This is a genomic window from Ruegeria sp. H4, from assembly GCF_056533065.1.
On the sequence record NZ_JBQFOC010000004.1, the window covers coordinates 1 to 112,818 of the forward strand.

The following is a 112,818-nucleotide window of genomic DNA, read 5'->3' on the forward strand; positions in this document are numbered from 1 at the left end:
CTCCGCCATCTCTAGCATCCCAGCAACAACCTCAGCGCCGCCGGTGAAGGGGGTTCTAAGGTCTAGCGATCAGGGCCGCAAGCAGAAAATTCAGAAATCCATTAAAAAACTGAAGCGCCAAGTTTTATTAAATTAATACAATTACTTAATGAAATTCAAACGTAAGATAAAAGCACAATACTCTGTGCCTTCTAACCGGGATCAACACCAAACACGCGTTATGCACGAGGTTACCCACAGACTCAGGTTAAACTCAGGCGGAATCGGCTTGCCTTGTACGAGACAGCAGCCCTGACATTGGCAATCGCAAAACCAAAAGGCCGACAATCACCAGAAGGTACAGCAGCGGTTCGAGCTGAAAGCCCTTTGCAATCATGATATAATGCACCCCACCCAACAGGACTGCCGGATAGACCAGCTTGTGCAACTTACGCCAGCGCGAACCCAAACGGCGCACCGACCAGCTGTTTGACGTCATGGCCAAAGGCAGCAACAGAAGAAACCCGGCCATGCCGACCGTAATATAGGGGCGCTTGATGATGTCGGCCCATATCTGGCTGGGCAGTTGAACGTCCAACACCAGCCAGACCAGCAAATGGAGCGTGACATAAGCAAAGGCTAAAACCCCAATCGCCCGGCGGAACTTGATCAAGTTCAGACCAAAGTGTTGACGCAAAGGCGTAACGGCCAGACCAAGGATCAGAAGCTGAAGGGCGAGTTCGCCCAACTCATGTTCCAGCGCCTTGATCGGCTCAACCCCCAATCCGCCAGTCAGGGCCAGATACAGAAACCAGGGGGCAGGAAGCGCCCCAAGCGCATAAATCGTCCAGATGGGGATCTTGCGTAGTATCTGATTTATTGCCTGCATCTGATCAGTAGAATTCTTTCAGGTCCATACCTTCATACAGACCAGCCACCTCATCCTCATATCCGTTGAACATGAGCGTCGGGATACGTTTGGAAAATAGCCCGCCGCCAATCTGACGTTCCGAACCCTGCGACCAGCGCGGGTGATCCACATTCGGATTCACGTTACTGTAAAACCCATATTCACGTGGCGCGGACATGTTCCAACTGGTGGGCGGCTCATCTTCGGTGAGGGTGATTTTCACAATCGACTTGATGGATTTGAACCCGTATTTCCACGGCACAACCAGTCGCAAAGGCGCGCCGTTCTGGTTTGGAATCGGCCGGTCATAAATGCCAGTCGCCATGATCGTCAGCGGATGCATCGCCTCGTCCAGACGCAAACCTTCTCTGTAGGGCCAGTCCAGGATCGGGAATTGAGTACCGGGCATTTCATCGGGGCGATAGGCGGTTTCGAACGCCACGTATTTTGCGCCCTCCTGCACACCTGCCATGTTCAAAAGGTCCGCCAATTCGAAACCATTCCAGGGGATAACCATTGACCAAGCCTCGACACAGCGGAATCGATAGATGCGTTCTTCGATCGTCATCTCGGACAGAATGTCCTGAAACCCGTATTCGCCAGGACGGTCGACCAGACCGTCAATCTGAATGCTCCAGGGTTCGGTCACCAGCATATGCGCGTATTTGGCCGGGTCGTCCTTGCGGGTCCCGAATTCGTAGAAATTATTGTAGCTGGTGATCTCTTCCCAAGTATTGGGCTCAAGGGCTTCTTGCGCCGCTGCGGGCCGCGCCATTGAAGCCAGCCCGACACCTGCCAACCCGGCCATCAGTTGCCGCCGGTTCAGAAATGCCGCCCGAGGGGTGACATCGGCATGTGTCAAAGTGTTGGTCCAGCGATGCGCCATTTGGGTCTCCGTCCTGTATCAGCGTCATGTGTGACGTAGTGCCCTGATAGCACAGCGCCAAGGAAACAAGCGTCACGATTGAGCGAAGTCGCTGTAACTTTCGCCCCTGCCCGACACTCCATCGCATAAGATTGAGGTTAGTTGGTCACATTTGAGTATAGTAAGCGAGTCGCAGTCCGATCTGCGATGAATGACTGAGAATGCTGACTGGGAGACTTCATATGTGTGACATCTGCGTAATGAATGCCGTCAAAGACAAAATGCTGTCGCGACGAAACTTCTTCAAAGCCGCGGCAGCCACAGGCGTGGCCGCAGCTGCAACCGGACTAAGCGCGCCGGCAGCTTTGGCTGCAGGTCATGGCGGGGTTGAGGATATGACCCATACGCTCAGCCCCGATTTCCCAACTTGGGGCGGGGAGCCCGGCATCTCGGCTGAGCAGGCGTTTAACTTCGCCGACCATGGGTTTAACCTATTCAACCTGTCGATCAACGAGCACACCGGGACACATATAGATGCGCCGCTGCATTTCTCGGCGGATGGCACATCGGTCGACGAAATCCCTGTTAGTGATCTGGTTGCGCCTTTGTGCGTGGTGGATATCGCCGCACGCGCTGCCGAGGATGCCGACACCCGCGTCACTCCGGATGACCTAAAAGCCTGGATCGCCGCGAACGGAGACATTCCGGATGGTGCCTGCGTCGCCATGCATTCTGGCTGGGCCAGCAAAACCGCAACGGATGAGTTCCGTAACTTCGATGGCGAGGCGCAGCACTATCCCGGTTTCCATGTCGAGGCTGCGCAGATGCTGATGGAAGACACGGGCGCGCGGTCAATTGCGGTGGATACACTGTCGCTGGACCATGGCATGTCCGCCGATTTCGCCACTCACTACGCCTGGCTGCCTTCGGGCCGGTTCGGGATCGAATGCTTGGCCAACCTTGACCGCGTCCCCGCTGCAGGGGCCACGCTTGTTATCGGCGCGCCGAAACACAAAGGCGGCACAGGAGGGCCCGCGCGGATATTTGCGTTGGTTTGAGGACGACAATTAAAATACCATATCAGAGGCTCGCCTTGTCGGAGAGCCTTTGTTGCGATGATCCGCTCAGCTGCCAGTTTTGTGCTTGACCTAAAGGTACCTTGAGCAATCACAGTGCCTTTGGAAGACCAATTTCAACAGAAAGTCCCGTTCATGCACGTGCTGACCGTCGTCGATCATCCAGATCCCAACTCATTTACCGCCGCCGCAGCACAGATGTTCATGGATGGGGCCAATGCAGCTGGTCACACAACTGAATTTGCCGACCTGCATGCCGAGGGCTTCGATCCGCGTTGGTCCATGGCGGACATCGCGGGGGACAAAGCATCCGCGCCACTCGCAGATATTAGATCCGAGCAAGCGCGGATCTCGCGCGCGGATGCCATCTGCCTCGCGTTTCCACTTTTTTGGTGGGGGATGCCGTCGATGATGAAGGGTTGGGTTGATCGCGTCTGGTCTTGGGGTTGGGCCTATGATCAACTGGATGAACGCGAAACGTCGTTACAACGGCCCAGATCAGGGGTCTTGCTGATACCTGCTGGGGCAAGGTCCGACGAAATGGAAGACGCCGGATATCTGAACGCGATAGAGACACTCTGGACACAAGGCACCTTTGGGTATTTCGGGTTTTCGCCCCGTAAGCTGGAAATGCTCTATGGATCAACAGGATCGAAAGAGCGTCGCGAAGCACTTTTGGAACAAAGCTACCGCGCTGGACAGACATTGCCGGCACCTCGGCAGACCATGTCTTGATGGGTTCACAACGATACCTCAAACTCCAGTCGGGCGCTAAAGGTCAGGCATTCAACAGCGTTAGGTGCAAAAAAAGACCCGCTCACGCAGCGGGTCTTTCTGTTGATTTAGGTTTGATCAATGCACCACGGCATCATCCGGTCTGGGCCGTTCAGATGTGCCCAGCCGATCACCGATGATCAAACCATCGGCTCCGGCTGAGACCGGGACGGTTTCGCCATCCTTGATTTCACCGGCCAGCAGCGCCTCGGCCAGAGGGTTCTGCAGGGCACGTTGAATCACACGCTTCAAGGGACGCGCGCCAAAGACTGGGTCATAGCCTTCGTCGGCCAGCCATTCTTTTGCGCCATCATCCAATGCCAGTTCGATCTTGCGGGCGGTCAGACGTTTCTGCAGACGCGCCATCTGGATATCGACGATACCATCCATGTCGGCCCGCTTGAGCCGGTCAAAGATGATCGTCTCGTCCAGACGGTTCAGGAACTCGGGCCGGAAATGCGCCCGGACCGCATCCATTACATCCCGCCGCGCCTGCGCGCTGTCGGCCCCTTCGGGCAGTTGGCTCAGCGCCTGAGAGCCAAGGTTCGACGTAAGGATGATCAGCGTCTGCTTGAAGTCCACGGTACGGCCCTGACCATCGGTCAGCACACCATCGTCCAGAACCTGCAACAGCACGTTGAACACATCCGGGTGCGCCTTTTCGACCTCATCGAACAGCACGACCTGATAGGGCCTGCGCCGCACGGCTTCGGTCAGCACACCGCCTTCGTCATAACCGACATAGCCCGGAGGGGCACCGATCAGACGGGCAACCGCGTGTTTCTCCATGAACTCGGACATGTCGATGCGGACCATCGCATTGTCGTCGTCAAAGAGGAAGTTGGCCACGGCCTTGGTCAGTTCGGTTTTACCCACGCCGGTCGGGCCGAGGAACAGGAACGAGCCCAACGGGCGGTTCTCGTCATTCAGACCCGCACGCGCGCGGCGCACGGCGTTGGCGACGGCGGTTACGGCGGCATCCTGACCAATCACGCGGGAATGCAGATCGTCTTCCATCCGCAGCAGTTTCTCGCGCTCGCCTTCCAGCATTTTCGAGGTCGGGATACCCGTCCAGCGTTCGACAACGCTGGCGATCTGTTCCGGACGCACCGTTTCCTCGGCCATCATGGCGTTGCTTTCGGCGTTTTCGGCCTCGGTCAGCTTTTTCTCAAGCTCGGGGATGACGCCATAGGACAGCTCACCGGCTTTCGCCAGATTGCCTTCACGCTTGGCAATCTCGAGATCGGCCCGCGCCTTGTCGAGCTGTTCTTTCAGATCACGAGCACCCGCCAGCTTATCCCGTTCGGCCTGCCACTGGGCGGTCATCTCGGCGGATTGCTCCTGTAGGTCGGCCAGATCCTTTTGCAAGGTTTCCAGACGGTCTTTTGATGCCGCGTCGTCTTCCAGCTTCAGCGCCTCTTCCTCGATCTGCATTTGCAGGATCTGACGATCCAGCTGATCGAGTTCCTCGGGCTTGGAATCCACCTCCATCCGCAGACGCGACGCCGCCTCATCGACCAGGTCAATGGCTTTGTCGGGCAGGAAGCGGTCCGTGATATAGCGATGCGACAGTGTCGCCGCCGAGACCAGCGCCGAGTCCGAGATACGCACACCGTGGTGCAACTCATACTTTTCCTTGATGCCACGCAGGATGCTGATCGTGTCCTCGACGGTCGGTTCGGCCACAACAACGGGCTGGAACCGGCGCGCAAGGGCCGCGTCTTTTTCAACGTATTTGCGGTACTCATCCAGCGTGGTCGCGCCAATACAGTGCAACTCACCCCGAGCCAAAGCAGGCTTGATCAGGTTGGCGGCATCCATAGCACCATCTGATTTACCAGCCCCGACCAGCGTGTGCATCTCGTCGATGAACAGGATGATCTCACCGGCGGCTTCGGTAACTTCGGTCAGAACGGCCTTGAGACGTTCTTCGAACTCACCGCGGTACTTCGCGCCGGCTATCAGCGCGCCCATATCGAGCGCCAGCAGCTTTTTGTCCTTGAGTGATTCCGGCACGTCACCGTTGATGATGCGCAGGGCCATGCCCTCGGCAATCGCGGTTTTACCGACGCCGGGTTCCCCGATCAGAACCGGGTTATTCTTGGTGCGGCGAGAAAGAACCTGCATTGATCGGCGGATTTCTTCATCCCGCCCAATAATAGGGTCGATCTTGCCTTCAGCCGCTGCCTCGGTCAGGTCGCGCGCATATTTCTTGAGCGCGTCATAACCCTCTTCCGCCGACGCGGTGTCAGCGGTGCGACCCTTGCGGATATCATTGATCGCCTCGTTCAGTTTCTGCGCCGATACGGCACCGGCCTCCAAAGCATCCTTGGCTTTGGATTTCACCATGCACAGCGCCATCAGCACCCGTTCGACCGGCACAAAACTGTCACCAGCCTTGGTGGCGATCTTGGTGGCCTCGTCCAGAACCTTGGCGGTCTGGCCGTCCATGTAGATCTGGCTGGCATCACCGCTGACCTTGGGGATTTTCCCCATCGCGGCATCCAGCGCCTCGACCACACGGTTCGGTGCGCCGCCCGCGCGTGTGATCAGGTTGCTGGCCAACCCCTGATCGTCATCCATCAATGCTTTGAGTACATGTGTGGGCTCCAACCGCTGGTGCCCTTCGCGCAGCGCAATGGTTTGCGCCGCTTGCACGAATCCACGTGCCCGCTCGGTGAACTTGTTCAAGTCCATAGCATTCTCCTTCTAAAAGCGCCCCGGTATGATGCGCCCGCTTGGCGGCACGCGTCGATCTGGGCCTCACATTCAATCTGGGAGATATCTTTGCAGGTTCAAGAGGCTGAACCGCAGAAATCGCTACTCTCGCTGGATTGTATAAACAGTATACCCGCCGGTTTCTGCCACCTGAACAGCCCCGGTTTCATCCACCAACGATTGCGCCGCTGCGCTGCCCGTTGGGCAGGACACAAGATCCGCCGTGTGATCAAGAAAATCGATGGTAAACGCGGTCTCGCCGGTCAACTGGCACCAGTCATCTTCTGACCGATATCCACCCGCCAGGCGCAGGTCGTCATTTGTGGGTGCAGGGGCCGCCCCGACCTCTGGCGCATCGGGCGGGGTTTCATCACATGCCGCCAGCGCAACAAGCACGCTCAGCAAAACCAGTTTCTTCATATTCTGTCCCTTACGTTGAATTCGCGTGTTCTATGCCGGACAGGTTAGCACAGAATGAAACCCGGCGCGCCCGGCATCGCAGATGGACAGCCGCGTCCGAAACCGTTAGGACGCAGACGTTTGCCAAAAAGGAGCGCCCCACCATGTCCGATGACCGCCTGATCGTAGCCCTTGATGTTCCGAACGCCCTGCAAGGGCTGGCCATGGCCGAACGGCTGGGCGACAGCGTGTCTTTTTACAAGATCGGATTGGGTATGCTGACCGGTGGCGGGCTGGCTTTGGCCAATGAGCTGAAACAGGACCACGGCAAGCGCATCTTTCTGGACATGAAGCTGTTCGACATCGGCAACACCGTCGAAAACGCAGTGCGAGGGTTGGCGCAGTTTGATCTGGATTTCTTGACTGTTCACGGCGACCCGCATGTGGTGCGCGCAGCAAAGGAAGGGGCCTCGGGCAAGGACATGAAGATTTTGGCGGTAACCATCCTAACCTCGCTGAACCGCGCTGATCTGGATGCTAGCCTGCTGAAAGCGGGCGACGTGCAGGACCTGGTCGTCGAACGTGCGGTCAGGGCATTGGAGGCCGGGGCGGATGGTGTTATCGCCAGCCCGCAAGAGGCCGCCCTGATCCGCGCTTTGCCGCAGGCCGAAGGCCGCCTGATCGTCACTCCCGGCGTGCGACCTGCCGGGGCTGCCTTGGGGGATCAGAAGCGGGTTGCCACACCCGCCAGTGCAATTGGGGATGGGGCCGATCATATCGTTGTCGGGCGCCCGATCTACCAAGCGGACGACCCAAAAGCTGCCGCCCAGTCTGTGCTTAACGAATTAAATTCTTTGACACGCCACTAGGCGCCCCTGGGAATCGAATCCAGTTTGGATCCACAATTCCGTTCATTAACTTGACCTTACGTCAATTTTTGGGCGCTTCGGTCGAACTCACGCTGTTGTCCAAAATACACACAGCCCACCGCAAGTTTTGGGCCTGACGGTTAGAAACTATCTAAATATTGCGATTTCGGTGAGTCTTGGGGGTGTAATACTCCCCAACGAACCGTTTCTTCCTGAGGTTCGTTACCTCCCCCCGCTTACGCGCGGGGGGTCTTCTTTTCAAAATCAACAAGCCCTTTGATCGCCCTCAATCGGTGATATAAGGAATGCCTGATCCATTCGCGGAGCACCCGAGGACGCGTATGCCCGGTCTTTGCCGAGATTGCCTGACCACAGTTAACAATGAAACGCGTTGCCCCTCTTGCGGCAGCCCGCGTCTCACGTCGCATCCGGAGCTGTTTGACCTGTCCATTGCGCATATGGACTGCGATGCTTTCTATGCCTCGGTCGAAAAGCGCGACAATCCGGAACTTGCGGATAAACCCGTCATCATCGGTGGCGGAAAGCGAGGCGTGGTGTCGACCGCATGTTACGTGGCGCGTATCCGGGGCGTGCGCTCGGCAATGCCGATGTTCAAAGCCCTGCAACTGTGCCCCGACGCGGAGATAATCCGGCCGCGTATGTCGGTTTATGTCGAAGTATCGCGCGAAATTCGCAAGATGATGGACGAATTGACGCCAGTTGTGGAACCTTTGTCTTTGGACGAGGCATTCATGGACCTGTCCGGCACCGAACGCCTGCATGGCGCGCCACCTGCAGTCATGCTGGCTCGACTTGTCAAACGCATGAAGGATGAGCTGGGCCTGACAGGTTCAATCGGATTGAGCCATAACAAATTTCTGGCCAAGGTCGCCTCGGACCTCGATAAGCCGCGCGGGTTTTCGGTGATCGGAAAAGCCGAGACAGCCGAGTTTCTGCATGACAAACCTGTGCGTCTGATCTGGGGCATCGGGCCAGCGGCGCAGGAATCGCTGGAACGCGCCGGAATTCGCAGCTTCTCCGATCTGCTGCGCTGGGATCAGGAGGCGTTGACGGCCCGGTTTGGTTCGATGGGGTATCGCCTGTGGCATCTGGCACGAGGTCGGGACAAGCGGCGCGTGTCGGCGCATGAACCGATGAAATCAATAAGCAACGAGACTACGTTTTTTGAAGATACAGCCAGCATCGATATTCTGGACGGACATATCTGGCGCATGGCGTTGAAAGTGTCCGACCGGGCCAAAGCAAAGGATTTGGCCGGGCGGGTCGTGACACTGAAACTCAAGAAAGCCAACCACAAGATCATAACCCGTCGGGTCTCGCTGCGCGATCCAACCCAGATCGCGGACCGGATTTACCGCACCGCGCGCGGTCTGTTTGATCAGGTCGGGGATGAGGGTCCTTATCGGCTGTTGGGTTGTGGGCTTTCAGATCTGTGCCCAGCAGATCAGGCTGACATTTCAGGCGATTTGCTGGACCCCGATGCCACACGCCGGTCGCAGGCCGAGCGCGCAACGGACAAAATTCGTGAACGCTTTGGCACCGACGCCATCGTCAAGGGCCGCGCCCTGCGCTGAGGTCTATTCGGCCGCCAGCCGCTGAGGCCGTGCGCCGACACTGGTAATCTCGGCAATGACCTGACGCAGTAATTTGCTGAAAGCCATAAAGTTTGCGTTGGGGGCGATCTTATCCTCGTCCATATAAAGAGCGCGATCAATCTCGATCTGGATGGCATGCTGCTGGCGACCAGGACGACCATAAGTCTGAGTAACATAAGCACCAGCAAAGGGCGCGTTACGCGCTACGTTCAGACCCGCTGCGGCAAAGGCGGCTTCAATCTGATCGACGATCTGGCCGGAAGCAGACGCGCCAAATCGATCGCCCAGAACAATCTCGGGGCGGTTCTCATGCGCTGCCCCGGCGATGGCCTCATGCGGCATCGAATGGCAATCGATCAGGATGGCCTGCCCGAACATTTCATGCGACTCGGCCAGAAGTGATTTCAGCCGCGCGTGATAAGGCCGCCAATAGGTATCGATCCGCAATCGCGCCTCATCCATGGTCAGCTTGCCCCGATAAATGGCCCGACCATTGGCCACGACGCGGGGAATCACCCCCAGTCCGGACGCGACGCGCGGATTGTGCCCCTGGCGGCGCGCGCCGCTGATCAATGCGGGATCAAGTTCCTCTGCGCTGCGATTCAAATCCAGATAGGCGCGAGGCATAGCGGCACGGATCAATGGCGCTCCAAATTCGGAGGCCGGCGTAAACAGTTGATCTACAAAGGCATCCTCAGAAGATCGAATCGCCTTTGGGCTTAGAACCGAACGGTCCAGCAGCGCCTGCGGATAGTCCCGCCCGCTATGAGGCGACGAAAACACCACACTCGAACTGCGGTTCACGGGAATGTCCAGTATAAAGGCTGCGTTCGCCATAGCCCCTCCATTGCTGTTGCCCAACATAGACCGGAAATTTGTTCTACCAAACCCCTTGAACCCCTGAACGACTCCTTTTATAGACCCCGCTACCGGCGCGGTGATCCGCGCCCCATTTCGTTATGGGGTAGGCATCGTGACGGGAACGTGGGCGGTTAGCTCAGCGGTAGAGCACTTCGTTGACATCGAAGGGGTCACAAGTTCGATCCTTGTACCGCCCACCATCGTTTCACTGTTCCGGTTTCCGGGACCCCGACTAACCCAGGCGCTGGCCACGTCTTTGATGAAGGCGCCGCAGATTGGAGACAGACCATGAAGGTCAAGAACTCGCTCCGCTCGCTCAAGAATCGGCACCGCGATTGCCGGATTGTGCGTCGCAAAGGCCGCGTCTACGTGATCAACAAGACGCAGCGCAAGTTCAAAGCTCGCCAGGGCTGAGAACCGCGCTTATAGATTTCGAAGAAACCGCGCCGTTGAGCGCGGTTTTTTTGTTTTGAAACGCCACTTGCTGCCTGAACTATTCATCCAATCCGGCCGTCATCTGTTTCTCAAAACGCCACACTTCCATTGGGAACGCGCCTTCCGAGGTGTCGAGATTCACAACCCGCTGCCCAGCTTTGACCCAACCTGTCTTCTCATAGAACCGGCTTGCGCGTTCGTTGCCCATTGCGCAGGCCAGCCAAGCCATTTTGTGACCGGCAGCCTTGATCCGGCTTTCGGCGTCTTTAATAAGCGCTTGAGCGACACCTGAACCCCGCGCCTGTTGCGACACATACATCTGATATAGCTCGTCCTCTTTTATCATGCAGATCCCAAGCAGTTTGGAACCGTTGACAGCAATCCGGGTATCCAGAAGGTTCTCCATCGTGCGCTCCAAAAAACTATCTTTAGTACGCAGTGCACGAAGGCGGGAAGGCACGATATCAGCATGCGCGTCATGCCAGCCGGTTTCCCAGATCCTTGCGATCTGCCCAACCCATTCTTTGGTGGCGTTCTCCAGACGGTAGGTCATTTCTGAAATCTACACCCGCGGCACTGCATCAGCAAACAGCGCACTGAGGTCTGTGCCCATCTCCTGAGAATCCCCGACAGGTAAACCAATGATCTGATGGGTCGAACCCGCGACCATGTGACCAACTATTTTAGTCGGATTTTCTTGCATCTTACCCAGAATCGTTTAATTGACAATTTCAGTCGGATTATGAACCGCCAAGAATTTCAATGTTGGGAGACACTATGCTGAAATCCTCGACCTGTATCGCCGCAGCCATGACAGCGCTGATTGCCACCTCCGCCGCTGCAGACGGTGAACTGAACCTCTATTCGTCGCGCCACTACGATACCGATGAACGCCTCTATTCCGACTTCGAAGAAGCGACCGGCATCAAGATCAACCGCATCGAAGGCAAGGCCGACGAACTGATCGCGCGTATGGAAGCCGAAGGTGCAAACTCGCCAGCAGACATCCTGCTGACCGTTGACACTTCGCGCCTGGAACGCGCCAAGAATGCAGGTGTTCTGCAATCGATTGACAGCGCAGTTCTGGAAGAGCGTATCCCGTCGAACCTGCAAGACAGCGACAACCAGTGGTTTGGCTTCTCACAGCGTGCACGCATCCTGTTCTATGACAAGAACGACGTCAGCGAACCGCCGCAAACCTACGCCGATCTGGCCGACCCGAAATACAAGGGTCAGGTCTGCATCCGTTCCGGCACCAACGTGTACAGCCAAACCATTCTGGCCGCGATCATCGAGCATGCTAGTGCAGATGCCGCGAAAGACTGGGCCGAAGGCGTTGTTGCGAACTTCGCACGCGATCCCCAAGGCGGGGACACCGACCAGCTGCGCGGGATCGTTTCAGGTGAGTGTGACATCGCGATGTCCAACACCTACTACTTCGCCCGTGCCATTCGCAAAGACGTGGATGGTGTATCCGCCGAGCGTGACATGATCGGCTGGGTCTTCCCGGATCAGGACGGCAATGGCGCGCATATGAACCTCTCCGGTGGTGGCGTTGCGGCAAACGCTCCGAACAAGGAAAACGCCATCATGTTCCTTGAGTATCTGGCAAGCGATCAGGCGCAGCAGTACTTCTCTGCCGGTAACGACGAATATCCGGCGGTTGAAGGCGTTGCCATTTCGGCTTCGGTTTCAGAACTGGGTGACTTCAAGGGCGACGACGTTGACCTGTCTGCCGTTGCGAAAAACGTACCAGAAGCACAAAAGATCTTTAACGAAGCTGGTTGGAAGTAAACCAACTGATCTCTGGTAGATTGCAAAGGGCGCAGATTTTCTGCGCCCTTTTTCGTTGCTATATCTATATATTTCTGCAACTCTTCTCATTATCGAGAATATTTCTACTATATGGACAATGCTGGATTCCCTCTCAACCCGCCTAGCAACCCGACTAAGTGAGCTACGCCAAGGCCGTGGCTGGTCATTGGATCAACTGGCCGGACACAGCGGCATCAGCCGGGCAACCCTGTCGCGCATGGAAAAGGGTGACGTCAGCCCAACGGCTGAAAACCTAGGTCGTTTATGCAACGCCTACGGCCTGCCCATGTCGCGCTTGCTGATGATGGTCGAAGACAGTTTCGACCCCAAGGTTCCACTTGAAAGGCAAACAGAGTGGAGCGATCCGGAAACCGGCTATACGCGCCGATCCGTCTCACCCCCGTCCACCGGGCTGAGTGGCGAAGTGCTGGAGTGCCACCTGCCACGCGACACCGTGATCCGCTATGAAGCCCCGCTAAAACCAGGTCAGGAACATCATCTGATTGTACTGGACGGAGTGATGACACTCACGGTGGATAGCACCACGCACGAGCTGAGCGGCGGGGATTGCCTGCGCTATCACCTGTCTGGCCCGACGCGATTTGAAACCACGGCAGCGCGCGGCGCGCGCTATATTCTGGTACTGATATGATCACACGACTCTCGGACGATTATTTCGATGACGCAGTCGATGACCTTTCCGATATTCTGCACGCGTGTGTCCATACCGGAGCGAGCATCGGATTCGTTCTACCCTTCTCGATGGAAGACGCGCGCAGCTATTGGCACAATCGAGTGCGGCCGGACCTACACGCGCTGGACCTGTTTGTAGCTTACGATGCTGGCCGCATTTTGGGTACGGTCCAACTGATCCCCGCCAACATGCCAAATCAGCCGCATCGTGCCGATGTTGCCAAGCTTCTGGTTCACCCGAACGCAAGGCGGCGCGGTTTGGCGCGGGCGCTCATGGGCGCGCTTATGGACCGATCGCGCGAACTTGGCCGTACCCTCTTGGTTCTGGACACGCGCAGCACTGACCCATCGAAACTGCTCTACCAGAGCATAGGTTTTCAGATCGCCGGAGAAATCCCAAACTATTGCCGCAACCCGTTTGAACCCACGCTGGAGCCTACCACCTATATGTACAAAGACCTGAGGCAGCGCGCCGCGTCAGATTCAATCAACACAGGCCAAGGGGCAGAAACCGATCCTGCCCACACGACGCTGTAGGCGTGCGCATAACGCTGCGTTCCAGTCATTGATTTCATTCATGAAATTCAAGTGTGCTCGCCCATAACTTTGCGCGACATTTGCGCATAATTTTGCACGATTTGCCCATAACTTTGCGCTTTTCAAGAAACCTACTCGAGTTATGGTTTATGCCGTGCGATTTGGTCAACTTTGAAGCGCTGTTGCTCAATCAAAAGTGCATTCTGGCTGGCAAAGTTCAACCTTTATCCGAAGATAGGATACTCATTCGCGCGTTACGGAAAGTCGCAGAGTTGGAACCCGGCGGCAGTAAAAATACTCGGTGGAAGGCCTTGCGATGTAATATGCTTTCTCATTCTATCAACGAATGCCTGATCTTAACCAGAGGACGAGACTTGAAAGCGGTTGTGGTCAGCATTGGATGAATCCAATCTCGCTAATGGACTTACAGTTTCTGGAGTGACTCGATGGACATAGTCCGACTGACCGAACGCTTTATGGGCATGAAAGACGAAGTTTGGTTGCGACATACAAACCCTTGGTCTGTCTGGACTCGCGTACTTACGCCGCTGCCCCTGTTGGCGTTGGCGATCTGGAGTCGCGCGTGGATTAGCGGCTGGGCATGGGTTGCTGTTGGTCTGGGTCTGGATCAATCCGCGTACGTTTTCACAACCCAAGACTTTTGACAGTTGGTCAGCGCGAGGTGTATTGGGGGAGCGTGTCTGGCTGCGGCACCAAGACAAGATTTCGGCGCATCATGTCCGTTGTCAGATAATCTGGGCCAGTCGACGGTCATGGCTAGTGGAAAGTTCCGACCATCTTGTTTCTGACTATGCTGCCTGTGCTTGATTCTGCAAACGGCAATGGTTGTCGTCACCAAAATGAACCAGCGTGGCTGCGTTCAGGACTCCCTGTCCGTTGTCAGAGTTCCGGCAGTTGCGCGATCAGAATAGTGCTTGCAACGGGTCCGATCCCACGGACGGAACGCAAGATACCAGCGGTTTATGTCAGGCGTTGATCGGTAGCAAACGCCCACGCAATCTGATCCTTCAGTTAGCCTACTCTAATGGGTTGAGATTACCGCCGCTCCGGTGGTCACCAAGGCGTGCATCCGCAACTTTGTTAGCAAACAAACGTCCAAGCAACCCCGCCGCCAAAACCCCAACTGATCCACCAAAGCCTGGCAACAGACTTGCTCCGACAGTTGCAACGCCCTGCATAGCCGTTTGCAAAACAGTATCGTTGGCGAAAAATTGTGGCAGTAAATCGAATACAGTTCGCATCTGTGGTTGTGTGACATTTGATGAGTTGATTAGAGACTCGATTAAAGCTGCTAACCCTGGATACTGTGTCGCAAAATCAGCAGGCAAGCTGTCCAGAACCGGAGAAGAAGTACTTGCAGTTTCCGGCGCCGAGTTAACAATAGTGCTGTTTCCAACGCCGAGCACACCGAATGCGCCTAAGACCCAACTTAGGAATCTACCGCGTCGCGCATTTACCATTGTCCGCGAACCGGCGAGTGCTAGCTCTTTTTCCGTCATAGCTTCGCGCTCTTTGCCAAAGCGGCGCGGTTGTGCCGAATTTAGTGCGGATTGCGTGACGTCATCGACAACACCGGTTGTCGGGATACCGTTTTCATTCTGAAATGCCAGTAAAGCTTCGGTCGTAAGTGGCCCAAAAAGCCCATCTATTTTGCCAAGTTTGTAGCCGAGGGACGTTAGTTTCCTCTGCAATCCCTCCACGGCCATTTTATCCTGATGTCCCTCAAATAAATAATTAGACATAACTTTCTCCACACTAGCATTGGCATTAATGGAGCTCGCTTCGCGCTCGACATTGAATGCATATAAATTGTTGGATTTCATAATAGATTTCAGCTTTGTTCCGTATTGAGGATCTGTCGCATAAACTCCTGTGAGAGCGTCCGCGAATTTATCCGGGTCATCAAGGAATTTGCGAGCATCGGCGTAGGGGCTGCCTTTTCCCAATAACCTTGCATGTCGACTAAATGCGGCCTCAAGGCTCGGAAAAGACCGGAACTCTGCCAAGACCTTCCTCAATCGACCGCCAACAAACTCAGTAGTCCAAACCTGGACAGATGCTTCTCCGGCTCTAGCCTTAATGCCAAATGGATTATTTGAACCAGGCGGCATGCGCGTTCCGTATGCGCTTTCTATTGCCCATTGAGCCAATGTAACCGAAGTGGGAATACCCCATTCCCTTTGGCTTTCCTGTGCCGCAAGGATGACTTCATCGTTGAAACGCGCTGGGACATCAACCAGTGTACTAGCCGGCCTGCCAAGAATTACATCTGCGTTTTCCGGAAGGTCCTCTACTTCATCGTCTTCCAGATCGTAAACCCAGCCTGGTGGGCTATACCAACCACTATTGGCTGCCTCACGAAGCCATTCAGGTGCGTTTTTTGCCCGTCCGTTCGCGCCCCAGACGATTTTTCGCCTATCGCTTTCATCTATGCCGAAGCCAACGTGCAATGTGTTTGGGCCCATGTAGCCAACACCTGCGCCGATACCGTTTGCACCATAAGCGGCACATGCTGTAATAAATTTTTGGATGACTTCCGGGGCCTTCTTATCAGAGAACGCCTGCTTTTTGTCGCCAACAACGACGTAGAGATCTGCGGCTTGACCATTGTTATGCCTAGTTGAACCTGTCGTGCGGCCGGTGCTTCCAGGCTGACCGCCGGACACCACAAATATGGTATCTATCCCCGATACCGAACCTGCCTTCGAGAGAAGAGATCGAAGCGTCTCGTCAATCGGTTGATCTCTAATTTTTCCTTTAAGCTCTGATTGATCGATTATTGTCATGGTACATACTCACTTCATTTCAATAAAATCTAGGAAAGGTGGACTCAGAAAATGACATAGTTAAAGACTCTGGATACCAGGCATTACTCTGAAGCATTCGAGTTAGGTTGATCCATCACCTTAATATGATGGAGCGTTGAAGTGGGTCATCGGGGAACACACGTCCAACATCGATGCATTGAAAAATATGATCGAACACTAGTCCTGACTCGCCAGTAGTATCGCTGTAGCGAAAGTAGTTGTGACCTTTTGGAAAGTCGTATTCCGTGTTGATATCATCGCAATCAACTTTAAAAACATTACGCGGTGTGCGAACCATATTCTCCGGACCCGTGTGGCCAAGACGGCGAGATGCAACCTTGTTCTTTAAATTGGCAGCCTTGCTTGCGCGAAGTGCTAAATCGTCCGAAGCATAGTAAACGATAACGTTTCGTGAGGCGTGTGAAATGAGCTCTCCTACTTGACCTTCTTGAAGAGTTTCATTTACTACATCGGCCGCCACCAAAAATGTATTGCGAAAAATCAGAGGCACTCCGGCGGCCAAGTCATACCTATTCCAACTTGCAAGTGTCTGCCGAAGCACACGGTTTCCCATTGAGTGGGCGAGAAGATTGATGCGCTTCAAACAGGGAGCAACTTCCGGGTTATTCTCTTTTGAATTACGCCATGCCATGAATTTCTCTAGAACTCGAGCAAATGAATAGCCACTTTGATCAGCAGACTTTTGATCATCCCAGTAGTCTTCTACAATACCTAGATCGTTATCACACGGCCAAATAAGTGGCACGATTAATACTTCTTTTTTTCTTTTATCATCGCATAGCTTCTGCAATTCTGCGGCCATACGAAATACATCTTTTGGTAGGTTACTAAAGCCGTGAACGAATAAAAGAATTTGCCTGTACTTACTGTCTTTAATTCTTCTCAGAAACTCCTGACTCCCAATTTCCTTGTGAGTCTTGCCATTTCCCTTTTCACAAAAGAATACCGAGTTGCTTGGAGCGTTGTTTTTCAAATCAAAATTGAATTTACGCCCAATCTTTGATTTAATACTTTGTTTTGGAAAACGATTCGTAACAAAAAGCATGAGAGCACTCCATATCTTCTAAAGCCAAAACTAAAACCACCTACTTCATCAAGTTAATGGGCATACTTCTAACTCCCTAATTCTAGCGATCAGACAATAAGTCTCAAAAAGAGGAGACCATCAATAAGTTCCACTCCTAAGCTCAAATAAGAAAAAATATTACAACGAATTTAAGCCATTGAATGTATTTAGCGGCTCTCTCAACTAGTTAGAGAAAGCGATTTGATATTCAACGCGCGGGTACAATCAAACTTGTAAACGCGGACGTTAAACTGCTTGATGGGCGCGAACCTTCGAAATAAATCCAGAAAAGATGAAAAGGCAACGTGCTTCCACTGTCTTCGAAGGGTTCTGAAAAGACCCTTAATAGTGCGTTCTGTATCTTAATATATTGCTCACGCGAAACCCGCTCTGACAGTCCGAGCGCATACGGCTCAACTGAAAGAAAATTGTTTGATGCAACTACATTCGGACAGTCGCCATAGAGCCTAAGATAGGTTAGTAGAATGTCTCGGTCGCCAAAATAGTAGCTTAGCGGATAGCCTTCTGTTTCTGCACCCTTGCAAAGTTCTTCAATTCCTATCTTATGGGTGTCGAATGATTTGTAGCAAACCGTTTCCCACGGCGAGGGTTTTATTAGCTCAGGATCTTTGGCACGCAGAGCATTCGAGATGATTTCCGGTGCCGTACTGTCTTTAATGACACCCACACGAATTGATCCGATCTGCCCTGGACGCAACTTGTCGCAACTAGATACTGATTGCTGCTTCTTAACTGGTTCGGGTTTGGGGGAAAACTCTATTTTTGTCGCCCCGTCGTGAGCCAACGCATATCCGGCGTCTTTCCAAGCTTTTCGGCCTTTCAGGTACGCTATCTGAGCTGGTGTACCTTCCTCGAATACAACCTCGAGGTACGATCCACCGGATACAAACAATATAGGCGAAAAAAGGATCGTTTTGGACCTTTCTAAAGTGACAGTTAGAGGATCGCATAGGAGGTCAACCTTGTCTTCACCCGGTCCAGGCGAAAGAGAACTAATGCGGTCACCCGCCTCGACCTTTGACCACTCAAAATCCAACCCAGATTGTACTAAGACTTCTTGGCAGAGGTCATGTAAAAACCCGGTGCGTTCACCATTTTCAAGATAGACAAATGGAGCCGCATCGGCGCGGAATCCAACCTTGAGCCGGGTGTCAGCCAGCACAACCCCGACCATCAAGTAGGGGATTATGATTATAAGTGCCAGTAGCCACATTCGTCCCAGAAACGCCCACTGCATATTGTGTCAGTTCTCCCTTCTATGGGATTTGCGCCACTTTTGAATTGAAGCAACAACAAGAAAAAATACTACGAAGCCCGTTCCAATAGTCATCAACCATCGGGCAATGCGCTCATCCATAACAACGGGCCGTGCCAACGGTATACGCATATCTTTGTAGAGGGGATCGATTAACAAAGCTGCACCCAAACAAACAATTAGCAAGCTCCCTAGGAAAATCATTGAAAGAACGAAACTACGGTCGCTTTCACGTTCTTCCTGATCATAGGTAAGGCTCAGCACGACTGCCAGAACTGTACCGGCCAAAGCCGCTCGAGCCGCATAAAAAACGTTCTGCTTAGAAAAAAAGCTCGATAGCCCTGAATTTTGGTTAAAAGTACCACCTACAAACGGATCGACAAAGATATAAAGCAAGTACGCCAGAAAGCCCGAGAAATATGCAAGCGTTGCGACACCAAGATATTGAAGTGTGCGTGGCGTTAGAAGTTCGGTCCAATGATGCCACTTAGCTTCACTGTCGAGAGTGCTGCGCACCATGTAGACGGCAAGAATAGATGGCAATAGCATCACACTTAAGCGCAGCACCATACTCGAAATAATCTGTGCTGTGGTACTTTCTGCTGGCATGACAAGTTTTAGTGCAGAATTCTCGTCCGCAGCAGACAGCAGATACATAACCACGCTGGCCATCGTGATCGCAATTAGCGATGCAAACAGATAGAGATTGACCGAACTCGCAGTGCCTTTTTTTTCTTCTCGCGCCAGGCGAATCCAATCTAATGCTAATTGTGGGGTACTATTTCTATTCAGCGTAGGCGAGCGTTCCGCATACAGCGCCATCATTAGGCAACAAATATCCACTTGCCCAGGCGTATTTATGTCGGCACCGCGGATCTGTTTAGCTATTTCTTTCCACCGTTCACCGACGATGCTTCGAGCTTTCGCAATTTCAGTTTCCGTCGCTCGCCCAGAGTCGACATTCGTTTCTGGCATAGAGGCTTGAACGTGCTCGCTTTTGGTTTCGGAAGCAGTGAGCTTAGATACCGCCAAAGATTTAACAGATTCAGGAACCGCGACAAGCGCTGGCGCTGCTGCCCCCTCGCCGCGGGCCGCGCGTGCTACACGCGCTGCACCGGCGGGCGTATCACCGGGTACGGCAGCGTCGACAGCTAGACTCAGACTAAGCAGATGATCTACTTCAGTCAGAATACGGTCGATATCATCGTTGAGCCTCGAAGGTGCCTTGTCCGCAAAAAGGGTCTTGATTTTCGGCTCTGGCCATTCGCTCCGAATTTCTCCAAAAGCCACTACCTTCGCCATATTCTCTTGAAAAGCAACAACGTCAGCCTCTTCTTCTTGCGCAAAATTTCCATAAATTTCAGCAATTTCCGCTACATTAGTGTTGCCGACCTCGCTTTCATCTAAGATGGGCTTTACCTGCACTAATTTTAGGCTGCTCGACAGCTCTATTACAGAGCCTGGGATACCCACAACCCATAGCGACCAGCGTCGGATCCAGTTTTCGAAGCGGGCCACATAAGGTAAGCTAGGTAGTAGGCCGATCATTCCGAGAGCCATCACTATTGGGTTCCACGGGTGGTCAGAAATAGACGACTGGCGGGATGTCAAACTAATTAGAGCGTCTAAGAGGCCATCATCGACACGTGGCGGCTCTGCTGTGACGCGCCCCAACCCACCAACCGCATTCGCCTGCGAAAACCCAGCCTCCGTTGGCGTCAACCCTTTGGCTCCCAATGCAAATAACATACAGATAAATGTGAAGAACACTGCCAGACCAACAAAATAAACTAGGCACGCAAAGAAAAAATAGCGTCTGACGCGCACAGAAGAAGGAGGTAGTTGATGTAAGACGTGCGACACCGCACCTTCAACTGATGCGCTAGCCAAATTGTTCGGCACGTCAAGACGTTCTCGGACGAAGAATAAGAGAATTGCCAACCCCAAAACATAGGATAGCACGAAAGGATCAATCTCGAGGATTGCTGAAGTCAATTGACCAAACATTATTTTGTTTCCTGAACCTCAGTCGCGGCAAAGTCGCAAGAGGCAAACGAACCTGTAAGTCAGCAGCGCTCGGTTGCGGGATCACAATAACTCACTGGCTGATTGGTCCATGTAAATCCGTAGTCGGTATCTGGATTGACTGCCGCCACGGCAGACCCCGACACAACAATCGCTATAACAAGTATGGTTGATTTAGACATTGTACTCATCCGAGAATGCAAATTAATGTGCAGTCAATACTACCATAGAATGCGAAATTTTCCAAAAACTCAATCACCAACCGATCCCGGATCAACCCAGGACAAAGTTGCTAAACCAAAAATCAAAAAGGTTCGATGGACTTTGTCGCACAAATGCGACAAAGGATTCATTGCATGAAACCAGCGTGATAGCTGGCGGAAATGAGCAGTTGGTCACTTACGAAGAACAAGACCAGCAACTGGCCTTCGTAGAACACGGCGTTGAAAGAGCGCGATTCGCTATCGATCTGGTTTGATCCTGAAATGACCTGGAACTCACCCGAGACTGGTATGCGCGGCAGTCATTTTGAGTTCAGCGACGCGGCGATCCAGATTTGCCTCACAAGGTGGGTGCTTTTCAGCATACCCCTGGTCGGACAATCGGGTGCGCCGAAAGGCTGTTGCGTCTAGCAGGACTAGACGGGAAAACACGCACGAGGATTGATCAGGCATTGAGCGTCGTTGCCAGTGGTACGATGCCTGATCCATCCCCCGAACGAGCGCGCCTTAAATCCTACGGTGAATGGCTTGAGATTCGCGAAAAGCTCGACCCTCCAATCGTGCAAGACAGCATCCACCGCCTTCCGTTCATGAACGCGAAAAAAGCCTCGGAACTCATCGCAAACGGGATCACCAAGATTGACGAGATCACTGATCCATCTGTTCTGGGCAAGTCGACGCAACGCTAGGAGACTAGGCGATTTGCCAGAGTTACGGCGCCCCCAACACTTAATCTTGCCAATCCAACCGATACAAGACGTGGTGACCGCGTAGACCTTTCAGGAGTCTCGGTTCTATGTCAGAAAATGCGAAATCGGTTCGTCCTCCGACCATGGAGCGAGTCGCATCTGAAACGAGTATCTCGCCTGCCGCACCAACCGTGGTTATGCGTGACGCTTTGTTGACCACAGTACCGAAAAAATCTCCACGAGTTTGCACAACATCACCGGTGTGAATCCCAATCCGAACACCGAAAGATGGCTCCCCGGTTGCCGATGCAATGGCCTTCTGAATCTTGATAGCGGCCGTTAGTGCTTCTTTCGCAGACGAAAAGACGGACAACGTTCCATCTCCAAGGGATTTAACGAACTGGCCATGATGCTTTTCAATGATCGCCGATAAGACTTGGAAGTGGTTTTCGATCAGCACCGACCAACGCTGATCACCCAACGCTTCCGCTAAAGTTGTACTGCCCTCCACATCAGTGAAAAGTACCGAAGCTAAACCTTCGGTTTGGATCAGCTCGGGTCCCTCTTCACGCGCAGCATCGACCAGTTTTTGGATGGCCGGCTGTTCTTTACCCACGAGCTCAATATTTGGCGTTGGCACTGAAGCGTGGCGATTAATGATCTTCCAAGCCGCTCCCTCCAAGACAAAAATTAGGACAGTGCGATAAAAGACGGCTTCATCAAAGCCGACAAACTGAATCTTATGGACGAAGGATGACCATCCCGTTTCTCCGTTTTCAAAGGCTTCCGCCTCAACTTCTTCGAAAACGACCGGTGCCGGAATCTCCGCGAAAAAGCTGCTAACCCCACCGCGAACTGCTCGCCCGCTCCAAAACTCACCTTCGCCAGTTCCAACGAACCTTAGTTCATCTGCTTTCGACAGAAAATTCTGCAACTCATCAGTATTCTTCTTGGTTCTGAGTATTTCATACCAACGCCTCGAAACCGCCAGTAATTCAGGTGAGGAACGTATCATCACAAATGACTCGAGACGCTAAATGGAATGAGGCTTACAAGGTCTTGCAACCGGGATCTCCATTTTTCGAAAGATACAGGTCAATGCTGCCGCTGAGGTTTGGTCAGATCAAGACTTTTGTATTTTTCCAGAACAGAGCGCATCAGACGCAGATCAAAAGACGCGCGTCGGTTCAGAGCGAACTATCGACGGAGTTTCTGAGTTCGCGTCCGGATCATAGGGGATCGAATCGTTTCGCTGTCTGAGAGCTACTCGACGCTGTACTGACCCGTAAAATAGGATGCTTCATTCTTTTTGGCACACGCTAAGCTAGAAGGTTCCCAGAACTACGCGGTGAATTTCGAAGTGCAGTACGCGCCGTCTTGACATGGTTATTCGAACTGGTTCAGCTTGCGGTCATGACGTTCACACGCATCCACTGCCATCGAATATCGGCCTGAGGTCGATAACCCACGCGAGATCCGTGGGAGGCAGCATTGGTATGCGGGCGAGGCTTATATCCTTGTAATTGCTCCAGATTAGAGTGCACGAGTCGGTTCGATTCCGACGCCTCCTACCATCCTCAGGAGGTGTCCGACATGGCGGATGAAGTTACGAACGCAATTGATTTCAACGATATCAAGCAATCGGTCGAGAGGAGCCTCGGCCACACACCCAAAGGCTGGTCTGGCTTGGTGACGACGCTCTTCACAGAGGTCAAAGAATACTGCGATCTAAAGGATGCCACCTGCCCTTTCATCCTCCAGATCAAAGAGGAACTCGGCGAGCTCCGCATCTATCACCGGTGTGATGATCGACAAATTCAGTCGATGATCACCGCCACAATTGCACGAGCAAATCGTACCTGTGAACGATGCTCAAACGCTGCCGAGACCCAGATTTTGGATGGGTGGTACACGACCCTGTGCTGTTGATGCGCGCATGATGTCGCGAGCAAGCGCCACCCTGAAAGGAAGAGGCTTTTTGGTGTTCGAAAAAAGCCTGCTCGGAATCGAATGACCTGCTCAGTTTGTGGCTATTTCGGTCAGATCGACCGAACGGATGAGCGCGGACGTTGTCCTGCTTGCGTGGGAAAGGGGTGGTGATGACGGTAGAACAACAAGTGATCTTCAATAAGATTATGGAAGACTACGATGATGAGGACTACGCCCGAAAGCTCATGAATACGGGCTCGCTGGCCACCGGTCATGTCACGCCGATTGCGCTTTGCCAGATCCCGGGAGGTGTATTCCACCTCAACAGGGCCAAGTTCTGGAGAGTGTAACTGATGGATGATGTCGAAAAGAGCTGGAAGGAATTCCGGGAAAAGGTTCGAGGTGTGATCGAGGATCATGGACCTCCAGATGATCTCCGCTCATTTGACGCCTGGTACGCCGAAGAGATGCGTATGGTGATGGCGCACAACTACCCAGCTCCGCACGTCTCTGACGTCACATGGTCGACCGAGGGTCTGCATGTCGAGTGTGATGACCACGAAGTGGTCGACCGTGTGATGACTGCTATGGCGGAGGTTTCACACGATCTCAAAGAGGCGCGGGCCCGGAAGTCAGTGATGAGCAGTGTTGTCGACTGGAATGATATTCATGGAAGCGTCTTCAAGCAGCTTGGTGAGTATCGTACCGGGTGGGCGGAGCAGCTTACGCTTGCCCTTGAGAAAGTGAAGAGGTTGATCGACGAGCAGCCCGACCTGTTTGGTGATGAACGCCCGTCCATCGTTCAGATCAAACAGAAATGGGGAGGCTTGCGCGTCTATGAGGGCCCGGGCTGCAACCAGGCTACGAGTGAAGAGATCCAGTGGCGTGTCGATCAGATTGAGCATACCTGTGAAGGTTGTTCTAATTCTGCCCAACGCCAGAGCATCCTTGGGTTTGTGACGACGCTTTGTAGCTGGTGCTACAACGCCTTAGAAATCCAGGTTTTCCACACTCAAAGCGTTCTGTTGGATGAACTCGCGGCGGGGCTCGACCACGTCGCCCATCAGCTTAGTAAACAGATCATCCGCTTCGACCATGTCATCCACGCGCACCTGCAACAGCGTCCGGGCGTCCGGGTCCAGCGTGGTTTCCCACAGCTGATCCGGGTTCATCTCTCCCAGACCCTTATAGCGTTGCAGCGATAGACCCTTTTCGCCCTCTTCCAGAATGGCCCGCAAGAGGTCCAGCGGGCCATGGATGTCCTGACTGCGATCACGGCGGACCAACGTGGCAGGGGTGTTATAAATCTCCTGCAGACTTTGCGTGAAGCTGCCGGTTTTACGCGCCTCACCCGAGCGCAGCATCGGGCCGTCTAGTGTGCGCACCTCTTCGACACCACGCAAGATACGGGCCAGGCGGATGCCGTGATCCTGCGTGATCCGGCCCTGCCAGCCACGTTCATATTCCAGCGCGATCAGGTCAAGGCGGGCGGCAACCTTGTCGGCCACGCCTTGCAAGTCGGCATCGACAGCACCGGGCACAAAGGCACCGGCCACGGCGGCCTGTTCCAGAATGTGGCGCGGGTAGTGGGTTGGGAAGGCGTCCAGCACGCGTTTCAACTGGCGCGCTTCGTCGACGACGCGGGTCAGGTCCTGAGCGACGATTTCCTCGCCCGAGCCCAGCTTCAGAACAGCACCCTCGACCCCCTGATTTATCAGATAGTCATCCAGCGCTGCCTGGTCCTTCAGGTAAACCTCTGATTTACCACGTGAAACCTTATAGAGCGGAGGCTGTGCGATGTAGAGGTATCCACCTTCAATCAATTCCGGCATCTGACGGTAGAAGAAGGTCAGCAACAGTGTCCGGATATGCGCGCCATCGACATCCGCATCAGTCATGATGACGATCTTGTGGTAGCGCAGCTTTTCGATGTTGAACTCATCGCGTCCGATGCCGGTGCCCAGCGCCATGACGAGGTTCCCGATCTCCTGAGAAGAAAGCATCCGGTCAAACCGCGCGCGTTCGACGTTCAGGATTTTCCCGCGCAGGGGCAGAACGGCCTGAGTCAGACGATCGCGACCGGTCTGGGCCGAGCCACCCGCCGAGTCACCCTCGACGAGGAAGACTTCGGTTTTGGACGGGTCTTTCTCGGAACAGTCTTTCAACTTCCCGGCCAGATAGTTCACATCCATCGCCGTCTTGCGTCGGGTCAGTTCACGCGCCTTTCGGGCCGCTTCACGGGCCAATGCGGCCTCGATGATCTTACCGACGATCCCTTTGGCCTCGTTCGGGTTTTCCTCGAACCACTCGGCCAGCTTTTCGTTCATCAAGCCCTCAACCGCAGGTCGTACTTCGGACGAAACCAGCTTGTCTTTGGTCTGGGACGAGAATTTCGGGTCAGGCACTTTGACCGACAACACACAGGTCAGACCTTCGCGCGCATCGTCGCCGGTGAAGCTAACCTTTTCCTTCTTCGCGATCCCGCTTGACTGGGCATAGTTGTTGATCGTCCGGGTCAGAGCGCCCCGGAAACCCGCCACATGGGTCCCGCCATCCCGCTGCGGGATATTGTTGGTAAAGGGCAGAACCGTCTCGTGGTAGCTGTCATTCCACCACATCGCGATTTCGACGCCAATATCGTCCCGCTCGCCCTTGATATAGATCGGTTCGGGCATTGCCGGGGTCTTGGACCGGTCGAGGTATTTGACGAATTCCTTGACGCCACCCTCATAGAACAGTTCGGTCTCCAGCCGTTCGGCAGGGCGTTCGTCGATCAGGATGATGCGCACGCCCGAGTTCAGGAAGGCCAGCTCACGCAGGCGCTTCTCCAGCGTCTCAAACGAGTATTCGAGGTTCGAGAACGTATCGGTCGAGGCCAGAAAGCGCACCTCGGTCCCGGTGCGGTCGCCGCATTCACCGACGACTTTCAGGTGCTCAGCGGTCTCGCCACGCTCAAAACGCGCTACGTGCTCTTTGCCCGCGCGCCAGATGCGCAGCTCCAGCCATTCGGAAAGAGCATTTACAACCGAAACGCCCACGCCGTGCAGGCCGCCCGACACCTTGTACGAGTTGCTGTCGAACTTACCGCCCGCGTGCAGCTGGGTCATGATGACCTCGGCCGCCGAGACGCCCTCTTCGGGGTGAATATCCACCGGGATGCCACGGCCGTTGTCACTGACCGAGACGCTGGAATCGGCGTGAATTTTCACGGTCACATGGTCGGCATGACCGGCCAGAGCCTCGTCAATTCCGTTATCAACGACCTCGTACACCATATGGTGCAGGCCCGATCCATCATCCGTGTCCCCGATATACATACCGGGACGCTTGCGAACTGCCTCTAAGCCTTTGAGAACTTTGATGGAATCTGCGCCGTATTCTTGGGGTGCCTGTGCGTCTTCGGACATGCCGTTAGTACCTATATTATTTTGGTAACTTATACGTTTTCTGGTGGGGAATGTCACGCGCTCCCCCAAGATTTTGTGGTTGAGATCCGATTTATCTGCGGATCAAAGCCGATCGAGGTCTGCCGCGATATCAGCTGCAATTTCGGCGGCGTTGACGTCGTCCCGTTCGGCCGTCAATCGCAGGCCCAGAAGGTCCGACTGATAGCGCGCAGCAAGGCGTTCTGGATCGTGATCAGGGCTGATCTCTCCGGCCTTTTGGGCGCGGCGAAACAGGTCTGCGAAACAGGATTTCATTGCGATCATATGCGCGCCCGCCTGACCGGCCAAATCGTGATCCTTTGCCTGCAACTCGGCGTAGGTCTTGGCCAGCATACAAGCTTTGGTCGGCAGGTCAGAGGCAGCAATCACGCGATAGGGCTGCGCCTTGAGCGTCCCGAGCGGCCCCAGCTCCTCAGCCAAGGCAAGCATACTGGCAACCCCGTCTTGCGCGTAGCGCTCTAGCGCCAGCGCATATAGGGCATCTTTCGAGCCAAACGCCGCATAGAAACTGCCCGGCTTCAGCTTCAACTCGCGCTCAAGGTCCTTCAGCGACGTCCCCGCCCAGCCGTGACGCCAGAAGATATCACGCGCCTGCGCGATCAGCGCGTCTCGGTCATATGCGGGTTTGCGGGGCATTGGATCACCAATTCTTGAGTGCTTGCTCAAATATATACTTGAGTGATCGCTCAAGAAACCCTAAATACGACTCATCGCGCCAGAAATCAGGAGTTTTGACATGGCCAACTTCCCGTCTCACGACCTCGAATCCGCCCCAGAGGGATCCAAACCGCTGTTGAAGAAATCGCAAGCCGCCTTTGGCCGGCTGCCCGGTCTGCACAAGGTGATGGCAGAAAGCCCGCAGCATCTGGAAGGCTATCAGGTTCTGCACGGCCTCTTCCTGCAAACCGATTTCGACAATGATGAGAAAACCGTGGTTTGGCAGACCATCAACGTTGAAAACGAATGCCACTACTGTGTCCCCGCCCACACCGGCATCGCCAAAATGATGAAGGTTTCGGACGAAATCACCGAGGCCCTGCGCAACGAAACCCCGCTACCGACAGCCAAGCTAGAAGCGCTGCGCACCTTCACTCTGCAAGTGATGGAAACCCGAGGCAACCCGACCGAAGAACAGCTGCAGGCGTTCTTTGACGCTGGTTATTCGCACCGCGCCGTTCTGGATGTTGTTCTGGGTCTGGCGCAGAAAACCATGTCGAACTACGTCAACCACATGGCCAAAACTCCGGTCGATCAGGTCATGCGTGGCTTCTTGTGGGAACGCAAAGTCAGCGAACCGGCCTAAGCCGACACGACCGAGCCCTCATCGCCTTCGGTAACAACCAGCGTTTGGGCCCGGTCGCCCAATTCCGCAAACAGCTCAGGCCCGGTGCCCGTCATCCAGGCCTGAGCGCCCAGCGCACAGATCTCATCATAGAGCGCCGCGCGTCGTCCGGCATCCAAATGTGCAGCCACCTCATCCAGCAACACAATCGGCGGCGCGCCAACCATTCCCGCCAGCGCCCGTGCGTTTGACAGGATCAGGGACACCAGCAACGCCTTCTGCTCACCCGTGGAACAATCCTTGGCCGGAACCCCTTTGGCAGCGAACACCCCATACAGGTCCGAGCGATGCGGCCCGACCAGAGTTCGCCCTGCTGCAAGATCGCGGAAACGGCTTTCGCTCAGCGCCTCGCGCAGATCATCCGCAGTCTCGGGCATCGCACCTTCCGTTTGAATCAACTCCAAGTCGGCTGAAGGAAACGCCGTCTCGGACTGTTCCTGTGCGGCACGCAAATGATCCAATGCTGCAAGACGCGCCGAATGGATCCGATACCCTGTCTCGGCCAACTGACCTTCCAAGGCCGTGTACCAATGGGCATCCCGAACCTGGTCTTTCAGCAGCCGGTTCCGCTCACGCATGGCTTTCTCATAGGTTAACGACGCTTCGGCATGCGCGGGATCAAAGCTTAGCGCGATGCGGTCCAGAAACCGCCGCCGCCCCTCAGCCCCTTCGATCCACAGCCGATCCATCGACGGAATCAACCAAACCATGCGCGCGAGTTTGCCAAGATCAATCTGACTTGCGGCCTTACCGTCAATCCGCACCTGCCGCGCCGCGCCACCTTCAGACCAGGTCTCGATCTCGTATCGCTGCCCCTGCGCCTGCAACACTCCGGACAGCTTCCAGCCCAGCGCCTCAGGCCGCCGTGTCATCTCGGCCGCACTGGCCCGCCGCATCCCGCGGCCGGGCGAAAACAGCGACACCGCTTCAAGGATATTGGTCTTACCGGCCCCGTTCGGCCCATGGATCGCAACCGGGCGCCCATCCAAAGACAAACGCGCCAATTTATGAGACCGAAAATGCGAGACCGTTAGCTCGGTCAGGGCCAATCCCATGACCCCTCCCTTCTTCTGTTCAAAAATACCTCCGCCGGAGGCATCGCGCGCCAGCGCGATCAGACGCGCATCGGCATGACAACATAAACCGCGCTCTGGTCATTGCCTTCGCGCATCAGGGTCGGGTCGCCCGCCGAATTGAACATGAACACCGCGTTTTCGCGATCGACCTGAGACGCGATCTCTAGCAGATACTTCGCATTGAACCCGATCTCTAGCCGTTCATCGCCATAAGCCACGGCCAGTTCTTCCTCAGCTGCACCACTATCGGGCGCATTGACCGACAGTATCAGCTTGTCCCCGTCCAGCTGCAGCTTCACCGCGCGTGACCGCTCGGACGAGACTGTCGCCACACGATCTACGGCCTGCGCAAATTCGGCAGCGTCCACCTCAAGCTTGCGGGTGTTTCCTTGCGGAATAACACGCGTGTAGTCGGGGAAAGTGCCATCAATCACTTTTGAGGTCAGAGTGATATCGGGTGTTGCAAAACGGACTTTGGTTTCGCTGACTGAAACGGCGATATCCATCTCGTCATCTTCCAGCAGCTTGCGCAGCTCGCCCACTGTTTTGCGGGGCACAATCACGCCCGGCAAATCCGCTGCGCCATCGGGCAGATCCGCATCAATACGCGCCAGACGGTGGCCATCGGTGGCCACACAGCGCAGGACTTTGCCACCCTCAGCCCCATCCGCCACATGCATATAAACACCGTTCAGGTAATACCGGGTTTCTTCTGTCGAAATGGCAAACTTCGATTTATCAAACAGCCGGCGCAGTAGAGCCGCCGACGCGGTAAAGTTTGACGCGTATTCCGACGAGGCCATCACCGGAAAATCCTCTTTCGGTAAGGTCGCCAGCGAGAAATTCGACCGCCCAGCCTCAACCGTCAAACGACCTGCGGCACTGTCGGCTATCAAAGTAACCAACGCACCATCAGGCAGTTTGCGTACAATTTCATGCAGCGTTGTCGCAGCCACCGTCGTCGCGCCGGCCTTCTCGACCTGTGCGGGGGCTTTGTCGACAACCTCGATATCCAGATCGGTGGCGCGGAACTGAACCTGATCCCCTTCGGCCTCGATCAGCACATTGGCCAGTATCGGGATCGTATTCCGGCGTTCGACAACAGATTGGGCCTGGGAAACGGCCTTGAGAAGGGTGCCGCGTTCGATGCTGATCTTCATACCCTTAATTCCTCTGACTTGCGTGCCGAAATGGGCGGGACTGGCACGTTAGCGGTTCCACCCTGAGGCACAAGGATTTTTTACGGATTTCTGGGTCGGAAAACCCATTCGGTCAAGGGACGCGTGCGCCGCCGGGTACAGTTCACGCGCGACCGTGGGCAATACCGCACAAGAAAACGCCCCGGACATCACATCCGGGGCATCGTTGACAGGTTATACCTTAGACCTCAGGCTTCCAGCGCGCGACGCAGCATTTCAACGTCTTCCGCGATCTGGCCATCGGTGACTTTCAATTCTTCGATCCGCTTCACACCATGCATGACCGTGGTGTGGTCGCGTCCTCCAAACCGGCGCCCTATTTCAGGCAAAGACCGACTGGTCAATTGCTTGCACAGATACATCGCCACCTGACGTGGGCGCGCGTAAGAGCGCAGACGTTTGGGGCCAATGATGTCCGACAAACGGATGTTATAGTAGTCGGACACCTTCCGTTGAATCTCTTCGACCGTGATTTTGCGTTCCGAGGCGCGCAGCACGTCAGCCAGACAATCCTGCGTCAGTTCCATGTCGATCTCACGCCCGACCAGCGAGGCGAAAGCGAACAGACGGGTCAGAGCGCCTTCTAGCACGCGCACATTGGTCGAAATGCGATGCGCCAGAAACTCCAGCACCCCATCCGCAATCACCAGATCAGGATAAGTGCTGATATGCTGTTGAACCTTGTTCTGAAGGATGCCCAGACGCAGCTCGTAATCGGTCGGGTGCAGATCGACAACCAAGCCACATTGCAGGCGCGATTTTACCCGGTCTTCCAGATCCTTGATCTCACCCGGTGCGCGGTCAGCCGAGATGATGATCTGCTTGTTCTGATCCACCAGCGCATTGAAGGTATGAAAGAACTCTTCCTGAGTGGAATCCTTGCCCGCGATGAACTGCACGTCATCAACCATCAGCACGTCAACCGAGCGGAACAGATGTTTGAAGTCCATCATCCGGCGTTCGCGCAGGGCCTGCACAAAACGGTACATGAACTGTTCCGCCGACAGGTACAGAACATTCAATTCAGGATGTTTGGTTTTCAGCTCCCATGCGATGGCATGCATCAGGTGTGTCTTACCCAGACCAACGCCCCCATACAGAACCAGCGGATTGAATGTGACGGGACCGCCTTCTGACACGCGGCGAGCAGCGGCATGAGCCAGCTCGTTGGGCTTGCCCACCACGAAGCTGTCAAAGGTGAAACGCGGATCAAGAGGCGCGGCTTGCATCGAATCCAACGCCTCTTGCGCGGCGTCTGAGCGCGGCGCTGCAGGGGCGGCGGCAGTCTCAGGCGCTGCCTCTTCGACCACTGATTTCGCGACCGGATTCGGGCGCGCGGGGGTATTTGCAGCAACGCGGAAATCCAAACGCTGAACTAACTCTCCCGAGGTGTTCAGTTCGTACAATATCAGGTCGGCAAAATTCTGACTGACATAGTTGCCCATGAAATTGGTCGGTGCAGAAAACACCGCGACACCATCTTGCAACTCTTCAAATGTCAGAGGTTCGATCCAGGTCGTATAGTTGTTCCGGCCAATTACCTTAATCAACTTGTTACGCAGTAGTCCCCATTTCTCTTGTGTCATTCAGCGCCTCACGCATCCCATTCTTTATTGGCCTGTCGGCCTTATTCATACTGAACCGGTTTCCCGGCTTAGGGATTCACCAAGCAAAAGGGTCAGGTGCGTCAAACCGTATGGTTCGACGAGGTCGTCACCGGAGTGCAACGACGCTCTGGTTCAGTCGGCTGGCAATAATTAACCGTCCGGTGAACCGGGTCGCAGGTAGCACACACATTTTCTAGACAGAGCCAGAACCATTGGTTAGCCCAAGGTCCGTGGCAAATCGGCAGCCCGGACAAAGCCGGTCATCGACGCCAACCCCGCAATCGTCCTGATGCCCGTCAGTATGATCGCGGAAACAGCCTGTCCCCCCAAGCGAGTGAATCGCTGAATCAGTGGTAGCAAGACGGCATAGGGCACGGCAACGAAACTCTGATATTGACTCGGCTCTTTCAGCGAAAGAATCTCTCGGTTTCGTGAGGGCGCGGCATTCCGGCAACAGGAAAAAAGGCGCCGCACTTAGCGACGCCTTTGAATTTGGTTCAGCCTTTCTGACATGACCTAAGGTCATGCAGCAGGTTTAACCCAGTGCTTTGACGCGCGCTGACAGGCGCGACATTTTACGGGATGCAGTATTCTTGTGGAAGACACCCTTGGTGACGCCGCGCATCAGCTCGGGCTGCGCCGCGCGCAGGGCTGCGGTGGCTGCGTCCTTGTCACCGGATTCGATTGCTTCTTCGACTTTGCGCAGATAGGTGCGGATGCGCGAACGACGCGCTTTGTTTACAGCGAAACGCTTTTCGTTCTGACGCGCGCGCTTCTTTGCCTGGGGCGAGTTAGCCATGTGTTTCTTGACCTTTGTTCGGTACGGTTATCTTGGGTTGCGCGCCACGGATATATCCGCACCGGATCAGAAATCACGAGTGTGAATCGGGCCAGGCGGGCCGCACGCGCATGTATGACGGCGGTCTCTACCCAAGTTTTACAGGTTTGCCAAGCCGATTCTTACCCTGCGCGCCCAACAAACAAGCAGGCCGAAGCCTGCCTTTCGCGGGGTCTTTGTTGCGACCTTACTTATCGCGGAATTGCGCAGCACGTTTTTCCAGAAACGCCGCCATGCCTTCTTTCTGATCTTCGGTGGCGAACATCGAATGGAACACGCGACGCTCGAACAACAGACCTTCGCTCAGCGGCAGCTCGTAGCTGCGGTTCACCGCTTCCTTGGCCGCGGCGGCCGTCAGCAGCGATTTCTCAGCGATCTTCTGCGCTGCACCCATGGCTTCTTCCATCAGCTTTTTTGCTGGGACAACTCGGCTTACAAGACCCGAGCGTTCGGCTTCTTCCGCGTCCATGAAACGACCTGTCAGGTTCATGTCCATGGCCTTGGATTTGCCGACAAACCGCGTCAGGCGCTGTGTGCCACCAATGCCAGCAATCACACCCAGATTGATCTCGGGCTGGCCGAATTTGGCTGTATCGGCTGCGATGATGAAATCGCACATCATGGCCAGTTCACATCCACCGCCCAGCGCATAACCTGCCACGGCCGCGATGATTGGCTTGCGAATGGCCGAAACGCGTTCGTTGACCGAAGCAAAAAGATCCGTGCTAAGCACATCAACAAAGCTCATCTCGGACATCTCCTTGATGTCCGCACCTGCAGCAAATGCTTTGTCCGAGCCGGTGATCACAATGCAGCGCACCTTGTCGTTCTGGTCCGCCTCTTCCAATGCGTCGCAGAGTTCGCTCACCAATTGGGTGTTCAGCGCATTCATCGCGTCTGGTCTATCCAGCTTGATCAGCCCGACGTGGTCTTCGATTTCGACGATGATCGTCTCAAAAGCCATAAGGTTTAGCTTCCGGTTGTTCCGTTCAAGTACGATTCCTTATCACGCGAAAAACTTGGATCAAGTTATCTTTGGCATTGCGCACAATAGAAGGATGAGCGACCGGACTGGGTGATTCTCTTGATCAATGCGCCGCACCCTTCCGTGCGGCAGGGTTCATCTTCACGCCCGTAAACATCAAAGCTATGCTGAAAATATCCAAGCTCTCCATCAGCTTGGCGGAAATCCCGCAGTGATGAGCCGCCAGCATCAATTGCATCCTGAAGCACCTGCCGGATGATCGGCACCAAGGCCGCAACACGCGGCTTAGAAATCTGCCCAGCTTTGCGACGCGGCGACACACGGCCCCGATAAAGCGCCTCGCAGACATAAATATTGCCAAGCCCGGCAACGATTCCCTGATCCAGTAGCGCCGATTTCACTGGAGTATTCTTCCCCTTGAACGCGTCGATCAGCTGCTGTTCATCGAAATCATTGCCCAAGGGTTCCGGCCCCAGAACCGACAAAAGCTTGTGTTCTTCGGCGGTCGCCGTCTGCAACAAATCCATCGCCCCGAACCGGCGCGGATCATTGAACGTGATGCGCGCACCATTGGCCATATGGAACACGACATGATCGTGTTTCTGCGCCCTAGGGTGCTTATGCACGAACTGGCCCAACGGATCACCGGACACCGTCATTCGACCCGACATGCCCAAATGCACCAGTAGGGTCTCTCCGCTGCTGAGATCGGCTAGTATATACTTTGACCGCCGCCGCAACCGCTCAATCCGTTGCCCGGTCAGACGCTCCGCCATGCGGTCCGGAAAAGGCCAGCGCAGGTCGGGGCGGTTTACATCCGCCTGCGCGATCACCACTCCTTCCATCGCCGGAGCAAGGCCGCGCCTTACAGTCTCGACCTCGGGCAACTCGGGCATTACATGGCTCCTATACCAAAGGGCCGCATTGTGCCCGCTTCTCATGGCCCTATAACAGAAGCCAAAATCGACAAACGGCAAGGCAAATGTCTGACATCAACGACAACACCACTCATTTCGGGTTCGAAACCGTGCGCGAGGCGGATAAGGCAGAGCGCGTGCAAGGCGTATTCAGTTCCGTCGCCTCGAAATACGATGTGATGAATGATGTCATGTCGATGGGCATTCACCGGATCTGGAAAGATGCGATGATGGATTGGCTCGCGCCCCGTCCCGGTCAACACCTGCTGGATGTGGCGGGCGGCACCGGAGATATTTCCTTCCGCTTCCTCAAGCGCGCCGGTCATGGCCACGCCACCGTGCTGGATCTGACTGAATCGATGTTGATCGAAGGCCGTCAACGGGCCGAGGCGGATCAGATGTCTGAAAGTCTGGACTGGGTGGTGGGCGATGCAATGTCGCTGCCGTTCGAAGACAACACCTTCGACGTCTACACGATCTCCTTCGGCATCCGGAACGTCACCCGCCCACAAGAGGCGCTGAACGAGGCGTTCCGCGTCCTGAAACCCGGCGGCCGCCTGATGGTGCTGGAGTTTAGTCAATTGCCCAATGACGGGCTGCAGAAGCTTTATGACCTCTACAGCTTCAACGTCATCCCCCGCATGGGCAAGTTGATCGCCAATGACTACGACAGCTATCAGTACCTCGTGGAATCGATCCGCAACTTCCCCGATCAGGAGACATTCCTGGGCATGGTCCGCAGTGCTGGGTTCGAAAACGCCAAATATCGTAACCTGAGCATGGGGATCGCCGCCTTGCATTCCGGCTGGAAAATCTAAATGCGCGGCCCGCACAACATCATTCGCCTGATCCGAACAGGTGCCACACTGGAACGCACCGGCGCCATGAACGTGGTGCTGGATGCGTTTGAAGCCCCCAGATCGTTGCGCTTCGTGGCCCACGCTCTTGGCAAGCCCTTTCAATGGCTTGGCTACAAGGGCGATCCGGATATGCCCCCTGCGACGCGCGCCCTGACCGCACTTGGCCCGGCCTATATCAAGTTCGGGCAGGTGCTCTCGACCCGCCCCGACGTGGTCGGCGATGAACTGGCCGAGCAATTGCGCGTCTTGCAGGACAAGCTCCCCCCCTTCTCCAAATCTGAGGCCATAGCTGAGGTGGAAAAGGAACTCGGGCAACCCGTCAGTGACATCTTCAGCGAATTCAGCGACCCCATTGCCGCTGCATCCATTGCGCAGGTTCACAAGGCCAAGCTGGTCACCTCAGGTGAAGATGTGGCGGTCAAAGTCCTGCGCCCCGGCATCGAACGCGCCTTCCGCAAGGATGTGGATGCGTTCTATTTCGCTGCCCGTATCGTTCAACTCTTTGCCCCGGGCGCACGTCGTCTGCGCCCGATGGAGGTGATCGAACATTTCGACGGCGTCGTGCGCGGTGAGCTAGACCTGCGCCTCGAAAGCGCCGCCGCTTCAGAATACGCCGCCAACACAAAAGATGATGCCGGGTTCTGGCTACCGCCGGTGGTGTGGTCCCTATCCGCCCGCCGTGTGATGACGCTCAGCTGGGCGGATGGCATACCACTTGGCGACAATAACGCGCTGGACGCCGCAGGCCACAACCGCCGTGATCTGGCGGAACGGGTGCTGCGACTGTTCTTGTTGCACGCGCTGCGCGACGGCTACTTCCACGCCGATATGCATCAAGGCAACCTGAAGGTCGCTGCCAACAGCGATATCATCGCCTATGACTACGGTATCATGGGCCATATCGACGAATACACCCGCCGGGTTTATGCCGAGATCCTGTTTGGCTTCATCCGCCGCGATTACAAGCGGGTCGCCGAGGTTCATTTTGAAGCCGGATATGTCCCCGCCGACCGGGATGTCGACGAATTCGCCCGCGCCTTGCGCGCAGTCGGCGAACCAATTTTCGGCATGGACGCTACGCATATTTCGATGGGTCGGCTGCTAAGCTACTTATTTGAAGTCACCGAACGCTTCGGCATGGAAACCCGGACCGAGCTGATCCTGCTGCAGCGCACTATGGTTGTCGTCGAAGGCGTCGCCCGTTCACTCGATCCACATATGAATATCTGGGAAGTCGCCCGCCCCGTGGTCGAGGACTATATCAAACGCTCAATCGGCCCACGCGCCGCGCTGCGGGATTTTGGGAAAACCGCTCTGGTTCTGGCCAGATTCGGCCCACGCCTGCCTGCACTGGTGGAAAACGCGCTCATCGCACAAACCCAAAAAGAAGAGCCCAAAGATTCAGGCCTTCTGCGCGGCATCCTCACTACCCTGTTCGGCGCCGTCCTCGGGTCCGTCAGTGTTCTTCTGATCATGGCGCTTGGCTAGGTTCAGCCCACTTGCTTCATCTGGCCAAAAATATCCTCGGGGGGGAATCGCGCCATGGCGCGATGGGGGGGCAGACAGCCCCCCAACCCGATCTCAGATCAAAGCCGCTCAATGGCAAGGGCGATGCCCTGGCCGCCCCCGATGCACATGGTAATCAATCCTTTCGACCCCCCCGTGCGCTCCAGCTCGTACAGCGTCTTCAAAGTGATAATTGCACCCGTCGCACCTACCGGATGCCCCAGCGCGATCGCGCCACCGTTTGGGTTCACCTTCGCAGCGTCGAGCCCAAGTTCCTGATTGACCGCCAAAGCCTGCGAAGCGAAGGCCTCGTTGCTTTCGATCACATCAAAGTCTTCCGCTGACAATCCGGTCTTCTTCAACAGGTTCTGAACCGCTGGAACCGGGCCAATCCCCATGACCTCGGGCCGGACGCCCGCATGAGCATATCCCAACACCCGAGCCTTGGGCTTCAACCCGGCCTTCTCCGCCGCATCTGCCGTGGCCAGAACCATCGCCGCCGCGCCGTCATTGATGCCCGAGGCATTGCCTGCCGTCACGCGCCCCTCTTTCTTGAATACCGGGCGCAGACCAGCCAGCGCTTCGGCGGTGGTAGCTTTGGGGTGTTCGTCCACCACAAAGTCAACCATGTCCCGCTTAACCTTGACCTGAACCGGCGCGATCTGGCTTTCGAAATATCCCGCCTCAATCGCAGCCGCCGCTCGGGTCTGGCTGCTCAGGGCGAACGCATCCATCTGTTCACGGCTGATCTGATGCTCATCCGCAACGTTTTCAGCGGTAACTCCCATATGGCCGGTTCCGAATGGGCAGTTCAGCGCGCCCAGCATCATGTCCAGCGAAGAAACGTCACCCATCTTCGCGCCCCACCGCGCTTGAGGCACGATATAGGGGCTACGCGACATGCTTTCGGCACCGCCTGCTACCGCAAAATCCGCATCGCCCAGCATCAGCGCCTGCACCGCTGACACAATGGCCTGCGCACCAGAACCACACAGACGGTTCACATTCATTGCAGGTGTCCCGTTCGGGATCCCGGCCTGCATTGCCGCAACCCGCGACAGGTACATATCGCGCGGCTCGGTATTGATTACATGACCAAAGACAACTGTCCCGATCTGGGCACCTTCAACACCCGAACGCTCAAGCGCTGCTTCGGTCGCCACCGTGGCCAGATCAATCGGCGCGGTCGAGGCCAATGCACCACCAAAGGTGCCAATTGCGGTGCGCGCACCGTCGAGAATTACGATATCGGTCATGGGACAATCCTCCTTAATTTGCACTTACTATGCACCCGCTGAATGACCCTGTCGCGCAAGACGTCCCGTCACGGTCAGAATTGACATCCGCTCGCACAACACGCATGGATTCCGTCATGACGGAAAACACTGACGATATCCTGACCCGCCTGCCCGCCCGCCTGAAAGAGGCGCGCCGCGCCAAAGGTCTGTCGCTTGAGGCCGTGGCCAATCTCAGCGGTGTCTCGCGGTCCATGGTCAGCCAGATCGAACGCGGCGAAAGCAGCCCCACCATCTCGACTCTGTGGAACCTGACCCGCGCCTTGCAGGTCGATTTCGCGGGCCTTCTGGACGATGCCAACAACACCGACCAGATCGAAGTTTTGCGTCAGGCCGAAGTGCCCAGCATCGACAATATGGGTGAGAAATGCCGGATTCAAATCCTCTCTCCCCCGGAGGAAGCCGGAGGGCATGAGGTCTATGACATCCAGTTCGAAGCCGGTGGGGCGCTGAACAGCCAGCCACATGCGCGGGGGGCACGGGAACAGCTGACCGTGCTTGAAGGTGCTGTCCGTATCACCTCTGGCGCCGCGGTTTCCGAACTGCGCCAAGGCGATACCGCGCGGTATGCCGCCGATATTGCGCATTGCATCTCTGCGATTGATGCAGCGCGCGTCTTCCTGATCGTCAAGAACGCCTAACCTGCAAAATCCGTCTTCACGGATATTTTTCCCGAATATTGTATTTCCCCTATTTGGGAAACGTATCCGTTATGCTAGATATGCGACTCAGTTGATCGGAGGTCGCCATGGCAGATGCATTCTTGTCTCACATCACGGACACACTCGCGCAGATCGAATCCGAGGGCTTGTATAAAAGTGAACGCATGATCACCTCGCCTCAGGGCGGTGAGATCACGGTGGGCGACCGTCAAGTCATCAACCTGTGCGCCAATAACTACCTTGGTCTGGCCGATCATCCCGCATTGATCAAAGCAGCAACCAATGCGATGGAGCCCAAAGGCTTTGGCATGGCCTCCGTTCGGTTCATCTGCGGCACCCAGGACATTCATCGGGAGTTGGAACAGAAGCTGGCCGAGTTCCTGAACAAGGACGACGCGATCCTGTTCGCTGCCTGTTTTGACGCAAACGGAGGGCTGTTCGAACCACTGCTGGGCCCCGAGGATGCTATCATCTCCGACAGTCTTAACCACGCCTCGATCATCGACGGGGTGCGGTTGTGCAAGGCCAAGCGCTATCGCTACATAAACAATGACATGAACGATCTGGAGGCCTGGTTGAAACAGGCCCGTGACGACGGCGCGCGGCATATCATGATCGCCACCGATGGCGTTTTCTCGATGGATGGCTATCTGGCCAACCTGCCGAAAATCCGCGAGCTGGCCGACAAATACGATGCGATTGTCATGGTCGATGACTGCCACGCCACCGGTTTCATGGGGCCGAACGGCGCCGGTACGCCGGATCATTTCGGCGTCGATGTGGATATTCTGACGGGAACCTTGGGTAAGGCACTTGGGGGGGCAATCGGCGGCTACATCGCCGGGCCGCAGCCAGTGATCGACCTGCTGCGGCAGCGGGCGCGGCCCTATCTGTTCTCAAACTCGCTGCCGCCGTCCATCGTCGCTGCCGGTCTGGAAGCAATCCGTCTGGTTGAAGAGGGCGACATGCTGCGCGCGCAGCTGTTCGGCAACGCCAAATACTGGCGCGCCGGTTTGGAGAATCTGGGCTTTGATCTGTTGCCCGGTGAGCACCCAATCATCCCGGTGATGCTGGGGGACGCAACGCTTGCGCAAGACATGGCGTCGCGGTTGTTTGATGAAGGCGTCTATGTTTCGGGTTTCTTCTTCCCGGTCGTCCCGCGTGGTCAAGCGCGGATCAGAACGCAGATGAATGCGGCTCTAACAAAGGATGAATTGGATCGCGCGCTCGCGGCCTTTGGCAAGGTCGGCAAGGAATCGGGGGTGATCTGATGCGACCCAACACGATGAAAGCACTGGAAAAATCCAAACCCGAGGAAGGTCTTTGGATGGTTCAGGCCCCAGTGCCCGAGATTGGACCGGACGAGGTACTGATCCGCATCAACAAAACCGGCATCTGCGGCACAGATATTCACATCTGGAATTGGGACGACTGGGCCGCCGAGACCGTACCGGTCCCCATGATCACTGGCCACGAATTCGCCGGTGAGATCGTCGAGATCGGGCGCAACGTAACCGGACTTGAGATCGGCCAACGTTGCTCGGGTGAGGGTCATCTGATCGGAACTGACAGTCGCCAGAGTCGCGCGGGCAAGTTTCACCTAGACCCTGGAACGCGCGGGATTGGCGTAAACGAACAGGGTGCCTTTGCGCAGTATCTGAAATTGCCCGCCTTCAACGTTGTACCCTTGCCAGAGGACGTACCGGACGAAATCGGCGCGATCCTCGATCCGCTGGGCAACGCCGTTCACACCGCACTTAGCTTCGATCTGCTGGGTGAAGATGTCCTTATCACCGGCGCAGGTCCAATCGGTATCATGGCCGCCGCCGTCGCCCGCCACGCCGGTGCCCGGCATGTGGTGATCACTGATATCAACCCCGACCGCCTGACCCTGGCCCAACACGTGGTGCCGACCCTGCGTACTGTCGATGTCACCAAAGAAGACCTGCAGGATGTCATCACCGAACTGGGCATGCAGCAGGGCTTTGACGTCGGGCTTGAGATGTCGGGCTCGCAAATTGCACTGGACCAGATGGTCGAGGCCTTAGTGATGGGCGGAAAGATTGCTCTGCTGGGTATCCCCCCTGGCAAATCCCCGGTCGATTGGTCCCGCATCGTATTCAAGGCAATCACCATCAAGGGTGTCTATGGCCGCGAGATGTTTGAGACCTGGTACAAGATGATCGCCATGTTGCAGAACGGTTTGGATGTCAGTCGTGTGATCACCCATCGCTATGGCGTGGACGACTTTGACAAAGGCTTTGCCGCCATGAAGTCTGGCCAATCCGGCAAGGTTGTTCTGGACTGGACTTGAACCACTGGAAAGTTGCAAACGCAGCCTCTACACACGTAGCAAACAGCGCGCGTGGGGAGGCAGCATGAGCGATAAAGCCAATGAAGACCGGTACCTTGAACGCGGGATTGAGGACTCACTGGTCACCAATTTCGCCGAAACCCACCGCAAAAGCTATGGCGACTTTCTGCAACTCAAGACCCTGCTGAACCTGCAACGTACGTTTCAGGACCCGGCCCAGCCCGATGAAATGCTGTTCATCATCATCCATCAGGTCAGCGAGTTGTGGCTGAAGCTGATGCATCACCAACTGGTCGAAGTACGACGCTTCTTGCAGCAGGATGAGTTCGGCCCGGCGATGAAGAACATCGACCGGATCAAAGCCATTCAACGGCAGTTGATCACAGCATGGGAAACCCTGCTGACCATGACACCTGCCGATTACATGACATTCCGTCAGGCCCTTGGCAGTTCGTCCGGCTTTCAAAGCTACGGGTATCGCCAGATCGAATTCATTCTGGGTAACAAGGATGCTTCGACCCTGAAGGTTCATGAACATGATCCCGAGGTCATGAAACAGTTGAACGCGGCGCTAACAAAACCGTCGCTGTATGATGAGGTGTTGCATATGCTTGCGCGCCAGGGCTTCGACGTTCCGCAAGACCTGTTGGACCGCGATTATGCTCAGCCCTATTCGGGGGACCCTCGCATCGTGAAAATCTGGGCGCAGGTGTACAGCGATACCGACCGGTATTGGCAGCTGTATGCGCTGGCAGAAAAGCTGATGGATGTGGAATCGCTGTTCCAGCGCTGGCGCTTCGATCATGTCACAGCGGTTGAACGGGTGATCGGCAACCAACCCGGCACCGGAGGGTCCAGCGGCGTTTCTTTCTTGCGCAAGGCCTTGGATTTGCGGTTCTTCCATGATCTCTACGATGTACGTACCGAGTTGATGTACACAGATCAGGAGTAGGTGATGCTGTATCGCGGGTTTTCCAAGTCCGAGCTGGAGAAGGAATATTCCCCCAGTTCTATGGTTGGCGGCGACCTCACACCCTATCTGAACAGCTATGCCGCCCTGAGTGCACAACACCGCGCGCAAATGACCGTGCAAGAAAACCTTGCATATGGCGAAAGCCAAACTCAGGTTCTGGATTTCTTCCCGGCCAAAGGCGCAGGCGCGCCGCTCCATGTGTTCATTCATGGCGGATACTGGCAGGCGCTCAGCCAGCGCGAGTCGGCAATGATGGCCCCGGCCTTGATCGAAGCCGAACAGTCTTTTGCAACGCTGAACTACACGCTCGCCCCCGGCGCCCGCATCGGAGATATGGTCGAAGAATGCAGCAACGCGTTGTTGTGGCTGGCCTCGCAGGCCGAAACGCTTGGATTTGATCCCTCGCGGATCACCTTATCAGGGCACAGCGCAGGCGCGCACCTGGCCAGTATGGTCATGGCACGTTCAGCCAACGATCTGGCCCGCGCCGGGTTACGGGTGCGTGATGTGATCCTGATAAGCGGGGTTTATGATCTGGAACCGATCAGCCTGACCCCGGTGAACGACCCGCTGCAACTAACCCCGGTCGAGGTGAACGACCTGTCGCCCATCCGCCACCTCCCCCGCCCCGGCCCGCGCTACCACGTGACCGTGGCCGAAAGGGACACGCCCGAGTTCATCCGCCAAAGCCGGGAATACGCGGAACTGCTACGCAAAGCCGGGCATGCCGTCAGTTTCGACCTGAAAAAGGGGATGCAGCATTTCGACATCATCATGCATTCGGGGACGTTTTTGGCAGTGTCACGGTAGGCAGAGTATTGGACTTCGGTCAGATTTTTCTCCGCATCTTAGACCGATACAACCGTCACCAACCATACTTTTTGGGCAGAGCTTCGAATGTCTGCTTGGAGCCCAAATCAACCAATACTGCGTCTCACATTAGTATCCGCGTAGCGCAGGAAGCCGACCTTGGCCAAGGCAAGTACGTCTAACTCCATTCTAAGGAGTCGCCAGTCGCGGAACAGTGCATTTTGCGAATGACGTTAATCAGCTTACACTGTACTTTGGGCATTTTACGCAAAGCTCTCTTTTTTAAATTGGTCATTTGATTATGGAAAATCTCGATGAAAGCTGATCGCGCTATAAGAATCTTGAGCCTACTTGGCGGTCTCACTCCCCTCATTTTGGGCGTTGCATTGGGAGTGGGTTCGACACTGCTCATTATTAACTACTCAGAGCTGGTGCTTGACCGCAGCATAGTAGTGGCTTTTGGAATTTGTATAGCGGGTCTCTTAATTTTTTTGTTGGCGAGGGTTTGGTGGATTGCTCGGCAACGCAACCAAACTGACAATTCGGCCCCAGCGACGCCAATTTTGATCCAATCTGCAATAGATAGGTTCGTCCCCAGTGATCAAAGAATCGCTGCGCAAAGGCAGGTTGCCGAACAATTAGCTAAGGTAGTCCGCGCCGCTATTCTTTTGTGGAGCGGAACGGTGGCTCTTGGCATCGGGATCGCGGCTTTGGCCGCTGCGCTTACATTAGTTCAGGCACTGGCAGCAATCCGACAGGTCGACCGAATTGAAATCCAAAACCGGCTTATTCAAAGTCAGAATCAACTTGCTGATAGACAAATGCTTGAAGCTCGCATCGCGCGTATATCATCCATCTATTCAGCTCAGCTTCCGATTCTTTTCTCTGAGATAGAAAGTGAAAGAGACGCTGACGGGCGATGGAAACCTTCACAAAGCTTGATCGCTCAGATTCAGAATGTTGTCAATTCTGCGGAACCATACAAAAATCCCGATGACTACGCAGCGTACTTAGTAACGGAGACGCCGTGGGATTCCAGTGGTCGATACTGGGAGTTCCCTATTGAACCGCTTGAAGAGCCGGACCCATATAGCCCACAGAGAGGCCAACTATTGCTTCTTCTTCTTGCGCAAGGGATGGACTTCGCTCAAGTTTCCCCACCTCTGGATTTTGCGAGAAGTGATCTGACAGGCACCCCAACTTCATTTTTCGATCAGGGTGACTTGGTTGAGTTAGAGTGGTTGCGGGGCGCAAATCTTGGAACAATTGACCTGAGCCGTTCAAACCTGTTCAAGATTTCAGTTGATCAATTGACTTTCTCTGAGTCACTTTCTGGGGCGAACTTGAGAGGCTCTGTTTTTACTAAGGCAAACTTCAGCCATGCTGACTTGTCCGAAGCCATATTCGCCGATGCAAATTTAACTGGGAGCATATTCTCCGGTTCAAATTTGCGCGAAGTCGAGATTGGAGGTGCTCAAGTGTCCTCCGCAGTTTTCACTGGCGCGCTAAACACTGACGAAATCGAGGCTTGGGGTGTGTGGGCGTGGGAGGACATGCCGCCGATTGACTTTCCAGAAAATGTTGCGCTTTCGCTGTGCAAATTTGATGAAGCTAAACACAACCGCTCAGTCAAACAATACGAAAACTGCTCTTAGCTTGCCTAGAGAAGTAATGTACGAATGGGAAGACTAGTGGCGAGCAGATGTGAAAGTTCGAAGGCAGCCCAAACTAGCCGCTTATCGGTATGAGTGACCGCAGCGCAGACATCTTCAATTGCCGTTTTTTGCCGCTGCGGCAAAGCGCACAGTGCGACCGTAAAATTCGTATTTGCAGACGGCGGCTTTGTCCGCATACTGTGAGTTCGACCAATCACGGATTTTGGCAGCGTAGCGAATGGCGGCCATGTAGTCTGCAGTTGCAGCATCTTAACAACATGCCGAAGGTCAGCTGTGGGCCGTTGGCTCCTATTTTATGGTGCGGTGATGGGCGGTGGCTTTCTTCGCTTTCCTGACATCGCATTGCCCGCAATCGCCGCGAGCAGAACTGCGCCGCCAATCAGGGTATTTTCGGTCGCGGTTTCCCCCAGAAAAAGCCAGACCCAGAGTGGACCGAGCAGGACTTCGGCTAAAGACAGCAGGGCGAGTTCTGCGGCGGGTAGGCTGCGCGATCCCAATGTGTAGAGGATGAGACCTGCCCCGACCTGGAACACGCCCATGCCCATCGCAATTCCGCCATCACGAGGACTTAGCACGAAGGAGAGACCGAGGGCCAAGCATATGGCTGAAGTGATGAAGATCGCGAAAAGGCCTGAAAGGAAGACCGCCGGCAGCATCTCCCCTGTGCGCCCCCATCGCAGCGCCACGGTGAAGACAGCAAAACCGAATGCCGACCCAAGCGCGGCGAGGCTGCCTTTCAAAGCGACGCTTCCGGACTTGTCGGCGACCATGATCCCGATCCCGCCGATTGCGACGGCGATCGCGATCCAGGTCGCGGTGCGGACGGGTTCTCGCAACACGATCCATCCGAGCACCGCAGCCATAAACGGTGCGGTTGCAAACAGAAGCATTGCATTTGCAACCGACGTGTTCTGGATCGCGTAGATACCGCCAGAATAGGCCGCGACCAATGATAGCCCCGCAATGATGGCAGGGGCGCCGGTGCGGCGGATCTGAACAAATGGGCTTTCTCCAGACCGCACGCGGATAAGCACGCAGAGAAACAGCGACAGGCTGATCGACCTGTAGAGCAGTATTTGCCACACGACCGCGTCATCGATCAGGCGAATACCAAGACCGACCGTCGACCACAGCAGACCGGCCGCAAATACGAAGAGCACACCGTACTTGTGGGCATCCGCATTGGAAGAGGCTGGCGCATTGGATGTCATGTTGGGCTCATCATGGAAGTTACTTCGCCAAGGTTAGTGTCTTGGCCAGAGCTTTGATCACTCATTAGCGACATTGGCGCAGGTTGCTGCACACGACCATGCCAAACCAAGATCGCTACCAAGATCGCTGCGTGGTTTACGAATGGCCGCTATGGTGACGCTGCACTGCAGAGCTTTATGTGCGGAGAAAAGTCCGGAATGGGCCGACCTTTTTGAAGCCCAGAATGAATCCCACCTCCATGTTGCGTGGGAACATAAAGTCAAAGGGATCAATCTCTGGAGTTCCATAAGCTATTGCCCCGGTCTCCACTTGAGCCGATGCTAGTGCTCAAATGGAGACCCATTGCCGTTGATTTCGCCGGATCGCATATTGAGTTTCTGGGCCGACGCCGGTCCTGGTAAGTGGTGGACCAAGGATCATGCTTTCGACACCCTAGTACGCGACCAGTTCGGTGATTTGCATCGCATAATTGCGAAGGGAGAAAACGACTCTTGGGAGAACGTTAGTCCCGATGCAGCACTTTCCCTTGTCATCGTACTTGATCAGTTTTCGCGCCACATTCACCGAGGCAGGCCGCGGGCATATGCTTGCGACGACAAGGCGGTCAATATCGTACACCGTGTCATTGCAAACGGCGATGACAGACGCATGCGAGCTGATATTGGTGAGTTCATCTACATGCCGCTCATGCACTCGGAAAACTTGGCAGACCAGAACCTTTCCGTTGCAGAGACGGCCCGTTGGCTCAGCGCTGAAGATCTGGTGTCTGCAAAAGGCCATCGGGACATCATTGCCCGTTTTGGCCGATTTCCGCATCGCAACGGAATCCTCGGTCGGACGAGCACACCGGAGGAGGTCGCATTTCTAAAGAATGGGGGATTTTCTGGCTAAGTGCTTGGCACAACTTTGGCCGACCTACGCCTCTGTTTTTTGGCAACCTCGATTAAGGCTCTCAGCTTCGGCATGACCTGATGGCGGTGCGGGTAATAAAGGAAAAAGCCCTCTGAGGTTTGGGTGTAGGACGTCAGAACGGGCACCAAGTGGCCTGCGCGCACATCTTCTGCAAAGGTTGCTTCCAGATCGTAAGCCAACCCCAATCCTTGTCGTGCAGCGACTGGCTTGCTGGCATAGTCGTTCACGATTGCGCGGCCCTGCACGCTGAAAGGGGTCAGGCGACCATTTTTGAACAGCTCCCACTGATAGAGCTGGGGTGAGGATGTGTAGCGGTAGCCAATACATGAATGATTCACCAGGTCTTCGGGCGTTTCGGGTGTGCCGTGCGTCGCGAGGTAGTCTGGAGACCCGACGATTTGCCAAGGCAACGGGCCGGTAAGGTTCAACCCAACCAAATCAGCATCTACCTGATCTCCCAAACGAATGCCGGCATCGAAGCCGTCGCGGGCAAGATCAACGAGGCCGTCATCTGCTACAATTTCCAAAGTGACACGCGGCGCGGCCTTAGCGAATTCGGCGAGGATGGGTTCAATCACGAGTGGGACCGCGATGCGGGGCACGGTCAGCCTTAGCGTGCCTGACGGGCCTGCGCCAAGGTCAGCAGCTTCTGAAAGCCCCTCGTCAAGATCAGCGAGAAGTGGGCTGGCTAGATTGAAGAGCCGCTGACCCGCTTCTGTCAAACCCACGCTTCGGGTGGTGCGGGTGAAGAGCGTGACGCCGAGACGGTCCTCCATACGGCGAACCGCCAGGCTTACTGCAGATCGAGAGAGACCAAGCTGCAAGCCAGCAGCAGCAAAATTCCCGCATTCTGCCACGGCAAGGAATACTGTCAAACCTTCGAGACGATTCAGTTCCATATCTCAATTGTAGAGCTTGGCTCGACAGTATGTCGAGCATGTTGCGTCTACTGATCCTATCAGCCTGCGTCCATTTTCGGGTCATGACTGACCGACATCTTCAATCTGGCACAAGGAATGACCTGCTGCGCATGGGTGGGGCGACGATCCTTTATCTGGTTCCCTATGCCATGCTCACACCGCAGGTCGTTGTGCGACTTGGGGAGGCGGGTGCCTCGGCAACGGCTGTTTCCATCTACGGCTTGACGCCTTTTGTGCTGATCCTGGCGATGTCTGTGATCACCCCGAAAATTCTGCGGTGCATAGGAATGAAGTCAGCGCATCTGGTCGGGCTGGTCGTCGCGGCTCTTGCGCTGGTTTCCACGCTTCTCCTTTTGTTGGCGGGGTCCATTGCGTTACCGGCCTATGTCGCACTGGCGGCCCTGCTGGGTATCGCGTCTGCGCTGACATGGACGGCGACGGAGGCGATGATCGCCGCCCACGCGCCTGACGATCGGATCGGGTCCTTTACGGCGATCTATCAGTCAGGGCTTGGCGTCTCACTTGCGCTCGGCCCGTTTCTTCCAGCGCTGTTTTTTTCCTCTGATGTGAGTCTCGTAATTGCGACCACTATCTTGATGCTGCTCGCGATCATTGTTGCAGGAGGAGCGAAGCCGCGAAGATTGCCGTCAATCGAGAGATCACGAGATGATACAGCAGGTCGCGTTGTCTGGCACGGGGTTATGATGATCCTCGCGGTCGCTCTGGTTGGCGGATGGTTTGAAGTCGGCCTGAATGCCATCCTTCCCTACATCGCACTGGAGACTGGTCTGTCATCTAAAAGTGCCGCCATGCAGGTGGGTGTTCTGGCAACTGGCGCCCTACTGAGCCAGCTTCCCATCTTCTTTCTTGCGGACAGATTTAGATCCACAACACAGTATCGAGTCTGTGCTCTAACTCTCGTTTTCGGCGCAATACTGCTTGGTGGGGCGAACTCGTTCCCCAATCTGCTCTGGCCTTCTGCTTTTGCCTTCGGAGCAGGCGGCGGTGCGCTTTACACACTTGCGATGATTGAAGTCGCCCGGTCCCGAAGCGGCCAGCCCGTCGCTGCGCTGACCACGCTGGCTGTGTCCGCCTACACGCTCGGTGCAGTGATTGGCCCGTTTTCCGCAGGCGTCATGCTCGATCTAACGGGAGATTGGCAGCTCTGGATCGTCCTTGGGGCCATCCCAGTGACCATCCTTCTCATGACGTTCACTCAACTTTCAAACCAAAGAAAGGAAACCTGACCATGCCAACTTATCTGATCATCGGAGCAAGTCGCGGAATCGGCGGCGCAACCGCTCAATACCTCGCGGATCAAGGCGCAGAAATATTTGGAGTATCGCGCAACCCGGCCAGTATCGGGCATTGGATCGAGGCAGATGTCGGAACTGTCGAAGGTATCTCGAAAGTCCTGGAAGCTATTGGCGACCGCCCCCTCGACGGTCTGCTGTTTCTTGGCGGTGTGTGGGAAAAAGGCGCTTTTACCGAAGAATACAATTTCCTCAGAAGCCCGGTCGAAGAGACCGTTCAAATGATCGCTGTCAATCTAACTGCGCCGATCCTATTGGCGCAAGGCGTGGCGAAGAACCTTGTGAAAGCGGAGAACGGCAAGATCATCCTGATGGGGTCTATGTCAGGGGTACAGAACACGGGATCACGTGAGGTCGCAAACACGGCAGCGAAGTTTGGTCTGCAAGGGGTAGGAGAGGCCTTGAATCTGTCTCTCAGAACACATGGCATCGCAGCGACGGTAATCAACCCGGACAATGTGACCACACCCGAAGTCATGGAAGATATCGCGACAGGCGCATTCGGAGATCAAGTGCCGATTCCGATCGAAGATATGACCGCCACGATCGACTATGCGCTTAGGCTCAGCGTTCATGCTGTCCCGTCCGTGATAAACTTGCGCCAAACGAGGCCTGAAGAATGACCATATCAGCGGCCGTTCGAAACATGCGTTCGGACGGCCGATCTATTGCCGTATAGATGTTTGGCGAATTCATGATTTTGCTTCTGCGGCGAATGTCTGGTCTGACGGATTGCGGTGCGGCAAAGACCTGACCGCATGAACGGCAGGAATGGGCCGTCCTTGACAGCCCCTCCCATGGGGTGATCCTGGGATGCTGCGCCACCTCCGATGGCCGCGATGAACCCCTCTTTGACAATTGCTGCGCGTCGCGCAAAGGTCCGCAAGTTCGGACTACGGAGAGACATGTAGAAAAGATGATTGTTCAAGCATGCCTAAATGGAGCCCGGTCGGTGGACTACCACCCGTCTCTGCCATTGACGACCGACGCGATGATCGCCGATGCTGAAGCATGCATTTTTTCTGGAGCTGCAGAACTGCATATCCACCCTCGCGACCCGGATAGAAATGAAAGTCTTACCCATGTGGATGAACTCATGCGTGGCATCCGAAGCGCCTGCCCAGGCACGCTGGTTGGTGTATCAACAGGTTCATGGATCGCAAATGACATTGCTCTGACAAGGCAGCAGATCCAAACGTGGTCTGACCTGCCGGACTATGCATCGGTCAACTTGTCTGAGACGGATGCGCCGGAAATCTTCTCGATACTTGAAGCGAAAGGCGTTGGTATCGAAGCAGGCATCGCTTCAGTTCGAGACGCGAAGCGTTTCGTGTCGCTGCCGCAACGTGACAGGGTCTTCCGCGTCCTATTTGAAATTGAAGAGCAGGACATTGAACTGGCTGAAGCGACGCTAAACGGTATTGAAGCCGTCTTGAACGAAGCCGGGGTACAGCGCCCCACACTGCTGCATGGATTTGACTCAACAGTTTGGCATTTCGTTCGCAAAGCGCGGATCAGTCGATGGTCTACGCGCATTGGCCTTGAGGATGGATGCCTGCTCGAAGATCAGTCCATGGCCACATCGAATGCCGATTTGGTTGCAGCCGCGGCAGCAATTTTTCAACGCTAAAGAAGCCCTTCTCGCAGACCTACTAGCAAACGGGGCGAGTTCACACTTCGTCCCCGCCTTCCCAGTCTATTTCGTGTGTAGCGAACGTCGATCCATCAACTCGAGTTATCCACAACCATCAAGCCAAACATCGCTGTTGTCTTCTGCACGACAGTCGCCCGCCACTAGTCTCGCGATCCTCTCGCTTCGGTTTAGAAGGTCCTCATCTACTTCAGTGAGGCGAAATCTGCCAGGGGCAATTAGTACTGCCAACAGCCGATGAAATTTTTGGTCAGAGAGCTCATCAGGTGTTCGGTTGTATACGCTTTCGCTGGCGAAAAAGAACCCTGTCATCCAGCCATCAGGTCCTCGTCCCATTTCTACGGTATCGAGCCAAAGCGCCAGAATCTGATCCTTACTCAGCTGGTTTTCTAAACCGAAGGCAAAGCCTGTTTGCCTTATTTTACCTATACCGGGTCGAAACTCATCAAAACCCAGCCGCTTAGCAAGTGATTGTGAAACTGTGGTCAGTCCGGCGCCTCGCGTGGAAAAATCTACCCCGTTATGCTCATAGTAATTTGGATCCTGAACTAAGATAAGTTGCCGAAGACGCTTTTGTCCTAGTTCGGCTGGCCCTCGGCCACCGGCCATCAGGCTGTCTGCGCGCACCGCGTAAACATCGGACTCTCGAACCGCGTCCCAAAACCCTACCGCGCCGTACACAAAAGAGGCGGCAGTAGTCGATACGATCAGTAGTGTGGATATCTTTATCAAGCGTTTCATCGCGTACCTCCCTGTGGAAATCGAGTGGCAGTGTTCAAAATCCGCTCAAATTAAGCCTTACTCGCGGGACCACCAGAGATATCATAAGGGCATACCACGCCAAGAGATTGATTGAGCTTTTTCCAAGTCGCAGTTTCGAAGCTTTCTGGCCATGCCACTCCCCTTTTCATAGCGAGTTTGCGAGCGCGGGGCAGGTACGCCCTTGCATAGGCGAGGTGTGTTGTGATCATCGCGTCCCGTTCTGCTACAGGCGCAGGCAAGGCGGTGACCGACGCCTTCTGCTCATCTGTTAGCAGGCGGTTCAAGTGAAGCGCCCCGCCTCGATCCGGCGCGGCCGTTTCGTCAACCATGAGGTCGATCAGTTTGGTGCGCAGGTGGAAGATACCCGCGACACCGTTGATGTATTCTTCGCGGCCTACCGCAAGATGCAGAAGCCCCAGTATGCGAATGAACTCCTCGATCTGACGGAACAGGCGCGCCGGTGAAGCCTGCGGTTGTGGTCGCTCCTTCGGTAACTGGTCGCAAAGATTGTCATGATCGAAGAGGGGTCGAAGGCTTGCCTGATTGTGTGCTGCGAACTGTTCGGGCTTTAGGATAATCACATCCGTGCGTGTCCAGTCTGCGGTAACGGCGTTGATGAGCGCAGGGCGAACGTTTCGATCCCACCACATCACGATTTCGCCGGTGCGCGCGACAGCGGCCTTCCATGTTGCGGCGACGTCGTCGGTTGGACCGTCTTCCGACACCAGAACGAAGTCGATGTCGCTAAAGGCATCTGCCCGTCCATTGCCGAAACTGCCGCTCAGGAAAAGACCGCGAACGGCGGAAAGATCGCGTAATTCGTTGCTGATCGTCTCTATGGCTTGCTCTGACTTCATGAGCTTTTCCTTTCAAAGACATATGGGTTCGCACTTTGGCGGCGTGAAAAAGCCGTTGAGGCGTGCTGTAACTTGAGCGGTATGGCGGTTTCTATCGCTTGATGGACCAGACCATCGCGGTCTCGTAGCCAGAAGCTTCCAGCAACTCGATCTTGGATGTCCATCCCGCCGGACAGACAACAAAGGCGGCGCCCATACCTCGGTTGGCGAACGCCGCCTCGGCCGCGCGCAACAGTGCATGGGAGCCTTCGCTCCCTCGGTCAAGTGCCGCCGGGTTGGCCAACTCAGGGTGGTAGTAGTCATCAATCACACCCGTCCCCGTTATGTCGTGGGCAGGAGGAAAGTGCAGCCGTGAGGCAGGCTGTGCGATGATGTAGCCCTGCAAATCTTCTGACGCGCCCAGAACCATCATGTCCCGATCTCGAAGTGTCAGGCTCCGCGTCATCCAGGCCGAAAAACGTGGATCAGCGTCAGGATGAATTTCCCAGAAAGGGTCGATGTCAAATAGAACCTGCCGGTTCTCGGCACTGCGTTCAACGATACCTGGAATATCGTCTTCCGTCGCTTGCCGAACTCTGACCGGCATTCCCTGATCGCCAAGGTCACTGCGTGACAGATAAAGTGTCAGGGGCTCATAACCGCTTGCCTCAAACGCGGTTCGCCAAGCTTCGCCTGCCACGTATGATGCCAGTTTGATCCGGGCACCGGCTTCCCGAAAGGCGTCCTCGGCTGCGGCCAACAGGCCCTCTACAGTGCCGCTTGGCGCATCGGTTGCCACAAAAGAGTCGGGCAGGATCAGTCCTGGCTCGCCGAACGGGCCTGCATAGATTGGGGGGACCGGCAGCATCATCGCATGAATGACACCCGTGATCTGACCCCCATCGTCTGCGACATGCCAAAACTGTCGAAAAGGTTGTTGCTCGGCCGTCAGCGCAATTGTCAGCGCCTTTTCGATATGGGCGGGCGCGTTGTCCGCCGTCTTCCAGAGGATGGTATCCTCTGCATGGCGTTCCTGCGCATCCAGCATAAGGAGCTCGACCAGGCGCGGCATGTCATCGGGTGTTGCTGGACGGATAGTCTGCGTCATCGCTAGGTCTCTTGTAGTTATGGCTGAGTGCTGCTTGCCCGCTTGTATCTGCCACCTGCAGCAAATTGACAAAGCAGGATAATTCAACCAGCGTTTAGAAAAACTATCGCCTTTGAGGTATCGAATGAAGAATGTGAACCTGAACGCGCTTCGGGTATTCTCCGTCGTCGCATCGCACGGGAACCTACAGCGTGCAGCTGAGGAGCTGAACCTATCGCGTGGCGCTGTCTCCCAGCGGATCAAGCAGCTCGAAATCGAGCTGGGGGTTGTTCTTCTCGTGCGTGGCGCACGCGGTGTCTCGCTGACTCCGGAAGGTGAGCGCTGTCATGCGGCGATGGAAGACGCTTTGGCGATCCTCGACACTGCCTTTGTGAGCATCGGCGAAGACAGTGATCGCATCACGCTGCACCTTGGTTCTTCCACCGCAACGAAGTGGCTGATGCCCCGGATGGACGCTTTCGCGGCTAAATTTCCGAGCATGTCTCTCACCACACAGGTCCATGAGCAGGTTCTGGCGCGCAGTCTGGCCCGGAACGAGATCGCAATCTGGCCTGGTGAAGCGCATGACACGAATACAGCTCACGGATCGCGCCGCTTGACCGACATCCGCCTCGTTGCCGTATGCAGTCCTGATTTCCTGCGACCGGATTGGCCGATTGGGCTGGAGACACTGCTGACGTTGCCGCTCCTTCAGGATGCGCACCGGCGGTGGGAAAAGCTGATCCATGAAACCGGGTATGGTGACACGCACAAGCTGCTCAACTTCGACCGATCCGCCTTAGCCCTTGATGCTGCTATCGGTGGTCACGGCGTTGCTATCGCACCGACATACATGGTGGAGAACGATCTACAAACAAAGAAACTTGTGGAGATCTGGGTCAATCCCGACCCATCTGATGATGGGCTCTATGTCTCATGGTCAAAGGACCATTTGGGACAGGCGCGCATAAGGCGGATCGTTGACTGGATTGCTTCAGAATTTGGGTGAAGCAGACCTTCGGTTCGGGAAGGCGAACAGAAGCAAAGTCCCGCACAGTTCCAGTTCTACACTTGCCGGTTCTCGCTGTCGCAGCGAATGGCCGGTTCCACGGGCCGCAGCGCAGCGGAAGGAAGTAGGGGCCAATAGCTGGTAGGGGCCGCTTCGGAAGGGCGGGCATTGGGTTTATGGCGAGATGCTGCGATGTCCCTAACGACTGCCTAGAGCCCAACCTAGTCATTACAAATTCTTGCTGCACGCGCTCGCAGCAAGATTTGTTCTTAAGGCAAGCAAGTATTCGTGTCACATTGCAATGGAAAACCAGACGTTCCGCCATCGGATGAATTCAGTGCCTAATTTCACCGTACGCGAAATTGGCAGCAAGCAAACATCACATTTGACTAGCTGTTTAACGCTAGAAAGCAATTCGAAGGGAGCGTTTAACCATGCCGTAGCCACCCGCCATCAGGCCGGAAATTGTTCCATTCTCGATGTCCAGATCAACTTTTATCAAGCTCGGACTCGCCGGGTTCATAAACACCCCTTGTTCGATTTGAAATGATCGTTGAGATGATCCGACAAAGTCGTGCAATACACACGCTAAAGGCCCCGCAGCCATCCCCGTCGCGGCTTCTTCTTCAATCGCATATCTGGGCGCAAACATGCGGGTTGTCGCGTCTCGATTGGTCGCTGATGGGTCTGTTGTAAAGACATAATAGCCGATCAGATCCAGTTGTTCGCTGATTTGTGTGATTTTGGCGAAATCTGGTTTCACCTTGGCAAGACCTTCGGCATCAGCGAGGCCGATAACAATGAAACTGTTGCCGGTATTGACCAAAACCGGTGGGATCTCCTGATCAAGTTGATGTCTGCTGATCCCAAGGGAGTTCAGTACATCGTCGATGCTTACACCCTTTTCCGCCCATTCCTCTGGTATCGCGTATTTTGGCGCCAGTTGTTCCATATAGGCGGCACCTTCTTTCATGAGTATGCGCCTCGGCCCATCAACCGTCTCCTTCGAGGTGTTGGGATTGGGAATCCGGCCTAGCGCATCAAGGCGCGAGAAGGCGGCGATTGTTGCGTGACCGCAATGAGCAATGCGCCGGTTTGGTGTGAAGAAATCAAGTTTGAAGCCTTCAGTCTCAGATCGAGAGACAAAGGCCGTTTCGGACAATCCAACCCTTGCCGCAACAGCTTGCATATCCTGTTCGCTCAATTCATCAGCGTCCAGGACGACGCCTGCGGGATTTCCTCCGGCGCCACCGTCGACAAAGCCGTGTACGATTTCCACTGTTACCTCTACGACAGTATTTGTTTGCGTACTCATTGACTTACTCCATGCGTGAGGCCGCACCTTTGAGCGCGGTGCGGCCAGTTTCACGTCAGTTGCTAGCGGTGGTGATGCGGTTCAGAAAGGCGGTCATCTGCGCCGCAATCTCGGGCCCATATTCTTCCAGCGCGAAGTGACCCGTATCGAGCAGATGAAACTCGAGATCATTCAGATCGCGTTGATAGGGATAGGCGCCTTCGACCGGAAAGATGTGATCATTTTTGCCCCACATCAGCAGCGCCGGGGGTTGATGTTCGCGAAACAGCGCTTGCCATTTTGGGTACTCGGCAACGTTGGTGCCGTAATCCAGAAAGAGTTCAAGTTGCACCTCTTGATTGCCATCGCGGTCAAGCAGGTATTGGACGTGCCAATAGTTATCCGGGCTGATCAACTCGGGTTTTTGAACTCCGTGGGTGAACTGCCATTTGGTGGCATCCAGAGTGAGGAATCCACGAAGCTGGTCGCCATTCTCTTGCGATGGCTCGGCCCAATAGGCTTTGATTGGATCCCAGAACTCGCGCAGCCCTTCTTCATAAGCATTCCCGTTTTGAATGATAAAGCCAGTGACTCGTTCGGGTTGTTCCGCAAACATACGGAAACCAACCGGGGCACCGTAATCCATCAGATAGACCGCGTATTGATCGATACCCTTCCGGTCGAGCAGCGCCGTCATCATTCCAGAGATATTTGCGAAAGAATACTCGAAGTTTTCGGCCATCGGCATGTCCGACGCGCCAAATCCGGGGAAATCGGGCGCGATCACGTGGTAGCTCTTCGCCAGTTCCGGGATAAGGTTACGGAACATATGCGAGGAAGTCGGAAAGCCATGAAGCAGCAGGACGGTGGGCCTGCTCGGATCTCCGGCCTCACGATAGGCGATACTGACTTCGTCGATTTGTTCGGTGCGGAAATAGACGGCCTGCGTGGCCTCAATTTCGGTCCCTGCTGCGATTGCAGGAACCGGTGCAATTGGCGCTGCGATTGAAAGCGCGAGGATGCTGGCGCTCAGGATGGATTTTAGATTGCGCGACATGGGTTTTTCCTTTCATTGGGTTACGGGGCGCGCGTCTGAACGCGCCAGGATTAACACCGGTCAGTTTTGCTGTCCGAGCGCCTCTTCGAGCCTTGCGTTTCGTGCTTTCAGCGCTGCCAGCTCAGTGCGAAACGGGGCCAGATAATCTTCAAACTCTTCAAAGGTCAGGCGTTGGGCGATGTGCTGCGGGCAGTTCCAGTCCATCGCTTCAAGCTTGATCACAACCGCCCGCTCCGGGTGAGCGCGATAGTCCGGCGCTCTCAGGCGCTGCATCAGGGCCGGATCGTCCTCGGCATCAATGATCATCGCCTGACCCCAGATCTTGAGGCGCTTCTGATTGGGGTAGTCCATCAGGATCAGCGAGATGCGGTCATTGCCCAGCAGGTTCCCGGTGCTGAGATACTGCCGGTTGCCGCGGAAATCAGCGTAGGCAAGTGTCCGTTCATCCAACACTTTCAGAAAACCCGCTGGGCCACCGCGGAATTGCACATAAGGCCAGCCGGTTTCTGAAACTGTGGCCTGATAGAAGCCGTCCCTTTGCGCGATGAAGCTGGCCTCAACCGGGCTGATCAGATCCTCGTGATGGATGCCTTCCAGAAACTTCGCGTAACCGTTCGCTGAACCATATTTGGCCTGCGTTTCGCGCACGGAAGGCGTGAAGCTGATCTCTGCAAAGGGTCGTGCCATCGAATTCTCCATCTCGGTCTGGGCGATGCCCTGGGACTGAGGTGAAGTTAATCAGAGCTTCAATGTTGCGGAATTCAGATACTTGGCAATATATTATTCCAAAATATGGAATAATGCTGTGGACAGATTTCAGGCGCTAAACGTCTTTGTGAAGGTGGCCGAGTTGAAAGGCTTTGCCGCGGCGGCTCGCCAACTCAACATGTCACCGCCAACAGTGACCCGAATGGTTTCCATGCTTGAGGACAGCCTGGGGATCCGTCTTTTTGTGCGCACCACGCGCTCGGTGATGCTGACTGATAGTGGACAAAGGTTTTTTGAGGATGCCAGACGTGTTTTGGCTGATCTTGAAGAGGCCGAGCGCGCGGCTTTCGGTTCCTATGCCGAACCAACCGGGGAACTAAGTGTCACCGCATCGGTCTTGTTTGGTCGTATGTTTGTCACTCCAATATTGGGCGAATTTTTGGATCAGTATCCAAAGCTCTCGGCGCGTACGCTCTATGTGGACCGCGTGGTCAATCTGATTGATGAGGGTCTCGACGTCGGGATCAGAATTGGCAACCTCGCTGATTCCAGTTTGATGGCTGTCAGGTGTGGTATGGTGAGGCAGTTCGTGTTTGCTTCCCGTAAATATCTTGACCAATATGGCGAACCAGACACGCCCGATGATTTATCCCGCCACGCAATCATTAATTCAACTGCCTTGAATGCATCGGCCCAATGGCATTTTCAACGGGGCAGAAAGACTGTCACCAAACGCATGAGCCCACGTATCAGCATGAACACAAATGACGCTGTGATCGAGTTGGCCTTGCAAGGTCATGGTGTTGGACGGCTTCTGTCCTATCAAGTGGCACCCTACATCGCAGATGGGCGGCTCAAGACTGTTCTAAAGTCGTATGAACCACCCGAGGTTCCCATCCATCTTGTGCATCAAGAGGGACGAACCGTGTCTGCGAAGGTGCGCGCCTTTGTCGATTTTGCAGTCGAGCGCCTCAAATCCAATCCCCTACTTGGCTAACACAGGAAACAGGTTTGAGCGCGCTACCATCAAAAGGCGAGTTTGCGCTATTCTGCCGCCGCTGTGACCGAGGCGGTCCATGCGTTTGGCACAAAGGCATCATCCAACGCGGTGTCCGCCACATGGTTCGTATAGTTCGACAGGGTTTTCAACGCTGTGCCGAGGATGACTTCCAGCATAGATTGGCGTGTGTAACCAGCCGTCAGAAACGCCTCGACCTGTGCGTCGCTGGGCCAGCCTCGGCTTTCGTTGATCACGATGGCGAATTTGCGCAGTGCTTCCAATTTGGGGTCGGCGATAGGGCTGCCATCGCGTAACGCTGCGATCACGTCTTCGGGGACACCGGCCATCTGTGAAAGAGTGGTATGGGCGGCCATGCAGTACTTGCACCCGTTCAACCGGTTGTTAGTCATAAGGATGATCTGGCGCTCAGTCTCTGAAAGGCTGGTCTTTCCGAAGATGTTGGAAAGTGTCGTATAGCCTTCCAGAATTGCGGGCGCTTCGGCCATGGCCGCATAAAGATTGGGCACGAAACCATACCCTTTCAGCGATGCTTCCAGAATTGGTTTCGCGGCTTCAGGGGCAGAGGCGATTGTATAGGTCTCAAAATCAGTCATGTCTGGCTTCCTTTGGGCAGAGCTTTCGACGCACGCGAATTGTGTGCGAGCGTGGCGTTTTGGAGAAATGCCGGTCTTTTGGGGAGGGGCGAGGCAGCGGTGGCTCCGACCGGCAAAAGCCACCAAATTCCTCAATCATAGACTGCCGACAGGCGTGTGGTGGATGTCTGCCCACTTGGCATGGGCGCCTTGAATCACGGTCTCTTTGTCCTCAAGGTACTTCTTGAAGATGTCCTCATTTACAAAGAGATAGAGCTTGTCGTCCACGATATCGGCATACCGAACATCGCCATCAAGCTTCTTGCCTACATAGACGCCAAAGGCGCAGAACCCGCCGAATTGAGGCAGATGTGCCGTCGGATCCGCTTCGAATGTAGCTTGCGCCGCTTGCGACGCAAAATAGTAGTCCACACCATCATGGGGCGACGTGTAAGTGGCGTTGCCCATCTCAGGATTCTCGGCTTCAAACATCGACACAGGATCGACGCCGTGCATGCCGAGGGGGTGTCCAGTCAGGGTAAGACTGTTCGAAACGTTGTATTCATCGTCGGCCAATGCCGCCGCCGCCAGGGCAAGAGTCAACGCTGCTGTAAGTGCGGGAAGTGTAAAGATGCGTGTCATGATATTTCCTTTCAGGATGTCAGGATCAAACTGGAAAGTCGGTTCGTGTCAGGCAGATTGGCCGATGCGCTTCACCGCGTCGTCGGTCCACCAGACGCCATTGGCGACCATGCGGAAATTGATGATGGCTGCGAGATACCCGTCACCTTCAGGCACTTTGGCCCCGGCCGTCGCGTCGCGAACGACAGCAACCTCATAGCCCAGTTCCAACAACTCATAGAGATGCGCTTGCGTGCAAAGGTTCGCGGACATCCCCGCAAGGATCACCTTGTCGATCTTGCGTTTGCGCAATTGCAGGTTCAGGTCGTTCTGGGCAGGGCTGTAAACCTTGTGGGGTGAACAGACGATGGTTTCGCCATCCTCGATGTACTTTTTGTATTGAGGCATCCAGTCGGCACCTGAGCCCTCAAAGTTGTCCAGGTTGAGTGGCCCGAGGCGGTCAAACATGCCGATGCTGTGCATCGTGGCTTCAAGCGTGCCTTCGAACTCCCACTTATGGTCATGCGGGTAGTAATAGTGCGGCGAGATGAAGACCGGCATCCCGGCTGCTTTGGCGGCGATGAAAAGCCGTTCGATATTGTCGACGGTGCCCTGTTCGGTCACGCTTTCACCAACGACGCCCCACGTCACACCGTCCTCGGACAGAAAATCGATCTGGGGGTCGGTCACCACAAGCGCGGTGCGCCCCGGTTCGATGGTCATGTCGATTTGGGGAAGGCCTGGGTTCTCCGGGTCAGCGTAAGTGGCACGAGCCTCTTCGGTTGCTGAAAGCGCCTGCCCACCAGCAACGATTGTTGTACCCGCCGCGGCAGCCCCAGCGGCTTGCGTCAGGAGTCGGCGGCGCGCCATGTCAACGCGTTCGGGCGTGACGTCGCAGCCGCAGCCGGCTTCATGTTTGTGGTCGTGATTGCTCATTGCAAATTTCCTTTGTCTGAGAGGGGCAAAGCGGTCTGCCTTACTCGGCAACGCCCCAAGTGGATCTGACAAAGAGGAAATTAAGCGCCACGTTGGCCGAGGTATTGGCAGGCCCTGCCAAGGTTTTGACCGAACCTGCCATGTGGTCTTGAGGTGCGCGCCTAGTCGGAGGTCGCTTGCTGCCGGAAACGAGCGGGTGCTTGGCCGACCCAACGCTTGAAGGCGCGGCTGAACGTGCTCTGTTCCGAAAACCCGGTCATAAAGGCGATCTCGGCTATGGAAGCCTTACCGTCACGCAGCAGGTCACGAGCAAGTGCAACTTGTGCCTGACCAAGAACGTCGCGATAGGTCAGCCCTTCCTCGGCCAACCTGCGGTAAAGCGTGCGCTCGCTCATTCCCATCTCTTGGGCGACATGCGCCGCCTGCGGTGCGCCGTTACTCAGGGCTGGCGTAAGTCGATGAACAAGTACGTTGCCCAGTGACATATCATCATCCAGAGAATTGAATTCCTCATCCAGATGTTTCGTCATGAAATCTGACAAGCCCGGGTCGCCAAGACGATTTACGCATTCCAGCATAGCGGGGCGCATCGCAATGGCGTTGTGGTCGCTCCCAAATTGAACCGGACACCCGAAATATTCGGCGTAGCGTTCCGGTTCTTGTCTGCAAGCATGCTGAAACGTGACATATGCGAGCGACAACCCATCACCCACAAACCGATGCATGTTCCTCGCAAAGGCCGCAAGCGCGCATTCGTTGCGCAGTTCCAAGGCAGCGCGATGTGATGTTTGCCCCTCAAAAATCCAAAGGACCGGATCGCCGGTTTCATCAAGTCTGTAAACTGCGGTGTCCGTTACGAGACGAAAATAACGCTCGATCCGTTGCAAAGATTGCCGCAAGGTCGGAGCTGTCTTTACGGCTAGGCCAAGGACGCCGAGATCATCGGTCGCAATCGCGTTCGCATAGGCCTCAACCAACGCGGCCTCGTCCGCTTGTTGCGCACGAATCCAATCGATCAGATCGAAATACGCATCATCCGCCAATTGGCCGTCTTGAGCTTCTGGTAAACGCAGCACGACAGCGCCATTCGAAATCAGGGCACCATCGTCGTTCAGCGTCATCCCGGCGGCGTTGGCCATCGCGCGGGCGAATGCGTAAGTTACACTTGCCATACAGTGAGATTAGCACTGGAAAGCTCTTTCACGCCAGATCGTCCAACCCTGTGATAGGTATAATAAATAAAGACAGCCTCGATCTTCGGGCGCTTGAGGATAAATGCGCCAAACTGATAAAACTCGTCATCAGGTTTTCTGAACGGTATCGTCCGAAAGCGTGCGGAAGCATGCAGTCATAGAGGTCATGGTAGATGGGCGAAATTTTCATATCTGTGCTGCTGCCGCTTGCAGTTGTTGTCATCATGTTCTGCCTTGGCCTCGGACTCACAACGACTGACTTTCAACGCATCGGACGACGTCCGCGGGCCTTTTGCGTAGGGGCTCTCAACCAGATCATTTTGCTGCCTTGCATCGCTTTGATGGTGACTTTTATCTTTGGGATTTCCGCTGAGACAGCCGTTGGAATCATGATTTTAGCGGCCTGTCCGGGCGGGGCGATCAGTAACATCGTGACCAAGCTTTCGAATTGGGATGTCGCTTTGTCCGTTACTCTTACAGCAGTCTTCAGTCTGACTTGTGTCGTTACCGTACCGCTCATCCTGGGGTTTTCGATGCAGATGTTCATGGGGGCAACTGCGCCCGCTATCGACATTTCGTCGACGGCTTTAGCAATGTTTTTTTTAACAGCTTCACCGATCCTAGTCGGGGTGATGGCGCGGTCCTTGGCGCCGCGAATTGTTGCCGCTGTCGAACCAATCTTTAGCAAGGTCTCCATGCTACTTTTTGCGGTGGTCATCGGAGGCGCGATCATTTCAAACTGGGTGGTGGTCGCGGATAACTACCTTAGGCTTGGACCCGCACTTTTTGTTGTAGGTGCGTCACTCACGTTTATTGGCATCATAAGTTCAGGGATGCTCGGATGCACAGACATCGAGGCGAAGACGATTTCAATTGAGACCGGCGTTCAAAACGGAGCTTTGGGAATCGCAATTGCCACCTTGCTGTTGCCTAACACCAATGGGTTAAGCGAATATGCCATCCCATCCGCAATTTATAGCGTGGTCTGGATCGTAACAATGTTGCCTGTCTTCGCTTTCCTTGCGCGAAGAAGCCCAATTTCATGATCCTGACGCCTATTTGCTAGCTCTGATTATGCGCTGAGCCAGGCCCCTTTGTTTCCATGCCAGAGTGCCATCTAGTCAAAGAGCGATCAAGGAGCTCCCAAGCCTTCTGTGGAACGGCCGCTTTGGCGATTTTCCCTGTTGAAGGTATAAGCTGTTGCTGCCAGTGCGGTGGATCCTGCGTCAGCGAAGGTGTAGTCTCCAAGGTCAGTTTTGTCCGCAATTCGCGGGTTCAGGCAGACTTTGATTTTGCGCTCGCAGCGAACAGCAGGTTCGACTGGCCGCGCCGCAGCATTGAGATTATAGGGTGAAGGTCCGGAAAGGGCCGTCCCTTGCCGAGCTAGTTGGGCTTGCCGATCAAATGCCGCGTTTTCTCCGGTGGCTGTAACGAACCCAAAGCAGACATTCGTCGTAAGGCGCCCTCGCAAGGTCGGCTTTGGGTTGCAAAAACTCTCAAAGAAGGCAGACTTGGCCACACTCCCCTGCAACTACCACAATTTCTCACAATGGCCCCGCCTCGCCGCACTACCGGACATCCCAGCCCAATCTTTGTGGATCGCGCTCCGCCGAAGCGAGTATTTGAAGATGCCGTCCGAAGTATTCCAAACGATGAATGCGTTCTGCGAGTTTGGTATGGAGCCGGCGGTCAGGGCAAAACTGCCTTGGCACGCGAACTATTCCGGATATCGGACGCCGAGTTCGATCCGAGCTACGGCCACATTCGGAGAGCCATGCTCGACTTACATGGCCGGGTCAAGACTGACCCAGATCGGTTGCTTGTTTGGATTCGCAACGCCTTTTCCCGGGCAGGGCTCATCTTTCCTGCATTTGATTTGGCCTTCGCTATCTTGTGGGAGCGAACTCGAGGAGATGAGCCGCTCCCCGTATTCGAGAACGCTTGGCTACACAGGGCAGGTCAATTGTCCACTGAAGTTGCTCCGGATCTAATAGGATTAAGCAGCGAGGTCGTAGAAGAGGTTGTTGAAGCAATCCCGGGATTGGGTTTTTTGTTGCGACGCGGTACCTCGTGGGCGTTCGAACGAGGAAAGCAAAGTTGGTTAAAACGTACGCGACCACAGCTTTCAGAGCTGTATCGTGACGGACGGTTGATTGAAGAGCACGAAATGTCTGAGCTGATGCCTTGGATGCTTTCTCAGGATCTCAATCAGCACCTATTGCGTCACCCTGAGGAACGTTTCGTTCTTTTTATCGACGAATATGAGCGAGTGAACGACGGCGCGGGAACGGGCGCACGCTGGGGCGAAAACCCTTTCGATGACCGAATGCGTTCATTTGTTGCAGAAACAAATGGTCTGTTGGCGTGCTTCTTTTCTCGAGAGCGTTTGTCATGGAGCGATGACTCCGATTGGCGTGACCTACTTGCGGATCACCAGTACTCATTGAGCGGTCTGCGTGCGCATGATGCCGAGCGATGGTTGGTCAAGGTGCCGGTGAAAGACGAGGCGATACGCAAGGCCATGATCGATGGTGCGCGGGAAAACACTGACGAGGCAGCCGACGTCTATCCGTTGATGCTAGACTTGCAGATTGCGCATTATCGGAACTTAGGTGACCAAGCCACAACGAAGGATTTCAACGTAAATGCGACCAAATTTGAGGGTCGGCGCCGCGAGCTCGTGAATCGACTGCTTCGAGACTACAGCGAAGGGATCCAGAGTGTGTTGCAGCGGCTACTGCTGGCCCAGAGATTCGACCGAGCAGCTTTTGAGCACGTTGTAAGAAAGTTCAACATTCCAGTTTCTTTAGATGCATACGACCAACTGGTAGACCTCTCAATACTGAATGAAGGGGACGATGGATGGTTAACTCCACATCGCGCGATCGCTGATGCGATCGTTACAGAATCCGATGAGCATCTGCACAATTCTACCCGGGCCGAATTGATCGAACACTTCGCCCGCCGTGCGAAACCCGAGTTGCCACGTGATGTTACGAATACGACGCTCGCTTGCCTTCAAGAGGCAGCCTCATTGCGCGTTACTTTCGCCTTAGAAGAATACGAACCGTGGCTCGCAGAAGCAACGGAGGTCATTAAGGCGGCAGGAAATGCCACTTTTTTGGAAATGATGTGGCGGCAGGCAGTAGATGTTTGTAAATCGGCGCTCGGAGAAGAGCACGAGCGCACGGCAAATTGCTACAACGGACTTGCAAACGCCCTCCAAAGCCAGGGGCGGCTGAGTGAAGCAGAAAGATTCTTCCGTCAACTGTTGGAGACTCGGCGCCATCTATACGGAGACGATCACATTGCAACGGGATCGGCATATAACAATCTCGCACTTGTCGTCGGTGACCAAGGCCGACTTGATGAAGCAAAGCAGCTTTTTCGCAAATCGCTTGAAATAAAAGGTGGGGAAGAGTCCGCTGAAAAAGCAAAAACCCTAAGTGGTCTTGCTGGAATTTTGCACGAGCAGGGTGAGCATAAGGAAGCGGAGGAGCTTTTTCGACAGGCTTTGAAGGTTTCCCAATCCGAATTAGGGAGGGATCATCCGGACATTAGTATGCATTACAACAATCTGGCCAACGCGGTGCAATCTCAGGGTCGTAATGAAGAGGCCGAGCTTTTGTATCTACAGTCTATCGAATTAGCAGAATCTCTATATGGCGAACAACACAAAGAAGTGGCGCTTACTTACCACAATCTTGCCTTTGCGCTGGCAGAACTGGAGCGGAATGCAGAAGTGGAAGAGGTTCTTCGAAAGGCTTTGACCATATTCGAAAATGCAGGCCATGAATGCCGGCTTCAAACTTCTACAGTTTGTAAAGCTTTTGCTGACTGGCTGCAAAGTCAAGGAAGGCAGGACGAGGCAAAGGATCTATTTCGTAAGGCATTGGATATAAAACTTCAATTTAGCAAACTTGACCCCTACAACGTTAGGCTGCAGCGCGAATTGATTGAGATAAATGTTAAGCTCGCCGAGGCTCAAGATGATCCAGAGACTCGATATAAATCAGCCTTGGATATATCCCGAATGCTTGAGGAGAAAGGGATCTCGAAATCTGATGACATCTGGAATGTAGGTTGGATTGAGCATCGCTTGCGGCATCTTACTGTTACAAACCTACCCAGAAGCCCAGCCAAATCAAGCGAGACTACTGCTCCACCGTTCAGGGAGGTTGTTGATTGGCCAATACTGCCAGCGTTCCATTCGGATTGGATAAATCTAAGCCCTGATGACGCAATTACTCCACTTTGTGTTGCGCGCATCGCCTTCCCGCAGGCGTTTTCAAAGGAGTACCAGTCAAGCCTTGTGGCTGTGCGGCAAGCTAGTCTAAGCTGCTTTCCCGATCATGTGGCCCGCGAGTTCTTATTTGCATCTTCGGGAGAATCACTGCGATCCCACCTTGGTATTTATGGTGGACCAAGGGCGCTTTGGATAGGTGGCGGGAAATATGAGGTCGAAAACTTTGTTGCATTGCAGCGCACCGTTGAGGAGGGAGGCGGACCCATTTTGAAGGTTTGCGACGCATCCCAAGCTGCGGACTACCTACGGTTTTACTGTGGTTGTGTACACGGGGAAGACGGGCCCTTCAGCGTTATTGAGCAGCCGGAACAACTACAAGATCGAGTCACTAATGGCGCCTCGCTTCCCAAAATAGTAACCCGCTTGACCAGACCGATTGTGGTCGAGCGTGTTGGAGAAGACTCTGGGACTCTATGGTGCTTAAGGGCAATTATCTCCTATTCCCACGCACTATTTGAAGCGCGCTTTGAATTGCTTAGAGATGGTAGCATTCTAATGATGGAACACTCTCCCTTGGCTGCCGATCTCCCATTGAGCGGCGAGTGTATTGAGGGTGGCTTTCGCGTAAAAAAGCCGCCGCATACAAGCGCTAAAAATGGAATCAAAGTGCGGCCTTAGGATTGCACAAAGTGATCTTGCCACCTTGATTGCAATAGAAGACTAAGAGGTTATAATCTCTATCAAAGAAATTCCCGGTAATCGATCGTTTTGGCAATTCCGAATCAAGAATTTCGACAACTGAATACTTCCGTTGAAGAATTGCTCGAACGTCGCTGTATCGACAACCGCTGATGTAGCCCTTTCGTGAGAGCAAAACCAACTAAACCGCACGCGAGAAAAGAGCGCCACCTATCTGGATAAAGTGGCGGCTCAAGTTAAGCATGCAGGCTTTGTTTTCTGAACAAAAAAGAAATTTGTCTGCCATCGGCAACCATGGAACAGAATAGGTTGATTGTGTAGAGGAGGATATAAGGGTGCAATGTCCCAGGCGAACGCGGACGTTCCGCCCAAAATTGCTCCTGCCGGCTCAGATCTTAAAACGGCAGAACACCTTGGCCGACGGGTCGCTGAGACTGCGCATCGTTGGCTTTCGGGCGAAATTATCGAAAGCGCAGCCGCCTGAGACAAGAGGTAGGAGAAAGAAGTTCTACCCTGAGGCGCCACTGTGAACGCGGGGATCAGGTGTCTAAGCAAATGGATCTCGCTTCGATCCCGACGGACATGTAAGCAGCCGGACATCATGACCGGCTGCAATCTATTCTACGGCTCAAAAAGCAAATTTTCCGATCAAAGCGCAGAATTCGAAGCATGAAAGAGGGTGTGCGGAAGTTCGTCTACCTAGGAACCGAGCATCCGCAGCGAATGTCTGCTCTGGCGGGCCGCAACGCAGGGATGGTCACCGCTTACCAATGGCAGGAATGGGCCGATAAGAGACATTCGACACCCAGCTGGCATTCTGCGGTCGCAGCCCGCATTCCGGTCATTCGCCGCATGTGCAAAATTTGGCACTGCTCGAACTCACAGATCGCGGACGAAGCCGCCTTACGCACCTGCGGCTATTGCTGGTGCAGCATTTGTTCGTATGTGCAGCGCGCTGAGCGCTGCTGATCCGCGATCGCATCCAAACCGGTCATTTGAAGGGTAAGATCTGACCGAAGTCGATACAGTTCTTTGGTTTCGGCTTGATCAGACCGGGAAGATGGTGAGCGACGCCCACAAACGCAGACGCCTGAAATTGAACACCACGACTACAGACATGACGCTAAGCTTTCCGGTGTTTTGGTGTAGGTTCGCAGTGTATCAGGAGAGAATGAGCAAACTACCGATCTTTCTGCCAATCGTTTTGGGCGCGGTTGTTATCAACACAATGCCCATGTGGCTGGCGGTGCTGGCGAGCGGTCCAAACCACTCGCAGACCCTGGCAGGCGGCCTTGCTAGCTGCGTGCTCCTTGCCGCTGCAGTAGCATGCGCTTTCCGGCTGCCGTATCCAATACCCGTCATGGCGCGCATTATTGTACCGCTCGCTTTTGCAGTTTTGGCAGCAGATGTGGATAAGCATCCGGTTGTCTTGGTGGTGACCTGTCTTGTTCTGGGCCTATCTTTGGGCGTGTTGACGCGATACGCACTTGTGCGCATGCCTGTAGGTAAAGTCTTGCAAGTATTGAGCACGGCATTCGCTATCGGGCTTTGCGTGTCCCTAATTGTCTATCTGGCGTTGCCGGTCATTCAGTTATCCCCGCTCTGGGTGCTCTGGACGTTGTCGCTGACTCTCTTTTCGGTTCGGCTCGACCGTCGGGAAGCAAACACCCTTTCGGGTTCTAAGCTATCGGGGTTTTCATTTGGGTATTTGCCTTTCTTTGCGCTGATGGGCGCGTATTGGAGTTTTATCGAGATTTATGCGACGTCGCTGGGGGACGATGGCAGCGTGGTCAATTGGCTTCTCGGCAGCTTGCTTGCGAGTGCTGTGGCATCTGCCTTGGCGTCCAGGGTTTCCAATCCGCTAATGCAACCCATCTGTCGATTTGCCTTGATCGCCGCCGCGCTTACCGGTGCCGCCAGCTATTGGGTGGTCACACCGATTTTGCTAGGGATGAGCATCGTTGCGAACGGGTTTTTCCTGTTTCTGTTCTTCCCGCTCTATCTCTCCTCACAAGAAGACCGCGCATCACAAGCGATGGCGCTCTATCTTCTTGGATTTGCATTCGGAGGGCTCTTGGGTGCTGCCCTAGTCGCGATCGGTGGCTACACGGCACTTGCTTTGGCAATCTTGCTTAGCCCACTTGCGGTTTGGATAGGTCGACCATTTCGGGTGGCAGGTTGACGACCAGCCCTGCTTTCTTCCAGCCGTCAAAAGCTTTGCGAACAAGCGGGCCCGCAAAGTAGTTGAACACCATCTCTTTGGGGATGTCCGCCTCGAAACTCGGAAGAATATCGAGAAGCGCATGTTTTGCCTTTTCTGCCGCGTCGAAGTTCCCCAACTCCGCATGAAACCAAACCTGATGTGCATGATACCACGGGAAGCCCGGCATCGGCACTTTCTCGATCTCCAGAAGTGCTGCTTGCCAGAAATCACCAAGGGCAAATCGCCAAGCGTGGGCGTAGTGATACCAGCCCGGGTGAATGGGACTAAGTTCAATAGCCTGATCGAGCAGCGGGATTGCGCGATCAAAATCGCCAAGAAACGCATGACAATGGCCGATCTCTGCGAGGATATCCGCATGGCCGGGATTGAGTTGCAATGCGATCTTGGATGTTTCCCTAAACCCGGACAGATCACCGGTATGGAACTGGCACAGTGCCAGCGCCATTCTGGCAAATCCGTTTTTTGGGTCACTTTCTGTGCCGCGTTGTGCGGCTTCAAGACCGAGTTGCGGTGCGTTCACGTTAGAGCGTTCGTTGACGTGATAGCGCCCCTCCTCCAGCAGAAGAAGGGCGAGCGCCGCCCATCCATCCGACGCCCGTGGATCGGCTTCAAGCAACACCGGCAAGCGCTCTCGCAATTCGAGGTGAATGGCGGGGTCATAGCTCCTGTAGAATTCGTAGAAGCGCGCGACCGCCGCATAGACATCCCAAGTTTGAGGCTGACCTGCCAATGCGCGGTGTTGGAAGCGCGTGGCCACTCCTTCGTGTGGCGTAGCAAGGCGACCGGCGATCAAAAGACCAACCTCGTCCTGTATATCAAAGATGTCGCTTGGGTCGGCTGCGCGGTCAAACTGCTCCATCAGCACAATCTCACCTGTTGCCACATCGGTGACCCGTACGGCGACACGCAGTCGCGCCGGCGACCGCCGCACACTTCCTTCAACAACAAAATCTACGCCGAAGCTTTGCGCAATGGCATTGTGATCCATTTTATGCGCCTGAACATGCATTGCTGTCAGATGCGACAGGACACTCAGACTGCGAAAACGGGTGAGGTTTGATGTTACCTCTTCGCTGAACCCGTCAGCTATGTGTTGATCGGCGCGTTCTGGGTTGAGACTGCGGAACGGAAGGATCAGAATGGTCGGCTGTTGTTTCTGATGGCCCGGCTGGGCATTTGTGCTTTCCGCCGTGGCAGCAAGCCGAAAGCCGACGCCATGCACGGTCTCTATGATACTCTGGCTAGTGCCTGTGTCCCCGACCGCGCGCCGGGCTTCTTTGATGGCTGTGGACAGCGTGGCATCGGTGATTATGCGGCCGTCCCAGACATTTGCAATCAGATCGTCCTTGCTGACGACCTGGCCATCGGCATCGACTAAAGCGCGCAGAATTCCCGCAGTCTGACGAGTCAGTTTCCGCAGGTCCGAGCCCAGCGAGACAGTCATCCGGTCAAAGTCGATCCGGGCATCTGAAACTACGATTTCCATACATCGATAGCTATCCGATCTTTGCTTACCCGAAAAGCTCTGCAAAATCTCAGGGTTTTCTCAGGTCAATCTCAAGCGATGCCCTCTTGGGTCCCTTAGGTCTCCGGTCAACGAACATGACCTGACGCGCCTAACCGAAAGGACACCAGATGAAATACCGCAACGCACTGCCGCAACTGGCCGGAAAACAGATGATCACGGATGGAGGTCTTGAAACCACGCTGATCTTCGATGAGGGCATCGACCTCCCGCTATTTGCGGCCTTCAAGGCGCTGGAGACAGACGCCGGAATGTTGGCCATGGAGGCATACATGGATCGTTTTGCCCGGATCGCTCTGGATGCAAAACGCGGCTTTATCATGGATACGCCGACATGGCGGGCAAGCGCCCGATGGGCCTCTGAAATGAGCATGTCGCATCACGATCTTGAGGCCGTTCATCGCGAGGCGGTGGCCACATTGACAGCGTTGCGGGCACGTTTTGAAACGGACCAGAGCCCTTTTGTCATCAACGGGGTGATCGGACCGCAGGATGATGGCTATGCTCCGACCCGGGTGCTGAGCGCCGAACAGGCTGAAATCTATCACCAAGCACAGGTCGGCTGGTTTGATCGGTTTGGCGCCGACATGGTGTCAGCCATCACCATGACTTACGCCGACGAAGCGATCGGGATCGCGAGTGCGGCCAAGTCGCTGAACATGCCGGTCTCCATCGCTTTTACGGTTGAAACTGACGGGCGTTTGCCATCTGGCCAATCACTTTCAGACGCGATCCGTGAGGTCGATGAGGCAACTGACGGATATCCCGCTTACTACATGATCAACTGCGCGCACCCCGATCATTTTGCCCATGTGCTGAACGGAAATTGGACAAAGCGAATCATGGGGTTACGCGCGAATGCCTCCCGGATGAGCCACGCCGAACTTGATGCAGCAGAGGCCTTGGACGACGGCGATCCGCAGGAGTTGGGTCAGCTTTATGCCGGTCTTTCAGTCCTTTTGCCAAACCTCACCGTGATGGGCGGATGCTGCGGAACGGACCATCGCCACGTGGCTGCGATCTGTGAGGCAACGACCTCCTGAACCCCAATTCCCGGACGCTACAGCGTTCCAAAACCAACAGCTGCGCGAGGGCACATCCCCCGCGTGATCTGTGAATACGACCTAAATCATAACTCAACTCCCGAAAGGAAAACACATGTTCAAATCAACTCTCTCCGCACTGGCCCTTCTGGCCTCAACTGGTTTCGCAATGGCCGATGGCGCGCCCATGTCCTTTGACGTTGCCGAAGATCTGACGCGCTTTGTTTTCGCAGCCGAGCCTGTCTTTGACGACGGCATGCCAGCGTATGGCAACTCTTTTGTCACCCAGGGCTACATCTACGAAGATGGCACGTTGGATGGTGGGGCCGAAGGCACACTTGCCGACGGCAGCCCGGCCTTTCCTGAAAAAGTCATTGGGCGCTGGACCTGTGATGGCTTCTTTGTCGGTGACGGCGCGCGCACGCTGACCGGTGCATGGGTCATCTCCCGTCAGGTATTCGAGTTCGACAGCGGAGAAGTGCTGATCAACCAGGGCGCAGAGATTGCCGATGTCGACCTGGCAGCGCCGCGTGCCATCACCGGCGGCACAGGGGCCTACGCGCATGTCGGTAGCGAGATGACGCAGACACTTCTGGGTATGACCGATGGCTACGGGGTGCGCCTGTCCATTGATATTCCAGCCAGAGACCAAGCGTCAGCCACGCCGCAACCCGAGCCCGAAAGCCGGGACAATGCCTATTCCGGGCGCATCGACGAAGGTGACCATACCGAATGGGATTCCGGGGTTCCGGTTGGACCTATCGACGCCAGCGTAGCGCCTACGTCCTAAGGCCTGTGCAAATCATCCCTGACCGGCACGCAGACGGTCAGGGACCTTTCCAATTGCTTTCAGGTGAAAAGGATCAATTCAATGAAAGACTTGCTCGAACATACTACGCGACTGGCGCAGCCCGATGATGCGGAAGACCTGGCCCGCCTTATCGACATCGCAGGAGAAGGCATTCCGTCATGGCTTTGGGCCAAAAACGCCGATGTTGGTCAGTCACCGCTCGATATCGGGATCAGCCGTGCCCGGCGCGAGACTGGCGGTTTTTCCTACAAGAATGCCTTGATTGCAGAGCGCTCAGGCGATGTGCTCGGGATGGTGCTGAGCTATCCGATAGATGTCGCAGCCGAAGACGATTCTGACGACCTGCCACCACCTATCGCGCCCTTCGTCGTGCTTGAGGCCCAATCCGTTGGCACCTGGTATGTAAACGCACTCGCCGTCCGCGCCGGTTCTCAAGGCGGTGGGATTGGCAGCGCCTTGCTGGAAGCTGCCGAAGAACACGCTGCCGAAGCGGGATACACCAAGCTGAGCATTCAGGTTTATGCTCAGAACACTGGTGCGGTCAGGTTGTATCACCGGCTTGGTTTCAAAACAGTCAGCCGTTCCCCCGTGCTCATGCATCCATGCCAGCCCTATTATACCGGCGATGTGTTGCTACTGCTCAAAACGATAGACGCCAGCGTTCTGGCCTAAGTCCTTACTTTATCGAAGGATACTATCTATGTTCTCCATGCGCTTTCTGATTTCATCTTCACTTTTTGCCCTAGGTTCGATCACGGGCGTCGTAGCAAAAAGTGACAACATCCCGGATCTTCCCGCTCCGCTGACAGACGACAGCTTTCTCCATAACGGCGCGCCAGATGACGCCATCTTCGATCTTGGCCGCAATCTCTTTTTCGACCCGATCCTCTCTGGCAATCAAAATATTTCCTGCGGCACCTGCCATGATCCTGCACTGGGGTCCGGCGACGGCCTCGCGCTTGGCATCGGCGAAGGTGGCATCGGCGCTGGCTCGGAACGGGCAACGCTCGATGCGGTGACGGGGCGCGTGCCACGCAATGCACAACCGCTTTGGAACATTGGTGCCCGGGAATACGTGTCGCTGTTCCACGATGGGCGCGTCGAGTGGCTGGACGACATGACCCGCATCCGCAATCCGGCAGACGCTGACCTTCCCAAAGATGTCACAAGTGTTCTGCAAGCCCAGGCCTTCTTTCCCGTGACGTCCCCTATCGAAATGGCCGGACAATATGGCGAGAACGCTGTCGCAAATGCTGCGTTCGTTGAAGACCGGCCAGAAGTCTGGGATCTTCTTGCCGCGCGTGTGGCCACCGTGCCGGACTACATGCGCATGCTCCGCACCGCTTATCCGGAAATTGGAGGGACTGAGGATGTGAAGTATCGCCATCTCGCCCAAGCGCTCGCGATGTTTCAGACGGTCGCTTTCCGGTCGGATGCGAGCCTTTTCGACGATGTCCTGCGCAGCGGAGATCTGTCGCTCCTTTCAAGCGAAGCGCAGAACGGGCTGTCCCTGTTTTATGGCAAAGCCAATTGCGCATCCTGTCATAGCGGCCCACTTCTTACTGACCACGCGTACCATGCAATCGCTGTCCCACAAATCGGCCCGGGAAAGGGACATGGGCGAGATTTCAGCTATATCGCCGCAACTGGTCTTTCCGGTCGTACCGAGGATGAGGGGCGTTATCGCGTCACTCGAGACGCCGATGATCTCTTCGCATTCCGGACACCGTCGCTTCGAAATGTCGAGCTTACCGGGCCGTGGGGTCACAGTGGTGCGTTCACCGATCTAGAGGACATGCTCCGCCATCACCTCGATCCACTGGCAAGTCTGGAGAAGTTCGATGTTGAAGGTACATATTTACCCCAGCTTGACCACGTTCAACGCCTCGCGGGCCGGGGGTCAGAATTTGGCTTTGCACCGCTCGATGAGGACAACCGCGAAGCATTCGATCTCAGGGACGGTTGGGTGATGGGGACACCCGCTCTCAGGGCCCGCATCGCTAGAGAAAACCAACTTTCGTCGCGGGACCTTACCGATCAGGAAATCCAACAACTGCTTGCGTTCCTTGCAGCCCTGACCGACCCAAGTGCAGAAGACCGTTCCCATCTCATACCGGAACATCTCCCATCAGGATTGCCTCCGCAACCAACCAAGCGTGATCCTTGAGCGCTCAATGCTCGCTGCGGCTTGTTGGTATGACCGCTTTTCCCGCAGCGCTGTCGCAGCAAATTCCGCGCTGCGAGCGCGCGCAGCGAGAAATCGAGACTTCTGCTGTGGGCTCGGAGCGGCCGTTCGCCGCGCACCGCCGGAATGTCCGCATCGAGCTCAACCTGTGAATTCGAGTTTTATGCCGCGTGCGCACGCCGCGTAGAAATCGCTGCAACTGCGTCAATCTCGATGCTGCTGTGCGGCGGGAATACCGGCCATTCATACAAACCGCAGCGGACACCACGCACTCAAGGATCCAGTTGCGGGACTTTGCTACCTCTTGCTTTCGCGTCTATTGCAAACGCAGCAATCGCTCGCATGTGCAGTACCATTTTTGACGCAGCGTAGCGCGAGTCGCCAATCCGGTCATATGCGGGTGTCGATTTCGCCCGAACCGGGACTGCACTTTCGCTGCGACCAGGTTGGACAAACGAGACGCTGAGTGGACTGCCCATCGCTTCAGATTCTCGAAGGTCTGCTCATCGAGAGATTATGCCGACACAATGCGTCAGGCCCGAACAGCCCCGTCGAGGCGTTTCTCCATTACGAAGTTGGTTAGTGCCACGCCCTTCCGCTCAACTTGTTGCTCTTGCACGACCGTCCATCCCTGCTGCTCGAAGAGCCCCCGCACCAAATGGCTTGCTTCGGAGAAAAGGCGTTCGATCCTCGCCTCGCGTGCCAATGCTTCAATTTGCGCATAGAGACGGCCGCCGACGCCTCGCCGCTGATGAGCGGGGTCAACAAAAGCGAGGTCAATGTAGCCGTCTTCAGCGAGCGTCATGAAGCCTACCGGCCGCGCAGCACTGCGCGCCACCAATGTTCGCGGCACCGTGAGACGGGAAATCCAGTTTGGTCCAGATGGAACCGTCGATGCCCAGGCTCGAAGCTGTTCAGCATCATAGAATTCGGCTGCTCCCTTGCGCACCGCGTTGAAGAAGATGATACCAAGCTGATCCGCTTCGGCGGGGTCGAAAGAACCGATCTCGATGGACATGTCATGCATGCCTCAGATTTTGCATGAAACGGCAAGCAGAGGAAGGACCATCACGCATTTTGGGCTGATATAGTTAAGAACTCCACATTCGCCGCGTTGGTCACGAGCAGCCGGTTCGGGGATCAGCGACGCTTGCGGCTATCCGCGCCAACTGGTCAGGTGCGGACAAAGTGTCAGCCGCGCGCTTCTTCGCGTAGGAAAGGCTCTGGGCTATCCACTTCCACAAGACAGTTGCCGCGAATCTGCCAAAACCGATTGCCAACATTTCGCAAGAAACTTCGATCATGGCTGACCAGAAGACAAGTTGTGTGGTGTTTGATGAGTTCCGCCTCCAGGGCCTCCTGACCTTCGATGTCGAGATGATTCGTTGGTTCGTCCAACAGGTAGAAATTTGGGATCCTAAGGCGGAACAGCTGCTTGGTAAAGAACATGTTCTGCGTGTCCGCGAAGCTTCGCGTTTTCAGCGCTTGCGGCTTGTCCTCCAGTTAATGAGTATCCAGCGGGAAACTCCGGTCAGCAACGCCGATTTCGAAGTACAGGCGTGTTTGATCAGGCAGTGGCTGACCGCTCCGGGATGATTTTTGATCCTCGTTCCGTGGCGTAGATTTGGTGTGCTCGACCATGCAATTCGCACTAATGAGGGTATCCCTGTCATCCTTGAAAGGCGACCCAGCAGTTGAAGCAACGACGACATTCGGTACCGAAACGCCAAGGTCAGTCGTGCGGACCTGGTACGCCATTTGCTTGCGTGCTGCGTTCGGAGGTGACACAGCGAGACCGAGGTGATTTGATCCGGGCAGGTAGTAAGGCCAAGGAAACGCGAGATGATCGAAACCAGTTTTACCAGGATGCTGGGCGTGCGACATCCGATCGTGCTGGCGCCGATGTGCGGTATGGCAACGGGCGAAATGGCAGGGGCGGTTGCCCGGGCCGGCGGTCTCGGACTGATCGGCGTCGGTTCGCAGATGCTGTTTGATGCTGCATGGGTGCTTGACCAATTTACCCAGGCCAAAAGGAACAGCCAGAACTATACAGAGGGTGCGCTTGGCCTCGGTTACATCACATGCTTTCTGAGCCCGTCCGATCCGACGTTTAAGGCCGGTCTTTCGCTTGCGCCTGATGTCATCTTTCTGGCCTATGGGGACGATGTCGGACCCTACATCGAGATGTCACAGGCCGCTGGTGCCATAGTTATCTGTCAAGTCCACGGAATTTCACAAGCACTGCGGGTCGCCGAAGCAGGCGCTGATATCATCGCGATCCAAGGCTGTGATGCGGGAGGGCACGGACAACAACATCATGCGGCTTCCATCACAACGCTTGTCCCGCAAATCGCCGATGTAATCGATCCTGACATCCCGCTCCTTGCTGCCGGCGGTATCGTTGACGGTCGTGGTCTTGCGTCGGCGCTGGTCCTGGGAGCAGGTGGCGCAGTCATCGGCAGTCGTTTTGTGGTGGCGCAAGAGTCGAAAGCGGCCGGAGCTTTCAAAGCGCGGATTCTGGAGGCAGAACCGTCCAATGGCGGGACCATCGTCAGTTCCAGTTTCGATCTATTGAGCGGAATTAACTGGCCGATCGATTACCGTCAAGGACGCGCTTTGGCGGACAGTCAAGCCGTTGCGCGTTTCCACCGTGCCATTGGCGCCGAGCAGCTTCATCCTTCGCAAAAAGACAAGGACTGGTACAAGTTATCGGGATATGACACGCGGGCCGTCTGGGTGAACAACGCGGTCGGGATGATCGACGAGGCATCAACCGCAGAGGCCATCACCCTGAGTATTGCGACGCAGGCAAGGAAGCTTCTTAACAGCTTTTGAGCTGCTTGGCGCCCGGGCCAGCCCCGCAATATCCGAACCAGGCATTCGCCGTCCAACGGACAGCCCGTTCGCATCTGCGCCAGACCGTTGTGTGCACCCGCAGTTCGTCCCTTTGGCACCGAAGACTACAACGGCAGCGTCGGCGCATCCCGGTACGGGCAGACCTTCTGCCCTTAGGATATTCGCCACCGGGCACACTAGGCCGCATAGCTCACGTCTGGAGCACTGAGGTCTCCCGAGTGCTGCATGGCTTCAATGAGACATTTTTTGATATACCCAGCAATGCGCCCGGAATCCGTAAGTGGAGACAGATGGCCGTATCCGGCAAGCCAGATGTGTTGGACCTGACTATGAACCGCAGTGAGCTGTGTGGCCATGCTCTCCGTTGCCGCCGGAGACTCGCTGCCCCACATGGCCGTGATTTGACACGTCTGGGCTGTGCCTCGCATATTCCACATGCCAGCCTCGATCTCGCTGAAGTCCCGTCTCAGGGTTGGTACTTGCATGATAAGTCGCTGTTTTTGGACGGGTGTCAGACGTTCCCAGCTACCCGCGCCGCCCCAAAAGTCCAGAAAGTAGCGCATAAAGGAGTTCGGCTGACCCATACCATGCTGTTGCCAGATAGTGCCGAGAGCGCGTGGCAAGATGCTTTGTCGCACGATCAGCGGGTCATAGAGCGTGAGACTTTGAACTGCATCCGGCCGCACCTCGGCCAACCGAAGTGCCACCGCGCCGCCTAGGGAATGGCCGACCACGTGGACCGGGCGGCCAATCTCAGAGACCACGTTGCACAGCCAAGTGAGCCGGTCCGTCTGGTCTGTACCCCTGGTGCCGTAGCCGGGCAGATCGGGAGCAATGACCTCGGCGTTACCGGTCATTGCCTCATTCAAAGAGCGCCATTGTTTGCTGGTGCTGGCCGAGCCGTGAAGGGCCAGCACAACAGCACTTTTTCTATCGATATCCTCGCAGGGAATATTATAGTTCATTCTGAAATCTCCTTGGTGGGCTCTATGCAAGATCACGAACGCGCGCCCGAGACAGGGGGATCAGTCGGGGAATGAGCATTGGCACCTGCGTCTGATAAGCGCGGTAGACATCGCCGAATTCGCGCACCAACGACCGTTCCTCGAACCACAGGCCAATCATCACATACAGCGTCATCAACCCGGCGAAGAGCAGGTGGCCCAGTGTCATATGCGGTGTCGCAAAGAGCAGCAGGATGACGCCGAGCTGCATCGGATGGCGTACGAAACGATAGAGGAACGGCACCCGGAATCGCGGCTTGGGCATGGGCCGGTGTGTATTGGCCGACCAAATCTGACGCAGACCAAAAAGCTCGAAATGGTCGATCAGAAACGTCGACAGAAGCACCAAGAAGACGCCGAGCGCAAAAATGCCGTAGCAGACCCAGACGAATACGCCATCGACCACCCAAAGTGTCGTCGGGATGGGCTGCCATTGCCACACGGCCAGGCCCAGAAAAAGCGCCGATTGCACGACATATGTACTACGTTCAGCGTCTGCCGGGATGATTTGTGTCCACCATGCCTTGAAGCGGGCGCGGGCCATGAGACTGTGGAAAAATCCGAACAGAAAGACGAGGCCGGTATTGACGGCAATTGCCTGCCAGACCGGTCCCGTGGGCCCGTTGTTGATGGTTTGAGGGAGCGGCAGTTCGAGCAGGAAGCCAAGCATGTAAAGGAAGGCGACATTGAACCCGATATAGGCGCCGATGCCGTAAAGGATGAGACCAGGCCGTTTCATAGAAATCTCCGAGGTGCTATTGGTTGCGTGACATCGGCCTTGGCAAAGGTTCCGCCGCCGACAGATGTGTCGTACGGGCTGGCCGTCTGTGTCGCTTGAGGTTGATCTGAAGATTTCCTGAGGATTGTGCGGGGAAACGCGTCCGAGCTAGAACGCGCGACCCTCTTTCAAGTCGGCGGTGGCACATGAGATCTGCGCGCGCGTCGCCGCGATCTTTTCAGCGTCCCAACATGTAAGCTGCATGGATGTGAGGAGGCGAAAGCCGAGACGCTGGTAAAGCGCAATGGCCCCGTGATTAGACGCGTAGGTGTGCAGAAACGGCTCGTCACCCTCGGCTCTGATTCGCGCTGCCATGTGCAGCACCAAGGCGGTGCCAAGCCCGCGGGACTGGTATTCGGGCGCCACACAAACCGCGCTGATCTCAGTATATCCCGGCAACTTGAAGCGTTGACCTGCCATGGCAATCAGGCGACCGTGATGCTTCACGCCGATGAAGTCACCCAACTGGTGGGTGCGCCATTCGAACGGTCCGGGACGGGTGTGTCGCGCAAGTTCCAGCATCTGGTGTGCATCATCTTCTCCGAGATCCACAATGTCAGGGTCTGCCGTGGGGAGGACGACGCGTTCGGCGACCATTTGCACGCCCATATCCGTCGGCAAGAAAGGTGCGCCAAAGAGGCATGTGCGTTCTGCCGTTACCAAAGGTATCTCGGACCCTGCAACAAGTGTGAGGAAATCGTCGATCTCTTTTGGCGAGGCGCCGGCGAGTGCGGCGAAAGGCCCGTAGTCCGCGTCCATCATGCACGCGGTGCCGTGAGATCGAGCGACGTCCCGGTGATGGGTTACGAGGGACCACCAAACCGGATTGTCCAGCATCGTGGCGTTTTGGTACATCTCATTTGCCTTCTGTTCACAATATGGCTGCGCGGTTCGGTGCGGTGTCACAGCACGAGCGCGAGACGACATGAATGCGCCCGCTGCGGCAACTACCTGGCAATCTGGACTTCCAGGTAGTCGGCTTCGATGCATACCGAACCATCGCGTGCCGTGTTGAACTCAGCGATCAACTGTTCGATCGCACGGGTCAGACGGGCCCATTCGTCATCAGGCAAAGCCAGAAAGGCTTTGTGCACCGGGCCATAAAGGTTGCGGAACACCTCAATGAAGTGGTTCGGCGATCGGTAGCGAAAGTAGAAGCTGCGCCGCGCCACCTGGACGGACTTGGCATCGCTGAAACGGGTGTTCAGCCAAACCTCATCGCCCCATAGCGCGGGCGACTTGACGCCCGCCGGCGGCGTATCAAAACAACCCACGACCCGGAACAGACGCCCGATGAAGCCCTCGGGCATCCAGTTGGCCAATCCGATCTTGCCACCGCGGCGCGTCACGCGCATCAACTCGGTAGCCACCTTGGTTTGGTTCGGTGCAAACATCACGCCGAACGTAGATACGACGGCATCAAATTGCCCGTCTGAGAACGGAAGGTTCTCGGCATCGGCCAGCTGGAAATCGATTTCCAATCCCTCAGCCCTTGTGCGCTCAGCGCATTTCTCGAGCAGATGCCGCATCTGGTCGGTTGAGGTGACGCGGTACCAGCGGCGCCCGAAGGCCAGTGTCGCATTGCCATTACCGGCGGCGACGTCCAGAACGCATGCGCCCGGAAAAAGATCGAGCGCTTGGGCCAGATCTTCGCCGACATTCTGAAGGTTCACACCGACAACGCCATAGTTCCCGGAGGTCCAGGCCAAGTGTTGCTTGGCTGTGATCGCCTCGATATCCGTCGCGAACTCGTGTCGAAAAAGCATCCCATATCTCCTTGCTACTTTCTGTCGCCAACCTCGTCATCATGCGCTGACCAGAAACGGGGTGCTTGGGGGTTGTGTGAGTAATTCTTGGGGAAGGCGGAAGTTGCATGTCCAGGCAAACCGGTTTGGCATTGCGAACAGGGGTTTCGGCTTCTACAATCGCGGAAAAACGGCCATTTTTCGATGATTTATCAGTTCGACGACTTTGAAGTGGACCTCTCCATGAGGGAGGTACGATCGGGGGGCGGACTGCGCGCAGTTGAACCGAAGGTATTCGATGTGCTCGTTCTGCTCATTGAAAATCGTGATCGTGTTGTTTCGAAGGATGAATTGGTGGAGTGCGTTTGGGACGGACGGTTCATTTCGGACAGTGCAATCTCAACGGCCATCAAGGCTGCGCGGCAGGCCATTGATGATGATGGCCGCAGACAGCGGTTCGTGCGCACCGTCCATGGGCATGGCTTTCGGTTCGTTGGCGATGCCAGAACGTCTGACGCGGTCCGCGCAGCCCTTGTGCCGGCGCCATCGGAAGTGCGGAGTCCGAACAACCTTCGAAAGCGGAGGCGCCCTCTGTTCGGACGGCACACCGAAGCGGAACGGATCATCGAACATCTGCGCGGCGGTGATATCCTCTCCATCGTGGGACCCGGTGGTGCGGGAAAATCGGCTTTGGCGATGGAGGTCGCCGCCGAGGTCATGGGCGACTTTCCCGGCGGAGTCTGGTTCTGCGAGTTGGCGCCCGCTCAGAGTGAACGGGTCGCCTCGACTGTGCTGGGCGTGCTGGATTCCAGCGCCGGGTCCGGGCCGGTCAATCCTGCCAAGATTGCAGAACGGCTTGGTGAGGAGCCAGTCCTGCTGGTTCTGGACAATTGCGAGCATGTGATCGAAGCCGCCGCCGATCTGGCTCACGAGCTGACCGACCTTGCTCCCAATCTGACGATCCTCACCACCAGCCGCGAAGCGCTTGGCCTGCCAACCGAGAAGGTTCTTCGCATCGGCGGGCTGAAGTATGAAGCGAGCGATGACTTCGCGGTCGAGATGTTTCTTCACTGCGCAAAACAGACCACCGAAATTGAACAGTCCATCGATTTGTCCGAGACGGTGCGTCAAATCACCGAACGGCTCGAAGGCTTGCCGCTGGCTATTGAGCTTGCCGCACCGCGGTTGTCCTCGAGCACGCCGAATGAGCTGCTCAAAGACCTGGACGATCAGCTTTCGGTGCTGTCCAACCGCCGCGCGCGGACGGACGGACGACCCAACAAAATGGATGACACAATTGCCTGGTCTTTCAACCTACTGTCGGACGATGAGCAGCACGCGCTCACAAGTCTGAGCGTATTTGCGGGCGCCTTCACAGCCCAGGCGGCCGAGGCCGTGTGCCAGACGCCCAGAGCGCGGGACGTGCTACACAGTCTTGTCAGTCAGTCCATGGTCAGCTTCGTCCGGGATACGCCCATGTCGCGCTTTCGGTTGCTTGAACCCATCCGCCAATTCAGCGAGCGGCAGTTGGACGAGGCGCGCCGCGCGCGGCTTGAGAGGCGCCACGGCGAGTGGTTTGCCGCGAAGGTGTTCGATCTAGCGGCGAAATTGCGTGGACCCGATGAGGTGGCCGCCTGCGCAGCGCTAACCGCCGAATGGCCTGATGTGGGACGGGCCCTGGCGTGGGGGCGGCGAGCAAAGCGCGCGGACGTGGCGGTCGCACCGCTTCTCGAATTGCACATCCACCTCCTCTGGCAGCTTCGGGTCGAGGGGTTCGAATGGCTTGAGGCGGGGGTCGCGGCCTGTGATCTCACGTATGAGCTTCAGGCCCGCGCGAATCTCGTGCGATCCATGGGCGCCTGGAGCGGCGGCGATCTGGACCGGTCAGAGGCCTTGATGGAAGCCAGCATTGCGGCGGGCGGAGAGACCGTCGAGACCGCGTATTTTCAATTCTACCAGGGTTTCGCGCGTGAGGATTTTGACAAGGTCTTCCGCTGCGGGAAGAGAGCCTGGGGGATCGCGCAGCAGGGCGACGACATCGCCTGGAAAATCCAGACCTGCGCGTTCCTGGCCTGCGGATATGCCATGCACAAAGGCAATGCGCCGGAAATCCCCGGATTATTCGATGACATTCAGCGCATGCTCAAACGTTACGACTGGCCGTCGGGCCATTGTTGCGAGCTGATCGGTCGCACTGTTGCGGCTTTTGGTCGGGGCAGTCCCGCCGATGTGGAGCGCTATCGCAATATGCTCGAAGTTGCTGCCAACCGTTGCTACGCGCCCTGGTTCAAGCTGACCGCCGCCGGGATCGAGGCCAGTCGGTCACGCCCGCCGGATGAGGCCATGGTGCAGCTGGAAATGTATACCAAGGGGCTGAAATCCGCGATCAGCACCGGCGACGTGATCCAGTTGCCGACCATCCTGCGCGCGATCGCGATCTGCCTGGTCGACGTTGACAAACCCGCATCGGCGGCCCGCCTGTCCGGCCTAATACCCAGCATCAGAGGCTTGGGCGAAAAGGGTTCGCTCGCGCCCGGCTATGACGGAGCGATCGAGCGTGCGGCAACGGCTCTGAGCGCGGAGGAATTCGACGCCTGCGTCGCCCTGGGCAAGACCTGGGATCTTATCGACGTCGTGGATGAGCTGGACGCCCAGCTTGGGCACTCGCCGCAAAACTCGTAACCGGGTTGCCCTTGGTGAAACCACCGCCCAAGGCAGCGCCGGGCGGGCAGTCAATGTGCGGGCTCCCTAAACGAACAGCCCCGCAGGTTGTCCGCGGGGCCGTGGTGAGCGTTTCGGAATGCGGCGGGATGGACGCGCCGGTACAGTCGCGCGACCTAAAGCAGAAAATCGTCTGCCGCGAGGTCGACGGCCTGGTTGATCCTGATGACCATTTCGGCGTCGGACAGGTTGTCGTCGAGATTGACCTCCACAAAGGTTTCAGAGGCTCCGCGGACCGCCCGTATCTGGCCCACGCCCGTGAAGAAACTTTCGCCCACCCATTCCAGCGCCTGATTTCCGGCCAGATTTTCGTTTGCATCGATCTGGCGGAAGTCGAATCGGTCGTACTGGTCGCCGAAGGATGCGCTCCAGCTGTCTTGCCATTTGACGATGACGTCCATCTGATCGGCAGTCGACTCCGAGGCTTCGGTGTAGACAAAGGTGTTGCTGCTCACACCACCATCAAGCGTGTCGGCCCCCGCGCCGCCAAACAGGGTGTCATTGCCAATACCCCCCTCGATGTGATCGTCGCCGCCGTTGCCGCTGAGGGCGTCATCGCCGCTCCATCCCATGAGGTAATTGTCGGCATTGTCACCGATCAGAACATCGCTGAAGTCAAGGGTCCCATAAACGGCTTCGATGCCCGAATAGGTATCGCCTTCGGCGTGACCGCCAAATCCGACTCCCTGCATCAGGTCGACATGCACACCGCCTGTTGCACCGTCGTCGAAATCGATGCCCGACAGGAAATTGTCATTTCGGTCAAAGTACAAGACGTCCCAGCCAGAGCCGCCGTCAATCGCATCCGCACCGGCGCCCCCGGACAGATGGTCATTGCCACCGCCGCCCATGACTGTGTCGTCGCCGTCGCCACCGTGGACCTTGTCGTGACCCCGCCCGCCAATCACCTTGTCATTGCCGTCGTGGCCGAAAACCCGGTCGTTTCCGTCGCCTCCGAACATCGAATCCCGACCGTCGTCCCCGCTCATCAGGTCGTTCCCGCGTCCGCCATGGAGGTAGTCGTTTCCTTCACCGCCCAAAGTATGATCGTCTCCGTCTCCGCCAAAAAGCCGATCGTTGCCGGAATGGCCAAACAACATGTCGTCGCCAGCATTGCCATACATCGTTTCGGAGCTGTCGGATCCGTCAAACCGGTCGTCAAAGGCGCTCCCACGGACGACTTCGATGCTGTAGAGCCGGTCGCCCTCGGCATCGCCGCCATACCCAATGCCATAATCCAGATCGATACGAACTCCTGCGCCGGATTTGGTGTAATCCACCGTATCCCTGCCACTGCCGCCATGCATGATGTCGGCACCGCCGCTGCCAACCAGCCAGTCATTGCCGCCGCCCGCGTAGATCGCATTGGCCGCACTGTTACCTTCGATAACGTCGCTGTAGCGCGAGCCCGTGACATTCTCGATCGAGATATAGCGATCGCCCTGCGCATCGCCTCCGGTTCCCATCCCGGTCTCCAGATTGACGCGGACACCAGTGTCCGAGGCGCTGTAATCGACCTTATCGGTACCGGTGCCACCGTAGAGCTTGTCGGCACCTTCACCACCGACAAGAGTGTCATTGCCCGACCCGCCGATCAGCAGATCGTCACCCATGCCGCCGTTCAGGTAATCGCTGCCGCTGTCCCCATAAAGCCGGTCATTGCCGCCATAGCCATATAGCCGATCGTGGTTGGCGCCGCCGTAGATCCAGTCTTCAAGCCACGTCCCGTTCAGCCAGTCGCGACCAACGCCGCCATAAATTCTGTTTGCCATCTATCCGTCTCCGTTCTCTTCCGCGCTTCGCGGGATTCATGTGATTGCGCCGGGTGTTGTCCGGACTATGGGGATGTATCTATTGGCCTTAGCGTGCGCGCGCTTGAGGATTGCATGAGGAATACATGGGCTTTGACCACGGCCCGCGCGGTGAAAGGCCGGGCCGCAGGCAACTAACGGAAAAACGGTGCAAATCTGGTTCTGACAGCGGCAGGATCTACTGCAAAGTCCGTAATTCATTCGCAACTTTCCGAGAGCAGATAGGCAGCGGTTCGCGACCTGAAGGAATTCCCCCAAGGAATCCTCAAGCAACACCCAAGATTTGACGCAGGGCGATGAGTAACCTTCGAAACCGCAAGCGGAGCACCCCTAGCCCCGGTTGCCTGATTGGAAAAAGGCATCTGAGGTTAGAAGGTGACGGCAAGGCTGATTGTCGGCGCATTGATATTGCTTGCGCCCACCTTGACCAGTGCAGCCACACTGAATGCCGTTGCCCAAGCGCGTGTCACCACCGAAGGCAAAGCCAAAGAGAACGGAGCCTTACCGGAACGGGCCGGATCATGGGGGCGACGTCAACTGGATTGGTGACGTTTGCTGCGTTGCAAAAACGTAATGTGCCGTGACTGCCAGCGGATGCCGGGTCAGGAGTAGCTGCAACTGAAAAAGGGGGCGGTATCCCAGGCCTTTCGTGTATGACTTGGTTGCGGCGATAGTTCGGTTTCGGGTCTGGCCAAAGCTTTGCCTGTGAACGACAGATCCGGCAACATCTGCTGCAACGAAGTGTACGACTTGCAGAACCTTGGACAGATGTTGCGCCAGCAACATACTCAAACGTCCGGGGCGGCAAAGTCCGCGTCTGAGTTGTCAGACCAGGCTGCGGAGAAAAATCAGTTTCGATTTGGGCCAAACCCATGGCATCGAACGACTGCTTCGGTGACAGGTGCTAAATCGTTGCGAAAGTTACGCCGCGATTGCCAACGGATGCTGCGTCAGCAACAGCCGCGACTGCACAAGTCCGGTTTGTCCCGCACATCCGCCATTGGATCAAATCGACTTGGCGGCAGGACCAAGGTTGTATGGTGAGTGATACCAACCGGAAACAGAATATCTAATACAGTGCACCGAAAGTTCGCTGCGCAAAAAAACAGCGGCCCGATTGGACCGCTGCTTTCAATCTCTATCCTGAACCAAATCAATCCAGTGTCCGCGTAACCTCTTCGCGCTCGAAGATTTCGATCACGTCGCCTGCGCGTATGTCGTCGTAGTTTTCGAACGCCATGCCGCATTCCTGACCCGACTGAACCTCGGCCACTTCGTCCTTGAAGCGTTTCAGCGTCTTCAGCGTGCCTTCGTGGATCACCACATTGTCGCGCAGCAGGCGGACGCCTGCGGACCGGCGGGCGACGCCTTCGGTGACCAGACAGCCGGCAACCTTGCCAACACCGGTGACCTTGAAGACTTCGCGGATTTCCGCATAGCCGATGAACTTCTCGCGGATTTCGGCGCTCAGCAGGCCGGATGCAGCCGCTTTCACGTCATCCACGAGGTCATAGATCACCGAGTAATAGCGGATTTCCACGCCCTTCTGGTTCGCAGTGTTCCGCGCCGAGGCGTTTGCACGCACGTTAAAGCCCAGGATCGGCGCACCGGACGCTTCGGCCAGGCCGACATCCGTTTCGGTGATCGCACCAACGCCCGAATGCAGCACGCGCACGCGGACTTCGTCGTTGCCGATTTTCTCCATCGCCTGAACGATGGCTTCGGCAGAACCCTGCACGTCCGCTTTCATCAGAATTGGCAACTCTGTGACGTTTTCGTCTTCCTTGGCCTTCTGCATCAGCTGCTCAAGGGTGGTTGCAGCACCGGCAGCGGCGCGCTTGTCCTTTGCGGCCTGTTCACGGTAGGCAGCGATTTCGCGCGCCTGCGCTTCGGTTTCGGTAACGTTCAGAACGTCACCCGCTTCGGGCGTGCCGTTCAGACCCAGAACCTCGACCGGAACCGAGGGGCCAGCCTCTTTGACGCGTTCGCCCTTGTCGTTGATCAGGGCACGGACTTTACCGTATTGCTCACCCACGACGAAGATATCACCCTGACGCAGAGTGCCGTTCTGAACCAGAACGGTAGCGACGGGTCCACGGCCCACATCCAACTGCGCTTCGATCACGGCACCCTGGGCTGCGCGGTCGGGATTGGCTTTAAGCTCCAAAATCTCGGATTGCAGCGCGATGGCTTCCAGCAGTTCGTCCAGACCCTGACCGGTGATGGCCGAGACTTCGACATCCTGAACCTCACCCGACATCTTTTCGACGATCACTTCGTGCTGTAGCAGATCGGTGCGCACCTTGTCCGGATTCGCATCTGGCTTGTCGACCTTGTTGATCGCAACGATCATCGGGACACCCGCCGCTTTTGCGTGGTTGATCGCCTCGATCGTCTGCGGCATCACCGCGTCATCCGCAGCAACAACCAAAACCACGATATCCGTGACCTGAGCGCCGCGGGACCTCATCGAGGTAAAGGCCGCGTGGCCCGGCGTATCCAGGAATGACAGTGTGGTGCCACCATCGGTTTTCACCTGATAGGCGCCGATATGCTGGGTGATGCCACCGGCTTCGCCCGCCACAACGCGCGCGTCGCGGATTGCATCCAGTAGAGAGGTTTTACCGTGGTCGACGTGACCCATGATGGTGATGACTGGCGGACGTGGCTGCAGATCGTCTTCGCTGTCTTCGGCCTCTTTGATGACGTCTTCGACATCCGAATCAGAGACGCGAGTCACCTTGTGGCCAAACTCTTCGATGATCAGTTCTGCAGTATCAGCGTCGATGGTCTGGTTCTGCGTGACCATCATGCCCATCTGCATCAGTGACTTAACCACATCGGCCACGCGCTCAGCCATGCGGTTGGCCAATTCCGAAACCATGATGGCCTCAGGTAGCTGAACGTCACGAATGACCTTTTCCCGCTCGACTGTACCGCCCATTGCTTTCTGACGCGCGCGCTCTTGCTTGCGCTTCATGGCTGCCATCGAACGCTGGCGGTTGCCTTCGCCACCGGTCGCTTGACCAAGAGTCAGCTTGCCCGAACGGCGGTTGTCATCACGCCCCTTGCCGCGGTTGCCGCGCTGCTCACGCTCGCGATCCTGCTTGCGTGGCGTCGCCGCTGGCGCAGGTTTGCTGGCCGAGCTACGTGCGGCTTTTGGCGCTTCAGGAGCCGGAGCCGCAGCTGCGCGCTTGGCGGCTTCTTCAGCCTCTTTGCGCTGACGTTCTTCCTCTTCGGCCTTGGCGCGAGCGCGTTCTTCAGCTTCGCGCTGCTCGCGTTCCTTGGCCTCTTGCTCGGCACGGCGACGGGCACGTTCCTCTTCACGTGCTTTTTCCTGCGCTTCGCGCTGTGCCGCTTCTTCGGTTTCGCGGGCCTTGGCAGCCTGCAATGCCTTCATACGGCGCGCCATTTCCGCATCGGAAATTCCAGCAGGACGACGCGACGGATCACCCGAGGGCGTTGCTCCACCGCTCGGCTTGCTGGCACCCGGCTTGGGGACCACCACGCGTTTGCGCTTGGTTTCCACCACGACATTCTTGGTACGTCCGTGGCTGAAACTCTGTTTCACATTTCCGGGGCGCGCCCCGCCACGAAGACCCAATGTCTTTTTGCCGTCATTATCGCTCATAAAGCTTCTTACCCTTCCGCGCGGCCCCTGCCGCCGTCATCCGTTTCGCGCAAGCCACGCAGGCGCTGCGCTTCCTCTACAACACGTTTGGCAAGACCGCCAGAGGCCAAGGCCGCATGAATCACCGTTTGGCGCCCAAATGCCTGTCCTAATTCATCTGCCGTCAGCCAACCGATGTATTTTCCAAAGTGTGGCGTACTGAGTTTCGACTTGCCGCGCCCCGATCCATCTGCGGCCTGAATCAGCACCTGTGCCTCTTCCCGGTCCAGCCAGGTCTTGACCTTTTCATAACCCGCAACCGCATCACCAGACTTGCGCGCCAGGCTCATCAGCTCGATCACCCGACGAGCAACCTGCTTTTCCACGTCGTCGATCAGGTCTTTGGGCGCAGTTACCTGCGCCTTGAACCCGCGCGAGAACAGTTTCTTTCCAACGGCCTTATCCAAAGCCGCACGATCCGCCGCGACATAAACCCCGCGCCCCGGCAATTTTGCCGCGACATCCGGATAGACCTGCCCATCCGGTCCGGCGACAAAGCGGATCAGCCCGTACTTGGGCTGTACCTCGCCCGTGGCGATGCACTTCCGCTCTGGCCCATCGGACCGGTCTTTATGGACGCCACCGCGACCCATGTGCGCCACCCGAGGCCCTGAGATCAGGCCTCGGCCTCCTCTTCTACAACGTCGCCGTCTTCTTCGGCTTGCTCCAGCTCAGCCGGGTCAACCCAGCCCAGCATAATGCGCGCCGTCATCACCAGATCCTGCGCCTCTTCCAGCGTGACGCCGAAGGGCTCCAGAACACCGTCATCCTTGATGCGTTCGCCATCGACTGTGGTCCAGCCACCGGCCAGTTCCCAGTCAGCGCAGGTTGCGAAGTCTTCCAGCGTCTTCACATCATCCTTGGCCAGCGCCTCTACCATCTGGGGTGTCAGGCCCTCGAATTCAATAAGGCTATCCTCGACGCCCAGCGCGCGCGCCGCATCCAGCGCTGCCTTAGCCTGAGCCTCCAGGAATTCCCGCGCACGGGTCTGCAATTCCTGGGCGGTGCCTTCGTCCACACCATCGATGACAAGCAATTCTTCGATCTCGACATAGGCCACCTCTTCAAGGTTGGTGAACCCTTCCGAAACCAGCAGCTGGGCAAAGAACTCATCCAGATCCAGCGTTTCCATGAACAGCTGAGTACGGGCTTCGAATTCCTTCTGACGGCGCGCCGATTCTTCGGCCTCGGTCATGATGTCGATGTCCAGATTGGTCAGCTGGCTGGCCAGACGCACGTTCTGACCACGGCGACCAATTGCGAGAGACAGCTGTTCCTCGGGCACCACAACCTCGATCTTGCCGGCTTCTTCGTCCAGAACCACCTTGGAAACCTCGGCAGGTTGCAGAGCGTTCACCAGGAAAGTCGGCTGATCTTCGTTCCACGGGATGATGTCGATCTTTTCACCCTGCAGCTCGTTCACAACGGCCTGAACGCGGCTGCCGCGCATACCAACGCAGGCACCGACGGGATCGATCGAGCCATCATACGAGATCACGGCGATCTTGGCGCGCGAGCCGGGGTCACGGGCCACGGCCTTGACCTCGATGATGCCGTCATAGATTTCCGGCACTTCCATCTTGAACAGCTCGGCCATGAATTCCGGCGCGGTGCGCGACAGGAAGATCTGGTGGCCACGAACCTCGCGACGCACTTCCTTGATATACGCGCGCACACGGTCATTCGGGCGATAGCTTTCGCGTCCGATCTTGTCATTCCGGCGCAGAACAGCCTCGGCACCGCCCAGATCGACGATGACATTGCCGAATTCTTCGCGTTTGACTGCACCGTTGATGATGGTGCCTGCGCGATCCTTGAATTCTTCATACTGACGGTCACGCTCAGCTTCGCGGACCTTCTGCAAGATCACCTGCTTGGCGGACTGAGCAGCAATCCGACCCATCTCAACCGGCGGCACTTCTTCGACAAAGACGTCACCGACCTCAGGGTTTTCCATGTATTGCTTGGCCTGTTCGACGGTGAACTCGGCCTGATAGTTCTCAAGCTCTTCATCCTCGACCACGGTGCGCACGCGGGTAAAAGTGGCCTTGCCGGTCTTGCGGTCGATGGAGACACGAATGTCCATTTCCGCGCCGTAACGGCTCTTGGCGGCACGGGCGAGCGATTCCTCCATCGCTTCGACAACCAGACCGGGGTCGATCATCTTTTCGCGGGCCACGGCCTCGGCGGTCTGCAGCAGCTCCAGCTGGTTGGCTGAGGTGATTGCCATCAGTTCGTCTCCTCTTCGGACCCTTCGGTCTCAATCTCGTCGAAAGCGTTTTCGTTCAGGGCACCGGCGTCCTTGCGCTGGCGCAGCATTTCCTTGATCAGATCATCGGTCAGGACCAGCTTGGCATCGCTCAGCCAGTCGAATTGCAGACCGATGGTGATGGTTTCATCGCCCTCGGGGATGTTGATCAGAACCTCATCCCCTTCGATCCCGGCCAATTCGCCCTTGAACCGGCGGCGGCCGTCGATCAGTTCGGTGGTCTCGATCTTGGCCTCGTACCCCTCGAACGTCTCGAAATCCTTGAGACGGGTCAGAGGGCGGTCGATGCCCGGGCTGGACACTTCCAGCGTATAGGCGTCCAAAATCGGGTCCTCGACATCCAGTGTGGCGCTGACCGCATTGGAAATCTCGGCGCAATCATCTACCTCGATACCGCCATTGGGCTTGTCCGCCATGATCTGCATCGTAGTGGTCTTGCCGCTCATCAGGCGGATGCGTACCAGCTCATACCCCAGATCCTCGATCACCGGGGTGATGATCTCGGCCAGTCGCCTATCGATGGCTGCTTTGGCTATCAGGTCGTTTGTCATCAGGTTCTCTACCCTTCGAACGGGCACAAAAAAACGGGCGCGCGGCCCGTCGAATTTTCCGGTGGAGCCTTGAACCGGAAGTCCAACGCGCCGCTGTTGCAACTGCATATACGCAGGAGTTTCCGAGTCTGCAACCCCCGGCGAAAATCGTGATCGAATTTACACCAGCCACCACCGTTCGGCGATGCGCCCATCATCCAGCGAAGCTTTGCAGATCTGCCTGGGCATCCCGACATGCGACGCAATAGCCAACGACAAATCCTTGTCATTCGGGAAAAATCGCAGGCCGCGTTTGTCGCGCAGCTGATCGCCCGCTGGCAGGGCTGCTATATCAACATATCCATCGCGCAACGCCTCGGCCCGGACCTGCGCGTCAGGGATCACAATCACCTCGATCTTATCGGCCCACCCGGCGGTATTGCCCTTGTAGTGATCTGTTACTTTCCGCCCCAGAAAATTCCGATCATCCTCGGCTCTTTCAACCCGGTAGCAGCCCGTGCCGTTGGCCAGTTTCAAGGGCGTCACACCCGAACCGTTCCGCGCGATTACAAACCTTGTGTCTGCCAATAGGAACGGCAACCCCGTATTGGGCGTAGCAAGCTCAACGCGCATTGCAGATGCAGACAAAGCCTCTGCCCGTCCAAACTCGGCCAACACCGGCAGAACATCCGCTATATTCAGGTCAGCCCCATCGTGGAATTGAACCCCCTCGCGTAGACTGAACGTCCAGACGCAGGCATCCGCATCGGTTTTCCAAGCGGTCGCCAGCTCGGGCCGTAGCGTCCCGTCGGGCGCGATCTCGGTCAGAGTATCGAACACAGCACCACGGGCGACCTGTTCCAGGCTGTCATCGCGTGGTACCGCCAAACGCAAAGTCCCGCCAGCCTTGGGTGTATCCGCCAAAGACGCACCCGTAGCCGCGAGCAATGCAGCCGCAGCACCCGAAGCGAACAAAGCACGACGGTCCATCCGGGTCATGCCCAGCCCTCCGCCACACGGTCCATGATGCGCACAAGCTCGGCGCTGATACCGGGCTCGGACAAGGCATGTCCGGCCTGTCGTACCATCTTCAACTCGGCGTTGGGCCAACGTTCCGACAGGTTCCACGCCGCTTGTGGCGGGCAGATCATATCATACCGGCCTTGAACGATATGGCCGGGGATATGCGCGATCCGGCCCATCTGATCCAGAATCTGCCCGTCCTTTTCCAAAAAAGCGTTGTTGGTGAAATAGTGATTTTCAAGCCGCGCAAAAGCCCGCGCATATTCGCCGGGGCTTTCGCCTACCACACCGTTGGAATGGATCGAGGCCAAAGCGTTCTCCCAAGCCGACCATGCCTTGGCATACAGGATTTCGGTTGCCCGATCGCCCGAGAACAGGCGCTTGTTATAGGCTTTGATCGTATCCGACAGCTCATCTTCGGCCAGCAGCGAGGTGAACTTGGCCCAAGGTTCGGGCCAGAACTTGCCTGCACCGCCGCCATAGAACCAATCCAGCTCGGATTGGGTCGCCAGAAACACACCACGCAACACCAAACGGCTCACCCGATCCGGATGGGCCTGCGCATAGATCAGCGCCAAGGTCGCGCCCCAGCTGCCACCAAACACCGTCCATTCCTCGATATCCAGCAGCGACCGCAGGCGTTCAATATCTTCAACCAGATGCCAGGTCGTATTGTTCTCGACCGAGGCATGGGGCCGCGATTTCCCGCATCCGCGCTGATCAAACAGAATCACCCGGAACACGCGGGGATCAAAATAGCGCCGCATCGCAGGGCTGCAGCCACCACCCGGGCCGCCATGCAGAACCACCACGGGTAAGCCGTCGGGATTACCGCATTGTTCCATATAAATCTGGTGCCCATCGCCCACGCTGACCAACCGCTGATCGAACGGGTCGATCGGCGGGTACAAATATTGCACTGCGCGCTTTTGGTCCGGGTACTTGTCCATTATGGCCCTATATAGTCCTCAAGACGTAAAAGAGCATACGGAGACAGGAATGCAAGCGCATCCGAACACGGTAGACCCATCCGAGATCGCAAAATTCGAAGCGATGGCGGCGGAATGGTGGGATCCGAACGGAAAATTCAAGCCATTGCATATGCTGAACCCCTGGCGTCTGGACTATATCACACAGCAGATCGCCGGGGAATTTGACCGTGATCTGAAGGCTGCGAAACCGTTCGAAGGCCTGCGCCTGCTGGATATCGGCTGCGGCGGAGGTTTGCTGAGCGAACCGATGGCCCGCCTTGGCGCGACGGTCGTGGGCGCAGATGCCGCCGAGCGCAACCTGCCGGTCGCCCGCATCCACGCCGAGCAATCGGGTCTAGAGATCGACTATCGCCACACCACGGCCGAGGATATGGTCGCCGAAGGCGAACAATTCGACGTGGTGCTGAACATGGAGGTGGTCGAGCACGTGGCCGACCCTCTGGGGTTCCTGACCGCCTCGCAGCACTTGCTGAGGCCGGGTGGCCTGCTGATCTGTTCCACCATCAACCGCAACCCGAAATCCTATGCGATGGCCATTTTCGGGGCCGAGGTCGTCATGCGCTGGCTGCCGCGCGGCACGCATGAGTGGAACAAGTTCATCACCCCCGATGAGCTGTTCGACCTGCTACGCCAAGCCGGGCTGGAGCCGGTGGACCGCAAAGGGTTCGTGTTCAACCCGATTCTGTGGAACTGGTCAATCTCGGACCGGGATTTAAGCGTGAATTATGTGACGGCGAGTGTGAAGGTGGGGTGACTCTACTCCCCCTCCAACTGCAACCGCAAATCCCTCAACACCGGCAGCGTGCTGCGCACCCGTTCCAACCCCAGTTCTCCGACCACGCGGTTGATCAACGGGGCAATCGACGAAATCGCCTGATCGCGCGCGCGGCGGCCGGCGGGGCTGATCGCGACCATCTTGCGGCGGGCGTCGTCCCAGTCAGGGCGGATGTGAATGTATCCGGCCCATTCCAGCTTGGCCAAGGTGTTGGTCATCGCCCCTCGGGTCACGTGGAACGTGTTGGCCAGTTGCGCCGGACTGCGCTCATCCCCGACAAACACCAGATGATTCAGCACCGAGAAATGCGAGATTTCCATGCCCTTGGGCAGCACCCGGCTGAGCCGGTTTCGCAATAGCTGATCGGCGGTCAGGATCTCGCTGAACAGCGTGACCGCTAGGGCATTGGTGTCGTCTGTCATGGTCCGTTCTGGATCAGGGTCCGTCGAAAGGGCGGCGATGCGTCAGCGAAGGTACACGCCGGCGCGCCTCTGTCACAGAACTATCATCCAAATCGAAAAAGTGAATGCCCGGATTGGTGCCTGCGTCGATGACGACCTCTCCCCACGGGGCCACGACCATGCTGTGGCCGTGGGTATGGCGGGTCTTTCCCCGCGTGGTGGGGTGTGCACCTGTTTGCGCCGGGGCAAGCACCCAACAGCCAGTTTCAATTGCCCGCGCCCGCAACAGCGATTCCCAATGGGCCGCTCCAGTGACAGGAGAAAACGCCGCCGGAACCGTCAGGATACGCGCTCCAGCCTGCGCCAACGCGGCATGCAAATGAGGAAAACGAATGTCGTAGCAGATGGTCAGGCCGACCTTGCCGAAATCAGTCTTGGCTACAACCGCGTGTTCGCCGGGGCGGTAGTTTTTTGACTCCTGAAACGTCTCGGTTTCGGTGACCTGCACGTCGAACATGTGGATCTTGTCATACCGCGCCACGATCTGACCCAGCGGGTTGATCATGAAACTCCTGTTGGCAAAGCGACCGTCCGGGTCGTGGGTCTTGATCCCCAGCGACCCGATCAGCAACCAAACGCCCAACTCGACCGCCTGCGCCCGTAGACCGGCCAGAGTGATATCGTCTTCTTCATGCTGCAACACCTCGCGCTGCCGCGTGGTGCTGTTGGACACGCAATTCGTGACCTCGGGCGTAAGGATGAACTGCGCGCCCTGCGCGACGGCCTCGGCCACCATGTTGCGAACCATATCCAGATTCGCGGCCGGGTCGTCCGTAGAGGTGATTTGCAGCAGGGCGGTTTTCATCAGGCCGCCAAAAGACGATCCAGCTTGCCCTGGCGGTCCAGCTCATAAAGGTCATCACAGCCGCCCACGTGGTCAGGACCGATGAAAATCTGGGGCACGGTGCGCTTACCGCCAGCGCGCTGAATCATTTCGGGCTTGCGCTTGGGGTGCATCAACACGTCGATTTCTTTGAATTCAACGCCTTTTTGCTTAAGCAGACGCTTTGCGGCATGGCAAAAGCCGCAAAGCGGCGATGTATAGATTTCAACCGGTTTCATGTTTCCGTCCCTTCGGGTTTCGCTCAATCTTGGGCGAAATAGGCATCCTTGGCAACGCGTGCCAGCACCAACACGGAAATATGATTTGCCCCGGCAGCGCGGCACGCCCGCGTACACGCCGCAAGCGTCGCTCCGGATGTCATCACATCATCGACCAACAGGACATCGCGCCCCGAGATCTGTTGCCGTCGCTTGTGATGCGGCGCGATGACATCAGCCAGAACCTCAGCCCGTTGCGCAGCGGTTTTACCGTCCAGCACAGGGGTACGTTTGTGGCGCACCAGCAGGTCCGGGCAGACCTTTGACCCGGTTTCAGCAGCCAGATGTTGGGCCAGAAGCGCGGATTGGTTGTAACGCCTTTTCATCATGCGGGACCAATGCAGCGGAACCGGAGCGATCAGCATGTCAGGCCGGATAAGGTCACGCCCTGCCTGTGCCATCCAGCGTGCGGCAGGTCGGGCCAGTTCGGGCCTGTCCCCGTGCTTGAGTGCCAGGATCAGAGACTTTGCGCGCCCCTCATATAACAAGGCGGCCCGACCGTCTTGCCAGGGGCGTTGTGTCTTTCGGCAATCGTCGCAGTCGATCCGATGCCCATCGCCCTCGCCCGGGACCGCCGCACCACAACTGTCGCAAACCGTCCCGCCAATAAATGGCGTGTCGCGCCAGCACTCTCCGCAAAGGCCAAAATCCGAGTCGGTCAAGGCACCGCAGCTCAGACATCTGGGTGGGTAGACCAGTTGCAACGCGGTTTGCACGCGCTGCCAAATGCGATACTTGCGGGGTATGAAGCTGCCAGTGTCCAATGCGCCCTCGCTTTTTGACCGTCCGACCCTGTCGCGCCGCCGCGCGCGGGTTCAGGATAGTGCCCTGTTCCTGCACCGCGCCGCCGTGGGCGAGGTGCAGGATCGGCTGAGCATGGTTAACAGAACCTTTACGGCACCGGCGATTGTGACTCCGTTTCCACATATCTGGCATGACGTGCTGCCGGACGCTCGGATCGTCGCAGATGACGAAACCCTTGCCCTGACCCAAGGCGCACATGATCTGGTCGTTCACGGGATGGCGCTGCATTGGGCCAATGATCCGGTCGGGCAATTGATCCAATGCCGCCGCACCCTGCGCCCTGATGGCTTGTTGCTGGCTGTGTGTCTGGGTGGGGAGACCCTGCATCAATTGCGCGCATCGCTCGGTCAGGCCGAGATTGAGGTGACAGGCGGGCTCAGCCCCCGGATCGCCCCCATGGCAGAGCTTCGGGACCTGGGCGCGCTGCTTCAGCGGGCTGGTCTGGCCTTGCCCGTGGCCGATGCAGTGCCTCTGACAGCCGAATATCGCGATCTCACCCATCTAATGCATGATCTGCGCGCGATGGGGGAAACAAACGTGCTGGCGGACCGGCTTAAATCACCTACGCGCAGGCAGGTATTCGCACGTGCGCAAGAGATTTATGCCAGGCATTTCAGCACCGGCACAGGCCGCTTGCCTGCGACCTTCGAAATGATTTGCCTGACCGGTTGGTCACCTGACGACAGCCAGCCCAAACCGCTGCGCCCGGGATCTGCCCAAATGCGCCTTGCTGACGCGCTGAACACTAATGAGGGCAAACTGTCCGATTGACGATTGGGTTTTTCCCTTTATCTCAGGCCAGAATGCAAAAACTCAGGAAGACCCAAATGTTCGATGCAATTCGCCCTGCGCATGCTCCAGCCGATCACCCCAAAGTCAAAATGGGGCGCGTGGGTATCTTGCTCGCCAACCTGGGTACGCCGGATGACTACAGCTACTGGCCAATGCGACGCTATCTGAACGAGTTTCTGTCGGATCAACGTGTAATCGACTATCCCAAATGGAAGTGGCAACCGATCTTGCAGGGCATCATCCTGACCAAACGCCCTTTCAGTTCGGGCGAGGCGTATAAGTCGATCTGGAACCACGACAAAGGCGAAAGCCCGTTGATGACGATCACCAAGGATCAAACCGCCAAGCTGCGCGATGCGATGCAGACACGCTATGGGGATCAGGTGATGGTCGATTTCTGCATGCGCTATGGCAACCCGTCGACCAAATCCAAGGTACGCCAGATGGTGGCAGAGGGCTGCGATCGCATCCTGTTTTTTCCGCTTTATCCGCATTATGCCGGGGCAACGACAGCCACTGCCAATGATCAGTTCTTTCGCGCGCTGATGGAGGAGGCCTGGCAACCGGCCAGCCGAACCGTTCCCGCCTATTACGACGAACCCGCCTATATCGAGGCGCTGGCGCAATCGGTCGAGCAAGCCTATGCCGCCATGGACGCCAAGCCGGATACACTTGTCTGTTCCTATCACGGGATGCCCGAGCGCTATCTGCAACAGGGCGATCCTTATCACTGCCAGTGCGTCAAGACATCCAGGCTGCTGAAAGAACGCCTTGGCTGGTCGGATGATCAGATTGTGTCCACTTTCCAGTCCCGTTTCGGGCCCGAGGAATGGTTGAAGCCCTATACAGTGGATCACGTGGCCGATCTGGCGCGTCAGGGCAAAAAGAACATCGCCGTGATCGCCCCGGCCTTTTCCGCCGATTGCATCGAAACGCTGGAAGAGATCAACGAAGAGATCAAGGAAAGCTTCGAAGAGGCGGGCGGTGAAAGCTTCACCTACATTCCCTGCCTCAATGATGACGATTCGCACATTTCAGCGCTGGGCAAGATTATCGAAGACAATCTGAGCGGTTGGCTGGACTAAGCAGCCCCACCTTTCAGGCATGAAAAAAGGCGGTGGAGCGATCCACCGCCTTTTCTCTGGATAAAGCTCGTAAGCTTAGCCAGCTGCAACAGCTGCGGCCACAACGACCAGCAGGATCAGCGGCAGCAGGATGCCCTGCGAAGAACCCTGAGTTTCTTCAACAACAACAGGTGCTTCAACAACCGGCTCTTCCAGGTTGCCCGCATATGCGGTCGAAGCAGCAGCAGTCAGAGCAGCGGCGAGAACGAGTTTTTTCATATTAACCTCCAGAATTTGCGCGATTCCAATTCTTTGGAACGCGCATCTAAGACTTACCTCGTGGTTTTTTTCTAATCAGCAAAGCGGTTGGAATGCAATTGCAACTTGAACGCTAAGCCACCAGCTGCGCGAAAATGTCGTCAAATTAGCAACACTTGCGTGCCGACCTTGGCCATCGAAAACAGTTCGGCAATGTCTTCGTTGAACAGACCGATGCAGCCGTTCGACGATTTCCGGCCAATTTTGCGCGTGTCATGCGTTCCGTGGATGCGATAGTACTTCCACCCCAGATATAAAGCATGTGTTCCCAATGGGTTATCTGGTCCGGGCGGGATATAGTCAGGCCATTCAGGATTCCGCTTCTTCATCGAAGGGGTCGGTGCCCAGCTTGGACCCTCGACCTTGCGAATGACGCTGGTACGGCCACGGCGGGTCATTTCTTCGGTCAAAGGCACCGATGACGGGTAGAGTTTGTACACAGTTTGGTCATCTGACCAATAATGCAGCGCTCGCGACACAGTATCGACCAGAATGGCCCCGTTTCTGGTGTTCGAGAAGTAAGGCTGCCAGTCCAGCGCCCGGAATCCCGAGACATTGCGGCGAACCGCGGCTTCGGGCTCGGGCGCGGGGCGCAACGGATCGCCAGGGATGTATTGCGCCAGCGCCGGGCTTGCTACCATGGCAGCCGCGCCAGACAGGAAACCCCGGCGGGTCTGAGAGGAAATGCGTTTCTTGACCATGAGTGCGGTCCTTTGCGAGGGCGAGTTCTGAAATCTTGAGCATTCTATTGCCAGAATGCTTCAGTCGCAAATCAAACCGGCAGAATCATGCGGCCTTGTGACATTGGGCGTTTGCCCCGCACCGTCTGGCGCGGTATGCCCGTTAACGACACAAACATCAGGTCGATCATGACGCGTATCGTTTCTTTACTCTTGCTTTGCTTTGTCGCGCTGGCGGCATGTACCACCCCACAGTCCACAACTCTGGGTGCCGATGGCCGCCCCTTGCCCACGGTGTATAAAATTCGCGGCAACCCCGAAAAGCTGCAATTCCGGATGCTGGATTCGGTCAACGCGCTGCGCCAGGCTCAAGGGTTACAGGCCGTTCAGCTGAACGCACAGCTGAATGCGGCTGCGGCGACCCACTCTAAGGATATGGCTCGGCAGAATCGCCCTTGGCACTTTGGGTCGGATGGCTCATCACCCATCGACCGCGCCGCTCGGGTTGGATATTTCGGGACGTTCCTGGGCGAAGCGATCTCGGAAACCTACGAAACCGAAACCGAAACCCTTGCTGCCTGGATGCAGGAATCCGGCCCACGCGCGGTGATCATGGACCCCAAAGCGACCCAAATGGGTTTTGCCTGGCATCAGGAAAATGGCGGGAAAATCTGGTGGACGCTGGAAATGGGTACCGGCGGCTGATCCGCGAATACCATAAACAAGAAAAGCCCCCGAATTTCGGGGGCTTAATATTTTCATCAGGTGTTTAAGCAGCTTGCATCGACTGTGCTTCGGTCAAAATAGCATAAAGCTTGACCGGGTCAGGGTTGGCGCGCAGCTTTGCACAGACCGAACTGTCACGCAGCGTACGCGACACAAGGGCCAACGCCTTCAGATGATCTGCGCCCGCCTCTTCGGGGGCGAACAAGGAAAAGGCAATGTCCACCGGCTGACGATCTACCGATCCAAAATCGATCGGTTTTTCCAGCATCACAAATACGCCGGATACGCCAGCTATCTCGGGCAGACGCGCATGCGGCAAAGCCACGCCATGACCAACACCTGTTGGGCCAAGGCTTTCACGCTCCAGCAGGCAATCAACGATGGACTGGGCCTCAAGACCCAGCGTTGCCGAGGCGACCTCACCGATTTCCTGAAACAGCCGCTTCTTGCTGGAAGCTGCTGACAAAACACGTACTGCTTCGGGCTTCAGAATGCTCGAAAGCTCCATGATCATGCTCCGTAGCGGGCCCGGCAAATGCGGGGCACCGCCTTTTCAATCTTGCCTGTTAAGGATCGATCCAGCCGATGTTACCGTCATCCCGACGATACACGACATTCAACCCATCCTTGTTTTCATTCCTGAACACCAGCACCGGGGCGCCAGCAAGTTCCATTTGCATAACGGCCTCACCGACGCTGAGCGATGGGATCTTTGTTTCCATCTCAGCCACAATCATGGGCTGCAGCGATTCGGGTTCATCAGCCGTGTCCGATTCGTCAGAGGCGAGGATATAAGAGGACGCTCCAAAGAGTTCAACCGGCTCGGACCGATCTTTGTGATGGTCTTTCAGACGGCGCTTATAGCGGCGCAATTGTGTTTCCATCTTGTCGCAGCACCCCTCGAACGCTGCGTAAATCTCGGTTGCATGGGCTTTGGCCTGCGCCGTCAGGCCCGTCGACAAATGGACAGTGGTTTCGCAAACATATTCATGCGCTGAACGGGAAAAGACGACGTTGGCGTCAGTTGGACGTTGGGCATATTTGCCAACGACCTCGCCCAGCTCGGTCTGCACGTGGTTTTGCAGGGCCGCTCCGATGTCGATCTGTTTTCCGCTGATTTGGTAACGCATGTGATCTCCTTCACAATTCACACCCATTCTGACGTTGCGTCACGCAACGCACTTGTTTTTATCGGGTGGGGGGTGTCGACATTCTGATCGGTTGCTGTTGACCCGACCCTTCTGGGAAGGGACATCGAGATCCAGTCTGGAACCGAATAAATGCCATGACCCAATTGAGCCAAGAGGCGGCGGAAGAGTCAATCAAAACAAGAGCGTATATACGCGATTTCCGCCATTCGCCCGGCGCAATTCCGCGCAACCCTATGAAATACGGAAATTTTCACCAAGATAGACGCGGCGCACGTTTTCGTTTTCAACCACTTCGCCCGGCGTGCCCGACATCAGAACCTGACCGTCATGCAGGATATAGGCGCGATCAACGATTTCCAGTGTTTCACGGACGTTGTGATCGGTGATCAAAACCCCAATGCCGCGTTTTTTCAGGTCGGCTACAAGATGGCGAATATCGCCCACACTGATCGGGTCCACACCTGCAAAGGGCTCGTCCAACAGCAGATATTTCGGGTCAGCCGCCAGACAGCGCGCAATCTCAACCCGGCGCCGCTCGCCGCCGGACAGAGCCAACGCGGGTGCGCGGCGCAGATGTTCGATGGAAAAATCTGACAGCAGTTCTTCCAGTCGCTCTTTGCGCCGGTGCGCATGGTTGACGGTGATATCGAGAACAGAGGCGATGTTGTCCTCGACACTCATGCCGCGGAAAATCGACATCTCTTGCGGCAGATATCCGATCCCCATCCGGGCGCGACGGTACATCGGCAAGGTGGTGACATTCTGGCCGTCTATCGTCACTGTGCCTGCTTCAGGAAAGACCAGCCCGGCCACAGAATAGAATGTCGTGGTTTTGCCTGACCCATTTGGGCCCAACAACGCGACAACTTCGGACCGGTCAAGCGTCATCGACACATCGCGGATAACGGTTTTTTTCCGGTAGGATTTACGCAGCTTTTCAATCCGAAGCCCGGAATTGCCTTCGGCGACCGACAGTTGGGGACGCGCCATCAGTTGTTCCCCTGCTGCAGGATCGTTTTGACCCGGCCGGTCATGGTTGCGGTGCCTGTGGTCAGGTTTGCATTCATCTGATCGCCGCTGATCACGCTGGGGCCCTGGGTCAGCAGCACATTGCCCCGCATTACGATCACACCGCTGTCGATGGTGTATTCGGCCCAATCGCCTTCGGCAGCGTCGGGTGGGCTGACAAGAACCACGTTCTCGGTCGCTTCCAGACGATCAATGGCGGATCGTTCCTGGTTGTAGATCACCAGAACACGCTCGGCCGTCAGCCGCATTTCACCCTGCACGACAACCACATTGCCGACAAACTCGGCCGAGCCGTCCTGTTGGTTCACATTCAGAGTTTCCGAGGTCACCTCGACGGGCAGGGTCGGGTCCGCGCGCGTGGCGCCAAAAGCCACCTGTGCCTGCTGCGCAGTTGCAGAAACAGCACCTGTTACAAGCGCAAAACTCAAAAGGGCGAAACGAAAATCAAACACAGGTTATCTTTCTGCTTTCTGAGGCTCATACACCAGCTTCACGCCGTCTGTAAAAAGAATATGGACCGGGCCGTCCTTTTTTTCTGCCCCGAAGGTCATGCGGCCCGCCGAAAAATCACCGATGGGGCCGGTTCCGTTCACGTGGCCAGGCGTATCGCCCCGGATTTCATCCAATGCGGTGTTTAGCAAATCGGTGGTGACTTCGATCCCATCTGCCGTCCTGATCACCACATCCCCCACAAAGGTCGCTGTGCCTTTGTCGGGGCGGATCATTCCTGAATTCGAATCCAGCGTGATTGCGCCGCCGCTTAACAACCCAAACCGGCCACGAAACTCTGAGGCTGTCGGCATCGATCCTTCGGTGCCTTGCGTTGCCTTTGTAGCGCCGATCTGCACGTCTTCGCCCTTGCGGGTAGTACCGCGATAATCTGGTTGCGTGACCACTTGTTCGGCCAGACGCGCATCGATGTCCTGCTGCGTAAACGGACCCGAGACATTGGTTTCGATGCTGCGCGACAGAAGGAATACGGTGGACAGCATCAAAATCGCCGCAAGCGGCAACAGAACCTTCAGGAACTGTACCATGCGGGAATAGCGGTCCACCTCAGCCTCTCCTTAACCCAGACCGACGCGCAGACAGTCGTGAATATGCAGCAGCCCCTGCGCCTGCCCATCTGCGTCAGGATCAACCACGAAAAGTGAGGTGATTTTGCGGTCATTCATGATGGCCACCGCTTCTTCAGCCAAGGCATTGGGCGCGATCGTCATCGGGTCGCGGGTCATCACCTCTCGGGTGGATTTCTCCAGCAAACCGTCCATGTTCCGACGCAAGTCACCATCCGTGACGATGCCCAACAGGCGGCCAGCCTCGTCAGTGACCCCCACAACACCAAAGCTTTTTTGGCTCATGACAAGCAGGGCATCACTCATCGGAGTATCTGAGGTCACAACCGGCATATCCGTATGCATTAGGTCCCGAACCTTGCTCAGCTGCGCGCCCAGCTTGCCGCCGGGATGAAAGTCGCGAAAGTTCTCGGGCTTGAAATCCCGGTACTTCATCAACGCAATCGCCAGCGCATCGCCCATGGCCAGGGTCAATGTCGTCGAGATCGAAGGCACCATACCGAACCCGCAGGCCTCACCCATTGACGGGATCAGCAAATGCACATCCGCCTGTTTCATCAATGAGCTCTCAGGCTTGCTGGACAGACCAATCAGTGGAATGCCAAACCGACGGGTAAAGGCCAACAGGTTGGCCAATTCCGGCGCTTCGCCAGAGTTGGAGATCGCCAGAACCACATCGCCTTTCGACACCATGCCCAGATCGCCATGGCTCGCCTCAGCTGGATGCACGAAATAGGCAGGCGTGCCCGTGCTGGCCAGAGTTGCTGCGATTTTGTGACCGATATGTCCGGATTTACCGATCCCGCTGACAATCAGACGGCCTGTGGCCTTTAGGATCATCTGGATCGCTTCGGCAAAATGCGCGTCCAGACTGTCGGCCAGCACATCCAGCGCGCGGGCCTCGTCGGTGACAACCTGGCGGGCTGTCTTCAGGAATGCTTCGGTATCGGTCATGAGTGCGCAAAAATATCCGTTTCGGGCCAGCCTGCGAGGTCAAGTTTCGCACGCATCGGAAGGAAATCAAAACAGGCCTGCGCCATCTCGGTCCGACCTTCACGGGCTAAACGCCCGTCCAACGCATCGCGCAGTTGATGCAGATACAGTACGTCTGACGCGGCATAGTCCAACTGCGCCTCTGTTAGGGTTTCCGCGCCCCAATCGCTCATCTGCTGTTGTTTCGAGATGTCTACGCCGATCAGCTCCTGACAGAGGTTCTTGAGCCCATGACGGTCGGTATAGGTGCGCACCAGACGGCTGGCGATTTTGGTGCAGTAGACCGGAGCCGCCAGCGCCCCAAACGCATGATACATCGCCGCGATATCGAACCGGCCAAAGTGGAACAGTTTCAACACATTGGGATTTTCCAGCATAGCGCACAGGTTCGGGGCCTCGGTCTGCCCCTTTTCAACTTGAATGATATGGCTGTTGCCGTCGCCTCCAGACATCTGGATCACACACAGGCGATCCCGATGTGGGTTCAACCCCATGGTTTCACAGTCGATGGCCACGACAGGCCCCAGGTCCAGCCCGTCTGGCAGGTCGTTGTTGTACAGATGGTTCGCCACGGATTTGTCCTTTGTGCGGTCTCGCACCCCGAGATAGGCGGTTTGGTCGTCAAACTCAACGCCGTCCGGCTTGTAAGGTCAAAGCGTCTTGTTATCCGCCTAAATTGTTGGATAGTGGCACATAATAGCCAATATCCCCGGTGGTCGTATCCTGTCCGAACACGATAGTGGCCATTGACGCTCGCATTCCTTACGGAGCATGTCTGACCTATGCTCGGCGTCCTGCACAACCGGACCTATCGCCATCTGCTGGCGGCGCAGGTCGTTGCCCTGACGGGAACGGGGTTGGCAACAATAGCGCTTGGCCTTCTGGCCTATGATCTGGCGGGCGAGGCCGCGGGGCTTGTGCTGGGCACGGCGCTGACCATCAAGATGATCGCTTATGTGACCATCGCCCCGCTTGCGGCAGCCTTTGCCGAACAGCTTGATCGGCGCAAACTGCTGGTGGTTCTCGACCTTGTTCGCGCAGCTGTTGCCCTCTGCCTGCCCTTTGTCACGGATATCTGGCAGGTCTTTGTCCTGATCTTTGTGCTGCAATCGGCCTCGGCAGGATTCACCCCGGCCTTTCAGGCAACGATCCCCGATGTCCTGACGGATGAGCACGACTATACCCGCGCTCTGTCTCTGTCGCGCTTGGCTTATGACCTTGAAAGCCTGCTGAGCCCGATTTTGGCAGCGCTATTGCTGCTGTTTGTCAGCTTCAACACTCTGTTTCTGGGCACAAGCCTTGGCTTTATCGCCTCGGCCCTTCTGGTGGTCTCGGTCATCCTGCCATCACCCAAACCATCGGGGCACAAAGGCATTTATGATCGGACCTCACGCGGTATCCGCCTCTATCTGGCGACACCCCGCCTGCGCGGTCTGCTGGCGCTCAGTTGGTGCGCTGCGGCGATCAGTTCGATGGTCATCGTGAATACGGTGGTCCTGGTGCGATCCGATCTGGGCCTGTCGGAAAGTGCCGTGGCCATTGCGCTAGCAGGATTCGGCGGAGGATCGATGATCGCAGCGTTTCTGTTACCGCCCTTGTTGGATCGGGTGCCGGATCGACGGGTCATGTTGACTGGCGCCACAATTGGCACGACCACGATGGTGCTTGCAGCTTTTGTATCAAGCTCCACAATCGTGACGCTGCCCATGCTGACCGGGCTTTGGGCGCTGGCCGGGTTAGGGTATTCCATGTCCATGACGCCCTCAGGCCGCTTGCTGACCCGATCGGCCAGTCTCGAGGATCGCCCCGCCACCTTCGCCGCCCAATTCACGCTATCGCACGCCTGTTGGCTGGTTCTGTACCCGCTAGCTGGTTGGCTGATGACTCGGTTTGGGGCAACAATCGCTCTGGCTGGCATGGCCAGCGCTGCCAGTCTTGGCCTGGTCATCGCCCTGTCGATCTGGCCACGCTCCGAACGTCCCCAGGCGACGCAGAAGCCTTGAGCCACCGTGCCAACCTGCTTTACACCAGTGTGACCCCATGCCGGAGATCTCATGGATCAGATTGACCGCCGCATCATCGCGGCCCTTCAACACAACGCCCGTGACACAACCACGACCATCGCAGCAAAGCTGGGCTTAGCCCGCACCACAGTGCACGAGCGGATTAAACGCATGGAAGAACGCGGCGTGATTGCGGGCTATTCCGTTGTTCTGAACACTGCCGATGACGCGCCTCGGGTGCAGGTGATTGTACTGCTTGAGGTGCAGCAAAAGGAAACCACCCGTATCATCAAACGGCTGGAAACCTATCCTGAGGTCAAGCGCTGCCTATCCATCAATGGCGAGTTTGACTTGCTGCTCTCTGCCGAGGCCCCCCGGATCGAAGATCTAGATATTCTGGTTGATGATCTGGCCAAAATCCCCGGCGTATTGCGCACCAATACCAGCGTGGTGTTCGGTCGGCGCATCGACCGGAAATGAGCGCTCGATAACCGGCTGTAAACCAATGCTTGGCTAGCTTGGCCGGGACAGATCAGAATCCCGGACCGGCAGAATGCCAACGCGCTTGTTTTTGTTTTCCCTTCTATTCTCGCAGGTGCTGACCGCACAGGCGGGTTTTGCCCTGCCCGATGCGCGCACCGGCGATATCTGCGATCAGGCGGCACTCAGGGCGTCAGTGACTGAAGATGTGCCGTTGGACGTGCTGCGCGCGATCACGCGGGTTGAAACCGGTCGCAGCTTTGGCGGCCACTACACCCCTTGGCCCTGGACCATCAATGTCGAGGGGCGAGGGGTTTGGTTCGACACCGAGATCGAAGCCAAATCTTATGTGTTTAGCGTATTCAAAGCAGGCAAACGCAGCTTTGACGTCGGGTGTTTCCAGCTCAACTATCGTTGGCACGGCACCGCTTTCCGCTCCATCGACGCGATGTTCAACCCGGATGAAAACGCCCGTTATGCCGCACGGTTTCTGAAGGAGCTGTATGCCGAGCTGGGCTCCTGGTCTGCCGCTGCAGGGGCGTATCATTCGCGCACACCTGAACTGGCCCGTGCCTATAAAGGCCGGTTCCAGACCGTGTTGGCCCAGCTGGATACCGCAGCCGCATCACGAACTACAGCGATGTCACGTGATCCATTCACCGGCACTGCCGCCCCGCTGATCCCGCTTCAGCCCGCACGATCCGGGCAGAGCATGCTGGGATCACTGGTTCCCAGCGGCACATCCGCCACAGCCTTCATCGCCTTCAACTAGGAGTTCAGCTTGCCCAAGATCGACGCCCGATCCCTGTTCTCGTCCACCGTTTTGCTGGCGCTGGCGCTGATGACCATCATCGTGATGATGATCCTGCCCATGCCCGCTTGGGTGCTGGATATGGGGCTGGCTGCGTCTTTCGCGCTGGCCATTCTGATCTTTACGTTGACCCTGTTCATTGAACGCCCACTGGATTTTTCGTCCTTCCCGACGATCCTGCTGGCCTCATTGATGCTGCGACTTTCGTTGAACGTGTCCTCAACCAAGTTGATCATCGGTCAGGGCCATACCGGACCCAACGCCGCTGGGGACGTGATCGAAGGGTTTGCCAATTTCGTCATGGGCGGCAGCATCTTCTTGGGCCTCGTGGTGTTCGGCGTCCTGTTGATCGTGAATTTCATGGTCATCACCAAAGGTGCCGCCCGGATGGCCGAGGTTGGGGCCCGCTTTGCGCTGGATGGGATGCCCGGCAAACAGCTGGCTATCGACAGCGACATGTCCGCCGGGGCCATCGACCATCAGCAAGCCAAAGAACGGCGTGAGCGCGAGCAGCAGGAAACCACCTTCTTCGGCTCGCTTGATGGGGCCTCAAAATTCGTCAAAGGGGATGCGGTTGCCGGGCTTCTGATCACGCTTCTCAACCTTGTCATGGGCCTGGTGATGGGCGTGATCGTGCATGGAATGCCAGTGACGTCGGCGTTCGAGACCTATGCCATTTTGACCGTGGGCGACGGTCTGGTCTCGCAAATCCCGGCTGTGATCATCTCAATCGCATCTGCCCTGTTGCTGGCACGCGGCGGCACCCAAGGGGCCACCGACAACGCCATTTTCTCGCAACTGGGCAAGCATCCTGCAGCGCTCGCCACCGTGGCAGTGCTGATGGTTCTGTTTGCCCTGGTGCCGGGCCTGCCGTTCTTGCCGTTTATCTTGGGCGCGGGCGTGCTGGGCTATGCGGCGTATCACGTGCACCGCGGCCAGAAAGCAGCGGCGCTTGCACCAGAACCCCAATCGGACGAGGCTGACGCACCGGTATCGCAGGCCATCGGGGATATTCTGGACCTCGACGATGTCCATCTGGAATTTGCCCCCGATCTGGTCAGCATGGTGCTGAACCAAGGCACTGGGTTGGATGCACGGATCGCCAACATGCGAACCTATGTCGCCTCAACCTTTGGCTTGATCCTACCCGAAATTCGCCTGACCGACCGCGCCGAGTTGCCTAAGGGTACCTATGTGATCAAAGTGCAGGGTGTGGAACAGGCCCGTGGCGTGTTGAACCCCGATCTGGTTCTCGCGCTGGTACAGGACGGGTTTGACCTGTTGCCCGACGGCAATGACGTGACCGAGCCTGTCTACGGCGCGCCTGCGCGTTGGATTCTGCCCAAAGATCAGGAGGACGCCGCACTCAGTGGCGCCACCATCGTCTCACCGCCCGAGATTCTAGCGACCCATCTGCTGGAGATTATCAAACAGAACTTCTCGCGCCTGTTGACGCTGAAATCGCTGCGGCGCCTGCTCTCAGAAATGACCCGGCTGAGCGATCCGGTTCGGGCCGAGGCCAACAAGAAACTGCTGGATGAACTGATCCCGGACAAAGTGCCAATAGACACGTTGCACGCGGTGCTGCGCCTTTTGCTGGACGAGCGTGTCTCGATCCGCAACATGGCCCTGATCCTGGAAAGCGTGGCCGAGGCACGGCTGACCACCACCCAACCCGAAGGGATTTGCGAGATTGTCCGCCAGCGGCTTGGCTTCCAGCTGGTCGCCGAAATGAAGCGCGAAGACGGATCGATCCCCCTGATCCAGCTTGCGCCAGAGTGGGAGGATACGTTCGCCAGCTATCAGATCGACGCACCCAATGCCGCGCTAGACGTGGCGCTACCCCCCAATCTGTTCAACAAACTGGCCGATGGCGTGGTCAGCAGCGTAGCAAAATCCGCAGATAGCGGGCTGTTTCCGGCTGTCGTAACCTCGACCCGGCGCCGCCGGTTACTGCGCACAATTATGCAGGCGCGGGGCATCGAAAACCCGGTGTTATCGTTCGAAGAGATCGGGCTGGAGGCACGCCCATCCCTGGTTGGAACCATTCCCGCATGATCGCCTTACCACCAGAGCTATTAGGGCAGATCGGCCAAAATCTATGGCATTTGTTTGCAGTCTTTCTGCGGGTTTCTGCCTTTGTATCTCTGCTGCCCGCTTTCGGAGAACGCAGCATTCCAGTGCGTGTGAAGCTGGGCATTTCGATTGCCTTCACACTGATCATCTTACCCGCCGTTCAGCCACCAGACCTTGCACCCGGCTTTCTGCCCATGGTGCGCCTTGTGGGGACGGAGGTTCTAGTCGGAATGGTCCTTGGTATCGGGCTACGCCTGTTTGTTCTGGCCCTGCAAACCGCCGGAGCCATCGCCGCGCAATCCACATCGCTGTCGCAATTGCTGGGTGGCGCGGCTGCCGACCCGCTTCCAGCGATGGGGTACTTTCTGATGCTGGCCGGGCTGACACTGGCGGTCATTCTGGGGCTGCATGTCCGCGCTGCCCAGTTCTTGATCCAAAGCTACGCCATGTTCCCGATGGGCAGCCTTCCCGCCCCTTCGGACCTGTCGCGATGGGGGGTCGCTCAGATTTCGTCCAGTTTTAAACTCGCCTTTGCATTGGCGGCCCCGTTCGTGATCGCCTCGCTGATCTACAATCTTGCTCTGGGTGTCATCAACCGCGCGATGCCGCAGCTTATGGTCGCCTTTGTCGGTGCCCCTGCGATCACATTCGCAGGCCTGTTTCTGCTCTTTGCTGGTGCGCCGCTGATCTTGTCAGTCTGGTCTGACGCCCTGAACGGTTTTCTGATCAACCCAGCCGGGGGTACACCATGAGCGCATCGGATGATGACAGCGATAAGTCATTCGAACCCACCCCGCAGAAGCTTCAGAAAGCGCGTGAAAAAGGTGAGGTGGCAAAATCCAGCGACCTCTCCGTGGTCGCAGGCTATACAGGTCTGATCATCGCGCTGTTGGCCGCCGGCCAGTACACGGCCCAGCATCTGGGCACGTTGTTTATGGTGATGATTGATCAATCGGACACGCTGGCTCAGCTGTTGACGACCGGGCCAGCCACCGCTCCGGTTGCCGGATTGTTGCGAGGTGCCCTGATACCGGTATCCCTGCTTTTTGCGATCCCTGCGGCAGCTGTCCTGCTAAGCCTGATTGCCCAGCGCGCACTGATCTTTGCGCCGACCAAGCTGAAACCCAAGTTGTCGCGCATTTCAATCGTGTCGAATGCAAATAACAAGTTCGGACGCGGCGGGTTGTTCGAGTTTGCCAAAAGCTTTTCAAAACTGCTGATCTACGGCACCTGCCTGGCTTTGTTTCTGAAAGCGAACTTGACCGAGATCGTTTCAACCAGTGCAGCGCCTGCGAAATCATCGATCCTGCTGATGATGAACCTTCTGTTTCGGTTTCTATTCATCGTGATCACCATCGCGCTGGCCATCGGCGTCATCGATTACATCTGGCAATATGCCGAGCATATGCGCAAAAACCGTATGTCCCGGAATGAGATACAGGATGAAACCAAAGACGCGGAGGGCGATCCGCATGTAAAACAGCAGAGACGCCAGCGCGCGCAGGATATCGCAACCAACCAGATGATGTCTGACGTACCCTCGGCGGATGTCATAATCGTCAATCCAACCCATTTTGCCGTAGCCCTCAAATGGTCGCGCACGCCGGGTTCCGCGCCCGTTTGCGTGGCTAAAGGCGTGGATGAGGTTGCAACTGCAATCAGATCCGCCGCCAGTGAGGCAGACGTTCCCATACATTCAGATCCACCAACAGCCCGTGCCCTGCATGCGACGGTGGTGATCGGCCAGGAAATTCCAGAGGAACACTACCGCCCCGTCGCGGCTGCGATCCGATTTGCCGAAGCAATGCGTAAACGGGCGAAAGGTCAGATCAGATGAACCTGAAAAAGCTCTCGGCCCTGCAAATGGCAACCGATGCGATGTACCAGAAGCAACATCAGGCGCTGCGCCCGGTGATCGAAGCAGAAGCACTGGTGCAAAAGCAGTTGGTGCGGTTGGATCATCAGGTGACACTGGCACGACAAGACAGCGCAGGGACCGAAGGCTACCGTGTATCGGGAACGGATATCCTTTGGAACGCCTGGGAATCTGCGACGCGTCGCCAGTTAAACATGGAGCTGGCACGCGTGCGTGCTCAGAAACTGGCCGCTATGGAACAGCTTCGAACTGCCTTTG

109 protein-coding genes, 2 tRNA genes and 2 pseudogenes (1 of these 113 only partly in view) are annotated in these 112,818 nt (G+C 56.3%); 53 read left to right on the plus strand and 60 right to left on the minus strand.

The features are described 5' to 3' along the window. Positions 1 to 253: 253 nt before the first annotated feature. Both msrQ and msrP read right to left on the minus strand, forming a co-directional pair. A complete protein-coding gene (msrQ, locus tag ACR0KG_RS18140) occupies positions 254 to 868 on the minus strand; it encodes a protein-methionine-sulfoxide reductase heme-binding subunit MsrQ (protein WP_480828053.1) in 615 nt (204 codons plus the stop codon). 4 nt (positions 869 to 872) lie between these two features. After that, positions 873 to 1,775, minus strand: a complete 903-nt coding sequence (gene msrP, locus ACR0KG_RS18145) for a protein-methionine-sulfoxide reductase catalytic subunit MsrP (protein ID WP_480545147.1) — start codon at positions 1,773 to 1,775, stop codon at positions 873 to 875. A gap of 221 nt (positions 1,776 to 1,996) precedes the next feature. Here msrP and ACR0KG_RS18150 point away from each other — a divergent pair, with 221 nt between their 5' ends. Together ACR0KG_RS18150 and ACR0KG_RS18155 are read left to right on the plus strand one after the other, a co-directional pair. Continuing rightward, entirely contained in the window at positions 1,997 to 2,812 is an 816-nt protein-coding gene (locus tag ACR0KG_RS18150) for a cyclase family protein (RefSeq protein ID WP_480551547.1), read from the plus strand. 153 nt (positions 2,813 to 2,965) lie between these two features. Further along, positions 2,966 to 3,565, plus strand: coding sequence for an NAD(P)H-dependent oxidoreductase (locus ACR0KG_RS18155; protein ID WP_480828054.1), 600 nt, complete (start codon positions 2,966 to 2,968; stop codon positions 3,563 to 3,565). Positions 3,566 to 3,682: 117 nt separating this feature from the next. On the opposite strand, the gene clpB is transcribed toward ACR0KG_RS18155, so the two are convergent. Beyond that, positions 3,683 to 6,301, minus strand: coding sequence for an ATP-dependent chaperone ClpB (clpB, locus tag ACR0KG_RS18160; RefSeq protein WP_480828055.1), 2,619 nt, complete (start codon positions 6,299 to 6,301; stop codon positions 3,683 to 3,685). Positions 6,302 to 6,424: 123 nt separating this feature from the next. Continuing rightward, the gene (locus tag ACR0KG_RS18165) at positions 6,425 to 6,742 is read right to left on the minus strand and encodes a hypothetical protein (protein WP_480828056.1); all 318 of its coding nucleotides are present in this window, start codon (positions 6,740 to 6,742) and stop codon (positions 6,425 to 6,427) included. Between the two features lie 143 nt (positions 6,743 to 6,885). On the opposite strand from ACR0KG_RS18165, the gene pyrF reads away from it, so the two are divergent. Next, entirely contained in the window at positions 6,886 to 7,590 is a 705-nt protein-coding gene (gene pyrF, locus ACR0KG_RS18170) for an orotidine-5'-phosphate decarboxylase (protein WP_480828057.1), read from the plus strand. A gap of 341 nt (positions 7,591 to 7,931) precedes the next feature. Continuing rightward, a complete protein-coding gene (locus tag ACR0KG_RS18175; protein ID WP_480828058.1) occupies positions 7,932 to 9,185 on the plus strand; it encodes a DNA polymerase IV in 1,254 nt (417 codons plus the stop codon). A 3-nt stretch (positions 9,186 to 9,188) separates the two neighbouring features. Here the strand turns inward: ACR0KG_RS18175 and ACR0KG_RS18180 are convergent, their stop codons facing one another. Continuing rightward, the gene (locus ACR0KG_RS18180; RefSeq protein ID WP_480551539.1) at positions 9,189 to 10,043 is read right to left on the minus strand and encodes an N-formylglutamate amidohydrolase; all 855 of its coding nucleotides are present in this window, start codon (positions 10,041 to 10,043) and stop codon (positions 9,189 to 9,191) included. Between the two features lie 149 nt (positions 10,044 to 10,192). Here ACR0KG_RS18180 and ACR0KG_RS18185 point away from each other — a divergent pair. Next, a tRNA-Val gene (locus ACR0KG_RS18185) sits at positions 10,193 to 10,267 on the plus strand. A gap of 88 nt (positions 10,268 to 10,355) precedes the next feature. Next, positions 10,356 to 10,481, plus strand: a complete 126-nt coding sequence (gene ykgO / locus ACR0KG_RS18190; RefSeq protein ID WP_008755722.1) for a type B 50S ribosomal protein L36 — start codon at positions 10,356 to 10,358, stop codon at positions 10,479 to 10,481. Between the two features lie 79 nt (positions 10,482 to 10,560). Here ykgO and ACR0KG_RS18195 read toward each other — a convergent pair whose 3' ends face one another. Further along, the gene (locus ACR0KG_RS18195; protein ID WP_480551537.1) at positions 10,561 to 11,055 is read right to left on the minus strand and encodes a GNAT family N-acetyltransferase; all 495 of its coding nucleotides are present in this window, start codon (positions 11,053 to 11,055) and stop codon (positions 10,561 to 10,563) included. A gap of 224 nt (positions 11,056 to 11,279) precedes the next feature. On the opposite strand from ACR0KG_RS18195, the gene ACR0KG_RS18200 reads away from it, so the two are divergent. From ACR0KG_RS18200 to ACR0KG_RS18215, 4 genes and pseudogenes are all read left to right on the plus strand, one after another. Further along, positions 11,280 to 12,296, plus strand: coding sequence for a Fe(3+) ABC transporter substrate-binding protein (locus tag ACR0KG_RS18200; RefSeq protein ID WP_480551559.1), 1,017 nt, complete (start codon positions 11,280 to 11,282; stop codon positions 12,294 to 12,296). Positions 12,297 to 12,414: 118 nt separating this feature from the next. Next, positions 12,415 to 12,969, plus strand: coding sequence for a helix-turn-helix domain-containing protein (locus tag ACR0KG_RS18205; protein ID WP_480551535.1), 555 nt, complete (start codon positions 12,415 to 12,417; stop codon positions 12,967 to 12,969). Next, complete coding sequence (locus tag ACR0KG_RS18210; protein WP_480828059.1) at positions 12,966 to 13,547, plus strand: N-acetyltransferase family protein; 582 nt, start codon at positions 12,966 to 12,968, stop codon at positions 13,545 to 13,547. The genes ACR0KG_RS18205 and ACR0KG_RS18210 overlap by 4 nt, the downstream gene beginning before the upstream one ends. Positions 13,548 to 14,029: 482 nt before the next feature. Further along, positions 14,030 to 14,375, plus strand: a pseudogene (locus tag ACR0KG_RS18215) (DUF6653 family protein). 209 nt (positions 14,376 to 14,584) lie between these two features. Here ACR0KG_RS18215 and ACR0KG_RS18220 read toward each other — a convergent pair. The 4 genes from ACR0KG_RS18220 to ACR0KG_RS18235 all read right to left on the minus strand — a co-directional run bounded on the left by ACR0KG_RS18220 (position 14,585) and on the right by ACR0KG_RS18235 (position 20,745). Next, positions 14,585 to 16,354: a glucosaminidase domain-containing protein gene (locus tag ACR0KG_RS18220; protein ID WP_480828060.1), complete on the minus strand. Its 1,770-nt coding sequence runs from the start codon at positions 16,352 to 16,354 to the stop codon at positions 14,585 to 14,587. 115 nt (positions 16,355 to 16,469) lie between these two features. After that, positions 16,470 to 17,441 (minus strand): alpha/beta hydrolase, encoded by a 972-nt coding sequence (locus tag ACR0KG_RS18225; protein ID WP_480828061.1) that lies wholly within the window; start codon positions 17,439 to 17,441, stop codon positions 16,470 to 16,472. Between the two features lie 229 nt (positions 17,442 to 17,670). Beyond that, the gene (locus ACR0KG_RS18230) at positions 17,671 to 18,720 is read right to left on the minus strand and encodes a transporter substrate-binding domain-containing protein (protein WP_480828062.1); all 1,050 of its coding nucleotides are present in this window, start codon (positions 18,718 to 18,720) and stop codon (positions 17,671 to 17,673) included. 6 nt (positions 18,721 to 18,726) lie between these two features. Then, entirely contained in the window at positions 18,727 to 20,745 is a 2,019-nt protein-coding gene (locus tag ACR0KG_RS18235; protein ID WP_480828063.1) for a hypothetical protein, read from the minus strand. A 461-nt stretch (positions 20,746 to 21,206) separates the two neighbouring features. Between ACR0KG_RS18235 and ACR0KG_RS18240 the strand changes: the two are divergent. Continuing rightward, positions 21,207 to 21,412 (plus strand): annotated as a pseudogene (locus ACR0KG_RS18240) (transposase); the annotation flags it as partial. Positions 21,413 to 21,436: 24 nt separating this feature from the next. Then, positions 21,437 to 21,673 carry a hypothetical protein gene (locus ACR0KG_RS18245; RefSeq protein ID WP_480828156.1) on the plus strand — a complete coding sequence of 79 codons (237 nt, stop codon included), beginning with the start codon at positions 21,437 to 21,439 and terminating at the stop codon, positions 21,671 to 21,673. Positions 21,674 to 21,713: 40 nt separating this feature from the next. Here the strand turns inward: ACR0KG_RS18245 and ACR0KG_RS18250 are convergent, their stop codons facing one another. Then, on the minus strand, positions 21,714 to 22,688 hold the full coding sequence (locus tag ACR0KG_RS18250) for an adenylate/guanylate cyclase domain-containing protein (RefSeq protein ID WP_480828064.1): 975 nt from the start codon (positions 22,686 to 22,688) through the stop codon (positions 21,714 to 21,716). Positions 22,689 to 23,153: 465 nt separating this feature from the next. Here ACR0KG_RS18250 and ACR0KG_RS18255 point away from each other — a divergent pair. Continuing rightward, positions 23,154 to 23,247 (plus strand) — tRNA-OTHER (locus ACR0KG_RS18255). Between the two features lie 19 nt (positions 23,248 to 23,266). Next, positions 23,267 to 23,602, plus strand: a complete 336-nt coding sequence (locus ACR0KG_RS18260) for a hypothetical protein (RefSeq protein ID WP_480828065.1) — start codon at positions 23,267 to 23,269, stop codon at positions 23,600 to 23,602. A gap of 110 nt (positions 23,603 to 23,712) precedes the next feature. Here ACR0KG_RS18260 and ACR0KG_RS18265 read toward each other — a convergent pair whose 3' ends face one another. The 4 genes from ACR0KG_RS18265 to ACR0KG_RS18280 form a co-directional block, all read right to left on the minus strand. Then, positions 23,713 to 24,021, minus strand: a complete 309-nt coding sequence (locus ACR0KG_RS18265) for a hypothetical protein (RefSeq protein ID WP_480828066.1) — start codon at positions 24,019 to 24,021, stop codon at positions 23,713 to 23,715. A gap of 213 nt (positions 24,022 to 24,234) precedes the next feature. Continuing rightward, complete coding sequence (locus tag ACR0KG_RS18270; RefSeq protein ID WP_480828067.1) at positions 24,235 to 24,507, minus strand: hypothetical protein; 273 nt, start codon at positions 24,505 to 24,507, stop codon at positions 24,235 to 24,237. A gap of 84 nt (positions 24,508 to 24,591) precedes the next feature. Continuing rightward, the gene (gene gyrB / locus ACR0KG_RS18275) at positions 24,592 to 27,009 is read right to left on the minus strand and encodes a DNA topoisomerase (ATP-hydrolyzing) subunit B (protein WP_480545159.1); all 2,418 of its coding nucleotides are present in this window, start codon (positions 27,007 to 27,009) and stop codon (positions 24,592 to 24,594) included. 102 nt (positions 27,010 to 27,111) lie between these two features. Beyond that, complete coding sequence (locus tag ACR0KG_RS18280; RefSeq protein ID WP_480828068.1) at positions 27,112 to 27,684, minus strand: TetR/AcrR family transcriptional regulator; 573 nt, start codon at positions 27,682 to 27,684, stop codon at positions 27,112 to 27,114. A 100-nt stretch (positions 27,685 to 27,784) separates the two neighbouring features. Here ACR0KG_RS18280 and ACR0KG_RS18285 point away from each other — a divergent pair, with 100 nt between their 5' ends. Further along, positions 27,785 to 28,351, plus strand: coding sequence for a carboxymuconolactone decarboxylase family protein (locus ACR0KG_RS18285; RefSeq protein WP_480828069.1), 567 nt, complete (start codon positions 27,785 to 27,787; stop codon positions 28,349 to 28,351). Here ACR0KG_RS18285 and recF read toward each other — a convergent pair. From recF to mutM, 6 genes are all read right to left on the minus strand, one after another. Next, a complete protein-coding gene (recF, locus tag ACR0KG_RS18290; protein WP_480828070.1) occupies positions 28,348 to 29,445 on the minus strand; it encodes a DNA replication/repair protein RecF in 1,098 nt (365 codons plus the stop codon). The two genes, ACR0KG_RS18285 and recF, sit on opposite strands and share 4 nt — an antisense overlap. 59 nt (positions 29,446 to 29,504) lie before the next feature. Next, complete coding sequence (gene dnaN, locus ACR0KG_RS18295; RefSeq protein ID WP_480828071.1) at positions 29,505 to 30,626, minus strand: DNA polymerase III subunit beta; 1,122 nt, start codon at positions 30,624 to 30,626, stop codon at positions 29,505 to 29,507. A gap of 227 nt (positions 30,627 to 30,853) precedes the next feature. Continuing rightward, complete coding sequence (gene dnaA, locus ACR0KG_RS18300) at positions 30,854 to 32,251, minus strand: chromosomal replication initiator protein DnaA (protein ID WP_480828072.1); 1,398 nt, start codon at positions 32,249 to 32,251, stop codon at positions 30,854 to 30,856. A gap of 556 nt (positions 32,252 to 32,807) precedes the next feature. After that, positions 32,808 to 33,071: a 30S ribosomal protein S20 gene (gene rpsT / locus ACR0KG_RS18305; RefSeq protein WP_170463044.1), complete on the minus strand. Its 264-nt coding sequence runs from the start codon at positions 33,069 to 33,071 to the stop codon at positions 32,808 to 32,810. Between the two features lie 226 nt (positions 33,072 to 33,297). Further along, a complete protein-coding gene (locus tag ACR0KG_RS18310; protein WP_480551521.1) occupies positions 33,298 to 34,074 on the minus strand; it encodes an enoyl-CoA hydratase in 777 nt (258 codons plus the stop codon). A gap of 65 nt (positions 34,075 to 34,139) precedes the next feature. Further along, positions 34,140 to 34,991: a bifunctional DNA-formamidopyrimidine glycosylase/DNA-(apurinic or apyrimidinic site) lyase gene (gene mutM / locus ACR0KG_RS18315; RefSeq protein WP_480828073.1), complete on the minus strand. Its 852-nt coding sequence runs from the start codon at positions 34,989 to 34,991 to the stop codon at positions 34,140 to 34,142. A gap of 86 nt (positions 34,992 to 35,077) precedes the next feature. Between mutM and ubiE the strand changes: the two genes are divergently transcribed. Next, positions 35,078 to 35,830, plus strand: a complete 753-nt coding sequence (gene ubiE, locus ACR0KG_RS18320; RefSeq protein ID WP_480828074.1) for a bifunctional demethylmenaquinone methyltransferase/2-methoxy-6-polyprenyl-1,4-benzoquinol methylase UbiE — start codon at positions 35,078 to 35,080, stop codon at positions 35,828 to 35,830. Then, positions 35,831 to 37,360, plus strand: a complete 1,530-nt coding sequence (gene ubiB, locus ACR0KG_RS18325) for a 2-polyprenylphenol 6-hydroxylase (protein ID WP_480828075.1) — start codon at positions 35,831 to 35,833, stop codon at positions 37,358 to 37,360. 98 nt (positions 37,361 to 37,458) lie between these two features. Here ubiB and ACR0KG_RS18330 read toward each other — a convergent pair whose 3' ends face one another. Beyond that, complete coding sequence (locus ACR0KG_RS18330) at positions 37,459 to 38,634, minus strand: acetyl-CoA C-acyltransferase family protein (protein ID WP_480551519.1); 1,176 nt, start codon at positions 38,632 to 38,634, stop codon at positions 37,459 to 37,461. Between the two features lie 116 nt (positions 38,635 to 38,750). Here ACR0KG_RS18330 and ACR0KG_RS18335 point away from each other — a divergent pair, with 116 nt between their 5' ends. From ACR0KG_RS18335 to ACR0KG_RS18360, 6 genes are all read left to right on the plus strand, one after another. Beyond that, complete coding sequence (locus tag ACR0KG_RS18335) at positions 38,751 to 39,314, plus strand: helix-turn-helix domain-containing protein (protein ID WP_480828076.1); 564 nt, start codon at positions 38,751 to 38,753, stop codon at positions 39,312 to 39,314. A gap of 107 nt (positions 39,315 to 39,421) precedes the next feature. Further along, complete coding sequence (locus ACR0KG_RS18340; protein ID WP_480828077.1) at positions 39,422 to 40,606, plus strand: glycine C-acetyltransferase; 1,185 nt, start codon at positions 39,422 to 39,424, stop codon at positions 40,604 to 40,606. Between the two features lie 14 nt (positions 40,607 to 40,620). Then, positions 40,621 to 41,649: an L-threonine 3-dehydrogenase gene (gene tdh, locus ACR0KG_RS18345; protein ID WP_480828152.1), complete on the plus strand. Its 1,029-nt coding sequence runs from the start codon at positions 40,621 to 40,623 to the stop codon at positions 41,647 to 41,649. 64 nt (positions 41,650 to 41,713) lie between these two features. After that, the gene (locus tag ACR0KG_RS18350) at positions 41,714 to 42,601 is read left to right on the plus strand and encodes a tryptophan 2,3-dioxygenase (protein WP_480828078.1); all 888 of its coding nucleotides are present in this window, start codon (positions 41,714 to 41,716) and stop codon (positions 42,599 to 42,601) included. Positions 42,602 to 42,604: 3 nt separating this feature from the next. Further along, the gene (locus ACR0KG_RS18355) at positions 42,605 to 43,432 is read left to right on the plus strand and encodes an alpha/beta hydrolase (RefSeq protein ID WP_480828079.1); all 828 of its coding nucleotides are present in this window, start codon (positions 42,605 to 42,607) and stop codon (positions 43,430 to 43,432) included. 314 nt (positions 43,433 to 43,746) lie between these two features. After that, entirely contained in the window at positions 43,747 to 45,087 is a 1,341-nt protein-coding gene (locus ACR0KG_RS18360; protein WP_480828080.1) for a pentapeptide repeat-containing protein, read from the plus strand. Positions 45,088 to 45,401: 314 nt separating this feature from the next. Here ACR0KG_RS18360 and ACR0KG_RS18365 read toward each other — a convergent pair whose 3' ends face one another. Next, the gene (locus tag ACR0KG_RS18365; RefSeq protein WP_480550193.1) at positions 45,402 to 46,319 is read right to left on the minus strand and encodes a DMT family transporter; all 918 of its coding nucleotides are present in this window, start codon (positions 46,317 to 46,319) and stop codon (positions 45,402 to 45,404) included. Between the two features lie 343 nt (positions 46,320 to 46,662). On the opposite strand from ACR0KG_RS18365, the gene ACR0KG_RS18370 reads away from it, so the two are divergent. Further along, complete coding sequence (locus ACR0KG_RS18370; protein WP_480828081.1) at positions 46,663 to 47,211, plus strand: DUF924 family protein; 549 nt, start codon at positions 46,663 to 46,665, stop codon at positions 47,209 to 47,211. On the opposite strand, the gene ACR0KG_RS18375 is transcribed toward ACR0KG_RS18370, so the two are convergent. Beyond that, the gene (locus tag ACR0KG_RS18375; protein WP_480828082.1) at positions 47,208 to 48,131 is read right to left on the minus strand and encodes a LysR family transcriptional regulator; all 924 of its coding nucleotides are present in this window, start codon (positions 48,129 to 48,131) and stop codon (positions 47,208 to 47,210) included. The genes ACR0KG_RS18370 and ACR0KG_RS18375 overlap by 4 nt on opposite strands. A gap of 131 nt (positions 48,132 to 48,262) precedes the next feature. Here ACR0KG_RS18375 and ACR0KG_RS18380 point away from each other — a divergent pair, with 131 nt between their 5' ends. The 3 genes from ACR0KG_RS18380 (at position 48,263) to ACR0KG_RS18390 (ending at position 51,095) form a co-directional block, all read left to right on the plus strand. Next, a complete protein-coding gene (locus ACR0KG_RS18380) occupies positions 48,263 to 49,399 on the plus strand; it encodes an MFS transporter (RefSeq protein WP_480828153.1) in 1,137 nt (378 codons plus the stop codon). Positions 49,400 to 49,401: 2 nt separating this feature from the next. Then, positions 49,402 to 50,088: an SDR family NAD(P)-dependent oxidoreductase gene (locus ACR0KG_RS18385; protein ID WP_480828083.1), complete on the plus strand. Its 687-nt coding sequence runs from the start codon at positions 49,402 to 49,404 to the stop codon at positions 50,086 to 50,088. Between the two features lie 293 nt (positions 50,089 to 50,381). Continuing rightward, positions 50,382 to 51,095 carry a 3-keto-5-aminohexanoate cleavage protein gene (locus tag ACR0KG_RS18390; protein ID WP_480544842.1) on the plus strand — a complete coding sequence of 238 codons (714 nt, stop codon included), beginning with the start codon at positions 50,382 to 50,384 and terminating at the stop codon, positions 51,093 to 51,095. A 105-nt stretch (positions 51,096 to 51,200) separates the two neighbouring features. Here ACR0KG_RS18390 and ACR0KG_RS18395 read toward each other — a convergent pair whose 3' ends face one another. The 3 genes from ACR0KG_RS18395 to ACR0KG_RS18405 form a co-directional block, all read right to left on the minus strand. Next, the gene (locus ACR0KG_RS18395; RefSeq protein WP_480828084.1) at positions 51,201 to 51,857 is read right to left on the minus strand and encodes a transglycosylase domain-containing protein; all 657 of its coding nucleotides are present in this window, start codon (positions 51,855 to 51,857) and stop codon (positions 51,201 to 51,203) included. Between the two features lie 50 nt (positions 51,858 to 51,907). Then, the gene (locus ACR0KG_RS18400; RefSeq protein WP_480828085.1) at positions 51,908 to 52,735 is read right to left on the minus strand and encodes a nucleotidyltransferase domain-containing protein; all 828 of its coding nucleotides are present in this window, start codon (positions 52,733 to 52,735) and stop codon (positions 51,908 to 51,910) included. A 91-nt stretch (positions 52,736 to 52,826) separates the two neighbouring features. After that, the gene (locus ACR0KG_RS18405) at positions 52,827 to 53,822 is read right to left on the minus strand and encodes an N-acetyltransferase family protein (RefSeq protein WP_480828086.1); all 996 of its coding nucleotides are present in this window, start codon (positions 53,820 to 53,822) and stop codon (positions 52,827 to 52,829) included. 124 nt (positions 53,823 to 53,946) lie between these two features. Here ACR0KG_RS18405 and ACR0KG_RS18410 point away from each other — a divergent pair, with 124 nt between their 5' ends. Beyond that, positions 53,947 to 54,810: a LysR family transcriptional regulator gene (locus ACR0KG_RS18410; protein ID WP_480828087.1), complete on the plus strand. Its 864-nt coding sequence runs from the start codon at positions 53,947 to 53,949 to the stop codon at positions 54,808 to 54,810. 403 nt (positions 54,811 to 55,213) lie between these two features. Here the strand turns inward: ACR0KG_RS18410 and ACR0KG_RS18415 are convergent, their stop codons facing one another. From ACR0KG_RS18415 to ACR0KG_RS18425, 3 genes are read right to left on the minus strand one after another with little or no spacing between them, the layout of a single operon-like run. Continuing rightward, complete coding sequence (locus ACR0KG_RS18415) at positions 55,214 to 56,125, minus strand: PhzF family phenazine biosynthesis protein (RefSeq protein WP_480828088.1); 912 nt, start codon at positions 56,123 to 56,125, stop codon at positions 55,214 to 55,216. Positions 56,126 to 56,180: 55 nt separating this feature from the next. After that, positions 56,181 to 57,161: an alpha/beta fold hydrolase gene (locus ACR0KG_RS18420; protein WP_480828089.1), complete on the minus strand. Its 981-nt coding sequence runs from the start codon at positions 57,159 to 57,161 to the stop codon at positions 56,181 to 56,183. A 60-nt stretch (positions 57,162 to 57,221) separates the two neighbouring features. Next, on the minus strand, positions 57,222 to 57,848 hold the full coding sequence (locus ACR0KG_RS18425; RefSeq protein WP_480828090.1) for a pyridoxamine 5'-phosphate oxidase family protein: 627 nt from the start codon (positions 57,846 to 57,848) through the stop codon (positions 57,222 to 57,224). A gap of 82 nt (positions 57,849 to 57,930) precedes the next feature. Between ACR0KG_RS18425 and ACR0KG_RS18430 the strand changes: the two genes are divergently transcribed. Further along, a complete protein-coding gene (locus ACR0KG_RS18430) occupies positions 57,931 to 58,866 on the plus strand; it encodes a LysR family transcriptional regulator (RefSeq protein WP_480828091.1) in 936 nt (311 codons plus the stop codon). 47 nt (positions 58,867 to 58,913) lie between these two features. On the opposite strand, the gene ACR0KG_RS18435 is transcribed toward ACR0KG_RS18430, so the two are convergent. The 4 genes from ACR0KG_RS18435 to ACR0KG_RS18450 all read right to left on the minus strand — a co-directional run bounded on the left by ACR0KG_RS18435 (position 58,914) and on the right by ACR0KG_RS18450 (position 62,191). Next, the gene (locus ACR0KG_RS18435; protein ID WP_480791218.1) at positions 58,914 to 59,483 is read right to left on the minus strand and encodes a carboxymuconolactone decarboxylase family protein; all 570 of its coding nucleotides are present in this window, start codon (positions 59,481 to 59,483) and stop codon (positions 58,914 to 58,916) included. A gap of 135 nt (positions 59,484 to 59,618) precedes the next feature. After that, positions 59,619 to 60,104 carry a YHS domain-containing (seleno)protein gene (locus tag ACR0KG_RS18440; RefSeq protein ID WP_480828092.1) on the minus strand — a complete coding sequence of 162 codons (486 nt, stop codon included), beginning with the start codon at positions 60,102 to 60,104 and terminating at the stop codon, positions 59,619 to 59,621. Between the two features lie 48 nt (positions 60,105 to 60,152). Beyond that, positions 60,153 to 61,019, minus strand: coding sequence for a cysteine hydrolase family protein (locus ACR0KG_RS18445; protein ID WP_480796306.1), 867 nt, complete (start codon positions 61,017 to 61,019; stop codon positions 60,153 to 60,155). 161 nt (positions 61,020 to 61,180) lie between these two features. Continuing rightward, on the minus strand, positions 61,181 to 62,191 hold the full coding sequence (locus ACR0KG_RS18450; protein ID WP_480796305.1) for an AraC family transcriptional regulator ligand-binding domain-containing protein: 1,011 nt from the start codon (positions 62,189 to 62,191) through the stop codon (positions 61,181 to 61,183). Between the two features lie 194 nt (positions 62,192 to 62,385). On the opposite strand from ACR0KG_RS18450, the gene ACR0KG_RS18455 reads away from it, so the two are divergent. From ACR0KG_RS18455 to ACR0KG_RS18470, 4 genes are all read left to right on the plus strand, one after another. Next, positions 62,386 to 63,258 carry a bile acid:sodium symporter family protein gene (locus tag ACR0KG_RS18455; protein ID WP_480828093.1) on the plus strand — a complete coding sequence of 291 codons (873 nt, stop codon included), beginning with the start codon at positions 62,386 to 62,388 and terminating at the stop codon, positions 63,256 to 63,258. Positions 63,259 to 64,175: 917 nt separating this feature from the next. Continuing rightward, complete coding sequence (locus ACR0KG_RS18460) at positions 64,176 to 67,136, plus strand: tetratricopeptide repeat protein (protein WP_480828094.1); 2,961 nt, start codon at positions 64,176 to 64,178, stop codon at positions 67,134 to 67,136. A 690-nt stretch (positions 67,137 to 67,826) separates the two neighbouring features. Continuing rightward, positions 67,827 to 68,126 carry a hypothetical protein gene (locus ACR0KG_RS18465; RefSeq protein ID WP_480828095.1) on the plus strand — a complete coding sequence of 100 codons (300 nt, stop codon included), beginning with the start codon at positions 67,827 to 67,829 and terminating at the stop codon, positions 68,124 to 68,126. Between the two features lie 202 nt (positions 68,127 to 68,328). Then, on the plus strand, positions 68,329 to 69,339 hold the full coding sequence (locus ACR0KG_RS18470; protein ID WP_480550185.1) for a hypothetical protein: 1,011 nt from the start codon (positions 68,329 to 68,331) through the stop codon (positions 69,337 to 69,339). Here ACR0KG_RS18470 and ACR0KG_RS18475 read toward each other — a convergent pair. Then, positions 69,290 to 70,867, minus strand: a complete 1,578-nt coding sequence (locus ACR0KG_RS18475; RefSeq protein WP_480550183.1) for a winged helix-turn-helix domain-containing tetratricopeptide repeat protein — start codon at positions 70,865 to 70,867, stop codon at positions 69,290 to 69,292. The genes ACR0KG_RS18470 and ACR0KG_RS18475 overlap by 50 nt on opposite strands. Before the next feature lie 149 nt (positions 70,868 to 71,016). On the opposite strand from ACR0KG_RS18475, the gene ACR0KG_RS18480 reads away from it, so the two are divergent. From ACR0KG_RS18480 to ACR0KG_RS18500, 5 genes are all read left to right on the plus strand, one after another. Beyond that, a complete protein-coding gene (locus tag ACR0KG_RS18480) occupies positions 71,017 to 71,949 on the plus strand; it encodes a homocysteine S-methyltransferase family protein (RefSeq protein ID WP_480550181.1) in 933 nt (310 codons plus the stop codon). A 115-nt stretch (positions 71,950 to 72,064) separates the two neighbouring features. Further along, on the plus strand, positions 72,065 to 72,739 hold the full coding sequence (locus ACR0KG_RS18485) for a hypothetical protein (RefSeq protein WP_480828096.1): 675 nt from the start codon (positions 72,065 to 72,067) through the stop codon (positions 72,737 to 72,739). Positions 72,740 to 72,820: 81 nt separating this feature from the next. Further along, positions 72,821 to 73,432: a GNAT family N-acetyltransferase gene (locus ACR0KG_RS18490; protein WP_480550177.1), complete on the plus strand. Its 612-nt coding sequence runs from the start codon at positions 72,821 to 72,823 to the stop codon at positions 73,430 to 73,432. Between the two features lie 28 nt (positions 73,433 to 73,460). After that, positions 73,461 to 74,927, plus strand: a complete 1,467-nt coding sequence (locus tag ACR0KG_RS18495; protein ID WP_480828097.1) for a cytochrome-c peroxidase — start codon at positions 73,461 to 73,463, stop codon at positions 74,925 to 74,927. 29 nt (positions 74,928 to 74,956) lie between these two features. Next, positions 74,957 to 75,097 (plus strand): hypothetical protein, encoded by a 141-nt coding sequence (locus tag ACR0KG_RS18500; protein WP_480828098.1) that lies wholly within the window; start codon positions 74,957 to 74,959, stop codon positions 75,095 to 75,097. A 380-nt stretch (positions 75,098 to 75,477) separates the two neighbouring features. Here the strand turns inward: ACR0KG_RS18500 and ACR0KG_RS18505 are convergent, their stop codons facing one another. Then, positions 75,478 to 75,963 (minus strand): GNAT family N-acetyltransferase, encoded by a 486-nt coding sequence (locus ACR0KG_RS18505; protein ID WP_480828099.1) that lies wholly within the window; start codon positions 75,961 to 75,963, stop codon positions 75,478 to 75,480. Between the two features lie 284 nt (positions 75,964 to 76,247). On the opposite strand from ACR0KG_RS18505, the gene ACR0KG_RS18510 reads away from it, so the two are divergent. Continuing rightward, on the plus strand, positions 76,248 to 76,541 hold the full coding sequence (locus ACR0KG_RS18510) for a hypothetical protein (protein WP_480828100.1): 294 nt from the start codon (positions 76,248 to 76,250) through the stop codon (positions 76,539 to 76,541). A 246-nt stretch (positions 76,542 to 76,787) separates the two neighbouring features. Continuing rightward, positions 76,788 to 77,780, plus strand: coding sequence for a nitronate monooxygenase (locus ACR0KG_RS18515; RefSeq protein ID WP_480828101.1), 993 nt, complete (start codon positions 76,788 to 76,790; stop codon positions 77,778 to 77,780). 197 nt (positions 77,781 to 77,977) lie between these two features. On the opposite strand, the gene ACR0KG_RS18520 is transcribed toward ACR0KG_RS18515, so the two are convergent. From ACR0KG_RS18520 to ACR0KG_RS18535, 4 genes are all read right to left on the minus strand, one after another. Continuing rightward, positions 77,978 to 78,766, minus strand: coding sequence for an alpha/beta fold hydrolase (locus tag ACR0KG_RS18520; RefSeq protein WP_480828102.1), 789 nt, complete (start codon positions 78,764 to 78,766; stop codon positions 77,978 to 77,980). Positions 78,767 to 78,788: 22 nt separating this feature from the next. Continuing rightward, positions 78,789 to 79,544: a methanethiol S-methyltransferase gene (mddA, locus tag ACR0KG_RS18525; protein WP_480828104.1), complete on the minus strand. Its 756-nt coding sequence runs from the start codon at positions 79,542 to 79,544 to the stop codon at positions 78,789 to 78,791. Positions 79,545 to 79,691: 147 nt separating this feature from the next. Next, positions 79,692 to 80,438 carry a GNAT family N-acetyltransferase gene (locus ACR0KG_RS18530; RefSeq protein WP_480828105.1) on the minus strand — a complete coding sequence of 249 codons (747 nt, stop codon included), beginning with the start codon at positions 80,436 to 80,438 and terminating at the stop codon, positions 79,692 to 79,694. A 92-nt stretch (positions 80,439 to 80,530) separates the two neighbouring features. Beyond that, positions 80,531 to 81,349 (minus strand): class I SAM-dependent methyltransferase, encoded by an 819-nt coding sequence (locus ACR0KG_RS18535; protein WP_480828106.1) that lies wholly within the window; start codon positions 81,347 to 81,349, stop codon positions 80,531 to 80,533. 183 nt (positions 81,350 to 81,532) lie between these two features. On the opposite strand from ACR0KG_RS18535, the gene ACR0KG_RS18540 reads away from it, so the two are divergent. Continuing rightward, positions 81,533 to 84,010, plus strand: coding sequence for an ATP-binding protein (locus ACR0KG_RS18540; RefSeq protein ID WP_480828107.1), 2,478 nt, complete (start codon positions 81,533 to 81,535; stop codon positions 84,008 to 84,010). Positions 84,011 to 84,165: 155 nt separating this feature from the next. On the opposite strand, the gene ACR0KG_RS18545 is transcribed toward ACR0KG_RS18540, so the two are convergent. After that, the gene (locus ACR0KG_RS18545) at positions 84,166 to 85,821 is read right to left on the minus strand and encodes a calcium-binding protein (protein WP_480828108.1); all 1,656 of its coding nucleotides are present in this window, start codon (positions 85,819 to 85,821) and stop codon (positions 84,166 to 84,168) included. Positions 85,822 to 86,235: 414 nt separating this feature from the next. On the opposite strand from ACR0KG_RS18545, the gene ACR0KG_RS18550 reads away from it, so the two are divergent. Further along, positions 86,236 to 86,409 carry a hypothetical protein gene (locus ACR0KG_RS18550; protein WP_480828109.1) on the plus strand — a complete coding sequence of 58 codons (174 nt, stop codon included), beginning with the start codon at positions 86,236 to 86,238 and terminating at the stop codon, positions 86,407 to 86,409. 604 nt (positions 86,410 to 87,013) lie between these two features. On the opposite strand, the gene infB is transcribed toward ACR0KG_RS18550, so the two are convergent. The 6 genes from infB to pip all read right to left on the minus strand — a co-directional run bounded on the left by infB (position 87,014) and on the right by pip (position 94,302). Further along, a complete protein-coding gene (gene infB / locus ACR0KG_RS18555; protein ID WP_480828110.1) occupies positions 87,014 to 89,491 on the minus strand; it encodes a translation initiation factor IF-2 in 2,478 nt (825 codons plus the stop codon). A gap of 8 nt (positions 89,492 to 89,499) precedes the next feature. Further along, the gene (locus tag ACR0KG_RS18560) at positions 89,500 to 90,123 is read right to left on the minus strand and encodes an RNA-binding protein (protein WP_480828111.1); all 624 of its coding nucleotides are present in this window, start codon (positions 90,121 to 90,123) and stop codon (positions 89,500 to 89,502) included. Between the two features lie 23 nt (positions 90,124 to 90,146). Further along, positions 90,147 to 91,760, minus strand: a complete 1,614-nt coding sequence (gene nusA / locus ACR0KG_RS18565) for a transcription termination factor NusA (protein ID WP_170537121.1) — start codon at positions 91,758 to 91,760, stop codon at positions 90,147 to 90,149. Then, positions 91,760 to 92,350 carry a ribosome maturation factor RimP gene (rimP, locus tag ACR0KG_RS18570; protein ID WP_480828112.1) on the minus strand — a complete coding sequence of 197 codons (591 nt, stop codon included), beginning with the start codon at positions 92,348 to 92,350 and terminating at the stop codon, positions 91,760 to 91,762. The genes nusA and rimP overlap by 1 nt, the downstream gene beginning before the upstream one ends. Before the next feature lie 159 nt (positions 92,351 to 92,509). Continuing rightward, positions 92,510 to 93,328 (minus strand): ABC transporter substrate-binding protein, encoded by an 819-nt coding sequence (locus tag ACR0KG_RS18575; protein ID WP_480828113.1) that lies wholly within the window; start codon positions 93,326 to 93,328, stop codon positions 92,510 to 92,512. Beyond that, a complete protein-coding gene (gene pip, locus ACR0KG_RS18580) occupies positions 93,325 to 94,302 on the minus strand; it encodes a prolyl aminopeptidase (protein ID WP_480828114.1) in 978 nt (325 codons plus the stop codon). The genes ACR0KG_RS18575 and pip overlap by 4 nt, the downstream gene beginning before the upstream one ends. A 49-nt stretch (positions 94,303 to 94,351) precedes the next feature. Here pip and ubiG point away from each other — a divergent pair, with 49 nt between their 5' ends. Then, positions 94,352 to 95,098, plus strand: a complete 747-nt coding sequence (gene ubiG / locus ACR0KG_RS18585) for a bifunctional 2-polyprenyl-6-hydroxyphenol methylase/3-demethylubiquinol 3-O-methyltransferase UbiG (protein ID WP_480828115.1) — start codon at positions 94,352 to 94,354, stop codon at positions 95,096 to 95,098. Positions 95,099 to 95,100: 2 nt separating this feature from the next. On the opposite strand, the gene ACR0KG_RS18590 is transcribed toward ubiG, so the two are convergent. Genes ACR0KG_RS18590 through ACR0KG_RS18605 form a run of 4 tightly spaced genes read right to left on the minus strand, consistent with a single transcriptional unit; the run spans position 95,101 to position 97,445 of the window. Beyond that, the gene (locus tag ACR0KG_RS18590) at positions 95,101 to 95,541 is read right to left on the minus strand and encodes a MarR family winged helix-turn-helix transcriptional regulator (RefSeq protein ID WP_480551499.1); all 441 of its coding nucleotides are present in this window, start codon (positions 95,539 to 95,541) and stop codon (positions 95,101 to 95,103) included. 13 nt (positions 95,542 to 95,554) lie between these two features. After that, complete coding sequence (locus ACR0KG_RS18595; RefSeq protein WP_480551497.1) at positions 95,555 to 96,385, minus strand: carbon-nitrogen hydrolase family protein; 831 nt, start codon at positions 96,383 to 96,385, stop codon at positions 95,555 to 95,557. Further along, complete coding sequence (gene grxC / locus ACR0KG_RS18600) at positions 96,385 to 96,642, minus strand: glutaredoxin 3 (protein ID WP_480551495.1); 258 nt, start codon at positions 96,640 to 96,642, stop codon at positions 96,385 to 96,387. The genes ACR0KG_RS18595 and grxC overlap by 1 nt, the downstream gene beginning before the upstream one ends. 23 nt (positions 96,643 to 96,665) lie before the next feature. Further along, complete coding sequence (locus ACR0KG_RS18605; RefSeq protein ID WP_480828116.1) at positions 96,666 to 97,445, minus strand: double zinc ribbon domain-containing protein; 780 nt, start codon at positions 97,443 to 97,445, stop codon at positions 96,666 to 96,668. Between ACR0KG_RS18605 and ACR0KG_RS18610 the strand changes: the two genes are divergently transcribed. Together ACR0KG_RS18610 and hemH are read left to right on the plus strand one after the other, a co-directional pair. Continuing rightward, positions 97,426 to 98,256 carry a class I SAM-dependent methyltransferase gene (locus ACR0KG_RS18610; protein ID WP_480828117.1) on the plus strand — a complete coding sequence of 277 codons (831 nt, stop codon included), beginning with the start codon at positions 97,426 to 97,428 and terminating at the stop codon, positions 98,254 to 98,256. The two genes, ACR0KG_RS18605 and ACR0KG_RS18610, sit on opposite strands and share 20 nt — an antisense overlap. 56 nt (positions 98,257 to 98,312) lie before the next feature. Further along, entirely contained in the window at positions 98,313 to 99,362 is a 1,050-nt protein-coding gene (hemH, locus tag ACR0KG_RS18615) for a ferrochelatase (RefSeq protein WP_480545185.1), read from the plus strand. 75 nt (positions 99,363 to 99,437) lie between these two features. Here hemH and ACR0KG_RS18620 read toward each other — a convergent pair whose 3' ends face one another. Beyond that, the gene (locus tag ACR0KG_RS18620; RefSeq protein WP_170455786.1) at positions 99,438 to 99,620 is read right to left on the minus strand and encodes a hypothetical protein; all 183 of its coding nucleotides are present in this window, start codon (positions 99,618 to 99,620) and stop codon (positions 99,438 to 99,440) included. Positions 99,621 to 99,760: 140 nt separating this feature from the next. Continuing rightward, positions 99,761 to 100,360, minus strand: a complete 600-nt coding sequence (locus ACR0KG_RS18625) for a L,D-transpeptidase (RefSeq protein WP_480545186.1) — start codon at positions 100,358 to 100,360, stop codon at positions 99,761 to 99,763. Positions 100,361 to 100,528: 168 nt separating this feature from the next. Between ACR0KG_RS18625 and dalA the strand changes: the two genes are divergently transcribed. Further along, on the plus strand, positions 100,529 to 101,044 hold the full coding sequence (gene dalA, locus ACR0KG_RS18630) for a divisome-associated lipoprotein DalA (protein WP_353012623.1): 516 nt from the start codon (positions 100,529 to 100,531) through the stop codon (positions 101,042 to 101,044). 64 nt (positions 101,045 to 101,108) lie between these two features. Here the strand turns inward: dalA and ACR0KG_RS18635 are convergent, their stop codons facing one another. The 7 genes from ACR0KG_RS18635 to ACR0KG_RS18665 form a co-directional block, all read right to left on the minus strand. Continuing rightward, a complete protein-coding gene (locus tag ACR0KG_RS18635) occupies positions 101,109 to 101,573 on the minus strand; it encodes a PTS sugar transporter subunit IIA (protein WP_170537146.1) in 465 nt (154 codons plus the stop codon). 58 nt (positions 101,574 to 101,631) lie between these two features. Next, on the minus strand, positions 101,632 to 102,195 hold the full coding sequence (gene hpf, locus ACR0KG_RS18640) for a ribosome hibernation-promoting factor, HPF/YfiA family (protein ID WP_170537148.1): 564 nt from the start codon (positions 102,193 to 102,195) through the stop codon (positions 101,632 to 101,634). Positions 102,196 to 102,447: 252 nt separating this feature from the next. Beyond that, positions 102,448 to 103,206, minus strand: a complete 759-nt coding sequence (gene lptB / locus ACR0KG_RS18645) for an LPS export ABC transporter ATP-binding protein (RefSeq protein ID WP_170537150.1) — start codon at positions 103,204 to 103,206, stop codon at positions 102,448 to 102,450. Then, complete coding sequence (locus ACR0KG_RS18650) at positions 103,206 to 103,697, minus strand: LptA/OstA family protein (RefSeq protein WP_480551489.1); 492 nt, start codon at positions 103,695 to 103,697, stop codon at positions 103,206 to 103,208. The genes lptB and ACR0KG_RS18650 overlap by 1 nt, the downstream gene beginning before the upstream one ends. A gap of 3 nt (positions 103,698 to 103,700) precedes the next feature. Beyond that, positions 103,701 to 104,300, minus strand: a complete 600-nt coding sequence (locus ACR0KG_RS18655; protein WP_353012633.1) for a hypothetical protein — start codon at positions 104,298 to 104,300, stop codon at positions 103,701 to 103,703. 12 nt (positions 104,301 to 104,312) lie between these two features. Next, positions 104,313 to 105,275, minus strand: a complete 963-nt coding sequence (locus ACR0KG_RS18660) for a KpsF/GutQ family sugar-phosphate isomerase (RefSeq protein WP_480545190.1) — start codon at positions 105,273 to 105,275, stop codon at positions 104,313 to 104,315. Next, positions 105,272 to 105,886, minus strand: coding sequence for a ribonuclease D (locus ACR0KG_RS18665; protein ID WP_480545191.1), 615 nt, complete (start codon positions 105,884 to 105,886; stop codon positions 105,272 to 105,274). Before ACR0KG_RS18665 ends, ACR0KG_RS18660 begins: the two co-directional genes overlap by 4 nt. A 210-nt stretch (positions 105,887 to 106,096) precedes the next feature. Between ACR0KG_RS18665 and ACR0KG_RS18670 the strand changes: the two genes are divergently transcribed. The 7 genes from ACR0KG_RS18670 to ACR0KG_RS18700 form a co-directional block, all read left to right on the plus strand. Then, on the plus strand, positions 106,097 to 107,317 hold the full coding sequence (locus ACR0KG_RS18670; RefSeq protein WP_480828118.1) for an MFS transporter: 1,221 nt from the start codon (positions 106,097 to 106,099) through the stop codon (positions 107,315 to 107,317). Between the two features lie 51 nt (positions 107,318 to 107,368). Further along, the gene (locus ACR0KG_RS18675; protein ID WP_480545193.1) at positions 107,369 to 107,797 is read left to right on the plus strand and encodes an Lrp/AsnC family transcriptional regulator; all 429 of its coding nucleotides are present in this window, start codon (positions 107,369 to 107,371) and stop codon (positions 107,795 to 107,797) included. 73 nt (positions 107,798 to 107,870) lie between these two features. After that, a complete protein-coding gene (locus ACR0KG_RS18680; RefSeq protein WP_480828119.1) occupies positions 107,871 to 108,569 on the plus strand; it encodes a transglycosylase SLT domain-containing protein in 699 nt (232 codons plus the stop codon). A gap of 69 nt (positions 108,570 to 108,638) precedes the next feature. Further along, positions 108,639 to 110,666, plus strand: a complete 2,028-nt coding sequence (gene flhA, locus ACR0KG_RS18685) for a flagellar biosynthesis protein FlhA (protein WP_480828154.1) — start codon at positions 108,639 to 108,641, stop codon at positions 110,664 to 110,666. Continuing rightward, entirely contained in the window at positions 110,663 to 111,436 is a 774-nt protein-coding gene (locus ACR0KG_RS18690; protein ID WP_480551479.1) for a flagellar biosynthetic protein FliR, read from the plus strand. The genes flhA and ACR0KG_RS18690 overlap by 4 nt, the downstream gene beginning before the upstream one ends. Then, positions 111,433 to 112,521, plus strand: coding sequence for a flagellar type III secretion system protein FlhB (flhB, locus tag ACR0KG_RS18695; protein WP_480828120.1), 1,089 nt, complete (start codon positions 111,433 to 111,435; stop codon positions 112,519 to 112,521). The genes ACR0KG_RS18690 and flhB overlap by 4 nt, the downstream gene beginning before the upstream one ends. Further along, a protein-coding gene (locus ACR0KG_RS18700; RefSeq protein WP_480551476.1) for a hypothetical protein crosses the window boundary here: on the plus strand, positions 112,518 to 112,818 show its 5' portion. The gene runs 86 nt beyond the window's last position; 301 of the gene's 387 nt are visible here — the first part of the coding sequence; it begins with the start codon at positions 112,518 to 112,520; the stop codon falls past the right edge of the window. Before flhB ends, ACR0KG_RS18700 begins: the two co-directional genes overlap by 4 nt.

Excerpts from the sequence above, each read along its gene's own strand:
- ACR0KG_RS18620 (WP_170455786.1), bottom strand. The coding sequence starts at position 99,620 with ATGAAAAAACTCGTTCTCGCCGCTGCTCTGACTGCTGCTGCTTCGACC.
- ACR0KG_RS18210 (WP_480828059.1), top strand. The coding sequence starts at position 12,966 with ATGATCACACGACTCTCGGACGATTATTTCGATGACGCAGTCGATGAC.
- ACR0KG_RS18520 (WP_480828102.1), bottom strand. The coding sequence starts at position 78,766 with ATGAACTATAATATTCCCTGCGAGGATATCGATAGAAAAAGTGCTGTT.
- ACR0KG_RS18680 (WP_480828119.1), top strand. The coding sequence starts at position 107,871 with ATGCCAACGCGCTTGTTTTTGTTTTCCCTTCTATTCTCGCAGGTGCTG.
- ACR0KG_RS18515 (WP_480828101.1), top strand. The coding sequence starts at position 76,788 with ATGATCGAAACCAGTTTTACCAGGATGCTGGGCGTGCGACATCCGATC.
- ACR0KG_RS18225 (WP_480828061.1), bottom strand. The coding sequence starts at position 17,441 with ATGCTTTTTGTTACGAATCGTTTTCCAAAACAAAGTATTAAATCAAAG.
- ACR0KG_RS18270 (WP_480828067.1), bottom strand. The coding sequence starts at position 24,507 with ATGCTCAATCTGATCGACACGCCACTGGATCTCTTCACTCGTAGCCTG.
- ACR0KG_RS18260 (WP_480828065.1), top strand. The coding sequence starts at position 23,267 with ATGGCGGATGAAGTTACGAACGCAATTGATTTCAACGATATCAAGCAA.
- ACR0KG_RS18175 (WP_480828058.1), top strand. The coding sequence starts at position 7,932 with ATGCCCGGTCTTTGCCGAGATTGCCTGACCACAGTTAACAATGAAACG.
- lptB (WP_170537150.1), bottom strand. The coding sequence starts at position 103,206 with ATGGCGCGTCCCCAACTGTCGGTCGCCGAAGGCAATTCCGGGCTTCGG.
- ACR0KG_RS18420 (WP_480828089.1), bottom strand. The coding sequence starts at position 57,161 with ATGTCGCGCAATCTAAAATCCATCCTGAGCGCCAGCATCCTCGCGCTT.
- msrP (WP_480545147.1), bottom strand. The coding sequence starts at position 1,775 with ATGGCGCATCGCTGGACCAACACTTTGACACATGCCGATGTCACCCCT.
- ACR0KG_RS18450 (WP_480796305.1), bottom strand. The coding sequence starts at position 62,191 with ATGGCAAGTGTAACTTACGCATTCGCCCGCGCGATGGCCAACGCCGCC.
- ACR0KG_RS18195 (WP_480551537.1), bottom strand. The coding sequence starts at position 11,055 with ATGACCTACCGTCTGGAGAACGCCACCAAAGAATGGGTTGGGCAGATC.
- ACR0KG_RS18470 (WP_480550185.1), top strand. The coding sequence starts at position 68,329 with ATGAGCAAACTACCGATCTTTCTGCCAATCGTTTTGGGCGCGGTTGTT.
- ACR0KG_RS18575 (WP_480828113.1), bottom strand. The coding sequence starts at position 93,328 with ATGACCCGGATGGACCGTCGTGCTTTGTTCGCTTCGGGTGCTGCGGCT.
- tdh (WP_480828152.1), top strand. The coding sequence starts at position 40,621 with ATGAAAGCACTGGAAAAATCCAAACCCGAGGAAGGTCTTTGGATGGTT.
- ACR0KG_RS18280 (WP_480828068.1), bottom strand. The coding sequence starts at position 27,684 with ATGCCCCGCAAACCCGCATATGACCGAGACGCGCTGATCGCGCAGGCG.
- ACR0KG_RS18590 (WP_480551499.1), bottom strand. The coding sequence starts at position 95,541 with ATGACAGACGACACCAATGCCCTAGCGGTCACGCTGTTCAGCGAGATC.
- ACR0KG_RS18635 (WP_170537146.1), bottom strand. The coding sequence starts at position 101,573 with ATGGAGCTTTCGAGCATTCTGAAGCCCGAAGCAGTACGTGTTTTGTCA.
- hpf (WP_170537148.1), bottom strand. The coding sequence starts at position 102,195 with ATGCGTTACCAAATCAGCGGAAAACAGATCGACATCGGAGCGGCCCTG.
- ACR0KG_RS18490 (WP_480550177.1), top strand. The coding sequence starts at position 72,821 with ATGAAAGACTTGCTCGAACATACTACGCGACTGGCGCAGCCCGATGAT.
- ACR0KG_RS18465 (WP_480828095.1), top strand. The coding sequence starts at position 67,827 with ATGAAAGAGGGTGTGCGGAAGTTCGTCTACCTAGGAACCGAGCATCCG.
- grxC (WP_480551495.1), bottom strand. The coding sequence starts at position 96,642 with ATGAAACCGGTTGAAATCTATACATCGCCGCTTTGCGGCTTTTGCCAT.
- ACR0KG_RS18455 (WP_480828093.1), top strand. The coding sequence starts at position 62,386 with ATGGGCGAAATTTTCATATCTGTGCTGCTGCCGCTTGCAGTTGTTGTC.
- ACR0KG_RS18410 (WP_480828087.1), top strand. The coding sequence starts at position 53,947 with ATGAAGAATGTGAACCTGAACGCGCTTCGGGTATTCTCCGTCGTCGCA.
- ACR0KG_RS18360 (WP_480828080.1), top strand. The coding sequence starts at position 43,747 with ATGAAAGCTGATCGCGCTATAAGAATCTTGAGCCTACTTGGCGGTCTC.
- clpB (WP_480828055.1), bottom strand. The coding sequence starts at position 6,301 with ATGGACTTGAACAAGTTCACCGAGCGGGCACGTGGATTCGTGCAAGCG.
- dnaA (WP_480828072.1), bottom strand. The coding sequence starts at position 32,251 with ATGACACAAGAGAAATGGGGACTACTGCGTAACAAGTTGATTAAGGTA.
- infB (WP_480828110.1), bottom strand. The coding sequence starts at position 89,491 with ATGAGCGATAATGACGGCAAAAAGACATTGGGTCTTCGTGGCGGGGCG.
- ACR0KG_RS18690 (WP_480551479.1), top strand. The coding sequence starts at position 110,663 with ATGATCGCCTTACCACCAGAGCTATTAGGGCAGATCGGCCAAAATCTA.
- ACR0KG_RS18390 (WP_480544842.1), top strand. The coding sequence starts at position 50,382 with ATGATTGTTCAAGCATGCCTAAATGGAGCCCGGTCGGTGGACTACCAC.
- ACR0KG_RS18180 (WP_480551539.1), bottom strand. The coding sequence starts at position 10,043 with ATGGCGAACGCAGCCTTTATACTGGACATTCCCGTGAACCGCAGTTCG.
- pip (WP_480828114.1), bottom strand. The coding sequence starts at position 94,302 with ATGGACAAGTACCCGGACCAAAAGCGCGCAGTGCAATATTTGTACCCG.
- ACR0KG_RS18350 (WP_480828078.1), top strand. The coding sequence starts at position 41,714 with ATGAGCGATAAAGCCAATGAAGACCGGTACCTTGAACGCGGGATTGAG.
- ACR0KG_RS18425 (WP_480828090.1), bottom strand. The coding sequence starts at position 57,848 with ATGGCACGACCCTTTGCAGAGATCAGCTTCACGCCTTCCGTGCGCGAA.
- ACR0KG_RS18535 (WP_480828106.1), bottom strand. The coding sequence starts at position 81,349 with ATGCTTTTTCGACACGAGTTCGCGACGGATATCGAGGCGATCACAGCC.
- ACR0KG_RS18610 (WP_480828117.1), top strand. The coding sequence starts at position 97,426 with ATGAAGCTGCCAGTGTCCAATGCGCCCTCGCTTTTTGACCGTCCGACC.
- mutM (WP_480828073.1), bottom strand. The coding sequence starts at position 34,991 with ATGCCCGAGTTGCCCGAGGTCGAGACTGTAAGGCGCGGCCTTGCTCCG.
- ACR0KG_RS18155 (WP_480828054.1), top strand. The coding sequence starts at position 2,966 with ATGCACGTGCTGACCGTCGTCGATCATCCAGATCCCAACTCATTTACC.
- ACR0KG_RS18250 (WP_480828064.1), bottom strand. The coding sequence starts at position 22,688 with ATGATACGTTCCTCACCTGAATTACTGGCGGTTTCGAGGCGTTGGTAT.
- ACR0KG_RS18335 (WP_480828076.1), top strand. The coding sequence starts at position 38,751 with ATGACGGAAAACACTGACGATATCCTGACCCGCCTGCCCGCCCGCCTG.
- recF (WP_480828070.1), bottom strand. The coding sequence starts at position 29,445 with ATGGGATTGGCCCTGACCGAGCTAACGGTCTCGCATTTTCGGTCTCAT.
- ACR0KG_RS18415 (WP_480828088.1), bottom strand. The coding sequence starts at position 56,125 with ATGAGTACGCAAACAAATACTGTCGTAGAGGTAACAGTGGAAATCGTA.
- ACR0KG_RS18340 (WP_480828077.1), top strand. The coding sequence starts at position 39,422 with ATGGCAGATGCATTCTTGTCTCACATCACGGACACACTCGCGCAGATC.
- hemH (WP_480545185.1), top strand. The coding sequence starts at position 98,313 with ATGTTCGATGCAATTCGCCCTGCGCATGCTCCAGCCGATCACCCCAAA.
- dalA (WP_353012623.1), top strand. The coding sequence starts at position 100,529 with ATGACGCGTATCGTTTCTTTACTCTTGCTTTGCTTTGTCGCGCTGGCG.
- ACR0KG_RS18530 (WP_480828105.1), bottom strand. The coding sequence starts at position 80,438 with ATGTACCAAAACGCCACGATGCTGGACAATCCGGTTTGGTGGTCCCTC.
- ACR0KG_RS18405 (WP_480828086.1), bottom strand. The coding sequence starts at position 53,822 with ATGACGCAGACTATCCGTCCAGCAACACCCGATGACATGCCGCGCCTG.
- ACR0KG_RS18445 (WP_480796306.1), bottom strand. The coding sequence starts at position 61,019 with ATGAGCAATCACGACCACAAACATGAAGCCGGCTGCGGCTGCGACGTC.
- ACR0KG_RS18670 (WP_480828118.1), top strand. The coding sequence starts at position 106,097 with ATGCTCGGCGTCCTGCACAACCGGACCTATCGCCATCTGCTGGCGGCG.
- ACR0KG_RS18355 (WP_480828079.1), top strand. The coding sequence starts at position 42,605 with ATGCTGTATCGCGGGTTTTCCAAGTCCGAGCTGGAGAAGGAATATTCC.
- ACR0KG_RS18510 (WP_480828100.1), top strand. The coding sequence starts at position 76,248 with ATGGCTGACCAGAAGACAAGTTGTGTGGTGTTTGATGAGTTCCGCCTC.
- ACR0KG_RS18545 (WP_480828108.1), bottom strand. The coding sequence starts at position 85,821 with ATGGCAAACAGAATTTATGGCGGCGTTGGTCGCGACTGGCTGAACGGG.
- ACR0KG_RS18285 (WP_480828069.1), top strand. The coding sequence starts at position 27,785 with ATGGCCAACTTCCCGTCTCACGACCTCGAATCCGCCCCAGAGGGATCC.
- ACR0KG_RS18400 (WP_480828085.1), bottom strand. The coding sequence starts at position 52,735 with ATGAAGTCAGAGCAAGCCATAGAGACGATCAGCAACGAATTACGCGAT.
- gyrB (WP_480545159.1), bottom strand. The coding sequence starts at position 27,009 with ATGTCCGAAGACGCACAGGCACCCCAAGAATACGGCGCAGATTCCATC.
- ACR0KG_RS18395 (WP_480828084.1), bottom strand. The coding sequence starts at position 51,857 with ATGAAACGCTTGATAAAGATATCCACACTACTGATCGTATCGACTACT.
- mddA (WP_480828104.1), bottom strand. The coding sequence starts at position 79,544 with ATGAAACGGCCTGGTCTCATCCTTTACGGCATCGGCGCCTATATCGGG.
- ACR0KG_RS18675 (WP_480545193.1), top strand. The coding sequence starts at position 107,369 with ATGGATCAGATTGACCGCCGCATCATCGCGGCCCTTCAACACAACGCC.
- ACR0KG_RS18205 (WP_480551535.1), top strand. The coding sequence starts at position 12,415 with ATGCTGGATTCCCTCTCAACCCGCCTAGCAACCCGACTAAGTGAGCTA.
- ykgO (WP_008755722.1), top strand. The coding sequence starts at position 10,356 with ATGAAGGTCAAGAACTCGCTCCGCTCGCTCAAGAATCGGCACCGCGAT.
- ACR0KG_RS18220 (WP_480828060.1), bottom strand. The coding sequence starts at position 16,354 with ATGACAATAATCGATCAATCAGAGCTTAAAGGAAAAATTAGAGATCAA.
- ACR0KG_RS18505 (WP_480828099.1), bottom strand. The coding sequence starts at position 75,963 with ATGTCCATCGAGATCGGTTCTTTCGACCCCGCCGAAGCGGATCAGCTT.
- ACR0KG_RS18150 (WP_480551547.1), top strand. The coding sequence starts at position 1,997 with ATGTGTGACATCTGCGTAATGAATGCCGTCAAAGACAAAATGCTGTCG.
- ACR0KG_RS18560 (WP_480828111.1), bottom strand. The coding sequence starts at position 90,123 with ATGGGTCGCGGTGGCGTCCATAAAGACCGGTCCGATGGGCCAGAGCGG.
- ACR0KG_RS18660 (WP_480545190.1), bottom strand. The coding sequence starts at position 105,275 with ATGACCGATACCGAAGCATTCCTGAAGACAGCCCGCCAGGTTGTCACC.
- dnaN (WP_480828071.1), bottom strand. The coding sequence starts at position 30,626 with ATGAAGATCAGCATCGAACGCGGCACCCTTCTCAAGGCCGTTTCCCAG.
- rpsT (WP_170463044.1), bottom strand. The coding sequence starts at position 33,071 with ATGGCTAACTCGCCCCAGGCAAAGAAGCGCGCGCGTCAGAACGAAAAG.
- ACR0KG_RS18380 (WP_480828153.1), top strand. The coding sequence starts at position 48,263 with ATGGGTGGGGCGACGATCCTTTATCTGGTTCCCTATGCCATGCTCACA.
- ACR0KG_RS18595 (WP_480551497.1), bottom strand. The coding sequence starts at position 96,385 with ATGAAAACCGCCCTGCTGCAAATCACCTCTACGGACGACCCGGCCGCG.
- flhA (WP_480828154.1), top strand. The coding sequence starts at position 108,639 with ATGACCATCATCGTGATGATGATCCTGCCCATGCCCGCTTGGGTGCTG.
- ACR0KG_RS18165 (WP_480828056.1), bottom strand. The coding sequence starts at position 6,742 with ATGAAGAAACTGGTTTTGCTGAGCGTGCTTGTTGCGCTGGCGGCATGT.
- ACR0KG_RS18440 (WP_480828092.1), bottom strand. The coding sequence starts at position 60,104 with ATGACACGCATCTTTACACTTCCCGCACTTACAGCAGCGTTGACTCTT.
- ACR0KG_RS18435 (WP_480791218.1), bottom strand. The coding sequence starts at position 59,483 with ATGACTGATTTTGAGACCTATACAATCGCCTCTGCCCCTGAAGCCGCG.
- ACR0KG_RS18385 (WP_480828083.1), top strand. The coding sequence starts at position 49,402 with ATGCCAACTTATCTGATCATCGGAGCAAGTCGCGGAATCGGCGGCGCA.
- ACR0KG_RS18230 (WP_480828062.1), bottom strand. The coding sequence starts at position 18,720 with ATGCAGTGGGCGTTTCTGGGACGAATGTGGCTACTGGCACTTATAATC.
- ACR0KG_RS18625 (WP_480545186.1), bottom strand. The coding sequence starts at position 100,360 with ATGGTCAAGAAACGCATTTCCTCTCAGACCCGCCGGGGTTTCCTGTCT.
- ACR0KG_RS18200 (WP_480551559.1), top strand. The coding sequence starts at position 11,280 with ATGCTGAAATCCTCGACCTGTATCGCCGCAGCCATGACAGCGCTGATT.
- nusA (WP_170537121.1), bottom strand. The coding sequence starts at position 91,760 with ATGGCAATCACCTCAGCCAACCAGCTGGAGCTGCTGCAGACCGCCGAG.
- ACR0KG_RS18330 (WP_480551519.1), bottom strand. The coding sequence starts at position 38,634 with ATGACCGATATCGTAATTCTCGACGGTGCGCGCACCGCAATTGGCACC.
- pyrF (WP_480828057.1), top strand. The coding sequence starts at position 6,886 with ATGTCCGATGACCGCCTGATCGTAGCCCTTGATGTTCCGAACGCCCTG.
- msrQ (WP_480828053.1), bottom strand. The coding sequence starts at position 868 with ATGCAGGCAATAAATCAGATACTACGCAAGATCCCCATCTGGACGATT.
- ACR0KG_RS18495 (WP_480828097.1), top strand. The coding sequence starts at position 73,461 with ATGTTCTCCATGCGCTTTCTGATTTCATCTTCACTTTTTGCCCTAGGT.
- ubiB (WP_480828075.1), top strand. The coding sequence starts at position 35,831 with ATGCGCGGCCCGCACAACATCATTCGCCTGATCCGAACAGGTGCCACA.
- ACR0KG_RS18500 (WP_480828098.1), top strand. The coding sequence starts at position 74,957 with ATGACCGCTTTTCCCGCAGCGCTGTCGCAGCAAATTCCGCGCTGCGAG.
- ACR0KG_RS18485 (WP_480828096.1), top strand. The coding sequence starts at position 72,065 with ATGTTCAAATCAACTCTCTCCGCACTGGCCCTTCTGGCCTCAACTGGT.
- ubiE (WP_480828074.1), top strand. The coding sequence starts at position 35,078 with ATGTCTGACATCAACGACAACACCACTCATTTCGGGTTCGAAACCGTG.
- ACR0KG_RS18365 (WP_480550193.1), bottom strand. The coding sequence starts at position 46,319 with ATGACATCCAATGCGCCAGCCTCTTCCAATGCGGATGCCCACAAGTAC.
- ACR0KG_RS18475 (WP_480550183.1), bottom strand. The coding sequence starts at position 70,867 with ATGGAAATCGTAGTTTCAGATGCCCGGATCGACTTTGACCGGATGACT.
- ACR0KG_RS18310 (WP_480551521.1), bottom strand. The coding sequence starts at position 34,074 with ATGGCTTTTGAGACGATCATCGTCGAAATCGAAGACCACGTCGGGCTG.
- ACR0KG_RS18235 (WP_480828063.1), bottom strand. The coding sequence starts at position 20,745 with ATGTTTGGTCAATTGACTTCAGCAATCCTCGAGATTGATCCTTTCGTG.
- ACR0KG_RS18375 (WP_480828082.1), bottom strand. The coding sequence starts at position 48,131 with ATGGAACTGAATCGTCTCGAAGGTTTGACAGTATTCCTTGCCGTGGCA.
- flhB (WP_480828120.1), top strand. The coding sequence starts at position 111,433 with ATGAGCGCATCGGATGATGACAGCGATAAGTCATTCGAACCCACCCCG.
- ubiG (WP_480828115.1), top strand. The coding sequence starts at position 94,352 with ATGCAAGCGCATCCGAACACGGTAGACCCATCCGAGATCGCAAAATTC.
- ACR0KG_RS18480 (WP_480550181.1), top strand. The coding sequence starts at position 71,017 with ATGAAATACCGCAACGCACTGCCGCAACTGGCCGGAAAACAGATGATC.
- ACR0KG_RS18540 (WP_480828107.1), top strand. The coding sequence starts at position 81,533 with ATGATTTATCAGTTCGACGACTTTGAAGTGGACCTCTCCATGAGGGAG.
- ACR0KG_RS18265 (WP_480828066.1), bottom strand. The coding sequence starts at position 24,021 with ATGATCCTCGATCACACCTCGAACCTTTTCCCGGAATTCCTTCCAGCT.
- rimP (WP_480828112.1), bottom strand. The coding sequence starts at position 92,350 with ATGACAAACGACCTGATAGCCAAAGCAGCCATCGATAGGCGACTGGCC.